The organism is Stutzerimonas stutzeri, assembly GCF_024448695.1.
GTDB lineage: Bacteria > Pseudomonadota > Gammaproteobacteria > Pseudomonadales > Pseudomonadaceae > Stutzerimonas > Stutzerimonas stutzeri_T.
The window spans coordinates 1-111,507 of the sequence record NZ_JAMOHY010000010.1 but is presented as its reverse complement, the minus strand read 5'-3'; the positions used below and the strand labels follow the sequence as shown (position 1 = coordinate 111,507).

Annotated in this window: 105 protein-coding genes, 1 other RNA gene and 1 riboswitch; of the genes, 60 read left to right on the top strand and 46 right to left on the bottom strand. The window is 59.9% G+C overall.

Translation table 11 applies throughout. The annotated features are described in order from the left end of the window. Positions 1-47: 47 nt before the first annotated feature. From cobA to nirB, 4 genes are read right to left on the bottom strand one after another with little or no spacing between them, the layout of a single operon-like run. Positions 48-785 (bottom strand): uroporphyrinogen-III C-methyltransferase, encoded by a 738-nt coding sequence (gene cobA / locus NAV32_RS10315; RefSeq protein WP_256052704.1) that lies wholly within the window; start codon positions 783-785, stop codon positions 48-50. A 24-nt stretch (positions 786-809) separates the two neighbouring features. After that, on the bottom strand, positions 810-3,515 hold the full coding sequence (locus tag NAV32_RS10310) for a nitrate reductase (RefSeq protein WP_256052703.1): 2,706 nt from the start codon (positions 3,513-3,515) through the stop codon (positions 810-812). 43 nt (positions 3,516-3,558) lie between these two features. Further along, complete coding sequence (gene nirD / locus NAV32_RS10305) at positions 3,559-3,888, bottom strand: nitrite reductase small subunit NirD (RefSeq protein WP_256052702.1); 330 nt, start codon at positions 3,886-3,888, stop codon at positions 3,559-3,561. 21 nt (positions 3,889-3,909) lie between these two features. Further along, positions 3,910-6,366: a nitrite reductase large subunit NirB gene (gene nirB / locus NAV32_RS10300; RefSeq protein ID WP_256052701.1), complete on the bottom strand. Its 2,457-nt coding sequence runs from the start codon at positions 6,364-6,366 to the stop codon at positions 3,910-3,912. Positions 6,367-6,852: 486 nt separating this feature from the next. Here nirB and NAV32_RS10295 point away from each other — a divergent pair, with 486 nt between their 5' ends. Next, positions 6,853-7,161 carry a class I SAM-dependent methyltransferase gene (locus NAV32_RS10295; RefSeq protein ID WP_256052700.1) on the top strand — a complete coding sequence of 103 codons (309 nt, stop codon included), beginning with the start codon at positions 6,853-6,855 and terminating at the stop codon, positions 7,159-7,161. 3 nt (positions 7,162-7,164) lie between these two features. Here NAV32_RS10295 and NAV32_RS10290 read toward each other — a convergent pair whose 3' ends face one another. From NAV32_RS10290 to NAV32_RS10240, 11 genes are all read right to left on the bottom strand, one after another. Further along, on the bottom strand, positions 7,165-8,838 hold the full coding sequence (locus NAV32_RS10290; protein WP_256052699.1) for a bifunctional protein-serine/threonine kinase/phosphatase: 1,674 nt from the start codon (positions 8,836-8,838) through the stop codon (positions 7,165-7,167). A gap of 25 nt (positions 8,839-8,863) precedes the next feature. Beyond that, positions 8,864-10,075, bottom strand: a complete 1,212-nt coding sequence (locus NAV32_RS10285) for a nitrate/nitrite transporter (RefSeq protein WP_256052698.1) — start codon at positions 10,073-10,075, stop codon at positions 8,864-8,866. Between the two features lie 49 nt (positions 10,076-10,124). After that, positions 10,125-10,250 carry a hypothetical protein gene (locus NAV32_RS10280; RefSeq protein ID WP_256052697.1) on the bottom strand — a complete coding sequence of 42 codons (126 nt, stop codon included), beginning with the start codon at positions 10,248-10,250 and terminating at the stop codon, positions 10,125-10,127. Positions 10,251-10,407: 157 nt separating this feature from the next. Continuing rightward, positions 10,408-10,986: an ANTAR domain-containing response regulator gene (locus NAV32_RS10275; RefSeq protein ID WP_256052696.1), complete on the bottom strand. Its 579-nt coding sequence runs from the start codon at positions 10,984-10,986 to the stop codon at positions 10,408-10,410. A 13-nt stretch (positions 10,987-10,999) separates the two neighbouring features. Further along, positions 11,000-12,220 (bottom strand): CmpA/NrtA family ABC transporter substrate-binding protein, encoded by a 1,221-nt coding sequence (locus NAV32_RS10270; protein WP_256052695.1) that lies wholly within the window; start codon positions 12,218-12,220, stop codon positions 11,000-11,002. Between the two features lie 162 nt (positions 12,221-12,382). Beyond that, positions 12,383-14,011: a BatD family protein gene (locus NAV32_RS10265; RefSeq protein WP_256052694.1), complete on the bottom strand. Its 1,629-nt coding sequence runs from the start codon at positions 14,009-14,011 to the stop codon at positions 12,383-12,385. Further along, positions 14,008-15,726 carry a VWA domain-containing protein gene (locus tag NAV32_RS10260; RefSeq protein WP_256052693.1) on the bottom strand — a complete coding sequence of 573 codons (1,719 nt, stop codon included), beginning with the start codon at positions 15,724-15,726 and terminating at the stop codon, positions 14,008-14,010. Before NAV32_RS10260 ends, NAV32_RS10265 begins: the two co-directional genes overlap by 4 nt. Continuing rightward, positions 15,723-16,742, bottom strand: a complete 1,020-nt coding sequence (locus tag NAV32_RS10255; protein WP_256052692.1) for a vWA domain-containing protein — start codon at positions 16,740-16,742, stop codon at positions 15,723-15,725. Before NAV32_RS10255 ends, NAV32_RS10260 begins: the two co-directional genes overlap by 4 nt. Then, complete coding sequence (locus NAV32_RS10250; protein ID WP_256052691.1) at positions 16,735-17,229, bottom strand: DUF4381 domain-containing protein; 495 nt, start codon at positions 17,227-17,229, stop codon at positions 16,735-16,737. Before NAV32_RS10250 ends, NAV32_RS10255 begins: the two co-directional genes overlap by 8 nt. Further along, positions 17,226-18,188, bottom strand: a complete 963-nt coding sequence (locus tag NAV32_RS10245) for a DUF58 domain-containing protein (protein WP_256052690.1) — start codon at positions 18,186-18,188, stop codon at positions 17,226-17,228. The genes NAV32_RS10250 and NAV32_RS10245 overlap by 4 nt, the downstream gene beginning before the upstream one ends. Next, entirely contained in the window at positions 18,188-19,147 is a 960-nt protein-coding gene (locus tag NAV32_RS10240) for an AAA family ATPase (RefSeq protein ID WP_256052689.1), read from the bottom strand. The genes NAV32_RS10245 and NAV32_RS10240 overlap by 1 nt, the downstream gene beginning before the upstream one ends. A 232-nt stretch (positions 19,148-19,379) precedes the next feature. Here NAV32_RS10240 and NAV32_RS10235 point away from each other — a divergent pair, with 232 nt between their 5' ends. After that, on the top strand, positions 19,380-24,239 hold the full coding sequence (locus tag NAV32_RS10235; RefSeq protein ID WP_256052688.1) for an NAD-glutamate dehydrogenase: 4,860 nt from the start codon (positions 19,380-19,382) through the stop codon (positions 24,237-24,239). Positions 24,240-24,364: 125 nt separating this feature from the next. Here NAV32_RS10235 and NAV32_RS10230 read toward each other — a convergent pair whose 3' ends face one another. Continuing rightward, positions 24,365-25,285 carry a DUF6685 family protein gene (locus NAV32_RS10230; protein ID WP_256052687.1) on the bottom strand — a complete coding sequence of 307 codons (921 nt, stop codon included), beginning with the start codon at positions 25,283-25,285 and terminating at the stop codon, positions 24,365-24,367. Positions 25,286-25,450: 165 nt separating this feature from the next. Between NAV32_RS10230 and NAV32_RS10225 the strand changes: the two genes are divergently transcribed. Then, positions 25,451-25,672 carry a DUF2835 domain-containing protein gene (locus tag NAV32_RS10225; protein WP_256052686.1) on the top strand — a complete coding sequence of 74 codons (222 nt, stop codon included), beginning with the start codon at positions 25,451-25,453 and terminating at the stop codon, positions 25,670-25,672. A gap of 88 nt (positions 25,673-25,760) precedes the next feature. Then, positions 25,761-26,801 carry a quinone-dependent dihydroorotate dehydrogenase gene (locus NAV32_RS10220; RefSeq protein ID WP_256052685.1) on the top strand — a complete coding sequence of 347 codons (1,041 nt, stop codon included), beginning with the start codon at positions 25,761-25,763 and terminating at the stop codon, positions 26,799-26,801. Positions 26,802-26,900: 99 nt separating this feature from the next. On the opposite strand, the gene rmf is transcribed toward NAV32_RS10220, so the two are convergent. Beyond that, positions 26,901-27,116, bottom strand: a complete 216-nt coding sequence (gene rmf, locus NAV32_RS10215) for a ribosome modulation factor (protein WP_037022861.1) — start codon at positions 27,114-27,116, stop codon at positions 26,901-26,903. A 348-nt stretch (positions 27,117-27,464) separates the two neighbouring features. Between rmf and rlmKL the strand changes: the two genes are divergently transcribed. Continuing rightward, positions 27,465-29,654, top strand: a complete 2,190-nt coding sequence (rlmKL, locus tag NAV32_RS10210) for a bifunctional 23S rRNA (guanine(2069)-N(7))-methyltransferase RlmK/23S rRNA (guanine(2445)-N(2))-methyltransferase RlmL (RefSeq protein WP_256052684.1) — start codon at positions 27,465-27,467, stop codon at positions 29,652-29,654. A 13-nt stretch (positions 29,655-29,667) separates the two neighbouring features. Here the strand turns inward: rlmKL and NAV32_RS10205 are convergent, their stop codons facing one another. After that, positions 29,668-29,952 carry a metal-sensing transcriptional repressor gene (locus NAV32_RS10205; protein WP_256052683.1) on the bottom strand — a complete coding sequence of 95 codons (285 nt, stop codon included), beginning with the start codon at positions 29,950-29,952 and terminating at the stop codon, positions 29,668-29,670. Between the two features lie 188 nt (positions 29,953-30,140). Between NAV32_RS10205 and NAV32_RS10200 the strand changes: the two genes are divergently transcribed. Next, the gene (locus NAV32_RS10200) at positions 30,141-31,073 is read left to right on the top strand and encodes a ZIP family metal transporter (protein ID WP_256052682.1); all 933 of its coding nucleotides are present in this window, start codon (positions 30,141-30,143) and stop codon (positions 31,071-31,073) included. A 27-nt stretch (positions 31,074-31,100) separates the two neighbouring features. On the opposite strand, the gene NAV32_RS10195 is transcribed toward NAV32_RS10200, so the two are convergent. The 3 genes from NAV32_RS10195 to NAV32_RS10185 all read right to left on the bottom strand — a co-directional run bounded on the left by NAV32_RS10195 (position 31,101) and on the right by NAV32_RS10185 (position 33,730). After that, on the bottom strand, positions 31,101-31,829 hold the full coding sequence (locus NAV32_RS10195; RefSeq protein ID WP_256052681.1) for an OmpA family protein: 729 nt from the start codon (positions 31,827-31,829) through the stop codon (positions 31,101-31,103). Position 31,830: 1 nt separating this feature from the next. Next, positions 31,831-32,640, bottom strand: coding sequence for a motility protein A (locus tag NAV32_RS10190; protein ID WP_256052680.1), 810 nt, complete (start codon positions 32,638-32,640; stop codon positions 31,831-31,833). A gap of 103 nt (positions 32,641-32,743) precedes the next feature. Next, complete coding sequence (locus tag NAV32_RS10185) at positions 32,744-33,730, bottom strand: NAD(P)/FAD-dependent oxidoreductase (RefSeq protein WP_256052679.1); 987 nt, start codon at positions 33,728-33,730, stop codon at positions 32,744-32,746. Positions 33,731-34,122: 392 nt separating this feature from the next. Here NAV32_RS10185 and ffs point away from each other — a divergent pair. The 6 genes from ffs (at position 34,123) to NAV32_RS10155 (ending at position 38,464) form a co-directional block, all read left to right on the top strand. Then, an RNA gene (ffs, locus tag NAV32_RS10180) (signal recognition particle sRNA small type) lies at positions 34,123-34,219 on the top strand. A gap of 200 nt (positions 34,220-34,419) precedes the next feature. Then, positions 34,420-35,574, top strand: coding sequence for an elongation factor P maturation arginine rhamnosyltransferase EarP (gene earP / locus NAV32_RS10175; RefSeq protein ID WP_256052678.1), 1,155 nt, complete (start codon positions 34,420-34,422; stop codon positions 35,572-35,574). 88 nt (positions 35,575-35,662) lie between these two features. After that, positions 35,663-36,229 (top strand): elongation factor P, encoded by a 567-nt coding sequence (gene efp, locus NAV32_RS10170; RefSeq protein WP_256052677.1) that lies wholly within the window; start codon positions 35,663-35,665, stop codon positions 36,227-36,229. A 187-nt stretch (positions 36,230-36,416) separates the two neighbouring features. Next, positions 36,417-37,088 carry a DNA-3-methyladenine glycosylase I gene (locus NAV32_RS10165; RefSeq protein ID WP_256052676.1) on the top strand — a complete coding sequence of 224 codons (672 nt, stop codon included), beginning with the start codon at positions 36,417-36,419 and terminating at the stop codon, positions 37,086-37,088. Positions 37,089-37,204: 116 nt separating this feature from the next. Further along, a complete protein-coding gene (locus NAV32_RS10160) occupies positions 37,205-37,861 on the top strand; it encodes a C40 family peptidase (RefSeq protein WP_256052675.1) in 657 nt (218 codons plus the stop codon). A gap of 75 nt (positions 37,862-37,936) precedes the next feature. Continuing rightward, complete coding sequence (locus NAV32_RS10155; RefSeq protein ID WP_256052674.1) at positions 37,937-38,464, top strand: C40 family peptidase; 528 nt, start codon at positions 37,937-37,939, stop codon at positions 38,462-38,464. 19 nt (positions 38,465-38,483) lie between these two features. Here NAV32_RS10155 and NAV32_RS10150 read toward each other — a convergent pair whose 3' ends face one another. After that, positions 38,484-39,287 carry a metallophosphoesterase family protein gene (locus tag NAV32_RS10150; RefSeq protein ID WP_256052673.1) on the bottom strand — a complete coding sequence of 268 codons (804 nt, stop codon included), beginning with the start codon at positions 39,285-39,287 and terminating at the stop codon, positions 38,484-38,486. 168 nt (positions 39,288-39,455) lie between these two features. Then, positions 39,456-39,673: riboswitch (cobalamin riboswitch) on the top strand. Between the two features lie 118 nt (positions 39,674-39,791). Here NAV32_RS10150 and btuB point away from each other — a divergent pair. From btuB to NAV32_RS10100, 10 genes are all read left to right on the top strand, one after another. Next, entirely contained in the window at positions 39,792-41,657 is a 1,866-nt protein-coding gene (gene btuB, locus NAV32_RS10145) for a TonB-dependent vitamin B12 receptor (protein WP_256052672.1), read from the top strand. Positions 41,658-41,680: 23 nt separating this feature from the next. Continuing rightward, positions 41,681-42,256: a hypothetical protein gene (locus NAV32_RS10140; protein ID WP_256052671.1), complete on the top strand. Its 576-nt coding sequence runs from the start codon at positions 41,681-41,683 to the stop codon at positions 42,254-42,256. Continuing rightward, positions 42,256-42,858: a cob(I)yrinic acid a,c-diamide adenosyltransferase gene (cobO, locus tag NAV32_RS10135; RefSeq protein ID WP_256052670.1), complete on the top strand. Its 603-nt coding sequence runs from the start codon at positions 42,256-42,258 to the stop codon at positions 42,856-42,858. Before NAV32_RS10140 ends, cobO begins: the two co-directional genes overlap by 1 nt. Positions 42,859-42,967: 109 nt before the next feature. After that, positions 42,968-44,260 carry a cobyrinate a,c-diamide synthase gene (locus NAV32_RS10130; protein WP_256052669.1) on the top strand — a complete coding sequence of 431 codons (1,293 nt, stop codon included), beginning with the start codon at positions 42,968-42,970 and terminating at the stop codon, positions 44,258-44,260. Continuing rightward, entirely contained in the window at positions 44,257-44,907 is a 651-nt protein-coding gene (gene bluB, locus NAV32_RS10125) for a 5,6-dimethylbenzimidazole synthase (protein ID WP_256052668.1), read from the top strand. Before NAV32_RS10130 ends, bluB begins: the two co-directional genes overlap by 4 nt. Further along, positions 44,904-45,815 (top strand): adenosylcobinamide-phosphate synthase CbiB, encoded by a 912-nt coding sequence (cbiB, locus tag NAV32_RS10120; protein WP_256052667.1) that lies wholly within the window; start codon positions 44,904-44,906, stop codon positions 45,813-45,815. Before bluB ends, cbiB begins: the two co-directional genes overlap by 4 nt. Then, entirely contained in the window at positions 45,808-46,803 is a 996-nt protein-coding gene (gene cobD / locus NAV32_RS10115; RefSeq protein WP_256052666.1) for a threonine-phosphate decarboxylase CobD, read from the top strand. The genes cbiB and cobD overlap by 8 nt, the downstream gene beginning before the upstream one ends. Continuing rightward, a complete protein-coding gene (locus NAV32_RS10110; protein WP_256052665.1) occupies positions 46,796-48,250 on the top strand; it encodes a cobyric acid synthase in 1,455 nt (484 codons plus the stop codon). Before cobD ends, NAV32_RS10110 begins: the two co-directional genes overlap by 8 nt. Before the next feature lie 90 nt (positions 48,251-48,340). After that, positions 48,341-48,859, top strand: a complete 519-nt coding sequence (gene cobU / locus NAV32_RS10105) for a bifunctional adenosylcobinamide kinase/adenosylcobinamide-phosphate guanylyltransferase (protein ID WP_256052664.1) — start codon at positions 48,341-48,343, stop codon at positions 48,857-48,859. Positions 48,860-48,947: 88 nt separating this feature from the next. Then, positions 48,948-49,496, top strand: a complete 549-nt coding sequence (locus NAV32_RS10100) for a glutathione peroxidase (protein WP_256052663.1) — start codon at positions 48,948-48,950, stop codon at positions 49,494-49,496. A gap of 41 nt (positions 49,497-49,537) precedes the next feature. Here NAV32_RS10100 and NAV32_RS10095 read toward each other — a convergent pair whose 3' ends face one another. The 5 genes from NAV32_RS10095 to gltA form a co-directional block, all read right to left on the bottom strand. Continuing rightward, positions 49,538-50,854 carry an OmpP1/FadL family transporter gene (locus NAV32_RS10095; RefSeq protein ID WP_256052662.1) on the bottom strand — a complete coding sequence of 439 codons (1,317 nt, stop codon included), beginning with the start codon at positions 50,852-50,854 and terminating at the stop codon, positions 49,538-49,540. 271 nt (positions 50,855-51,125) lie between these two features. Further along, a complete protein-coding gene (locus NAV32_RS10090) occupies positions 51,126-51,593 on the bottom strand; it encodes an RNA methyltransferase (RefSeq protein ID WP_256052661.1) in 468 nt (155 codons plus the stop codon). A 65-nt stretch (positions 51,594-51,658) separates the two neighbouring features. Further along, positions 51,659-52,720, bottom strand: coding sequence for an SDR family oxidoreductase (locus tag NAV32_RS10085; protein WP_256052660.1), 1,062 nt, complete (start codon positions 52,718-52,720; stop codon positions 51,659-51,661). 210 nt (positions 52,721-52,930) lie between these two features. Then, the gene (locus tag NAV32_RS10080) at positions 52,931-53,626 is read right to left on the bottom strand and encodes a GNAT family N-acetyltransferase (RefSeq protein ID WP_256052659.1); all 696 of its coding nucleotides are present in this window, start codon (positions 53,624-53,626) and stop codon (positions 52,931-52,933) included. Between the two features lie 286 nt (positions 53,627-53,912). Further along, positions 53,913-55,184: a citrate synthase gene (gene gltA, locus NAV32_RS10075; RefSeq protein ID WP_256052658.1), complete on the bottom strand. Its 1,272-nt coding sequence runs from the start codon at positions 55,182-55,184 to the stop codon at positions 53,913-53,915. 346 nt (positions 55,185-55,530) lie between these two features. Between gltA and sdhC the strand changes: the two genes are divergently transcribed. From sdhC to htpG, 15 genes are all read left to right on the top strand, one after another. Next, the gene (gene sdhC / locus NAV32_RS10070; protein WP_256052708.1) at positions 55,531-55,917 is read left to right on the top strand and encodes a succinate dehydrogenase, cytochrome b556 subunit; all 387 of its coding nucleotides are present in this window, start codon (positions 55,531-55,533) and stop codon (positions 55,915-55,917) included. Beyond that, on the top strand, positions 55,911-56,279 hold the full coding sequence (gene sdhD / locus NAV32_RS10065; RefSeq protein ID WP_256052657.1) for a succinate dehydrogenase, hydrophobic membrane anchor protein: 369 nt from the start codon (positions 55,911-55,913) through the stop codon (positions 56,277-56,279). Before sdhC ends, sdhD begins: the two co-directional genes overlap by 7 nt. 3 nt (positions 56,280-56,282) lie before the next feature. Beyond that, a complete protein-coding gene (gene sdhA, locus NAV32_RS10060) occupies positions 56,283-58,055 on the top strand; it encodes a succinate dehydrogenase flavoprotein subunit (protein WP_256052656.1) in 1,773 nt (590 codons plus the stop codon). Between the two features lie 10 nt (positions 58,056-58,065). After that, positions 58,066-58,770 (top strand): succinate dehydrogenase iron-sulfur subunit, encoded by a 705-nt coding sequence (locus NAV32_RS10055; protein WP_256052655.1) that lies wholly within the window; start codon positions 58,066-58,068, stop codon positions 58,768-58,770. A gap of 286 nt (positions 58,771-59,056) precedes the next feature. After that, entirely contained in the window at positions 59,057-61,888 is a 2,832-nt protein-coding gene (locus NAV32_RS10050; protein WP_256052654.1) for a 2-oxoglutarate dehydrogenase E1 component, read from the top strand. 69 nt (positions 61,889-61,957) lie between these two features. Next, the gene (odhB, locus tag NAV32_RS10045) at positions 61,958-63,166 is read left to right on the top strand and encodes a 2-oxoglutarate dehydrogenase complex dihydrolipoyllysine-residue succinyltransferase (protein WP_256052653.1); all 1,209 of its coding nucleotides are present in this window, start codon (positions 61,958-61,960) and stop codon (positions 63,164-63,166) included. Positions 63,167-63,256: 90 nt separating this feature from the next. Beyond that, complete coding sequence (gene lpdA, locus NAV32_RS10040; protein WP_256052652.1) at positions 63,257-64,693, top strand: dihydrolipoyl dehydrogenase; 1,437 nt, start codon at positions 63,257-63,259, stop codon at positions 64,691-64,693. A 155-nt stretch (positions 64,694-64,848) separates the two neighbouring features. Next, a complete protein-coding gene (sucC, locus tag NAV32_RS10035; protein ID WP_256052651.1) occupies positions 64,849-66,015 on the top strand; it encodes an ADP-forming succinate--CoA ligase subunit beta in 1,167 nt (388 codons plus the stop codon). Next, a complete protein-coding gene (sucD, locus tag NAV32_RS10030; protein ID WP_256052650.1) occupies positions 66,015-66,902 on the top strand; it encodes a succinate--CoA ligase subunit alpha in 888 nt (295 codons plus the stop codon). The genes sucC and sucD overlap by 1 nt, the downstream gene beginning before the upstream one ends. Positions 66,903-67,157: 255 nt before the next feature. After that, positions 67,158-68,465 carry a branched-chain amino acid transport system II carrier protein gene (brnQ, locus tag NAV32_RS10025; protein WP_256052649.1) on the top strand — a complete coding sequence of 436 codons (1,308 nt, stop codon included), beginning with the start codon at positions 67,158-67,160 and terminating at the stop codon, positions 68,463-68,465. A gap of 115 nt (positions 68,466-68,580) precedes the next feature. After that, complete coding sequence (locus tag NAV32_RS10020) at positions 68,581-69,306, top strand: DUF599 domain-containing protein (protein ID WP_256052648.1); 726 nt, start codon at positions 68,581-68,583, stop codon at positions 69,304-69,306. Between the two features lie 58 nt (positions 69,307-69,364). Next, the gene (locus tag NAV32_RS10015) at positions 69,365-69,835 is read left to right on the top strand and encodes a PaaI family thioesterase (protein ID WP_256052647.1); all 471 of its coding nucleotides are present in this window, start codon (positions 69,365-69,367) and stop codon (positions 69,833-69,835) included. After that, positions 69,832-70,278 carry a PaaI family thioesterase gene (locus NAV32_RS10010; protein ID WP_256052646.1) on the top strand — a complete coding sequence of 149 codons (447 nt, stop codon included), beginning with the start codon at positions 69,832-69,834 and terminating at the stop codon, positions 70,276-70,278. The genes NAV32_RS10015 and NAV32_RS10010 overlap by 4 nt, the downstream gene beginning before the upstream one ends. A 42-nt stretch (positions 70,279-70,320) precedes the next feature. Continuing rightward, positions 70,321-71,325 carry an MFS transporter gene (locus tag NAV32_RS10005; protein WP_256052645.1) on the top strand — a complete coding sequence of 335 codons (1,005 nt, stop codon included), beginning with the start codon at positions 70,321-70,323 and terminating at the stop codon, positions 71,323-71,325. Positions 71,326-71,416: 91 nt separating this feature from the next. Beyond that, entirely contained in the window at positions 71,417-73,324 is a 1,908-nt protein-coding gene (gene htpG, locus NAV32_RS10000; protein ID WP_256052644.1) for a molecular chaperone HtpG, read from the top strand. A gap of 48 nt (positions 73,325-73,372) precedes the next feature. Here the strand turns inward: htpG and NAV32_RS09995 are convergent, their stop codons facing one another. Next, positions 73,373-73,807, bottom strand: coding sequence for an OsmC family protein (locus NAV32_RS09995; RefSeq protein ID WP_256052643.1), 435 nt, complete (start codon positions 73,805-73,807; stop codon positions 73,373-73,375). Between the two features lie 175 nt (positions 73,808-73,982). Here NAV32_RS09995 and NAV32_RS09990 point away from each other — a divergent pair, with 175 nt between their 5' ends. The 3 genes from NAV32_RS09990 to sstT all read left to right on the top strand — a co-directional run bounded on the left by NAV32_RS09990 (position 73,983) and on the right by sstT (position 78,111). Further along, on the top strand, positions 73,983-74,981 hold the full coding sequence (locus NAV32_RS09990; protein ID WP_256052707.1) for an amidohydrolase family protein: 999 nt from the start codon (positions 73,983-73,985) through the stop codon (positions 74,979-74,981). 137 nt (positions 74,982-75,118) lie between these two features. After that, positions 75,119-76,729: a methyl-accepting chemotaxis protein gene (locus NAV32_RS09985; RefSeq protein WP_256052706.1), complete on the top strand. Its 1,611-nt coding sequence runs from the start codon at positions 75,119-75,121 to the stop codon at positions 76,727-76,729. 155 nt (positions 76,730-76,884) lie between these two features. After that, on the top strand, positions 76,885-78,111 hold the full coding sequence (gene sstT, locus NAV32_RS09980; RefSeq protein ID WP_256052642.1) for a serine/threonine transporter SstT: 1,227 nt from the start codon (positions 76,885-76,887) through the stop codon (positions 78,109-78,111). A gap of 104 nt (positions 78,112-78,215) precedes the next feature. On the opposite strand, the gene fabB is transcribed toward sstT, so the two are convergent. Beyond that, positions 78,216-79,433 carry a beta-ketoacyl-ACP synthase I gene (gene fabB / locus NAV32_RS09975; protein WP_256052641.1) on the bottom strand — a complete coding sequence of 406 codons (1,218 nt, stop codon included), beginning with the start codon at positions 79,431-79,433 and terminating at the stop codon, positions 78,216-78,218. Between the two features lie 11 nt (positions 79,434-79,444). Continuing rightward, complete coding sequence (fabA, locus tag NAV32_RS09970) at positions 79,445-79,960, bottom strand: 3-hydroxyacyl-[acyl-carrier-protein] dehydratase FabA (protein ID WP_037022674.1); 516 nt, start codon at positions 79,958-79,960, stop codon at positions 79,445-79,447. Between the two features lie 401 nt (positions 79,961-80,361). Here fabA and NAV32_RS09965 point away from each other — a divergent pair, with 401 nt between their 5' ends. The 8 genes from NAV32_RS09965 to NAV32_RS09930 all read left to right on the top strand — a co-directional run bounded on the left by NAV32_RS09965 (position 80,362) and on the right by NAV32_RS09930 (position 86,560). Beyond that, entirely contained in the window at positions 80,362-81,384 is a 1,023-nt protein-coding gene (locus NAV32_RS09965) for an NAD(P)H-dependent glycerol-3-phosphate dehydrogenase (protein ID WP_256052640.1), read from the top strand. 20 nt (positions 81,385-81,404) lie between these two features. Then, the gene (locus NAV32_RS09960; RefSeq protein ID WP_256052639.1) at positions 81,405-81,743 is read left to right on the top strand and encodes a DUF4389 domain-containing protein; all 339 of its coding nucleotides are present in this window, start codon (positions 81,405-81,407) and stop codon (positions 81,741-81,743) included. Further along, positions 81,740-82,204: a phosphohistidine phosphatase SixA gene (sixA, locus tag NAV32_RS09955; protein WP_256052638.1), complete on the top strand. Its 465-nt coding sequence runs from the start codon at positions 81,740-81,742 to the stop codon at positions 82,202-82,204. The genes NAV32_RS09960 and sixA overlap by 4 nt, the downstream gene beginning before the upstream one ends. Before the next feature lie 17 nt (positions 82,205-82,221). After that, positions 82,222-82,665, top strand: a complete 444-nt coding sequence (locus tag NAV32_RS09950) for a hotdog fold thioesterase (protein WP_256052705.1) — start codon at positions 82,222-82,224, stop codon at positions 82,663-82,665. 120 nt (positions 82,666-82,785) lie between these two features. Further along, positions 82,786-83,595, top strand: coding sequence for an alpha/beta fold hydrolase (locus tag NAV32_RS09945; protein WP_256052637.1), 810 nt, complete (start codon positions 82,786-82,788; stop codon positions 83,593-83,595). Next, positions 83,592-84,458 carry an alpha/beta fold hydrolase gene (locus NAV32_RS09940; protein ID WP_256052636.1) on the top strand — a complete coding sequence of 289 codons (867 nt, stop codon included), beginning with the start codon at positions 83,592-83,594 and terminating at the stop codon, positions 84,456-84,458. Before NAV32_RS09945 ends, NAV32_RS09940 begins: the two co-directional genes overlap by 4 nt. Positions 84,459-84,556: 98 nt before the next feature. Then, positions 84,557-85,405 carry a DUF4892 domain-containing protein gene (locus NAV32_RS09935; protein ID WP_256052635.1) on the top strand — a complete coding sequence of 283 codons (849 nt, stop codon included), beginning with the start codon at positions 84,557-84,559 and terminating at the stop codon, positions 85,403-85,405. A gap of 78 nt (positions 85,406-85,483) precedes the next feature. Next, the gene (locus NAV32_RS09930) at positions 85,484-86,560 is read left to right on the top strand and encodes an AI-2E family transporter (protein ID WP_256052634.1); all 1,077 of its coding nucleotides are present in this window, start codon (positions 85,484-85,486) and stop codon (positions 86,558-86,560) included. Positions 86,561-86,566: 6 nt separating this feature from the next. On the opposite strand, the gene NAV32_RS09925 is transcribed toward NAV32_RS09930, so the two are convergent. Then, on the bottom strand, positions 86,567-87,556 hold the full coding sequence (locus NAV32_RS09925; RefSeq protein ID WP_256052633.1) for a patatin-like phospholipase family protein: 990 nt from the start codon (positions 87,554-87,556) through the stop codon (positions 86,567-86,569). Between the two features lie 206 nt (positions 87,557-87,762). On the opposite strand from NAV32_RS09925, the gene selD reads away from it, so the two are divergent. The 3 genes from selD to NAV32_RS09910 are packed head-to-tail and all read left to right on the top strand — an operon-like array spanning position 87,763 to position 90,206. Continuing rightward, complete coding sequence (gene selD / locus NAV32_RS09920; RefSeq protein ID WP_256052632.1) at positions 87,763-88,797, top strand: selenide, water dikinase SelD; 1,035 nt, start codon at positions 87,763-87,765, stop codon at positions 88,795-88,797. After that, on the top strand, positions 88,797-89,918 hold the full coding sequence (gene mnmH, locus NAV32_RS09915) for a tRNA 2-selenouridine(34) synthase MnmH (RefSeq protein WP_256052631.1): 1,122 nt from the start codon (positions 88,797-88,799) through the stop codon (positions 89,916-89,918). The genes selD and mnmH overlap by 1 nt, the downstream gene beginning before the upstream one ends. Before the next feature lie 9 nt (positions 89,919-89,927). Then, the gene (locus NAV32_RS09910) at positions 89,928-90,206 is read left to right on the top strand and encodes a hypothetical protein (protein WP_256052630.1); all 279 of its coding nucleotides are present in this window, start codon (positions 89,928-89,930) and stop codon (positions 90,204-90,206) included. Positions 90,207-90,319: 113 nt separating this feature from the next. Here the strand turns inward: NAV32_RS09910 and NAV32_RS09905 are convergent, their stop codons facing one another. Both NAV32_RS09905 and NAV32_RS09900 read right to left on the bottom strand, forming a co-directional pair. Continuing rightward, entirely contained in the window at positions 90,320-91,123 is an 804-nt protein-coding gene (locus NAV32_RS09905; protein ID WP_256052629.1) for an OmpA family protein, read from the bottom strand. A 41-nt stretch (positions 91,124-91,164) separates the two neighbouring features. Further along, positions 91,165-91,551: a DUF4398 domain-containing protein gene (locus NAV32_RS09900; RefSeq protein WP_256052628.1), complete on the bottom strand. Its 387-nt coding sequence runs from the start codon at positions 91,549-91,551 to the stop codon at positions 91,165-91,167. Positions 91,552-91,818: 267 nt separating this feature from the next. Between NAV32_RS09900 and ppc the strand changes: the two genes are divergently transcribed. The 9 genes from ppc to NAV32_RS09855 all read left to right on the top strand — a co-directional run bounded on the left by ppc (position 91,819) and on the right by NAV32_RS09855 (position 100,166). Beyond that, positions 91,819-94,455, top strand: coding sequence for a phosphoenolpyruvate carboxylase (gene ppc / locus NAV32_RS09895; RefSeq protein WP_256052627.1), 2,637 nt, complete (start codon positions 91,819-91,821; stop codon positions 94,453-94,455). A 267-nt stretch (positions 94,456-94,722) separates the two neighbouring features. Then, entirely contained in the window at positions 94,723-95,370 is a 648-nt protein-coding gene (gene adk, locus NAV32_RS09890) for an adenylate kinase (protein WP_256052626.1), read from the top strand. 126 nt (positions 95,371-95,496) lie between these two features. Further along, positions 95,497-96,174: a tRNA (adenosine(37)-N6)-threonylcarbamoyltransferase complex dimerization subunit type 1 TsaB gene (tsaB, locus tag NAV32_RS09885; protein WP_256052625.1), complete on the top strand. Its 678-nt coding sequence runs from the start codon at positions 95,497-95,499 to the stop codon at positions 96,172-96,174. Positions 96,175-96,251: 77 nt separating this feature from the next. Continuing rightward, entirely contained in the window at positions 96,252-96,611 is a 360-nt protein-coding gene (locus tag NAV32_RS09880; protein WP_256052624.1) for a hypothetical protein, read from the top strand. Between the two features lie 57 nt (positions 96,612-96,668). Further along, a complete protein-coding gene (locus NAV32_RS09875; protein WP_256052623.1) occupies positions 96,669-97,361 on the top strand; it encodes an extensin family protein in 693 nt (230 codons plus the stop codon). A gap of 91 nt (positions 97,362-97,452) precedes the next feature. Continuing rightward, positions 97,453-98,235, top strand: coding sequence for a class I SAM-dependent methyltransferase (locus NAV32_RS09870; RefSeq protein ID WP_256052622.1), 783 nt, complete (start codon positions 97,453-97,455; stop codon positions 98,233-98,235). A 155-nt stretch (positions 98,236-98,390) separates the two neighbouring features. Continuing rightward, positions 98,391-98,807 (top strand): HPF/RaiA family ribosome-associated protein, encoded by a 417-nt coding sequence (locus NAV32_RS09865; protein WP_256052621.1) that lies wholly within the window; start codon positions 98,391-98,393, stop codon positions 98,805-98,807. Between the two features lie 187 nt (positions 98,808-98,994). Then, on the top strand, positions 98,995-99,255 hold the full coding sequence (locus tag NAV32_RS09860) for a DUF2789 domain-containing protein (protein WP_256052620.1): 261 nt from the start codon (positions 98,995-98,997) through the stop codon (positions 99,253-99,255). A 95-nt stretch (positions 99,256-99,350) separates the two neighbouring features. Then, complete coding sequence (locus NAV32_RS09855; RefSeq protein ID WP_256052619.1) at positions 99,351-100,166, top strand: inositol monophosphatase family protein; 816 nt, start codon at positions 99,351-99,353, stop codon at positions 100,164-100,166. A 24-nt stretch (positions 100,167-100,190) separates the two neighbouring features. Here NAV32_RS09855 and NAV32_RS09850 read toward each other — a convergent pair whose 3' ends face one another. The 13 genes from NAV32_RS09850 to NAV32_RS09790 all read right to left on the bottom strand — a co-directional run. Further along, entirely contained in the window at positions 100,191-100,655 is a 465-nt protein-coding gene (locus NAV32_RS09850) for a DUF3597 domain-containing protein (RefSeq protein WP_256052618.1), read from the bottom strand. A 236-nt stretch (positions 100,656-100,891) separates the two neighbouring features. Then, complete coding sequence (locus tag NAV32_RS09845; protein WP_256052617.1) at positions 100,892-101,263, bottom strand: STAS/SEC14 domain-containing protein; 372 nt, start codon at positions 101,261-101,263, stop codon at positions 100,892-100,894. A gap of 197 nt (positions 101,264-101,460) precedes the next feature. Next, positions 101,461-101,742, bottom strand: a complete 282-nt coding sequence (locus NAV32_RS09840; protein ID WP_256052616.1) for a peptidylprolyl isomerase — start codon at positions 101,740-101,742, stop codon at positions 101,461-101,463. Between the two features lie 69 nt (positions 101,743-101,811). After that, positions 101,812-103,332: a glycerol-3-phosphate dehydrogenase gene (gene glpD / locus NAV32_RS09835; RefSeq protein WP_256052615.1), complete on the bottom strand. Its 1,521-nt coding sequence runs from the start codon at positions 103,330-103,332 to the stop codon at positions 101,812-101,814. A gap of 126 nt (positions 103,333-103,458) precedes the next feature. Beyond that, positions 103,459-104,961: a glycerol kinase GlpK gene (glpK, locus tag NAV32_RS09830; protein ID WP_256052614.1), complete on the bottom strand. Its 1,503-nt coding sequence runs from the start codon at positions 104,959-104,961 to the stop codon at positions 103,459-103,461. 89 nt (positions 104,962-105,050) lie between these two features. Continuing rightward, entirely contained in the window at positions 105,051-105,467 is a 417-nt protein-coding gene (locus NAV32_RS09825; RefSeq protein WP_256052613.1) for a DUF1810 domain-containing protein, read from the bottom strand. 63 nt (positions 105,468-105,530) lie between these two features. Then, a complete protein-coding gene (locus tag NAV32_RS09820) occupies positions 105,531-106,094 on the bottom strand; it encodes a hypothetical protein (RefSeq protein ID WP_256052612.1) in 564 nt (187 codons plus the stop codon). Between the two features lie 214 nt (positions 106,095-106,308). Continuing rightward, positions 106,309-106,722 carry a hypothetical protein gene (locus NAV32_RS09815; protein ID WP_256052611.1) on the bottom strand — a complete coding sequence of 138 codons (414 nt, stop codon included), beginning with the start codon at positions 106,720-106,722 and terminating at the stop codon, positions 106,309-106,311. A 60-nt stretch (positions 106,723-106,782) separates the two neighbouring features. Next, positions 106,783-107,835: a DUF6414 family protein gene (locus NAV32_RS09810; RefSeq protein ID WP_256052610.1), complete on the bottom strand. Its 1,053-nt coding sequence runs from the start codon at positions 107,833-107,835 to the stop codon at positions 106,783-106,785. A gap of 105 nt (positions 107,836-107,940) precedes the next feature. After that, positions 107,941-108,606 (bottom strand): EcsC family protein, encoded by a 666-nt coding sequence (locus NAV32_RS09805; protein ID WP_256052609.1) that lies wholly within the window; start codon positions 108,604-108,606, stop codon positions 107,941-107,943. A gap of 115 nt (positions 108,607-108,721) precedes the next feature. Further along, positions 108,722-109,132 (bottom strand): hypothetical protein, encoded by a 411-nt coding sequence (locus NAV32_RS09800; protein ID WP_256052608.1) that lies wholly within the window; start codon positions 109,130-109,132, stop codon positions 108,722-108,724. A gap of 63 nt (positions 109,133-109,195) precedes the next feature. Further along, a complete protein-coding gene (locus NAV32_RS09795) occupies positions 109,196-110,767 on the bottom strand; it encodes a GmrSD restriction endonuclease domain-containing protein (protein ID WP_256052607.1) in 1,572 nt (523 codons plus the stop codon). Between the two features lie 322 nt (positions 110,768-111,089). Beyond that, the coding region (locus NAV32_RS09790; RefSeq protein ID WP_272890234.1) for an SUV3 C-terminal domain-containing protein at positions 111,090-111,507 on the bottom strand (418 nt) is incomplete at its 5' end.

Below are 111,507 nucleotides of genomic sequence, written 5' to 3'. Positions count from 1 at the left end.
TTAGGGCCGCGTTTTTTATGGCGGATCGCGACGGGTCAGCTTATGGATCAGGCGCTCTGGCTTATGGCTTCTATCGCCGTCTGCGCTGCCACTTCGCCGATCACCAGAATGGCCGGACTCTTCAGCTTGAAGGTCAAGGCATCTCGGCACATGTCGCCGAGGCTCGAACGGCATTCGCGTTGCTGCGGCAGTGAGGCGTTCTCGATCATCGCCACCGGCGTGCCGGCGGGAAGGCCGCCTTCCAAGAGCCCGGCTTGCACCTGTTCCAGCTTGCTCACACCCATGTACACCACCAGCGTGGTGCCGCTTTTCGCCAGCGCTTGCCATTCCGGGCTGCTGTCGTCGAGCGTGTGCGCCGTGACCAGAGTGACGCCGCGGGCGACGCCGCGCTGGGTCAGCGAGATGCCGCATTGCGTGGCACCGGCCAGGCCGGCGGTGATGCCGTTGACCAGTTCGACCTCGATGCCGCGCGCCGACAGCCATTCGGCTTCCTCGCCGCCACGACCGAAGATGCACGGGTCGCCGCCCTTGAGACGTACCACGCACTTGCCCTGGCGGGCGTAACGCAGCATCAGGCGGTGGATGAAGGCTTGCGGCGTGGAGCGGCAGCCGCCGCGCTTGCCCACCGGGATGATGCGTGCGTTGGGGCAGTGTTCGAGCACGGCGGGGTTAACGAGATCATCGATCATCACCACCTGCGCCTCGCCCAGCGCGCGCACGGCCTTGAGGGTCAGCAGTTCCGGGTCGCCAGGGCCGGCGCCTACCAGCCAGACTTTTGTGCTCATGGGTAATCCTCGTCTTGGTTGGTATCAGAGAAGTGCGCGTTCCGGCTGGCTGGCCAGCAGACGCTTGATTTCGGGCACGCAAGAGCCACAGCTGGTGCCACAACCCAGTTCCTGCTTGAGGCCGGTCAGATCGAGACCGCGCTCGATGCCTGCACGGACCTTGCTCTGGCTGACGTTCATGCAGTTGCACAGGGTGCGGTCGGTGTTGATCGTCGCGCCGCCAGGCGGCGCACTGAGCGGTGCCAGCAGCCAGCGACGCAGCTCGGCGTCGGCACTGCCGCTTTCCCAGAGGCCGCGCAGCCACTGCCGGGCGGCGGTTTCGCCGGCCAGGCGCAGGGCAACGATGCGGCCGTCCTCGATGCGTACGCGCTTGCCGACTGCACGACGCGGGTCGTCATAGGCCAGTACCGGGCCTTCGTCAAGGCCGAGCAGGCGGTCGATGGCGTCCAGCTCGGCAGTCGTTGGCGCGGCTTCCCGGGCGGCGCGGATCAGCAATGCCGAGCGTTCGCGCCCGCCGAGGCTGAAACTGGCGTAGTCGAAGGTTTCGAACAATGGCCGCAGCGCCTCGAAACGTCGCTGCACATCACCCTCGACCAGTGCGAAGAACTGCCAGGGCAATTCGGCTTGTTCCACTTCGATGCCGGCATGCTTGAGTTCCGGTTGCTTCGACAGCGGATCGACGCTGGCCAGGGTCAGGACGTTGCTGCCCAGCCCCTTGAGAAAGCGATCGCCCCAGTGCATCGGCAGGAAGGCCTGGCCGGCGCGCAGACTGTCATCCTTCTGCACCGGGAGGATCAGGCTGCCGCGACGGCTCTTCACCTTCACCAGCTGGCCGTCCAGCAGACGCCGGCGGCGCATGTCATCAGCGTTCATTCCGAGCAACGCTTCTTCGACATGGCCGAACAGCCGCGCCGCGGTGCCAGTGCGGCTCATGCCGTGCCACTGGTCGCGCAGCCGGCCGGTATTGAGCGTCAGCGGATAGCGCGCCTCGCGCTTTTCCTTCGGCGCCTGGTAGTGCTCGGCGATGAAACGGGCGCGGCCATTGGCAGTGGGAAACACACCGTCGCTATACAGCCGCGTGGTGCCCTGTTTACTGCCCGGTGGGAACGGCCATTGCTGCGGACCGAGGGTATCGATCAGTGCGTAGCTCAGGCCGCTGTAGTCCAGATCGCGGGCGGCGGTGAGCGGCTTGTACTCCTCGAACAGCGCTTCGGCATTCTCGAAAGTGAACAGGCTCGGCTGGCCGGGGCGCAGGTGACGTTCCAGGCGTCGGGCGAAATCGCAGGTGATCGCCCAGTCCGCACGGGCTTCGCCTGGGGCCGGCACGGCGCGGCGCACGTGGCTGATACGACGCTCGGAGTTGGTCACGGTGCCTTCCTTCTCGCCCCAGCTCGCGGCCGGCAGCAGAAGGTCGGCGTGGCGGCAGGTTTCGGTCGTGAAGAAGGCTTCCTGCACCACGACGAAGGGGCAGGCGGCCAGGGCCTCATGGACTTTCTGCTGGTCCGGCAGCGACTGAGCAGGGTTGGTGCAGGCGATCCACAGCGCCTTGATCTTGCCGGCGCGCACGGCCTCGAATAGCTCGATGGCGGACAGTACAGGCTGTTTGGGCAGCTGCTCGACACCCCAATAGTGCGCCACTTCTGCGCGGTGTTCGGCATTGGTTGCGTCGCGGTGGCCGGGTAGCAGGTTGGACAGGCTGCCGGTTTCGCGTCCGCCCATGGCGTTCGGTTGGCCGGTCAGCGAGAAGGGCCCGGCGCCCGGCTTGCCGATCTGTCCGGTGGCCAGGTGCAGATTGATCAGCGCGCTGTTCTTGGCGCTGCCGGCGGTGGATTGGTTAAGGCCCATGCACCACAGGCTTAGAAAACTAGGCGCGCTACCAATCAGTCGTGCGCAGCTCTGCAGGTCGTCGACGCTGATGCCGCAGAGGTCGGCGACCATCGCCGGGGTGTAATCGCGCACCAGGCTTTTCAGCGCATCGAAGCCTTCGGTATGGGCATCGATGAAGCGGCGGTCGATCCAGCCTTCCCACATGAGGATATGCAGCAGCCCGTGGAACAGCGCGACATCGGTGCCCGGCAGGATCGGCAGGTGCAGGTCGGCCAGCTCGCTGGTGTCGGTGCGCCGCGGGTCGACGACGATAATGGTCATCTCCGGTCGCTTCGCCTTGGCTTCCTCCAGTCGGCGGAACAGCACCGGATGCGCATAGGCCATGTTGCTGCCGGCGATCAGCAGGCAGTCGGCCTGCTCGATGTCCTCGTAGGAGCAGGGTGGGGCGTCGGCGCCCAGGCTGCGCTTGTAGCCGACCACTGCCGAGGACATGCACAGCCGCGAGTTGGAATCCAGGTTGTTGGTGCCGACCAGGGCGCGGGCCAGTTTGTTGAAGGCGTAGTAGTCCTCGGTCAGCAGCTGGCCGGAGACATAGAAGGCGACGCTGTCCGGCCCGTGTTCGCGGATGGTCTCGGCGAACACGTTAGCGGCATGCTCCAGGGCGCTGTCCCAGTCGGTACGGCCGCGGGCCAGGCCCTTACCCAGGCGCAGCTCGGGATAGAGGGCGCGGGCGTCGAGGTCGCCGGTCAGGTGCAGGGTCGAACCCTTGCTGCACAGCTTGCCGAAGTTGGCCGGATGGCTGGAGTCGCCAGCCACGTCGAGGATGCGCTCGCCGTCGTGCTCGATCAGCACGCCACAGCCGACACCGCAGTAGCAGCAGGTCGAGGCGGTTGTCATACGCATGGCGTCGTCTCCTGGGAAAAGGTGCTGGTCAACTGCGGTGTGTTCAGGCCGCGCATTCCTTGCGCTGGTTAAGCGAAAGCTGCACGCGACCATTCTCGACGCGCGCCTCGTGGCGGTGGGCGCAGCCGACGTCGGGCGCTAGTGCTTCGCCGCTTTGCAGATCGATCTGCCAGTTGTGTAGCGGGCAGGCGACCTGCTTGCCGTAGACGATCCCTTGCGACAGCGGGCCGCCCTTGTGCGGGCAGCGGTCGTCGAGGGCGAAGACCTGATCGTCGGAAGTACGGAATATCGCGATATCGCCCTTGGGGCCAGCGATGATGCGCGAGCCGAGCGGGTTGATCTCATCCAGGTCGCAGATATCGAGCCACTTCATGGTGTTCTCCAGTTTGTGTTGTCAGGCGTTTTCGGTTTCCAGCTGCTTGACGGCGATGCGGTCGAATTCCTTCTTCAGCTGCGGCTTGGAGAGCTGCTCCTGCCACGGGTCCTGCTCGAAGGAAAGCGAGAACAGCAGCCGCTGGTACAGGGCCTTGCGTCGCTCGGCGTCGTTCAATACGGCCTTCTTGATGTGATCCATGCCGACGCGCTGCAGGTAGTGCACGGTGCGTTCGAGGTAGAAGGCTTCCTCGCGGTAGAGCTGGAGGAACGCCAGGCTGTATTCCATGACCTCCTCGGCGCTCTTCACCTTGACGAAGAACTCGCCGGCCTCGGTCTTGATGCCGCCGTTGCCGCCGATGTACAGCTCCCAGCCGGAATCCACGCCGATGATGCCGACGTCCTTGATGCCGGATTCGGCGCAGTTGCGCGGGCAGCCGGAGACGGCCAGCTTGACCTTGTGCGGCGACCACATGTTGAACAGGGCGTGTTCCAGGTCGATGCCCATCTGCGTCGAGTTCTGCGTGCCGAAGCGGCAGAACTCGCTGCCGACGCAGGTCTTCACGGTGCGGATGGATTTGCCGTAGGCGTGGCCGGAGGGCATGTCCAGGTCTTTCCAGACGCCCGGCAGGTCTTCCTTCCTGATACCCAGCAGGTCGATGCGCTGGCCGCCGGTGACCTTGACCATCGGCACCTGATACTTGTCCGCCACATCGGCGATGCGCCGCAGTTCGGCGGCATTGGTAACGCCGCCCCACATCCGTGGAATGACCGAGTAGGTGCCGTCCTTCTGGATGTTGGCGTGGGCGCGCTCGTTGATGAAGCGCGATTGCGGGTCGTCTTTGGCTTCGCCCGGCCAGGTGGAGATCAGGTAGTAGTTCAGCGCCGGGCGGCAGGTGGCGCAGCCGTTCGGCGTGCGCCATTCCATGAAGGCCATGGCCGCCGGAATGCTGGTCAGGTGGTGCTCGCGAATGGCCTTGCGCACCTGGCCGTGGTTAAGGTCGCTGCAGCCGCAGATGGCCTTTTCGCTCTTCGGCTTGACGTCGGCGGCGCCACCCACGGTGTTGATCAGGATCTGCTCGACCAGGCCGGCACAGGAGCCGCAGGAACTGGCGGCCTTGGTGTGCTTTTTCACCTCGTCCACCGAGAACAGCCCGTGTTCCTGAATCGCCTTGACGATGGTGCCCTTGCACACACCGTTACAGCCGCAGACTTCCATGTCGTCCGGCATCGACATGGCCTTGCTCTGGCCCTGGTGGCCGGCGTCGCCGATCGCACCCTCGCCAAACATCAGGTGGTCGCGTATCTGGCCCACGTTCTGGCCCTCGCGTACCTGGCGGAAGTACCAGCCGCCATCGGCGGTGTCGCCGTACAGGCAGGCGCCGACCAGTACGTCGTCCTTGATCACCAGCTTCTTGTAGACGCCGCCGATGGGGTCGGAGAGGGTGATGGTCTCGGTGCCGTCGCCGCCGATGAAATCGCCGGCTGAGAACAGGTCGATGCCGGTGACCTTGAGCTTGGTCGAAGTTACCGAGCCGAGATAGCGGGAAAAGCCGAGCATGGCCAGATGATTGGCGCAGACCTTGGCCTGTTCGAACAGCGGAGCGACCAGGCCATAAGCGGTGCCACGATGGTTGGCGCATTCGCCGACGGCATAGATGCGTGGGTCATAGGTCTGCAGGGTGTCGTTGACCAGGATGCCGCGGTTGCACGGGATGCCGGCCTGTTCGGCCAGCTCGCTGTTGGGTCGGATGCCGGCGGCCATCACCACCAGGTCGGCGGGGATCACGTCGCCGTCCTTGAACTTGACCGCGCAGACCCGGCCTTCGCCGTTGTCGAGCAGTTCGGCGGTGTGCTTGGGCAGGAGAAACTTCAGGCCGCGGCTTTCCAGCGCGCTCTGCAGCAGGGTGCCGGCGGTCTTGTCCAGCTGGCGCTCCATCAGCCAGTCGCCGATGTGCACCACGGTGACGTCCATGCCGCGCAGCTTGAGGCCGTTGGCCGCCTCCAGGCCGAGCAGCCCGCCACCGATGACCACCGCATGTTTGTGAGTCTTGGCGGTTTCCATCATCACCTGGGTGTCGGCGATGTCGCGGTAGCCGATCACGCCCTGCAGGTCCTTTCCGGGAATCGGCAGGATGAACGGATTGGAGCCGGTGGCGATGAGCAGGCGGTCGTATTCCGCCTCGCTGCCATCATCGGCGATGACCCGGCGTTTGACCCGGTCGATCCTCACCACCTTGCGGTTGAGCATGAGGTGGATGCCATTCTCGGCGTACCAGTTGAGGTCGTTGAGCACGATCTCTTCGAACTGCTGTTCGCCGGCCAGCACGGGGGAGAGCAGGATGCGGTTGTAGTTGGGATGCGGCTCGGCGCCGAACACCGTGATGTCGTAGAGTTCGTTGGTCAGCTTGAGCAGTTCTTCCAGGGTACGCACGCCGGCCATGCCGTTGCCGATCATTACCAGTTTGAGTTTTTTCATGCTGTTCTCCGCGCCATTCGACATAGCCGTCTGGTCCGCTCGAATTTTTCAACAACAAAAAAGGCGTCCCACCGGTTACCCAGTGAGGACGCCTTTGTCCGAGTCCCGCTCTGTCGGGAAACCTGGCCACTCCACGTTGAGGGTCAGGTTTTATGATTCTTCGAAGTTTCAAATAGCAGAAGCTGTGCCAACTTTGAAATTCACCATTTATCAACGGCTTGAGGCACGCCTGCGTCTTCGCCGAGGTGCCCGTTGCACTGATATGCAGCGGCTTGCGCCGTGGTGGTGCGAACTGCCCCTGATTCGACCCTTGAAATCACCGTTGACAGCAGGTGGTCGGCTTTCTACAGTTTCGCCCATGCGCCGATTTAGTCAGCTACTTGCGGGGCGCCTGAAGCCAATGGCTTCGAAATACCGCTAAAGCGCTGGTTCCGGTGTCGCCTCCCACCGCTGCCCAGCGGAATCCTTGAGGCGGAAGTTGAATCAATGAACGCAAAACACGCACAGCTGCGCCTGGCCCCTATCACCAGCGGCCTTACTCCCGGCAATCCGAAAATCCTTCTGGGCGGTACTCACCAGCCGTCTCTGCTGCGCTACCTCGACGGTTGGCCGCGGCGTAATCGCAAATCCCGCGCCCTGCTTATCCAGTTCATCGCGGCGGAAGAGTCGCTGGCGCGCTTCGCGACTGACAGTTTCGATCTGGCGGTCATTCAGGCGCCAACTGCCGAACGACTGGAAGAGTGCGTACGTGAGCTGACCCGGGTGGCGCGCCAGGGGCTGATTACCCGGCGCTGAGCATTACGCACCTTTTATCAGCAGCACCACCAGCAGCAGGTTGAGCAGCAACGCCAGCAGCGCAATGCCGCGCCAGACCTTTAGCGGCTCACGTTCGAGCAGTGGACGTGGCCGGACATTGGCGCTGCGCTGTTCACCCTGTTCCAGTTCCAGCAGCCATTGCTCGGCGGTTTCGAAGCGCTGCTGTGGATCGACCGCTACCGCGCGGCTGAGACTTTCCTCCAGCCAGGTCGGCACGTCCGGGCGATAGCGGCTGGCAGGCGTGGGATTAGCGAAGCGTGGACGCTGGAAGGCTTCGATCTCGCCATAGGGGTAGTGCCCGGTCAGCAGGTAGTAAAGCGTCACGCCGGTGGCATAGAGATCCTGCGCCGCACCGGGCTCGGCCCCCGCGAAGGCCTCGGGTGCAATGAAACTCGGCGTGCCGGGCAGCTGATTGGGCAGGTCGTGAGACAGCCCAGGACAGAACGCCAGGCCGAAATCCAGGATGCGTAGCTCGCCCTCTTCGCCCAGCAGCAGGTTTTCCGGCTTGATATCGCGATGAAGGATGTTGCGCCGATGCAGCATGCCGACCGCGCGGATTAGCCGGGACGCGACCTGCAGCAGATCGGCCAGTGGCAGCGGTCCGTCCCGTTCAAAGCGTCGTGCCAGGGTTGTCCCGCTGTACTCGCGCTGCACGTAATAGAGGTGTTGGCGTTCTGGCAGCGGATGCAGTTCGGCGAAGTTGCGTCCGGCAACTCGGCGCATGAACCACTCTTCCTGCAGCAATGCCGGCCCGGCGTCCGCCTCGTCCTGGCGGCTGGGTGGCAGCGTCTTGAGCAGCCAGTCTTGGCCTTGAGCATCCTGCACTCGGTAAATCAGCGATTGTCTCGACTCATGCAGCAGCTCAATTACCTGCCAGCCTTCGAATGCCTGACCAGCGTGTAGCTTCGGCGGTAGCGGCCAGTGATCGAGTTGAGCCAGGGTGTCGGCAAGAACTGCTGTGGGCAACGCTTCGACTCGTAGCAGCAATGCACTGGCGTTGTCCTGGCTGCCGCTCTGGTGCGCCAGATTGACCAGCGCCCGTGCGGCGGCGCTGGGGTCAGGTTGATTGCGGAGAATATGCGCGATGACTCGCTCGGGGACGCAGGACCAGACGCCGTCGCTCAGCAGCAGGTAGCTTTCGCCTTCACGCAGTTCGCCGTCCAGATAATCCATCACCAGATGCTGATCCAGCCCCAGCGCACGCTTGAGCACATGCTGCATGCCAGGCTGCTCCCAGACGTGGTCTTCGCTGAGCCGCTCAAGCTGCGTACCGTTCCAACGGTAGGCGCGACAGTCGCCAACATGAGCCAGGGTGAAGCGTCGACCGCGCAGGACCAGTGCGGTCAAGGTGGTCAACAGCGGCTGACTGCCACCGTTGGCCTGCAGCCAGCGGTTATGTGCAACAAGCACGCGGTCCAGCGATTGCGCGACGGCCCAGGTCTCGGGCGTCGCGTAATAGTCGAAGGCCAGTGCCTGCAACGTCGCCCGCGCGGCCAATCCGCCATCGGCGCACTGGCTGACGCCATCGGCCAGGGCGAACAGATAGCCCTTGCCGGTGGCCAGCCCGGGCGCCGGGGTGACGATGCGTATCGCATCCTGGTTTTCCGGGCGCGGGCCGGCGGCACTGGCTTCGCCATAACTCAATTGCAGGGGCATGTTGGCATCCGGTGCTGCTGGTGAGTCAAACCCGCGCTGCGGTCACTGCAGCCGAGCCCCAGGTGGTGCGCCAGCGACGCTTGACGCCGTACAGGCCGAACCAGGCCAGCACGCCGAGGCTGGCGAACAACCAGAGGCCGAGCTGGTAATCACCGGTCGACTGCTTGACCGCGCCGAGCCCGGCGGTGAGCAGAAAACCACCGATGCCGCCGGCCATGCCCACCAGCCCGGTCATCACGCCGATCTCCTTGTTGAAACGCTGCGGCACCAGCTGGAACACCGCGCCGTTGCCGGCACCCAGGCTGAGCATGGCGACCACGAACAGTGCCAGGGCCGCCGTGGAGCTTGGCAGATTGAAACCCACCGCGGCGATGCAGAACGCGGCGACGGTGTACATCACCAGCAGCGCCCGGATGCCGCCAATGCGGTCAGCCAGCGCACCGCCGAGTGGGCGCAACAGGCTGCCGGCGAAGACGCAGGCGGCGGTGTAATAGCCGGCCTTGACCGGGTCGAAGGCGTACTGGTCGTGGAAATAGCCGGGCAGGGTGCTGGCCAGGCCAAGAAAGCCGCCGAAGGTCACGCTGTAGAAAAACATGAACCACCAGCTGTCGCGGTCGCCCAGTGCCTTCATGTAATCGGCCAGCGACTTCGGCGCCGGGCGGTTGGGGGCATTCTTCGCCACACTGGCGAAGATGATCAGGGTGAGTACCAGGGGGATTAGCGCCAGCCCGAACACGTTGTTCCAGCCGAAAATGGTCGCCAGGACCGGCGCGAACAACGCTGCCAGTACGGTGCCGGAGTTACCGGCACCGGCGATGCCCATGGCCTTGCCCTGGTGCTCGGCTGGATACCACTGCGACGCCAGCGGCAGCGCGACGGCAAAGGATGCGCCGGCCATGCCAAGGAACAGGCCCAGCAGCAAAGCCTGCTCGTAACTGTGAATGCCATGCAGCCAGGCAATGAACAACGCGATGATGACCACGACCTGTCCGAACAGGCCTGCGGTTTTCGGCGAGGTGCGATCGGCCAGGATGCCCAGCACCAGGCGTAACACGGCACCGGCGAGGATCGGCGTGGCGATCATGAAGGCGCGTTGCTGGGTGGTCAGGCCCAGGTCGGCGGCAATCTGCACGCCCATCGGGCCGAGCACGTACCACACCATGAAACTCAGGTCGAAGTAGAGGAAGGAGGCAAACAGGGTCGGCGTGTGGCCGGATTTCCAGAAACTCGTGCTCATTGGATCGGCTCCAGAAGGTTCGTAACGCGGCATTGGCCGCCAGGGCTGCTCAGGCCGCCTCGGCATCGAGGCGGAAACCAAAAAGGCGTCGCAGCACGCCTGCCGGAGCAGGAATGATGCGACGCCTTTGTCGTGATTGCAGACCGCCGTTGGCCTGCACCAACAGCTCTAGCATCTTGCGTGCCAGACGCTGGGAGCCTTGCTCTGCGCGGGTTCCGGGTAATTGGCAGTAACGTGCTGGCCGTGCGCTGCACAATGAGCGCGCAACCGCGGGCCAGATCGGGGCAACTCAGGCAAGCCATGACGATGGCGGGGGGAGACGTGAAAGACTGTTACTGCCCGAGCAATTCGTTCATGGCAATGATTTGTTCGGCGACCTGGATCAGCTTCTGCTGGCGGCTCATTGCCTGGCGGCGCATCAGCGTATAGGCCTCTTCTTCCTTGCAGTCGCGCATCTTCATCAGCATGCCCTTGGCCAGTTCGATGCGCTTGCGTTCGGCGAGTTGCTGCTCGCGGGCCTGCAATTGCGCGCGGATCGCCTGGTCGGTCTCGAAACGCGCCATCGCCACATCGAGGATCGGCTTAAGCCGCTTGGCCTGTATACCTTCGACGATATAAGCGCTGACACCGGCGCGAATCGCCTGGCGCATGGCGCCGGGGTCGCTGTCGTCGGTGAACATGACAATGGGCCGCGGCTGATCACGGCTGACCAGCACCACTTGCTCAAGCACATCACGGCCCGGTGAGTCGGTGTCGATCAGTACCACGTCCGGGCGGATTGCCTCGACCCGTTCGGGCAGGTCGATGGTCAGGCCGGATTCATCGATGACTTCAAAGCCGGCCTCGATCAGCGCACTTTTCAGGCGTCCGATCTTGCGTGGGGTGTCGTCGATCAGCAGGACACGCAACATACCGGCCCCCTCGTCAAAGTACGCTCGCCACGGCCTGGTCGGCCATGGCGTGCAGCGTGAAACTGCGGGCGTAAGCTGCTGGGTCACTGCCGTCCCAGGTTTTGCCATCCATCAGCGTGGCGTTGCGCATGGGCGATTCCGGCACGGCGATACCGAGTGTTTCGGCGGCCTGTCGATACAGCTCAGTCTGCTGCACCTGGCTCGCCAGCAACTGATAATCCGGGTCCTGGCGCAACAGGCCCCAGCGTCGCAGCTGGGTCATGAACCAGAGACCGTCGGACAGATAAGGCATGTTTGCCGCACCATCCGCAAAGAAGCGCAGTGGGTGTTCGTCGTGCCAGGTGTTGCCCAGACCATCCTGGTACGAGCCGAGAAAGCGTGACTCGATGGCCGCCAGCGGCGCATTGACATACTCGCTGCCGGCAATCAGCTGCGCAGTGCTGCGGCGGTTTTCCTGACTCTGATCGATGAAACGGCTTGCCTCGAGAATCGCCATCACCAGTGCGCGCGCAGTGTTGGGGTACTGCTCGACGAATGCCCGTGTACAGCCGAGTACCTTTTCCGGATGATCCGGCCAGATCGACTGGCTGGTCGCCAGGGTGAAACCAACGCCCTCGGCGATTGCCTGCGCCCCCCAGGGCTCGCCAGCGCAGAAGCCGTCGATGCGCCCGGCCTGCAGATGCGTCACCATCTGCGAGGGCGGCAGGACGAGCGTCCGCACATCCTGCAGAGGATGAATGCCATTGGCGGCCAGCCAGTAGTAGAGCCACAGCGCATGCGTGCCGGTGGGGAAGGTGTGCGCGAGGGTCATGCGCGCATCGCTTTGGCGCACGCGGTTGCGCAGTGCCTCGGGATTGGTCACGCCAGCCGCTTTCAACGGAGCGGAAAGCGTGATGCTCTGGCCGTTCTGCGCCAGGCCCATGAGTACTGCCATGTCCACCGCCGGGCTGCCGCCGATGCCCAGATGAGCTGCATAGATCAGCCCGTAGAGTCCATGGGCGGCGTCCAGCTCGCCCCCTGTCAGCTTGTCGCGCAGGGCCGACCAGGAATTCTGCCGATGCAGATTGAGCGTCAGCCCGAAGGGCTGGGCGAAACCCTGCGTGGCCGCGACGATCAGCGAGGCTGCGTCAGTCAGGGGCAGAAAGCCGAGGTTGAGCGTGCTCTTCTCCGGTGCATCGCTGCCGGCGACCCAGGCCAGTGCATCATGGCGGTGCGGGGTGGCGGGTTCAGTCATCAGGAAGTGCCTTTTCATTGCGAAGCGTGCGGCACAGGTTTCGGTCAAGTGTGCGACGGTTCAGGACATGTCTGGGCCAAGCCTGAAGCAAGCGATATGCCAGCGTGAGGTGCACGACGCGAGGAACGTGCACTGCATTGGCCTGTGAGCCGTCTGTTGACGTCAGCGCGGATACAGCGGCGGCAGGGCACCCAGGTCCGGTCCGGCACTCGGGCTGGAGGCCGGTGGTAGCGCCTGGATGGCCTGCCACAGGGCTTCACCCTGCCAACGCTGACCGGCTTCGCTGTAGAGCGCGCCATTGAGGCCGTCCAGCGCATCGGACAGCGGCACGAAACGGGCGGCCATGTCGGCCAGCGTCTCCGGTTGTTGCCGCGCCCAGGCGTCCAGTGCTTGTCGAGTGGCTTGGGAGTCGTTGGCCTGGCACGCGCGACGCAGGTCGTCGAGCAGGCTGCGCGGGGAAGGGCCGGGTTGGAGTGCGCGGTGCACCGCTGGCTGTCGGCGTGCATGCAGCCAGAGTCCGAAGCCGGCAAGGGTGGTCAGGGCGAAGAGCACGGTACTCAGTTGCCAGGGCCAGAGTATTTGTTGTTCGGCAGGCACCGACGTTGCGGCGGGTAGCTCGGCGGGTGGTGGTGCAAGATTCGGATTGTCGGCGACATTCAGGGTGCGCTCGTCCAGCGTGGTGCGTTCAAGGCGGTCTTCAACCGTATTCCACCAGACCACTTCCAGCGCGGGCAGCTGCAGCGTGCCACTGCGGGTCGGAATCAATGCTTCGCGCTGCTCGCGGCTACCGACGAGCCCCACACCACTGACTTCGTTGGCCAGGCTCGGCTGATCCGGGTAACGGCGCAACCCGGCACTTTGTGCAGAGCCGATGGTTGGTAATTGTGTGCTGGTCAGGCCCTCGGCCTTGAGCAGCAGGCTACGGGTGAGCGACTCGCCAGTCTGTGCCTGGTCCGGCTCCGGGCTCCAGGCCTCGACCAGCGTCAGACTGCGCGCCGGCAACCAGGGCGTGTTGGCCGGATAGTCTGCTGGCTTGGCCTTGACCGTCAGCGGGATGCTGGGTGATCGAACCTGGGTCGAGCGACCTGAACGCGAGCCGAACAGCGAGTTGCTGCCGTTGGCTACAGTGGTTGCGCTGAACAGCTGGGCAGGGATGGTCAGCTCGCCGGATTTCTGCGGAAACAACGCATAGCGCACTTCGATAACACCATGGCGGATACCGTTGATGGTCTTCTCGTAGGTGCGCGGTTCGCCGAGTCGCTCCACCAGTGCTTCGGGCATTTGCAGAGGCGACAGGGTGCTGTCGTCGTACAGCGAAACCGAATGGAAGATGCGCAGCGTAAGGATCACCTGGGCTTGCACGTAGACGCTTTCCTGATCGACGCTGGCATCGATGAAGATCGGCGCGAGCTGGTCGCTTTCGGTATTTTTCAGCGATTCCTGTACCAGCAACGTGATCGGCTCACTGCGCCAGTCGCCCAACTGCAGCGGCGGAATCACGACATAGCCGGTTTGTCGCGGGCGCAGGGTGATCGACCAGCGCGTGAGCGCGCGGGCTTCGCCATTGCTGCTGGAGAGCTGATTGACCTGTCGGGTATCGAAGACTTCAAACAGCTCATCCAGAGGCTGCAGGTCGGGTTTGCCGAATACCGCGCTGCCCTGGCTTTCCAGACTCAGTTCAAAGGTTTCATCAATGCTCAGCTGGGTTCGATCCACGCGGGCGAACAGGCCAACGGCAGCCACCTGGCTGGCCATCAGACCGAGCAGAAGAAAAGCCATCAGGCGCATCATCGATTGGTTTCCTGGTGCTTGCGTTGTTCGTAAAGGAATTTTCGTCGCAGCAGCTCGCCGGGGTCGTCCGGAATCTGGCGCAACCATTGCTCCATCGCCTGTTGCCGCTCCTGCTCGGGAAGCGCTTCATGTTGTGCTTGGACCGTGGGCGCCTCCACCTCTTCCGAGTCTTTCTCTGCTTCGGTTGTTGATGGCTGCGAGGCACCGCTGGCTTGGTTGGCCGGCTCGCCCTGGGCCTCTTCAGGCGAAGGCGAACTGGCCGAACCCGATTGTTGTGACTGCGCTTGTTCGGGCTGCGGCAGGGGCTCTTCGGTCTGCTCGTCCTGCTTATCCTGCTGTTGACCGGGCTGTTCCTGTTGGCGACGCAGCAGCTCTTCGATCAGCGTCTTGTTGCGTCGTGCTGCCTGCAGATCGGGCTGCAGGTCCAATGCCTGATCATAGGCCTCGATGGCGGCTTCGAACGCCTCGCCACGGGCCAGGGCGTTGCCGCGATTGTAGTGATCGGCGGCGGTATCGCCCTCGGCGAACAACGCCGCAGCGCCGGCATAGTCGCCGGCTTGATAGCGCGCTGTCGCCTGCCAGCGACGATCGATAAAGCGTTCGGCGGCCTTTGCCGGCTGCTCGGCCTCGAGCAGGCGCTGGCCCTGCTGGTCGCGACGCAGCCAGAGGTCATCGAATTCGACGGCATTGGCAGGTTGCGGCTGCAACAGGAGCAACGGCAGGCAGAATAGCCAGCCGCGCCGTCCCGCCAGGGCGGCCAGCAGGAGCAGGGGCAGTAACAGCCAGTGGCCCTGATCCAGCCAGGCTTCCAGGCGAGTGATCTCGTCGTCGTGCTGCAATGTGCCTGCTTGATCGAACAGGCCGAGGGCTACAAGGTCGTCGTCGCTCAATCGTGCCTGCTGATAGCGACCGCCCAGTTCACCAGCCAGACGTTGCAATCCGGCATTGTCCAGGCGCGGAATGAGAATTGCGCCCTGGGCATCCTTGAGGAAACTGCCGTTTTCCCCAGCGATCGGCGCGCCTTGCTCGGTGCCGACGCCGAGGATCAGCAGGCGCTCACCGCGCCCCTGCAGCAGTGTGCTGATGGCGTTGCGCTCGTGCTGATCAAGGCTGCTGCCGATCAATAGCAGACGTCCACGGCCCAGACCGGTCTGTTCGAGCAGAGCGAGGCCCCTGGCAACGGCGAGGTCGGCGCGCTGGCCAGGCTCGGGCATCAGCGCCGGGTGCAAGGCATCCAGCAGGTTGCGGGTTGTCGCCAGATCGTCGGACAGCGGCACCACGGTATGGGCGCTGCCGGCAAATACCACTACGGCGGTCTGTACGTCCTGGCGACGCTCCAGCAGATCCAGCAGTTTGCGCTTGGCCTGTTCCAGGCGAGTGGGGGGCGCATCACTGGCGAGCATCGCGGGTGTGAGCTCCAGCAGCACCACCAAAGGATCGCTGCGTTTGATACTGGGTTGCTCGAACCGCTGCCAGCTTGGGCCCAGCAATGCGATGACTGCTAATAACCAGGCCAGGCCCAATACCAGCCAGGGCAGGCGACTATGGCGCAGCCGGCCTCGGGTCAGCAGGGCGGCGTGGAAGGCTTCGGGCAGCAGGCGCTGCCAGCGACCGACCTGCAACTGGCGATGCCAGAGCCGCCATAGCAGCCAGATCAGGAGCGGCAGGATGATCAACCAGTAAGGCCGCAGCAGATGGGGCAGCAGATCGCTCATCGGCGCTGCTCCCGTCGCCACGCCAGGCGTTGCAGTTGGGCGCTCCACAGACTGGCAGCGACCATCAGCAGACTGATCAGCAAGGCTGTCGACAGCGGCCATAGATAAAGCGCTTCGGCCAGGCGAGCCTGGGCTGGTTGCTGGGCTGCCGGTTCGAGACGATCCAGCGTATCGCCGATGGCCTTGAGCTCAGCGCTGGAGGTGGCCCGGAAATATTCTCCACCGGTCTGTTCGGAAATGGCGCGAAGGGTGGGTTCATCGAGGTCCAGGCCCGGATTGAAGCCGAAGCGGCTGAGCACGCCACCTTCTTCCGGAACGGCGCCGATGCCGATGGTGTGGATTCGCACACCTTCTTCGGCGGCCAGCGATGCGGCCAATAGCGGATCGATCTCGCCGCCGTTGCTGGCGCCGTCTGTGATCAGCACCAGCACGCGACTGTTCGCCGGGCGCTCCCTGAGCCGTTTCACGGCCAGGCCGATGGCATCGCCGATGGCGGTATTGCTGCCGGCGATGCCAACCCGCGCTTCATCCAGCCAGACACGCACGGTGTGGCGGTCGAAGGTCAGCGGCGCCTGCAGATAAGCCTTGCTGCCGAAGAGGATCAGCCCTACGCGGTCGCCATGGCGTTGCTCGATGAAGTCGCCGAGCAACACTTTGACCAGCTCCAGCCGTGTCAGCTCCTCACCCTGCCACTGCATGTCCGGGTAATCCATCGACCCGGAGACATCCACCGCGAGCAGCAGGTCGCGGCCACTGGTGGGCAGCGGCAGCGGTTCGCCGAGCCATTGCGGCCTAGCCGCGGCGAACAGCAGCAACAGCCAGATGGTGAGATAAGGCAGTTGCTGGCGCCAGGCGGGCAGGGCTACCCGTGCGCGACGCCCGGAGAGCTGCTGCAACTCGTCGAGGAAGCTGACCTTCAAGGCGGCTTCACCGCTGTCGGCGGGCGGCAGCAGTGCGCGTAGCACCCAGGGCAGCGGCAGCAGCAGAAAGACCCAGGGCCAGGCCAGTTCAAACATGTTTGCGAATCCAGATGTCGACGGATTGTTCGAGACCGTCGATGGCCTTGTCGTCGAGGCGGCACTCGGCCCGGTAGGCGCCTTCGACCAGGATCATCCAGCGTGTCAGTCCGGCAGCCGGGCAGCGGCTATCGAGAAACGCCAGCCAGGCACGCCCGCTGAGCGTGTGCGGGTGGTCATTGGGATAGCGAATGCGACAGAGTCGCTTGAGCAGTGCGTTGAGCTGCTGCAGCCACTGGCTGGCCGGCTGGCCACCGTAGGGCTTGCCCAGACGAGACAGTTCGATCAGCGCTTCCTGACGCTGCGGGTCCAGCGGTGGTTCGGGTTGAACACGAGGTTTGCGCTTGCCCAGACGATGGCGCAGTCGCCAGAGAACTGCAAAAACGATGAGCAGCAGCAATCCGAGTAGCCACCAGCCCGGAGCCGGTGGCCACCAGCTGATCGGTTCGGGGCTGATCAGTGGCGCCAGTTGATCGAGCGGGTTCATGGCCGTGCGCTCGGGTGGCGGACGCTCAGATGCTCGCGCAACTGCTCGATCAGGTCGTGCTGGGTATCGAGCGGCATCAGCGGTACCCGCAGGCGATCGGCCAGCCGCCGCCAGCGCGCGCTGCGTGCTTCGCCCAGTTCGCGGTAGCGCATGCGCAGGTCTGCATCGTGGGTATCCAGTTCCAGCCGCGCACTACCTTCGCTGAAACGCAGCAGCCCGGCGGCGGGCAGGGCGCGATCAAGCGGGTCGGACAGCGGCAGCAACAGCAGATCGACATGCCGCGCGAGCAGGCTGAGCTGCTGTTCTGCCGCGTCTGTCAGGGTTCGCTCGTCGCAGAGGATTACCGACAGGCTGCCCGGGCGCAGCACTTCGCGAGCCCGGCGCAAGGCCATGCTGAAGGCTTCCGGGTCGAGTCGGCTGTCCGGTTGCAGGTGATTATTGGCTCGGGTGACGCGATCGAGCAGCTGCAACAGGCTCTGTTTGCTGCGCCGCGGCTTGATCTCCTGTTGCTCGCTACCGAACACCAAGCCGCCGACTCGATCATTGTGGCTCAGTGCTGCCCAGCCGATCAGGCTTGCCGCATGGGCCGCCAGCACTGACTTGAAAAGGCGGCCGCTACCGAAGAATAGCCGTGGACTCTGCTCGACGACGATATAGATCGGCCGCTCGCGCTCTTCGTGGAAGAGCTTGGTATGCGGCTCCTGGGTGCGCGCCGTGACGCGCCAATCGATTGTGCGGACATCATCGCCGGGCTGATAGATACGAACCTGATCGAAATCCACGCCGCGCCCGCGCAGCTTGGAATGGTGCAGACCTACCAGTGGGCTGCGCCGGTGCGGTGTGGAAAACAATGGCACTTCACGAACGCGATGGCGCATGTCGATGAGATCGGCAAGGCTCACCCGGATAGCGGAGTCCTGCTCGCTCGGCTGCCCGGTGGCGCAAGCCTGTGCGTGCATCAGGCCACCGCGACCACATCGAGAATGCGCTGGATGACACGGTCCTGATCGATTCCGGCGGCTTCCGCCTCGAACGAGAGAATCAGGCGGTGGCGCAGTACGTCGAACAGTATGGCCTGAATGTCCTCGGGGCTGACAAAGTCACGGCCCGCCAGCCAGGCATGGGCGCGTGCGCAGCGGTCCAGTGCAATCGAACCGCGCGGGCTGGCGCCATACGCGATCCAGCTCGCCAGCTCGGCATCGAACTTGGCAGGTGTGCGGGTCGCCATGACCAGCTGCACCAGGTACTCCTCCACCGCATCGGCCATGTACAGATCGAGGATTTCCTTGCGCGCGGCGAAGATTGCCTGCTGCGAAACGCGGTGTTCGGGCTTGGTTTCGCCGTTGATGGCTTCGCCGCGTGCCTGCTGGAGAATACGCCGCTCAACGGAGGCGTCGGGAAAGCCGAGCCTCACGTGCAGCAGAAACCGGTCGAGCTGCGCCTCGGGCAGCGGGTAGGTGCCTTCGTGCTCGATGGGATTCTGCGTGGCCATCACCAGAAACAGTGGCGACAGGTCATAGGTGCTGCGGCCAACGCTGACCTGGCGTTCGGCCATTGCTTCGAGCAACGCCGACTGAACCTTTGCCGGAGCACGGTTGATCTCGTCGGCCAGCACCAGGTTGTGAAAGATCGGCCCCTGCTGAAAGACGAAACTGCCGGTTTCCGGGCGATAGATTTCGGTTCCGGTGATGTCGGCAGGCAACAGGTCCGGGGTGAACTGGATGCGGTGAAATTCGGCTTCGAGACCGCCGGCGAGCTCCTTGATGGCGCGGGTCTTGGCCAGCCCGGGCGCGCCTTCGACCAGCAGATGGCCATCGGCCAGAAGGGCGATCAGCAGTCGATCGATCAGGCGTTCCTGGCCAAGAATCTGGGTAGAAAGAAACTGTCGCAAGGCGACCATTGCTTCACGGTGGTCCATCGTCGGGGCTCTTCTGAAGGGCGTCTCGGGCAGGGCGCGCGCCGGTCCAGACTTTAATTCATTGGCGGGTTTGAGGCTATGCGCGGCTCGGCAACTTGATTACATGACGCATGCTTTTTGTGACCGCGACGAAATGGGAGCAGACCCCGGCTGCGGGTTGAACTAAGGTGTTTCGTCACCAGTCATGTCCGCAAAAGGGCTTGTCGAATCCTGCCAGCAATGGAGCTAACCAATGGCGTTCTTTACCGCAGCCAGCAAAGCCGACTTCCAGCAACAACTGCAAGCGGCCCTGGCACAGCATGTCGATGAGCAGCTCCTGCCACAAGTAGGGCTGTTCGCCGAGCAGTTCTTTGGCATTGTCGCTCTGTCCGAGCTTGTCGAACGGCGCATGAGTGATCTGGTCGGCTCGACGCTGGCCAGTTGGCGCCTGCTGGAACGTTTCGATCCAGCGCATCCGCAGGTTCAGGTGTTCAACCCTGATTACGAGAAGCACGGCTGGCAGTCGACCCATAGCCTGGTCGAGGTGCTGCACCCGGACATGCCGTTTCTGGTCGATTCGGTACGCATGGAGCTGACGCGCCGCGGTTATGCCATCCATACCTTGCAAAACACTGTCCTGCAGGTTCGTCGCGATACCGATGGCAGCCTTCTGCAGCTGCTGCCCAAAGGCACCAGTGCCGATGACAGTCATGCAGAGTCGCTGATCTTCGTTGAAATAGATCGTTGCGCCAGCGTTGCGACCCTGCGTGAGTTGGAGCAGTCCCTGCACGCCGTGCTGGCCGATGTGCGCCTGACGGTAGGTGATTTTCCGGCGATGAAGGCCAAGGCCGAGGAGCATCACGGGCGCTTGAGCCGGCTGCAGGTGCAGGAGGGCAATGGACAGCTGGGCGAGATCATGGATTTCATTCGCTGGCTTGCAGATGACCATTTCACCTTCCTCGGCTACGAGGAATTCACGCTTGATGATCAGGGTGAAAGCGGGCGTCTTGTCTACGATGAATCATCGCTGCTGGGCCTGTCGCGGCATCTGCGTACCGGTGAGGATGAAGATTGCCTGTCCATGCCGGTAGCGCTGGCCTATCTGCGCGAGCCGCTGCTGCTGTCCTTCGCCAAGGCGGCGACCCCCAGCCGCGTGCATCGACCGGCCTATCCCGACTATGTGTCCATCCGCGAGATCGATGCGCAGGGCCGGGTCACCAGAGAGTGTCGCTTTCTCGGTCTGTTTACATCCTCGGTCTATACCCAGAGTGTGCGGCGCATTCCCTATATCCGCAGTAAGGTTGCACAAGTCGTTGAGCGCTCGCAGTTCGATGACTCGGCGCATCTGGTCAAGGAGCTCATCCAGGTACTCGAAGTATTGCCGCGCGATGAACTCTTCCAGATGACCCTCGACCAGCTCTTCGAGACCGCCATCGCCATTGTGCAGATTCAGGAGCGCAACAAGCTGAGGCTGTTCCTGCGTACCGACCCCTATGGTCGTTTCTGCTATTGCCTGGCCTATGTTCCGCGTGATGCCTATTCGACCGAAACGCGCCTGCGTATCCAGCAGGTGCTGATCGACCGGCTGGGGGCCAGTGGTTGTGAGTTTTCCACCTATTTCTCCGAATCGGTGCTGATCCGCGTGCAGTTCCTGTTGCGATTGGACCCGGAAAAGCCGCTGCAGATCGATCCGCTGCAACTGGAGAAGGAAGTGGTGCAGGCCTGCCGTACCTGGCAGGACGACTACTCCGGTCTGGTGGTGGAGCGCTTTGGCGAAGCCCGGGGAACCAGCATACTCAGTGGCTTTCCCAAGGGCTTTCCGGCGGGCTACCGCGAACGCTTCGACCCGCTTTCGGCGGTTGTTGACATGCAGTACGTGCTTGGCCTGAGCGATGAGCGCCCGCTGGCAATGAGTTTCTATCAGCCGATCACCACCGTCGAGAATCGCCTGCACTGCAAGCTCTATCACCTGGATACCCCGCTGCCTCTGTCGGACATGCTGCCGATTCTGGAAAACCTCGGTTTGCGTGTGCTGGGCGAGTTTCCCTTCCATCTGAAGGGCAAGGACGGTCGCCGATACTGGATTCACGATTTCGCCTTCACCTATGCCGAAGGCCTTGAAATCGACCTCATGGAGATCAACGAGTCGCTGCAGGACGCTTTCATTCATATTCACACTGGACAGGCGGAAAACGATGCCTTCAACCGTCTGGTGCTGACTGCCGGGCTGACCTGGCGTGAAGTGGCCCTGCTGCGTGCCTATGGTCGCTATCTGAAGCAGATCCGCATGGGCTTCGATCTGGGGTATATCGCCAGCGCACTGCTCAATCATGCCGATATCGCGCGCGAGCTGGTGCGGCTGTTCAAGACGCGTTTTTATCTGGCGCGCAAGCTGGGCGAAGAGGATCTGGCCGACAAGCAGGAGCGGTTGCAGCAGGCGATCCTCACCGCGCTGGATGGGGTTGCGGTACTCAACGAAGACCGCATTCTGCGCCGTTATCTGGCGCTGGTCCAAGCCACCCTGCGGACCAACTTCTATCAGGCCGATGCCAGCGGCAAGCCCAAGAGCTATTTCAGCTTCAAGTTCGACCCGCACCTGATCCCGGAGCTGCCGCGACCTGTGCCTAAATTCGAGATATTCGTCTACTCGCCGCGGGTCGAAGGCGTGCATCTGCGTGGCGGCAAGGTGGCGCGCGGCGGGCTGCGCTGGTCCGACCGTGAAGAGGACTATCGCACCGAAGTGCTGGGTCTGGTAAAGGCCCAGCAGGTGAAGAACGCGATCATCGTTCCCGGTGGCGCCAAGGGCGGTTTCGTGCCGCGCCGGTTACCCAGCGGTTCGCGCGACGAGGTGCTGGCCGAGGGAATCGCCTGCTATCGGATCTTTATCAGCGGTCTGCTGGATATCACTGACAATCTCAAGGACGGGCAGGTTGTGCCACCGGCCAACGTGCTGCGTTACGACGAGGATGATCCTTATCTGGTCGTCGCCGCTGACAAGGGCACCGCGACCTTCTCCGATACGGCCAACGGCATCGCCGCCGAGTACGACTTCTGGCTGGGCGATGCCTTTGCCTCAGGCGGCTCGGCCGGTTATGACCACAAGAAGATGGGCATCACCGCCAAGGGTGCCTGGGTTTCGGTTCAGCGGCACTTCCGCGAGCGCGGCATCGACGTTCAATCCGACAGTATCAGTGTGATTGGTATCGGTGACATGGCCGGGGACGTCTTCGGCAACGGCATGCTCAGGTCCGAAGCCCTGCAACTGGTGGCCGCATTCAACCATCTGCATATATTCATCGATCCTGAACCGGATGTTGCGCGCAGCTTTATCGAGCGTCAGCGTTTGTTCGATCTGCCGCGCTCTTCCTGGAGCGATTACGATGCCTCGCTGATTTCCGCCGGTGGTAGCGTCTTTTCACGTTCGGCCAAGCGTATCGACATCAGCCCGCAAATGAAGGCTCGCTTCGATATTGCCGCGGACCAGCTGACCCCCGCCGAGCTCATCCATGCCTTGCTCAAGGCGCCGGTGGACCTGCTCTGGAATGGTGGCATTGGCACCTATATCAAGAGTTCGGCGGAAAGCCATGCGGATGTCGGCGACAAGGCCAATGACGGCGTGCGGGTCAATGGCTGCGAGGTGCGCGCCAAAGTCATCGGCGAGGGTGGCAATCTGGGTGTCACCCAGCTCGGGCGTGTCGAGTACGGCCTGCATGGCGGCGCATCGAATACCGACTTCATCGACAATGCCGGCGGTGTGAACTGCTCCGACCATGAGGTCAATATCAAGATTCTGCTGAACGAAATCGTCAGCGCGGGAGACATGACCGGCAAGCAACGCAACCAGCTGCTGTTCCAGATGACCGATGCCGTCGCTGCGCTGGTACTGCACGACAACTACAAGCAGACCCAGGCCCTTTCCCAGGCCGAACGGCGTGCCCGCACGGGCGGCGGCGAGTATCGGCGTTTGATCGGTACGCTTGAGGCCGAAGGGTTGCTGGACCGCGCGCTGGAGTTCCTGCCAAGCGATGAAACGCTGGACGAGCGTGCGACCCAGGGCAAGGGGCTGACACGCGCGGAGCTGTCGGTACTGATTTCCTACAGCAAGATCGATCTGAAAGAAGCACTGCTGCAATCTCAGGTGCCGGATGATGCCTACCTGACGCGGGAGATGGAAAGCGCCTTTCCGCAAGTGCTGGCCGAAGAATATCGCGGCGCAATGCTGCAGCACCGGCTGAAGCGGGAAATCGTCAGCACCCAGATTGCCAACGACCTGATCAACAACATGGGCGTCACCTTCGTTCAGCGACTTCGCGAGGCTACCGGCCTGAGCGCGGCAAATATTGCCGGGGTCTACGTGATAGTGCGCGATATCTTCCATCTGCCGCACTGGTTCCGCCAGATCGAGGCGCTGGATTACAGGGTCCCGGCCGAGCTGCAGCTGCATCTCATGGAGGAGCTGATGCGGCTGGGTCGACGTGCTACGCGCTGGTTTCTGCGTAATCGTCGCAACGAACTTGATGCGGCGCGTGATGTAGGACATTTCGGCCCGCGAGTAGCAGCGCTCGGACTGAAACTCGATGCACTCCTTCAGGGCGGTACGCGCGAGCTGTGGCAGGCGCGCTATGAGCGTTATACCGAAGCGGGTGTTCCGGAACTGCTGGCGCGGATGGTCGCCGGTACACACCACCTGTACACGCTGTTGCCCATCCTTGAGGCTGCCGACGAAACTGGACGGCTGCCGACCGAGGTGGCCGCAGCCTATTTTGCAGTGGGCGGTGCGTTGGAGCTGCCCTGGTACCTGCAGCAATTGACTGCGCTGCCGGTTGAAAACAACTGGCAGGCGCTGGCGCGCGAGGGCTTCCGCGACGATCTGGACAACCAGCAGCGTGCGATCACCGTGTCGGTATTGCAGATGGATGGACCGGCAGATGATCCTGATTTGCTGGTGCAGGCGTGGCTGGAGCAGCGGCAGTATCAGGTCGAACGCTGGCGGCGCATGCTGGCCGAGTTGCGTGCCGGCAGCGTTGATTATGCGATGTACGCCGTAGCTGGACGCGAGCTGCAGGACCTTGCGCTGGAAAAGCCACAGCGCCAGCCTGAGGCGGACAGGTGAGCATGGTCTGCCAGGCAATCAAGCCACGAACCTAGTGGCTGAAGCCGCTCCCGCGAGCAGCGACTTGGCTTTCGTGGGAGCGGCTTGAGCTGTGAAGGATGTGAGCCCGTGTGTCGGCTACTGCTTCAAGCTTCCTGAGGCTGATGGCCGAGACGGAAACGGGTGATCTGCGGGAGGTTGCGCAAGTACCGCACCATGTCTGGTGCGCCGGCGTGTTTTAGCCCTTCGCCAAGCGCGTTGGCAGCACTGACGCGCTTGTCCAGCAGGAGTAGTTCGGAGTTGTTGGCATTGCGCAGCAGATGCAGGCGGGCATAAGGCACCTTGGCGTCAAGCAGCAATCCCATGAAGTCGCGATCACTCCAGGCTTGGGCGGGCATGGCAATGGCATGGTATTCGTCATCAAGCGCCTGCAAGCCGGCACTGTCGAGTCGGTAGTCGGTCAGTTCGCAAGGCAGCATCACTTCCAGACCTCTGAGCCGCGCATAGGCGATGGCACAGGCAAAGGCCTCGACGTGATATTCGCCTGCCCAGTAAATTCGTTCGCCAAGCCAGCTGGCCTGGCGCAGTTCTATCGGCGTCTGTTGTTCAAAACCGGGCAGGGCGGTGCCAAGGGTGCGCAGGAAATCCTTGTAGCTGATCACGCGCAGCTGGCGGCAGCCTGGCGTCGCCGCAAACGCCTCGAAGGTTGGGTAGCTATTGCCGTCTGGGCTCTGGCCACTGATACCGTCGATCTGGCACAGGTCCATAGACGGATAGGCAGTGACTTCCTTGCGCACCAGACGTGTCAGGGCGGCATGGGCCTTGGCTTTGTCTTCCTGGATCGGCCCGGAAAGTGCGCTACGGGGCAGATCGACGACCCTCTGCAGGCAAGGGCCGTCATGCCAGAAAATACTGGGGGCCGGTTCGCAAAGGGGTTCGAAGGGCAAACGGATCTGACTGGCGTGCTCAAGCGTCTGACGCGGTGGTTTTCCGGTCAGCCCAAGGCGCTGGGCGAATCTGGCAAGTCGGGAAATCACGGACGGCATCGACTCGGATTGGCTCATCATTCTGGATGGGCTCGCTGTACAGGGGGCAAAGTGTGCCAGAGCCTGCAAGAACCTGCACTGGCTTTGCGAAGACCCAGGTTGCAAGCGGGGCGCGCGACAGGTAGCAAGACACTGAGGACACAGCCTTGTGGCAATATCGTCGTACTGATCATTAAAGGAGCCTCCATGCCACGCCTCGTGCTGGATATCGCATTGCCTGCCGAGCGGTTGCTGGCAGTCTATCAGGGGCAGGCCAACCGCATTCTGGTAAGAAGCAGGGATGGGATACGTGTCAGTTTGCCAGCTCACCACTTGCGCCCGTTTACGACAACCGTCGGGGTATATGGTTCATTCGAAATGGAATTTTCAGAGGACGGCAAGCTGACTTGTCTGCGCAAACTCGATTGAATGGGGCGCTCATGGTGATTTGCACACCGCTGTAGCAGCGTCCTGCCTGCTATACTTTCGCGTCAACTTTCCCAGGATCTAGCTGCGTATGTACAACCTGGCTCGCCGGCTGCTATTCAAGTTAACCCCTGAAAATTCCCATGAGTTGTCGCTGGACCTTATCGGGGCGGGTGGCCGACTGGGGCTGAACGCCATGCTCAGCAAGGCACCGGCAAGCCTGCCCGTGCGGGTGATGGGGCTGGACTTTCCCAACCCCGTCGGTATGGCGGCAGGTCTGGACAAGAATGCCGAGGCGATCTGCGGCCTGTCACAGCTGGGCTTTGGCTTTGTCGAAGTAGGCACCGTGACGCCCAGACCGCAGCCTGGAAATCCCAAGCCGCGCATCTTTCGCCTGCCGGAAGCGGAGGCGATCATCAATCGCATGGGTTTCAACAACCATGGCGTCGATGCATTGCTGGAACGGGTTGATGCGGCGCGTTTCAAGGGCATTCTGGGTATCAACATCGGCAAGAATTTCGATACGCCGGTTGAGCGCGCCCAGGACGACTATCTGCTGTGCCTGGACAAGGTTTACCACCAGGCGAGCTATGTCACGGTGAATGTCAGTTCACCCAACACGCCGGGGCTGCGCAGCCTGCAATTCGGTGATTCGCTCAAGCAACTGCTCGATGCGCTTCGCCTGCGTCGAGAGGATCTGGAAGTGTTGCATGGCAAGCGCGTACCGCTTGCCATCAAGATAGCCCCTGACATGACCGACGAAGAAATCGTACTGGTGGCCGATACGGTTTTTCAGGCCGGGATGGACGCCATCATCGCCACCAATACCACCTTGGGTCGTGACGGCGTCGCCGGGCTGGCCCATGCCGATGAGGCCGGTGGGCTTTCCGGCGCGCCGGTTCGGGACAAGAGCACACATACCGTCAAGGTGCTGGCTGAAACCCTGGGGGGGCGCCTGCCGATCATCGCGGTTGGCGGTATCACCGAAGGGCGTCACGCGGCGGAAAAGATCGAGGCAGGGGCAAGCCTGGTGCAGCTTTACACAGGTTTTATCTACAAGGGCCCCGCATTGATACGCGAGTCGGTGGATGCCATCGCAGCCATTCGCTCGCGCAAGGATGGGAGTTTCTAGAAGGTATTCGATTACCCGGTGGGGCTCCCTTGGGGAGCCCCTGGGCTTCAGCCCGCCGCCCGGGTGGGGCGTGCCTGTTGAAGTCGGTGTGATCCTGTGTCAGCCGACCGCGTTGAGTTCGTTCAGTCGATGAAGACCGGCGGTGCCGGTCAGACCATCCCAGTTGTCGCCGCGACCCTCCCGCCAGCCGTTAATCCAGGCTTGGCGCACTTCGGGATGGTAGAAGGGGCACAGATCGCGAGATTTGCCGTGTATGCCATGCTGATAACCGCGTAGAAATGCTCGTTCCATCGGATCACGCTTGAGTCTTCTCATTGGGTATTGCCCTCAGTGGTTGACTGGTGTTCCTGTTGACCTCATGGCGAGGTCGGGCAGTTAGACTGCCATCGGATTCCGCTGCCGGCGTGGCGGAGTCCTTCCGGTAGCATTGCGCTGCCGGACTGAGTCGAGTTCTAACCCAATGCGTCCGAAGCTGGAATGATCGTTTTGTCATAAGGAAGTAACCGAACCCTGCTCTCTCCCATAAGGCGCGCCAACCGTGGATTACACGAGGCCGTCGGCGTGACACCTGCACCGATTTGAAAAGGGCAGGCCAATACACCGTTTGCCCCGGTCTGACAGGGCGAAGCGCACTGCCAAACCGAACACTTTTCTGGACATGCCATGACTGATCGCCACGAACTCATCCTCACTTGCCCCAAAGGCCTCGAAGGCCTGCTGCTCGACGAAGCCATCGGCCTTGGGCTCGAAGAGGCGCGCGAGCAGACTTCCGCCATTCGTGGCTTCGGCTCGATGGAAGTGGCGTATCGGCTGTGCCTCTGGTCGCGGCTGGCCAATCGTGTATTGCTGGTGATCGACCGCTTCGCCACTGAAAATGCTGAAACACTCTATGACGGTGTTTACCGGGTTGACTGGTCCGAGCATCTGGATGCAACCGGCACGCTGGCGGTTGAGTTCAGTGGTCATGGTTCGGGAATCGACAACACCCACTTTGGCGCACTCAAGGTCAAGGACGCCATCGTCGACCGGCTGCGTACGCCTGCCGGTGAGCGGCCAAGCGTCGACAAGCTGAACCCGGATCTGCGCGTGCATCTGCGCCTGGATCGCGGTCAGGCGGTGCTGTCGCTGGACCTGTCCGGGCATAGCCTGCACCAGCGCGGTTATCGCCTGCAGCAGGGCGCGGCGCCACTCAAGGAGAACCTGGCCGCCGCCGTGCTGATCCGTGCCGGCTGGCCACGCATTGCCGCAGCCGGTGGTGCGCTGACCGATCCCATGTGTGGCGTGGGTACCTTTCTGGTCGAAGGCGCCATGATGGCCGCCGATATTGCACCTAACCTGCGCCGCGAGCGCTGGGGCTTCAGCGCCTGGCTCGGGCATGTGCCGGCACTGTGGAACCGTCTGCATGACGAGGCGCAGGCACGGGCCGAGGCAGGCATGGCCCGGCAGCCGTTGTGGATACGCGGTTACGAAGCCGATCCACGGCTTATCCAGCCGGCCAAGAACAACATCGAGCGGGCCGGGCTGGCGAGCTGGATTCGCGTCTATCAGGGCGATGTGGCGACCTTTGAGCCACGCCCGGATCAGAACCAGAAAGGGCTGGTGATCTGTAATCCGCCCTATGGCGAGCGCCTCGGTGACGAAGCCAGCCTGGTCTATCTCTACCAAAACCTCGGTGAACGCCTGCGTCAGGCCTGTCTCGGTTGGGAGGCGGCAGTGCTGACGTCTGCTCCCGACCTGGGCAAGCGCATGGGCATTCGCAGCCACAAGCAATACGCCTTCTGGAACGGCGCCTTGCCCTGCAAGCTGTTGCTGATCAAGGTTGAGCTGGACCAGTTCGTCACCGGCCAGCGTTCGGCATCCTCTGTCGACAAGACTGACAATATCGTTCCGCAACCGGTGGCGGAACTGGCGCGTCTCAGTGAAGGCGGGCAGATGTTCGCCAATCGTCTGCAGAAGAACCTCCGCCAACTGGGCAAGTGGGCGCGCAAGGAAGGCATCCAGTGTTACCGCCTGTATGACGCCGACATGCCGGAATATGCTCTGGCCATCGACCTCTACGGGGACTGGGTGCATGTGCAGGAATACGCGCCGCCACGTTCGATTGACCCGCAGAAGGCCCAGGAGCGTCTGTTCGATGCGCTGGGAGCGATTCCCCAGGCGCTGGGCATTTCCCGCGAGCGGGTGGTGGTCAAGCGGCGCGAGCGTCAGAGCGGCACGCGCCAATACGAGCGCCAGGCCAGTCAGGGTGAATTTCTCGAGGTGAACGAGGGTGGCGTCAAGCTATTGGTGAATCTCACCGATTATCTGGATACGGGGCTGTTTCTCGATCACCGTCCGATGCGCCTGCGCATTCAACGTGAAGCCGCCGGTAAGCGCTTTCTCAATCTGTATTGCTACACGGCGACGGCAACCGTGCATGCGGCCAAGGGTGGTGCTCGCAGCACCACCAGTGTCGATCTGTCGAAAACCTATCTCGACTGGGCACGGCGCAACCTGGCGCTGAACGGTCTGTCGGATCGGCAGCGCCTGGAACAGGCGGATGTGATGGCATGGCTGGAGGAGGATCGTGGCGAATATGACCTGATCTTCATCGACCCGCCGACCTTCTCCAATTCCAAGCGGATGGAGGGCGTGTTCGATGTTCAGCGTGATCATGTGGCCTTGCTGGATCTGGCGATGGCGCGTCTGGCGCCAGGTGGAACGCTCTATTTTTCCAACAACTTCCGCAAGTTCGTGCTTGATCCGGGCATGGTCGAGCGTTACGCCGTAGAGGAAATCACCGGCGCCACGCTGGATGAGGATTTTCGTCGCAACAGCAAGATCCACCGTGCCTGGAAGCTCCAGGCGCGGTGATGTGGGGAAGTGCTCAGGTGTATTTGGTGAATATCTCGCGAACGCGCGTCAGGGCTTCGGTAGTGTCCTGCTCCTTGTCCTGCAGGGCTTCTTCGAGCAGACAGGTGAGCAGCAGTCGATAGGCCTTGTCCAGCGCGCTGCGTGAGGCGGAAAACTGCTGGGCAATCGACTCGCAATCTTCGCCACGCTTGATCATCGCCTGAATGCCGCGAATCTGGCCTTCGATGCGCGCCAGTCGCCGGAGCATTGCCTGTTGCTGATCCTGCATGTTGGCCGGGGCGGAAATATCGTCTTTCATTCGAGTCCTATGGATCGGCAGTTCTTCCCGGTGCATCCTACCGGTGAGTCTCTTCACTGGCTACAAGGTCGCAGGGCAGGTGCTGCGGGCCTGTTGAAAACCTTGCGAGGCGGTTAGGGTCCTAGCGTTGTCATGCGTTGCGATTACGGTTGCGGCGATGGCAACAGAACTCCGTGCAAGGGCGCAAAATGGCAACGACTACCCAAAATGCAACAGCATCGCTGCGTGCGGTATGGCTTGCCCATGCGCAGGCAAATCCCCTGGTTGCGCTGGGGCTTGGTGGCACGCTGCTGATCGTGCTGATGCTGCTTGCGGCCAGTGGTTACAGCGCCTTTGAAAACAGCGAACAGATCAATATCCGCTACGCGCTGCTCGGGGGCACCGCCGGCTTTGCGGCAACCTCGTTCGGTGCGTTGATGGCCATCGTGCTGCGCAATATTTCAGTGCGTATGCAGGACAGCATGCTCGGCTTCGCCGCCGGGATGATGCTCGCCGCCAGCTCCTTCTCACTGATTCTTCCGGGACTGGAGGCAGCGCGCGATCTGCTGGGCAGTGGACCCGCCGCGGCAGCGACCGTGGTAGCGGGCCTTGGGCTGGGCGTATTGCTGATGCTCGGGTTGGATTATTTCACGCCGCATGAGCATGAAAGCGCCGGGGCCTTCGGGCCGGAGCATCAGCGCATCAGTCGGGTCTGGCTGTTTGTCTTCGCGATCATCCTGCATAACATTCCCGAAGGCATGGCCATCGGCGTGGGCTTCGCCGAGGGTGACATGAATGTGGGCGTGCCGCTGGCCATGGCGATTGCGATCCAGGATATCCCTGAAGGGCTGGCCGTGGCGCTGGCGCTGCGAAGCATCGGGCTCCCCGCGTTGCGGGCGGTGCTGATTGCCGCTGCGTCGGGGCTAATGGAGCCGCTGGGTGCGCTGGTTGGTCTGGGGATATCCAGTGGCTTCGCCATCGCCTACCCGGTCAGCCTGGGGCTGGCTGCCGGCGCGATGATCTTCGTGGTGTCCCATGAGGTCATCCCGGAAACCCACCGCAATGGTCACCAGACCTCGGCAACCGTCGGCTTGATGGGCGGCTTTGCGGTCATGATGTTTCTGGATACCGCGCTGGGTTGATGCCGTATTCCCGCTTGCGGATCAGGGCTACTCCGCCTGGGTTTGCATGATCAGTTCGACGCGGCGATTGCTGGCGCGGCCCTGGTCAACGCTGTTGTCACCGAGCGGGCGAGTGTCTGCGTAGCCGGTGGCGCTCATGCGGGCGGCCTCGATGCCGGTCATTTGCAGATAGCGCACCACGCTGCTGGCACGGCTGGCCGAGAGTTCCCAGTTGGAAGGGAAGCGTTCGGTCTGGATGGGCAGGTTGTCGGTGTGGCCCTCGACTATGATCCGGTGCTTGCTCGCTGCCAGGGTCGGGATCAGCCGGTCGATCACGTCCAGACCGGCATTTTCCAGTTCGGCCTGGCCGGAGCCGAAGAGAATCTCACTGCTGATACGAAAGCTGATACTGCCCTCATTGATGATCACCTCGATGTCTTCACCCAGATCCATCGCCAGCTTCTCCTGCTCATCCGTGGCTGCCGGGGGTTCGGCCAGCGGATCGGCGATAATCGGAGCGATGGGCAGCGGCGAGTCTGAAATCTGCAGTGGATTACCGACCACGATCAGGGTGTCCGACGTGGAGTCGCTGTTCATAGCAGGCTGGCTGCTCTCGCCGTCGCCCTTGCCGGCCAGGGTGAGCATGATCACCATCATCACCAGCAGCAGGGTCAGCATGTCGAGATAGGTCAGCAGCCAGGCGTCCTGCTCCTCATCCTGACGTGGTTCGACATGCCATTTGGCGAAGCGACCGCCAGGTGCTGATTGCCCGTTCAACTCAGGCGTCCTGCGACTTGACGCGCGAGCTGCCATTACCGGCATCGCGAATGTCGTCGTCGTGATGAGCGATGAAGGATTTCAGCGTTTCGCGCATGTACGCCGGGCTGCGGCGGTTGCACATCATCGAGATACCCTGCATCACCAGGTTCATCAGGGCGACGCGTTGTTCCGTGCGGCGTTCGAGTTTAACTGCCACGGGCTTGAGCAACAGGTTGGCCAGGAGAATGCCGTAGAAGGTGGTCATCAGGGCCACGGCGAGGCTGCGACCGATCAGCTCCATGTCGCCGCTGCCGAGCATGAACATCAGGTTGATCAGCCCGACCAGGGTGCCGATCATGCCGAATGCCGGGGCATAGCTGGCCATGGCGCGGAACAGTTGCGCCTCGGCATTTTCCCGCGCGCGCAGGCGAGCGATACGCCACTGCAGCAGGTCGATGATGTCTTCTTCCGGGGTATTGTCGACCACCAGCTGCACGCCCGTGCGCAGGAAGGGGTTGCTGACCTTTTCCACCGCACGTTCGACCGCAGGCAGATCACCGCTTATCCACAGTCGGGATATCTGCACCAGTTCCTCAAGGTCCTGATGGGTATACAGACGCTCGTTGCGCATCACCGTCCAGATCAGCCCGAACACCCGCATGACTTCCCGCAACGGGTAGCTGATGAAGGTTGCAGCCAGGGTGCCGACCACCACGATGCCGATGCTGGGCAGGTCGATGAACAGTGACGGGTCTTCCGCAGCGAACAGCATCACCACGGCGAGCAGTCCGATGCTCGCGATAATGCCGATCAGGGTTGAGGGGTTCATCGTGACTCCGGACAGGCAGGGCAAGAAAGACGGCATGATAGCACCGCGCCACTTTACCCTGCAGCCTTGCTCCGGACCTTCTGGCGCAGTCCGCTTTGCGTCTTCAGAGGTTTTCCAGCAGCCTGCGTGCAGCTTCCTGGCCGCTGAGCCAGGCACCTTCCACACGTCCGGACAGGCACCAGTCGCCGCATGCATACAGCCCCAGATGAGCGTCCGCCAGTGCTCCCCATTCGTGGGACTGGCTCGGCCGGGCGTATAGCCAGCGGTGGGCGAGGGTGAACTCCGGCGCCGGTACGGCGCAGTCGATCAGCTCGGCAAAGGCGCCATGCAACTGCTCGATCACCTGCTCTTTGGGCAGGTCCAGGTGCTGCCTGCTCCAGGTGCTGGTCGCGTGCAGAACCCAGGTGTCGAGGCGGTCATCGCGACCGGGTTTGCTGTTGTGGCGGGCCAGCCAGTCGAGGGCGTCGTCCTGTACGAAGCAGGCATCAAGGCCGGTTTCCAGCGGTGTGGAAAACCCCAGTGCCACGGCCCAGGTTGGTTCCATCGCAACACTGGCAGCGACGGCGGCCAGCTTCGGTGCCGAGGCCAGCAGCGCACTGGCCTGAGGTGCTGGAAGGGCGATGATCACCTGGCTGAAGGGGCCATGGCTGACACCCGTGGCATCAACCAGCGTCCAGAATTCCTCGCCGCGAAAGACTTCGGTGATGCGGCAGGAGAGGGTGACTGGTATGTCGCCGAGCAGGCCGCGGGCAATCGAACTCATCTGCGGGACGCCGATCCAGCGTAACTGTTCATCGGCAGAGGGCGACAACTGTCCGCCTCGGGCCTGATAAAGGTTCGGTGACCACTCGGCAACCCAGCCTCGTGCCTGCCAGTCGCGCACGGCCTCGGTAAAGCGCCGGTCCCGGCTGGTGAAATATTGTGCCCCCAGATCCAGATGGCCCGCTTCGCTGCGCTTGCTGAGCATGCGTCCGCCAAGGCCGCGACTCTTGTCGAAAAGTTGCACCGACTGCCCGGCGGCATGCAGCGTTTGCGCTGCGCAAAGGCCTGCAAGGCCGGTCCCGACAATGGCGATTGGAGCTGTGCTCATGCTTACCTCTTTACAGTGGCGCGTCAGTCCTGATTGCACGACAGCAACGCCGTTTGGTTCGGATCTGCCGAGATTTCAGCAGCGAATTGTGCAGCATCACAACACTGATGAGTGATGCGTTTTGTCCAGCAACAGACTGTTGCTTTTACCCGGGGGTTCGTGGTGATCGGAACTCAAAAGGATTTTTTTCAATGGACTGATGGACGGGCCAGGCCTTCCGGGATTGCGGTGTCTTTGTTTCTACGATTCGTATCATGCGTTGCCCTTGCAGGTGGCTGCAATCAGCCTTTGCGCTTGTCGCGGCAATCACGCAATGAATCAGTTGTAAGTTGGGAGCAAGCCGGTACAATGGCGCCGCTCGCCGCCAGGCGGGCGTTTGTTATGGTGGGCCCTGCCGGTCCCCTCGCAACGATCAGCCGTGAACCCGGTCAGGCCCGGAAGGGAGCAGCCGCAGCGGTGACATTGTGTGCCGGGGTGTGGCTGGTAGGGTTCACCTCCATAACGAAGCGCTGTTCCTCGCAACACTTTCGGATTCGATCCGTTCCTCAGTCAGCTACGCTGCTGACCTGCTGTCACAAAAGCAAGCGTATCGCTTCAAGATCATCTGCCTGGATGAGCCTGTATCCTTCTTTTTTTCAGCCTGCAAGGCTGGTGCAAACTGTCCTGATATTTCTGCAGGAGCAATCGTTTTGTCGGTTAAAGCGAGCTGGGATATTTTCTGCGTTGTGGTGGATAACTACGGCGATATCGGCGTGACCTGGCGTCTGGCACGGCAGTTGGTGGTCGAACATGGACAGCAGGTGCGCCTGTGGATCGATGACCTGCAGACCTTTGCCCGGCTGCAGCCCAGCGCCAGCGCCACGGCCAGCCAGCAGTGGCATGAAGGCGTCGAAATCCGCCACTGGTCGCCCCAGTGGCCGGACGTCGAGCCTGCCGATGTGGTGATCGAAGCCTTTGCGTGCCGGTTGCCTGATGAATACATCGCCGCCATGGCCGCCAGTAAGCGGCGCATTCTCTGGCTCAATCTGGAATACCTGAGTGCCGAAGACTGGGTGGTGGGCTGCCACGCACTGCCTTCCATGCAATCCGATGGTTTGCAGAAGTATTTCTTTTTCCCTGGATTCGAAGAAGGCACCGGCGGGCTCATACGCGAGGGCGATTTGATTGCCCGGCGCGAGGCCTTCCAGAATGACCTCTCGCTGCGCGAAGCCTTTCTGCAGAGCTTCGATCTGAACGTACAGCCCGGTACGACGCTGCTGTCGTTGTTCGCCTACGAGAACCCTGCCATCGCCAGCTGGCTCGATGCCTTGGCGGCGCAGGCACAGCCGTCGCAGTTACTGGTGCCGGAAGGTCGTGTGCTGGAGGACGTGGCGCGCTGGTTGGAGCTTGAGCAGCTGCGCGCCGGTGATCGCTATCAGCGTGGTTCGCTGGATATCGCCGTGCTGCCATTCATGACCCAGCATCAGTACGACATGCTGTTGTGGTGCTGTGATTTCAATGCGGTACGTGGCGAGGAATCCTTTATCCGCGCGCAATGGGCCGGGCGACCACTGGTCTGGCATATCTATCCGCAGGAAGAGGATGCTCACTGGGACAAGCTCAATGCTTTTTTCGAACTCTATCTGCGTGGCCTTACACCCGAGGCGAGTGATGCGTTGCGGGGTTTCTGGCGTGCCTGGAACAGCGGCGAAGGCAGTGGCGAGGCCTGGTTGACGATGCTCGAACATGAAGCGCAACTGCTGGCGCATGCCGAACACTGGACTCGTAAACAGGTCGCCAATGGCGATCTGGCGGGAAAGCTGGTCTTTTTTTACGCGGATTGGTTAGGGGCTACTCCCGCTTAGTGCACAGCAGCGCGGCTTGCGACGAAGCGGGAACAGACCCTATGATACGCGGCCTGTTTTTTGTCTCTAATCCCATTCGGACATTCGTATGAAAACCGCACAAGAGTTTCGTGCCGGCCAAGTGGCCGTGATCAACGGCGCACCCTGGATTATCCAGAAAGCCGAATTCAACAAGTCCGGCCGCAACAGTGCCGTAGTCAAGATGAAGTTGAAGAACCTGCTCAATGGTTCTGCTACCGAAACCGTCTACAAAGCGGACGACAAGCTCGAGCCTGTCATCCTTGAGCGCAAGGAAGTGACCTATTCCTATTTCGCCGACCCGCTGTATGTCTTCATGGACGCCGAGTTCAACCAGTACGAAATCGAGAAGGACGACCTCGAAGACGTCATGAAGTTTATCGAAGACGGCATGAGCGATGTCTGCGAAGCCACCTTCTACAACGACAAGGTGATCTCGGTTGAGCTGCCGACCACCATCGTTCGCGAAATCGTCTACACCGAGCCGTCCGTACGTGGCGACACGTCAGGCAAGGTGATGAAGACCGCCCGCCTGAAGAACGGTGCAGAACTGCAGGTTTCCGCCTTTTGCGAAATCGGCGACTCGATTGAAATCGACACCCGCACTGGCGAATACAAGTCCCGCATCAAGGCCTGATCGCCTTTGCTGGCCTGAGTAAAGCCTGGCTCTCAGACGCGCGAAAACCTGACAGCCTAGGTGAGTTGAAACAATGCCTGTATCGACGGATACGGGCATTGTCGTTTATGGCAACCTCTGCAGCTTTCTTCAGTGTGGCTGCCGGGCGCCCGGCGCCGACCCAGAACCCTTTCGGACCGAGATGAGCATGCGTGACTACAAATGGCTGCATGAGTATTGCCTCAATCGTTTTGGCTCGGCGGCTGCGCTGGAAAGGTTGCTGCCGCAGCCCCGCAGTGCCGATGAGCTGCGCGCGATTTCCGATGACCGCTACCTGTCACTGATCGCCCTGCGGATCTTCCGTGCGGGCCTGAAACACAGCCTGGTGGATGCCAAGTGGCCGGCTTTCGAGCAGGCTTTCTTTGGCTTCGACCCGGAAAAGGTGGTGCTGATGGGCGGCGAGCATGTCGAGCGGATGATGCAGAACACGCAGCTGATTCGGCATCTGGGCAAGCTCAAGAGTGTGCCGCGCAATGCCCAGTTCGTGCTGGATGTGGCGAAGGAGAAGGGTGGTTTCGGCCATCTTCTTGCTGACTGGCCGGTAGAAGATGTCGTCAGCCTCTGGCGCTACATCGCCCGGCATGGCAGTCAGCTGGGCGGTCTTTCAGCTCCGCGCTTCTTGCGCATGGCCGGCAAGGACACCTTTATTCCCAGCAATGACGTGGTGGCTGCACTCAAGGCGCAGAAGGTCATCGACAAGGTGCCCGGCAGCCAGCGCGATCAGGCGGCGGTGCAGGCACTGTTCAACCGCTGGCGGGAAGAAAGCGGCCGCCCCATGTGTCAGCTCTCGGCCATGCTGGCGTTTACGGTCAATCACTGAAGGCCACGCCAGACGTTTCGTTGCGGCCAATCCGTCACATTTCCAGTGATTGAATTTGCTCATCGGCGCCATAAAAGGCATAGTGCGCCCACTTTTCTGACTTCCCGTGTTCATCCATGTACCAACGCCTCGCACCTTTGCTGCCTCTATCACTCGTCCTGCTGCTGTCGGCCTGTGCCGTGCAACCGGAGCGAGAGGAGCGCATCGCGGTGTCTGAGGGTTTCCAGCTGGATTTTGCGCAGCTGGTTACAGGCATGAACGATGAAGTGATGAAGGCGCAGGCCGAGCCAATCGAACCCAGCGAGCAGCAGCTGCGTGAGCTTGCCGACGAGCAGAGTTATGAGCTGCCGCCGCTCGCCGACAGCATCCTCGAGCGTGGTTTCACCCTGGTCGGTACGCCTTACCGCTATGGTGGCAAGTCCATCAGAACCGGCTTCGATTGCAGCGGTTTCGTTGGTTACCTGTTCAGCAAGGAAGCCGGTATCGAACTGCCGCGTTCAACGCGGGAAATGATCAGTCTCGAGGCACCGAAGATCAAACGCAGCGAGCTTGAACCGGGTGATCTGGTGTTCTTCAACAACCGTGGGCGTGGCCGTGTCAGCCATGCCGGCATCTATATCGGCGATGATCAGTTCATACATTCCTCCAGCAGTCGCAGTGGTGGCGTGCGGGTGGACAGCCTGGACGACGCCTATTGGCGTGCCAGTTTCATGCAGGCCAAGCGTGTGTTGGCGCTGGCTTCCGCTTCAAGCGACATCCCTTCCCGTAACTGACGAGGCGGGCGCCGGGGTTGCATCCCGCGGCGCATGCCGGCAGAGTGATGGCTCCTTTGCCCGGACTGCTCTGCCATGCCCTTTCTGGCCCGCCTCCCGATCCTTCTACTGACGGTCCTGCTGCTGACTGCCTGTGCCGGTCGGCAAGCCATCGAACCCACAATCATGGCGCCGGTAGCGCAGCCTGTACCCGGTGCCGCCGAGGATGTGCTGTTTACTGCCCTGGGCCTGGTTGGAACGCCTTATCGGTATGGCGGCAATACGCCCGACAGCGGTTTCGATTGCAGTGGCCTGATCGGCTATGTCTACCGAGGTGCGGCGGGTATCGCCCTGCCACGCACCACGCGAGAAATGAATGCCATGCGCAGTGCCAGCCCTGTCAGGCGTGATGCGCTGCAGGCAGGCGATCTGTTGTTCTTCGCCACCAGCGGTGGGCGGCGTGTCAGTCATGCGGCGATCTATGTCGGTGAGGGCCGTTTCGTGCATGCGCCGTCCAGCGGTGGCACGGTGCGGCTTGACAGTCTTTCCAACAGCTACTGGCAGAAGAACTACCTCAACGCCCGGCGCGTGCTCAATGAAGAGCATCTGGCGCTCAATCCCTGACGGCGCTAGCGGTTGTCCGCTACCAGTGCAGATTGAAGTGCGAAGCCGGCGCGAAGTGATCGTCCAGCAGGTCCCAGCGCTCCACACAGACTTTCTTGTCTATGCCCGAATGCAGCTTCAGGCGGTTGAATGAGTTGGGCGAAGTGCCGCGCAGGCGCGATGACAGCGCAGTTCCGGCCTGAACCATCCAGATTTCCCGCGACAGACCGCTGTACTGCCCGGAAAGCGGCAGCACGTAGGGCAGGTGGATATGTCCACCCATGACCAGATCCAGTCCTTCTTCGGCCCAGCAATGCAGGGCTGGTTCGGCTCCGTGCTGCAGGTTGCTCAGATCGCTCTGCACCATCGCGCCGAATGGCTGATGCGCGACGAGGATGCGCACCTTGCCTGGGTCGCAGTCTTTCAGACGGCGACTTACGGCCCGCACCTGTCTGGCCGTGACCACGCCATCCTTGTGCCGCCGGGGGTGCGTCGTGTTGAGGCCGATGACCAGCATGTCGTCGGTCTCGAAAGTCGGTTCAAGATTGTTTCCGAAATGGCGCTGGTAGTTGCGGTAGGGCGTAAAGGCACGAGCGAAGAGGTTGTACAACGGAATATCGTGATTACCTGGAATCACCAGTGTTTCAGGTATGCCCAGGTCCTGAAGCCGCTGAACGAATGCCTGCGCGGCGGCAAACTCTCCAGCCCTGGCCCGCTGCGTGATGTCTCCTGAGAGAATCAGCAGATCGGCACCATGCGCGCGAACATGTTCTTCCAGAGCGCGCATTACAGGCAGCTGTTCGGTACCGAAATGGGTGTCGGAGATCTGTACGATGGTCGTCATGGGCGAGCGTTTTTTCCTGCGATGGCCGGATGGCGAGTGAACAGTAGTGTGACATTCGAAGCAGGCAGGCATCAGCCGGTTCCGTCAGTCGCGAGCAAGATACCCATAATCATTGCCATGGTGCCAAGGCTGCATTGCTTTCAGTTGCGTCGCGCCAAGCCTTGGACTAACCTCCGCGTCGCCTCAGGTGCCCTTGGCGAAAAGCCATATGGGTGAAACAGGGAAGCCGGTCCATTCTCACGAAGATTCCGGCGCTGCCCCCGCAACGGTAGGCGAGTCAAGAAACCGCAATTGCCACTGTGTTCACGCACGGGAAGGCGCGGTTTCGGGATGCCATGACGCATCCGCTCGCAAGCCCGGAGACCGGCCTGTCGCATTTCACTGACAGTGCGGCGGGCGCTGAGCGGGTGCGTACCCTTGCGGTACTCCCTTCTTTCGAGTTCTTCCGTCTGTCTCCACTGACTTTTTGTCGTGCGGGTGGGCACGACGGAGAACTTCAATCCGATGCGCAATTCCCTTTCCCTGGCCGTGGTGCTACTGGGCCTTCCTTCCTGTGTACTGGCCAATCACGGCGATGCCTTGCTGCTGGGCCAGCAGGTGATCACCGCCAGCCGAACCAGCAATGCACCGGTATCTATTGCGTCTAGCAGCATCATCACCCGTGACGAAATCGAGCGTCAGCAGGCGGGCAGCGTGCCGGAGTTGCTGCAGCGCCTGGCCGGGGTGAGCGTCACCAGCAACGGAGGGCGCGGCAAGAGCACCTCGGTCTCCATCCGTGGCACAAGCGACAAGCACGTACTGGTGCTGATCGACGGCGTTCGCATCGGCTCGGCCACCTCCGGCAGCGCCGCGCTGCAGAGCATCCCGGTGGAGCAGATCGAACGCATCGAGGTCGTCCGAGGGCCGCGCTCCAGTCTCTACGGCTCGGAGGCCATGGGTGGGGTGATCCAGATTTTCACCCGCCGTGGTGCCGCCGATGGCGTCAAGCCTTACGCCTCGGTTGGCGCCGGCTCACGTTCGAGCTACAGCGGCTCGGCCGGCGTGGCCGGCAGTCAAGGCAATGGCTGGTTCAATATGGGCGTTGCCAGTGAGTCCACTGACGGCATCAGCGCCCGTGCCTTTCGCAGCGCTGCGCCCAATGCCTATGAGCCGGATGCCGACGGCTATCGTGAGCTGTCCGCGCAGTTGCGCGCCGGCTATCGATTCGACAGCGGCTTGGAGCTCGACGGTAGCTGGCTGCAGAGCGAAAACCACGGTGACTTCGATACTCGCTCGACCAGCGGTGCCACGGGCCGCGACGCCTACAGCGATGGATCCTTGCAAGCCATCAGCGGTCGTGCGCGCTTCTCGCCGCTTAGCTTCTGGGACGTCACCTTGCAGGCGGGCCACAGTGAGGACTTGAGCGACAACTTCCAGGATGGTGCCTTCTACTCGCGTTTCGACACTCGCCGCGACAGCCTGAGCTGGCAGAACGACCTGCGTTTCGGCGAGGCGCAGGTGCTGAGTCTCGGCATGGACTACCAGACCGATCGTATCGAGAGCAGCGATGACTACGCCGAGGACAGCCGCTACAACAAGGGCTACTTCGTCCAGTACCAGGCCGCTTTCGGTCGTCACGGCGTGCAGGCCGGCCTGCGTCGCGACGACGATGAGTTCTTTGGCGCGCACGACACCGGTAGCCTGGGGTACAGCTTCAACCTGAGCGATGCGCTGGTACTGACCGCCGCCTACGGCACCGCCTACCGCGCGCCGACGTTCAACGACCTGTACTACCCGGCCAGCAGCGCCACCGCAGGTAACCCGGACGTCAAGCCGGAAGAGGCGCAGAGCTACGAGATTGGCATTCGTGGCAGTCATGGTTGGGGCGAGTGGAGCTTCAATGCCTATGAGAACCAGATTGAAGATCTGATCGTCTGGGCGGGCAGCCGTCCCATGCGCCCGGAGAACGTAGACGTGGCGCGCATTCGCGGCATCGAGACCACGCTGGCCGCCGTACTGGCCGGCTGGGATGTGGCGGCCAACCTGACCTTCATGGACCCGCAGGACCGCAGCAAGGCCAATCACGGCCATCTGCTGCAACGCCGCGCCAAGCGCCATTTCAATCTGGATATGGACCGCCAGTTCGGCGCCATCGGCCTGGGCGCTTCGCTGTACGCGGTGAGCGAGCGCTTCGACAAGGCCAGCAACACTGATGAGTCGCGTATGCCCGGCTACGCCCTGGTGGATCTGCGCAGCGAATACCGCGTCGACGAGGCCTGGCGCCTGCAGGTCAAGCTGGCGAACCTGTTCAACCGTGACTACGAAACCACCCAGACCTACGAACAGCCTGGCCGCGCGGTGTACTTCACCGTCCGCTACCAGGCCCTTTGATTCGCAACCCGAAGGAGAACACCATGCATATCCTGTCCACGCGCGCCCAACTAGCAATAGGCGCCGCGCTGATCCTGTTGATGGCCATGACCCGAGGCCAACACTTCGCCAGCGTCGCTAACCTGCCCAGCGCCAGCTGGTCGATCTTCTTCCTGGCCGGTTTCTACCTGCGCCCGCGCGGGATGTTCGTGCTGCTGTTCGCCGTGGCGTCCGCGCTGGATTTCGGTTCCCTGGCCAGCGGCACCATCAGCGAATGGTGCCTGTCGCCGGCCTACTGGGCGCTGGTGCCGGCCTACGGCAGCCTGTGGCTGGCCGGACGGCTATTCGCCAAATGGCAGCGCGACGATCTGCGCAGCCTGGCCATGCTGGCACTGACGCTGGTGGGTGCGGCTTTCGTGGCGTACTTGTTCTCAGGCGGCGGCTTCTACTTCTTCTCGGGCCGTTACACCGAACCAACGCTGGCCGGCTTCCTCGCGCGCATCGCCGAGTACGTGCCGCGTCACCTGAGCAACCTGGCGTTCTACGTCGGCACGGGGCTGGTGCTGCATGTTGGTATCGTTTCGGCGCAACGCCTGCAGCGCGCGCGGGAGGTGCACTGATGGACGGACGTGACGAGCGACACAAGGCGCGCATGCAGCGCAAGAAGGCGGTGGTCGATGCGAAGATCGCCGAGGCTCAGGACGAGTACGGCCTGTTGCTGGTGCACAGCGGCAATGGCAAGGGCAAGAGCAGCTCGGCCTTCGGCATGGTCGCCCGTGCGCTGGGGCATGGCATCAAGGTCGGCGTGGTGCAGTTCATCAAGGGCGCGGCCAGCACCGGAGAGGAAAACTTCTTCCGGCGTTTCCCGGATGAAGTGAGTTATCACGTGATGGGCGAAGGTTTTACCTGGGAAACCCAGGACCGCCAGCGCGACATAGCCAAGGCGCAGGAGGCCTGGGCCGTGGCCCGTGAGTTGCTGGCCGATGAAAGCGTCGGCCTGGTGGTGCTGGACGAGCTGAATATCGCGCTGAAATACGGTTATCTGGAACTGGAGCCGGTGCTGGCCGATATCGAATCGCGGCCCATGTTGCAGCACGTGGTGGTCACCGGTCGCGGGGCGCCTCCCGGACTGATCGAGGCAGCGGATACCGTGACCGAAATGAGCCTGATCAAACATGCCTTTAAAGCGGGTGTGAAGGCGCAAAAGGGCGTGGAGTTCTGATGCTCGCGCTTGAGGGGTGTGTAGGGTGGATGACGCCTTTTTCATCCACCGTCCACGTTGTCGGTGGATGGGTGAAGCGTCATCCACCCTACGATGACGAGAGGTCGCGATGAATAGCCGAAGCTGCCCGGCATTGCTGATCGCCGCACCGGCATCCGGTCAAGGCAAGACCACCGTTACCGCCGCCCTGGCACGGCTGCATGCGCGCCAGGGCAGGCGCGTGAGGGTGTTCAAGTGTGGGCCGGACTTTCTCGACCCGATGATTCTCGCCCGTGCCAGCGGCCAGCCGGTGTACCAGCTCGACCTGTGGATGGTCGGTGAAGAAGAATCGCGCCGATTGCTGTGGGAGGCGGCGGGCGAATGCGACCTGATCCTGATCGAAGGGGTGATGGGGCTGTTTGATGGCAACCCCAGTGCTGCCGACCTGGCGCGGCGCTTCAGCGTGCCGGTGCTGGCGGTGATCGACGGCGCGGCCATGGCCCAGACCTTCGGCGCCCTGGCCCATGGGCTGGCCAGTTTCCAACCGGATCTGCCGTTCTCCGGCGTGCTGGCCAACCGGGTCGGTAGCGTGCGCCATGGCGAGATCCTGCGCGATAGCCTGCCGGAGGCGATTCGCTGGTACGGCGCGTTGCCGCGCAGCGCTGATATCGAACTGCCGAGCCGCCATCTGGGGCTGGTGCAGGCCAGCGAACTGACCGACCTGGATGCACGCCTGGATGCCGCTGCCGATGCCTTGGCGGCCAGTGCCGATGTGGCATTGCCGCCAGCAGTGGATTTCGCTGCGCCGCAAGCACACTCGCTTGAACCGCTGCTGCAGGACGTGCGTATCGGTGTGGCGAGGGATGCTGCTTTCGCCTTTCTCTATCAGGCCAATCTCGACCTGTTGCGCCAGCTGGGCGCCGAGCTGGTGTTCTTCTCGCCGCTGGTCGATACGACCCTGCCGCCGGTAGACAGTCTCTACCTGCCCGGCGGCTATCCCGAGCTGCACCTGCGCGCATTGGCGGACAATCAGGGCATGGCCGAGGCGATCCGTGTACACCGCGCTGCAGGCAAGCCGATACTCGCCGAGTGCGGTGGCATGCTTTACCTGTTCAACCGCCTTACCGACAAGGCTGGAACATGTGGCACCATGCTCGGCCTGCTGCCCGGCGAGGCTCGACTGCAGCCGCGTCTGACGGCGCTGGCGTTGCAGGAAGTGGTGCTGCCGGAAGGGCGGCTGCGTGGGCATACCTTTCACCATTCCGTACTGGAAACCCCGCTTGAACCCTGGGTTCGAGGTGAATGCCCGAATTACAAACGTACCGCCGAGGCGGTTTATCGCCAGAGCCGACTGACGGCGTCCTACATTCATTTCTATCTGCCGTCCGATCCCGTGGCGGCCGCAGCCTTGTTGAGTCCATGAGCGAACACGCCTTTACCGACGAACAACGCGCCGGCATCTACCGAGCCATTGCCGAACGCCGCGACATGCGCCATTTCAGCGGCGGTGAAGTGGCCCCCGAACTGCTCGCACGCTTGTTGGAAGCCGCACACCAGGCACCCAGCGTTGGCCTGATGCAGCCGTGGCGCTTTATCCGCATTACTCGCAGAGAGCTGCGCACGGCCATTGCCAGGCTGGTCGAGCAGGAGCGCCTGCTGACTGCCGAAGCCTTGGGCGAGCGCGGCAGCGAGTTCATGCAGTTGAAGGTCGAAGGCATCCAGGACTGCGCCGAACTGCTGGTGGTGGCGCTGATGGAGGGCCGCGAAGCGCACATATTCGGTCGGCGCACATTACCGGAGATGGATCTCGCCTCGGCGGCCTGTGCGATCCAGAACCTCTGGCTGGCCGCGCGCGGCGAAGGGCTGGGAATGGGCTGGGTGTCGCTGTTCGATCCCCCGGCCTTGGCTGAGCTGTTGCAGATGCCAGCGGGTGCCACGCCAGTTGCAGTGATCTGTCTCGGTCCGGTCGTCGAGTTCTATCCGTCGCCGATGCTGGTGCTGGAAGGCTGGACCCAGCCGCGCCCGTTGGACGAGTTGCTATTCAACAACCGCTGGGGGCAGCGCGAGTGAGCGTGGCGCTGGCTTGCCTGGCCGGCGTTGGTCTGGATGCATGGCTGGGCGAACTACGACGCGGCCATCCGCTGGTGGCTTTCGGGCGGCTGGCGGATCGGTTTGAGCGACATTTCAACGGCCCGGATGGGCGTGGCTGGCGCAGTCACGGCGTGACGGCCTGGTGCCTGACCGTGCTGCCGCTGACATTGACGGCCTGGCTGCTCAGTCTGTTGCCTGGCGTTGGCTGGCTGGTGGAGATCGTCTTGCTGTATTTCGCACTGGGCCTGCGCAGCCTTGGTGAGCATCTGCTGCCGGTGGTGAGCGCCTTGCGTAGCGGAAATTTGCCCGAGGCGCGCCGGCGTGTCGGGTTTATCGTCAGTCGCGATACTTCCGGAATGGACGAAGCGGGCGTCGCCCGCGCCGCCACTGAGTCGGCGCTGGAAAACGGCAGCGATGCGGTGTTCGCCGCGCTGTTCTGGTTCGCGATTGCCGGCGCGCCGGGTGTGGTGCTCTATCGCCTGAGCAATACGCTGGATGCCATGTGGGGCTATCGTAACGAGCGCTTCGAGCGTTTCGGTTGGGCCGCTGCGCGTATTGATGACGTGCTCAATTTCATCCCCGCCCGACTGGTGGCGTTGACGTACGCCGTGCTCGGCCAGACGCGCAAGGCCTGGCGTTGCTGGCGCCTGCAGGCGCCACTCTGGGATAGCCCCAACGCGGGGCCGGTGATGGCGGCCGGTGCCGGGGCACTGAGCGTGACACTCGGTGGCTCGGCGATCTACCACGGCGAGCGGCACGAGCGGCCATCGCTGGGCGAGGGCGAAGCGCCACAAGCACGTGATATCGAGCGGGCGCTGGATCTGGTCTGGGCTGGAGTGGGTCTCTGGTTGCTGCTGATGCTGCTGGGGAGCGGGTTGCATGCTTGAACATGGCGGACGGTTGCGCGCGGCGGCGCATGAATTCGGTATTCCGTTGACGGATTGGCTTGACCTGTCCACCGGTATCGCACCTTATGGATTCGACCTGCCGGCCATACCGGAGAGTGCCTGGAGCCGCCTGCCGGAAGTTGAGGATGAGCTGGAGGCCGTCGCCCGCGAGTATTACGCTGTCTCTTCACTGCTACCGGTTGCCGGTTCTCAAGCGGCGATCCTGATGCTGCCGAGGCTACGTCAGCAAAGTCGGGTTGGCATCGTCTCGCCCTGTTACGCCGAGCATGCCGAGGCCTGGCGACGAGAGGGACATCACCTGAGTGAGCTCATCGAAGGTAGCGTGCCGCGCGCGCTTGACCATCTCGACGTGCTGGTGGTGGTCAATCCGAACAACCCCACCGGGCGCCTGTTGCCGCCCGCGCAATTGCTCGACTGGCATGCGCGGCTGGCGGAACGGGGTGGCTGGCTGGTGGTTGATGAAGCTTTTATCGACCCCACGCCTGAATACAGCCTTGCGCTATATAGCCATTTACCGGGGCTGATTGTATTGCGTTCGTTCGGCAAGTTTTTCGCCATGGCCGGCGCTCGGCTGGGTTTCGTACTGACTGAAGAGAAGCTGTTGCGTGCGCTGGGTGATGCCTTGGGGCCTTGGCCTGTCACTGGGCCGTCACGGTTCATCGGCACGGCTTTGCTCGCTGACCGCGAAGGGCAGCGCCGGCAGCGCGAGCAGCTTCTGGCCGATGGCAAGCGCCTGGCGTATCTGCTGACAGCACATGGCTTGCAGTCTGCCGGTGGCTGCGCGCTGTTCCAGTGGGTCTTGAGCGAAGAGGCCGACCCGTTGTACGAATTTTTCGCCGGCCTGGGCATTCTCGTTCGCCGTTTTCACGCTCCGCCGAGCCTGCGTTTTGGCCTGCCGGCAGACGAGCGGGGCTGGAGCCGACTGGCAGACGCGCTGGGGTTTTACAGGGAAATGGTTCATGAGTAACACCTTGATGGTTCAGGGCACCACCTCCGATGCGGGCAAGAGCACGCTGGTGACCGCACTGTGCCGCTGGCTGGCACGCCAGAACGTTACTGTGGCGCCCTTCAAGCCACAGAACATGGCGCTCAACAGCGCGGTCACCCCCGACGGCCGCGAGATCGGACGGGCGCAGGCGGTGCAGGCCCAGGCAGCAGGGCTGGCGCCCCACACCGATATGAACCCCGTGCTGCTCAAGCCCAACAGCGATATCGGTGCGCAGGTGATCATCCACGGGCGGGCGGTCACCCAGATGGACGCCGCCGCCTATCACGACTACAAGCGCGTGGCCATGCAGGCGGTACTGGAGTCCCATCGGCGCCTGAGCACGGCGTATTCCGTGGTGATGGTCGAGGGTGCCGGCTCGCCCGCCGAAATCAACCTGCGCGCCAATGACATCGCCAACATGGGCTTCGCCGAGGCGGTGGATTGCCCGGTGATCCTGATCGCCGATATCGACAAGGGCGGCGTCTTCGCCCATCTGGTCGGCACGCTCGATCTGCTCAGTACGTCGGAACAGGCGCGGGTGCGGGGTTTTGTGATCAACCGTTTTCGTGGCGATATTGCGCTGTTGCAGCCGGGACTGGATTGGCTGGAGCAGCGCACCGGCAAGCCGGTGCTGGGCGTGTTGCCGTATCTGATGGACTTTCATCTGGAAGCCGAGGATGCCATCGATGTGCGTCAGTCAGCCAAGGGCGAACGCACGCTGAAAGTGGTGGTGCCGGTGTTGCCGCGTATCAGCAACCACACCGATTTCGATCCGCTGCGCCTGCACCCTCAGGTCGATCTGCGTTTCGTCGGCCCCGGACAACCTGTTCCTGCCGCCGACCTGATCATTCTTCCTGGCTCGAAAAGCGTTCGTGCCGATCTTGCCTGGCTGCGCGAGCAAGGCTGGGAGGCGGTGATCCAGCGTCATCTGCGTTATGGCGGCAAGCTGCTGGGTATCTGTGGCGGACTGCAGATGCTCGGTGAACACATCTGCGACCCGCATGGACTGGAAGGTGTCGCTGGCGAAAGCGCTGGGTTTGACCTGCTGGCGTTGTCCACACGACTGGAAAGCGAGAAACAGCTGCGCAACGTCCGTGGCCGCTTGACGATTGATGATGCCTTCGTCAGCGGCTATGAGATTCATGCCGGGATCAGTCACGGGCCGGCGCTCGGGCGAGCCGCCGTATGTCTCGACGATGGTCGCCATGATGGCGCCGTCAGCGAGGATGGACAGGTGCTGGGGACATATCTGCACGGTCTGTTCGAATCATCCGACGCCTGTAAGGCGCTGTTGCGCTGGGCCGGACTCGATGACGTCGAGGTGGTCGACTACCACGCCCTGCGCGAGCGCGATATCGAACGCCTCGCCGATCTGGTCGAGACGCATCTGGACACCCGCCTGTTGCGAGAATTGTGTGGTGTCTAGCCTGGCCCTCACCAAGCCATTCCCGCGATGACGGCGGGTTCGCGAGCATGGCTCGCTCCTACGAAATTCGCCGAGACTTGAGAAAATGACATGCTCGAACTGATTCTTGGCGGCGCGCGCTCAGGCAAGAGCCGCCTGGCCGAACGCCTCGCACTGGAAAGCGGATTGCCCGTGACCTATATCGCCACCAGCCAGCCGCTGGATGGGGAAATGACCGAACGCATCGCCCACCACCGTGCTCGGCGGCCCGTCGATTGGGCGCTGGTGGAAGAGCCTCTGGCGCTGGCGCGGGTGCTGCGCGAAAACGCCCGTCAGGGTCGCTGCACCCTGGTCGATTGTCTGACGCTGTGGTTGACCAATCTGCTGATGCTGGATGATCCGGCGCGGCTGATCGAAGAGCGGGATGCCTTGCTCGACTGCCTGGCGACACTGCCGGGGCGTGTGCTGTTGGTAAGTAATGAAACCGGATTGGGTATCGTGCCACTGGGGGACTTGAGTCGACGCTATGTGGATGAGGCTGGCTGGTTGCACCAGGCGCTGGCCGAGCGTTGTCAACGTGTGTCCTTCGTCGTGGCGGGCTTGCCGATGGTGCTTAAAGAGCCTGTCTGAACGAATGCAGTCCCGGTTTTGCTGGAAGATGTTGTGAGTCAGCCATCCCGGGAGTAGCGTTAACACGATCTTGCTCGGAGTGGTTGCCATGAAGAATCACCTGCTCGCTACCTCACTGGCCTTGGTGCTGCTGTCCGGCCCGGCGCTGGCGGACTCATGCCCGGCACTGCTGCAGCATGAGTTGCCGAAACTTCGCTCCAAGGAAACCATCGATCTTTGCCAGGCGTATCAGGGGCAGGCACTGGTTGTGGTCAATACCGCGAGTTTCTGTGGTTTCGCACCGCAGTTCGAGGGACTGGAAGCGCTCTACCAGCGCTACAAGGATGAGGGACTGGTGGTGATTGGCGTGCCGTCCGACGACTTCTTTCAGGAGTCCGATGACGCTGCCGAAACGGCTGAGGTCTGCTACGTGAATTACGGCGTGACCTTCCCCATGGCGCAGACGCAGCCGGTCCGGGGAAGCGATGCGATAGCGCTGTTCAAGGAGCTGGCCAAGCAGGCCGGAGGAGCGCCGCGCTGGAATTTCTACAAGTACGTAGTTGATCGCAACGGGCAGGTGGTCGATTACTTTTCCAGCAAGATCAAGCCGGATGATCCGAAGCTGATCGCGGCAGTGGAAAAGGCATTGGCCAGGTAGGGATAGAAGGACGCCCCGGTGCAAGACCGGGGCGTTTTTGCTTAGAAGCGGTAGCTCAGGGCAGCGCCGAAGCCGTGGGCGCTGTTTTCGTAGGTGGCACTGTAGTCTTGCTCCAGTAGACCGCCTGCAAATGACTTGTCCCGATTGACCGTAACGCTTTCTTCCCACAAGTAGCTGTAGGCCAGGTCAAGGGTTACGTCGTCGGTCGGGTTCCAGGCCAGACCCAAGCTAACTGCCGTGCGGTCCCCGCTGGGGATGCGCGGCGAGCGATGGGTGTTGTTGGTCGGGCTTTGGTCAAAGGCCAGACCGCCACGAAGCGTCCACTGCTTGTTGACCTTGTAGGCCGTACCGATTGCATAAGACCAGGTGTCATGCCAGTCCTGATCTTCGATGATGGGCGCCAGGTTGCCTTGCAGGCCCAGTGGTATCCCTTCGTTCTCGATAATGATCGCCTCGAACCGACTCCAGCGCGTCCACATCGCGCCGGCGTATAGGGTCCACTGGTTGTTCAGTTCGTGGGTGACCGATACGTCGATGGACTCGGGAGTGTCAAGATCAAGCGAGGCGTCGTATTTGCCGGAGGCCGCGTATTGATCGAACCCTGCACCCGATAGCTTGGTATCGCCTTCAAGCTTGTACTTCACCTTCGAGTGGTAGGTGATGCCGGCTCGGGTATGCGGAGTAAATTCATAGAGCAAGCCGGCGTTGAAGCCCAGCGCCGTATCATCCCCGGTGACTTTGACGCGCCCATCTCCCACGGAGCCGCCAGCTCCTCCCGGCGATGCGCTTTGCAGCTCCCCTTCGATATGGTTGATGGTCGGGCCGAAACCGATGGAAAGCTTGTCATTGAAGCGATAGCTGACGGTGGGCTGCACAGTGACAACGACTACTTCACTGTAATCACCGAAATAACGGCCCTGGTAACCACTTTCGTAGTCGGTCGCCAAGCCGAACGGCACATAGAAGCCCACGCCGACTGCCCATTTGTCGTCGATTGGTTTGACGTAGTAACCCATTGGGACGGCGGTAAAAGGCACGATGTCGCCATCGTTGCTGCCTGTTGTCGTGCCGGTGATTGCGCCACCTCCGGCACTGAATGAGCCCGATGCATTCTTGATGTCGGTCTTCGCATGAATTGCTGCCGCACCAAAACTGACTTCCTCACGCTTGAGGCGAGCCATGCCGGCGGGGTTGCCGAACAGGGTGGTAGCGTCTTCGGCAGAAGAAGAGCGACCAGCGAAAGAGGTACCCATACCGCTGATGCTTTGTTCGTTGAGGGCGAAACCTGCAGCCAGGGCCTGAGTGGATAGGGCGCCTGCTGCAACTGCGATAACGGTCTTCAACCACGGTGTTTTCATTGTTGTCTCCTGGGTAAAAAGCGGTTCGGACCCTATCAAGCTTTTCTAATACCCAGCAAACGAAAGAGTGCAGTTTTTCGTAAATATCAGGACTATTAGTGGGGATATGTCGGCGATCATCCATAAGCTGTCAGGACGTTTCTTTACTATCCGACCACTTTTATCGTGATATCTCGGGCAGGACGTTCACGCCAAATGCCATGCCCACTGGCCGCACCACCTCGCCGAAGAGTGGTGAGGAATTAGTTGCAGGGGTATGGACGGCATACATTCAGAACAGTGGGCCGGAGCGGGTGTTGTTGCCCTTGGCCAGACGGTCGTAAAGCACCACATTCACTGTTGCAGCAAGGTTCATGCAGCCATTGGTGGGGATGTAGACGACATCTTCGCACCAGTCGCGGATTTCCTTGCTGAGCGAGCCGTCCTCTGCGCCGAAAATGTACAGCGCACGATCTGGATGGGTGTACTCAGGCAAGGCGCGCGCACCGTCGACCAACTCCACCGCCACCGGCACGCAGCCGAGCGGCAGGATCTTGCGCAGATCGTCGATATTGATCAGCGGAATGCCCTGGTGGACCTTCTTGGTATCGGTGATGAAGTCCTTGGCGCGGTCATAGCGGGTGCCGGTGTAGAACACCGACGCGGCGCCATAGCAGCCTGCCGCACGCATGATCGCACCTACGTTGGCGGGAGATTTCGGGTTGCTCAGGCCGATGCAGGCGTATCGTTTGTTGCTCACAAGTGAAGACTCACGCGGAAAACGCGCGAGTATACGGGACAGCCTCTGTCGTCGGTGGGCTCTGATCAGGGGATGAGCTTGCTGGCACGCAGCGTCGAGAACACGTTGAAGAACGCCTCATCACTGGCCTGGTAGTCCAGGAATCCGAGCTTTCGGCTTTTCGACATGTCCGTCACGACCTCGATGGGCCGGCCCAGGTCCGCATCGGTATGCCACGGCGAGATGAGCTTGCCGATGGACGCTTCAGCCAGGTCGAACTGCTTGGCCATCTCTGCCCAGACCTCGGCATCACCTGCCATATGCTGTTCAAGCGGGGCGGGCTGGCCATCGAACGGTGCGGCTTCGATGCCGAACCATTCGGCAATGCGCGCCCACATCCATTTCCAGCGGAACACATCTCCGTTGACGATATTGAAGGCCTGGTTGGCCGCCGCCGGCGTGATCGAGGCCCAGCGTAAATGCCTGGCCAGCTGATTCGCATCGGTCATGTCGGTCAGGCTGTTCCACTGCACGTCTGAGCCCGGGAAGCGGAATGGCCGGCCGGTAAACCGGCAGACGGAAGCGTAGACGGCCAGCGTGGTCGCCATATTCATCGCGTTTCCTACGGCGACGCCTGTGACGGTATGGGGGCGGTGGACACTCCAACTGAAGCCGTCGCGGTCTGCTGCTGCGAACACCTCGTCTTCCTGGGCGTAGTAGAAGTTCTCCACATCCAGCCGCCCCTGTTCCTCACGAAACGGCGTCTGCGGCAGCGAACCCTTGCCGTAGGCTTCGAATGGGCCGAGGTAATGCTTGAGGCCGGTGACCAGCGCTACGTGGCGAACCGAGCCTGCCGGGCGGACAGCTTCGAGTACATTGCGCACCATCTGCGCGTTGACGCGAATATTCTCCGCCTCCGTGGCCTGACGGGCCCAGGTGCTGAGGAAGATGTGCGTGGGCGACACGTTGCTCAACGCTGCGGCCAGGGCCTGTGGGTCCAGCAGGTCCGCGCTGATCGGCGTGATGCCTGCTTCGGCATTTGGCCGGCGTGCCAGCCCGGCGACGGCCCAGCCCTCTTTGGTCAGCAGGCGCGATATTGCGCTACCGACGATGCCACTCGCGCCGACCACCAGTGCTTGATTTGTCATATTCAGACCCCACAAAACGAAACAGGCTACACCTTACCCACTCGAAAAGCCGATCCAAGTCGACAACGGCGGGGGTAACGACGAACTGAAAAACACCACGGGACGTCTGGGAACGCGTTATTTGTTTGCGTGAAGGTATGATCCGCGGGGCTTGGCGACTCAAACAAACTCAGCTGTGGATGCTTTGGCAGTCGCAAGCGCTCAGAGCAATTAATGCAAGCGCTTGGCTGCAGTGTAAGTCTCAGCCAGGTGAAGTGCCTGTTGAGCCAGTTGGTCAAGCAAGCGGTCGCGCTCTTTCTCCGCATCGCTCATGGCTTTTTCACCCTGCTGTTTCACGAGATAGCTGTGAATCTGGCGGACTTCTTCAGAATGGAAGATAGGCTCCAGATCCTGCACCGCTAACAGGCCGTTTGAAGCCTGGCTCCGGGTATTCATCACCACCTGCGGGCCGCGGGCGGCCAGAGGCAGAAAACCTAAGGCTTCGAAATACGGCACCTTGCCGGCCACGCACGCAACCTCCGCATGGGGGTGGCGGGACACCATCTTCTCGACCATGGCCCGACCAATGCCCTGCCGGCGATGGCTGGCCTGTACCGCCAGATAAACCAGCGAGCAGGCTTCAGCGTCATCGATATAGGGCAGGTACAGCGCAAAACCGAGCAGGCAGGCCGGGTCGTCGCCATCCAGAGCCATGAGTAGTTCGGGCTTGCCCGCCTGCGCGCCGTCCATGCTGTCCAGATAGCGATGCACCTCGAAACCCACCACGTACTGATAAAGCGGATAAAGCGGATTGCAGGGCGTGAGCGAAACCGGGCTGATATCGCTGAGATAGTCCACCACCATCTGCAGCACCTGGCTTTTCATCGATTCCGGTGGTGGTGTGTCCAGGTGGATGAGGGTGAACATGGGCTGGCTCCGGGAGATGCGGCAAAGGCGGCATTGTAGAGGGTGATATGCATCGCGCGAGGGAGGTGAGAGAGTCGTTTCGCGCTGATCCGGATAGTGCTCACGCTCCGGTATGGAAACAGTAAAGGCGTAACTTGCCCGAAAGGCCGTGAGCCGCTTGGCGAAAAGCACATGGCCGAAAGGCAGACGCAGCTGCAAGGGGCAAGAATGCAAAAGCCCTGACATGGTCAGGGCTTTTGTGACGCTCAGGAAGACTTCAGGAAGACTTCAGCGTTTGGCTAGCGGATCAAAATGGCAGGTCACGCTTGGTGTGGCCAGTGTAGAGCTGACGCGGGCGACCGATTTTCTGGCCGCTGGCGATCATTTCCTTCCAGTGGGAAATCCAGCCGACAGTCCGCGCCAGGGCGAAGATTACGGTGAACATGCTGGTCGGAATGCCGATGGCCTTGAGGATGATGCCCGAGTAGAAATCCACGTTCGGGTAGAGATTGCGCTCGGCGAAGTAGGGATCTTGCAGGGCAATCTCTTCCAGCTTCATGGCCAACTCAAGCTGTGGATCATTGATGCCCAGTTCGCCCAGAACCTCATCGCAGGTCTGCTTCATGACCTTGGCGCGCGGATCGAAGTTCTTGTAGACGCGGTGTCCGAAGCCCATCAGCTTGAACGGATCGTTCTTGTCCTTGGCCTTGGCCAGGAACTTCTCGATGTTCGAGACATCACCAATTTCATCAAGCATGGTGAGAACGGCTTCGTTCGCGCCGCCGTGCGCAGGGCCCCAGAGTGCTGCGATACCGGCAGCGATACAGGCGAAGGGGTTGGCGCCGGTGGAGCCGGCCAGTCGCACCGTGGAAGTGGAGGCGTTTTGCTCGTGGTCGGCATGGAGGATGAAGATGCGGTCCATGGCCTTGGCCAACACCGGGCTGATCGGTTTGATCTCGCACGGGGTGTTGAACATCATGTGCAGGAAGTTTTCCGAGTAGCTCAGGTCATTGCGCGGATACATCAGCGGCTGACCCATCGAGTACTTGTAAACCATGGCGGCGATGGTCGGCATTTTTGCGACCAGTCGAACTGCCGATATCTCACGGTGCTTCGGATCGTTGATATCCAGCGAGTCGTGATAGAAGGCTGATAGTGCGCCGACAACGCCACACATGATGGCCATCGGGTGAGCATCGCGACGGAAACCGTTGAGGAACGACTTCAGTTGCTCGTGAACCATGGTGTGGTTCTGTACGGTGCTCAGAAACTTGGTTTTTTCCTCGGGAGTGGGGAGCTCTCCATGCAGTAGTAGGTAGCAGGTCTCGAGGTAGTCGGTTTTGGCGGCCAGCTGTTCGATAGGGTAGCCACGATGCAGCAGAATACCTTTGTCACCATCAATGTAGGTGATCTTGGATTCACAAGAGGCTGTCGACATGAAGCCAGGATCGAAAGTAAAACGACCCGTGGAGGTCAGGCCTCGTACGTCGATTACGTCAGGTCCCATGGTACCGGTTAGAACGGGCAGTTCGATGGCGTCTGAGCCCTCGATGATCAACTGCGCTTTGTTGTCAGCCATGTATGGCCTCCTGTTTTATGCTTGGAATCATCATGGCCCCCCACGCAGGGCCCGCATCACTATAGTGAGATAAATCACAAAGTCAATTTGCAGGGGAACCCTATCGCAGAGGGGGTTTCGGGGTGAATTCTCAATACAGGAAGCCTGTTTACGGCATTTATATAAGGGTCGCTATCCACCTTTAGTGGCACTTCACCACATTGTGATTAGCGACCTAACTGTTTATACTCGGAAACCGACCGGCAGGGCCTAACAGGCAGTTTTTCTGCGGGTCGTCACTCGTGGGTGGCGGGTGCCGCTGAGTACTCTTCCCAACAACTTTGCCCTGCGCCTTGGGGCCTCAAGTGTGAAAAAAGCCGTGAAAAGCCAACGACCTGTAAACCTAGATCTTAGGACAATAAAACTCCCAATCACTGCCTACACGTCGATCCTTCACCGTATCTCCGGCGTCATTCTGTTCGTCGGTGTGGCCATTCTGCTGTTTGCGCTGGACGCTTCGCTTTCTTCTGCCGAAAGCTTTGAAGAGGTTAAGGCGTGCTTCGGTAGTCCGTTGGCCAAGCTGGTGGTCTGGGGGTTGCTGTCTGCGCTGCTGTATCACCTGGTGGCCGGTGTGCGTCACCTGGTCATGGATACGGGGCACGGCGAGACGCTGGAAGGCGGCAAGCTGGGCTCGAAAATCGTTCTGGCCGTTTCGGCGGTGCTGATCGTTCTGGCGGGAGTGTGGATATGGTAACCAACGTCACGAACTTTTCGCGTTCGGGTCTCTATGACTGGATGGCTCAGCGCGTTTCCGCAGTTGTTCTGGCGGTTTATTTCCTCTTTCTGATCGGGTACCTGGTTGTCAATCCGGGGCTTGAGTACGCGCAGTGGCATGCGCTGTTCTCGACGAGCTGGATGCGCATTTTCAGTCTGCTGGCGCTGGTATCTCTGAGTGTTCATGCGTGGGTTGGTATGTGGACCATTTCCACTGACTACCTGACCAACATGGCCATCGGCAAGTGGGCTACCAGTGTACGTTTCCTGTTCCAGGCCGTGTGTGGCATCGCCATGTTCACGTTCTTCGTCTGGGGTGTGCAGATTCTTTGGGGTATCTGATTCATGGCTAGCATTCGCACTCTTTCTTATGACGCCATCATTATCGGTGGCGGTGGCGCAGGCATGCGCGCTGCACTGCAACTGGCTCAGGGTGGTCACAAGACCGCTGTAGTCACCAAGGTATTCCCGACGCGTTCGCATACCGTTTCCGCTCAGGGTGGCATTACCTGCGCCATTGCTTCGGCCGACCCGAACGATGATTGGCGCTGGCATATGTACGATACCGTCAAGGGATCCGACTATATCGGTGACCAGGACGCTATCGAGTACATGTGTTCCGTAGGTCCCGAGGCCGTATTCGAGCTCGAGCACATGGGCCTGCCGTTCTCCCGTACCGAACAGGGCCGTATTTATCAGCGTCCGTTCGGTGGCCAGTCCAAGGACTACGGCAAGGGCGGGCAGGCTGCTCGTACCTGCGCTGCTGCCGACCGTACCGGTCACGCACTGCTGCATACCCTTTATCAGGCCAACCTGAAGGCAGGTACGTCCTTCCTGAATGAATGGTATGGCGTGGATCTGGTGAAGAATCAGGATGGCGCCATTGTCGGCATCATCGCGATCTGCATCGAAAACGGCGAAACGGTCTATATCCGTTCCAAGGCTGTGGTGCTGGCTACCGGCGGTGCCGGGCGTATCTACGCATCCACGACCAACGCCCTGATCAACACCGGCGACGGTATCGGCATGGCGCTGCGCGCTGGCGTGCCGGTTCAGGATATCGAGATGTGGCAGTTCCACCCGACCGGCATCGCCGGGGCGGGTGTGCTTGTGACCGAAGGTTGCCGCGGCGAAGGCGGTTATCTGATCAACAAGCACGGCGAGCGCTTCATGGAGCGTTACGCACCCAATGCCAAGGATCTGGCTGGTCGTGACGTGGTTGCACGTTCGATGGTCAAGGAAATCCTGGCTGGCAACGGCTGCGGTCCGGACGGCGATCACGTGATGCTCAAACTCGACCACCTGGGCGAGGACGTGCTGCACAGCCGTCTGCCAGGTATCTGCGAGTTGTCAAAGACCTTCGCACATGTCGACCCGGTTACTGCTCCGGTGCCGGTCGTTCCGACCTGCCACTACATGATGGGTGGTGTTGCCACCAATATTCATGGTCAGGCGATCACTCAAGACGCCAACGGCAACGACAAGATTATCGATGGTCTGTTCGCTGTGGGCGAGGTGGCTTGCGTGTCGGTTCATGGCGCCAACCGCCTGGGCGGCAACTCGCTGCTTGATCTGGTTGTATTCGGTCGCGCCGCCGGTCTGCACCTTGAGAAAGCCCTGAAGGAAGGTGTTGAGCACCGCGGTGCCAGCGAAACCGATCTGGATGTGGCCCTCAATCGTCTTGCCAGCCTGAACGAACGCACCACCGGTGAAGACGTTGCACCGCTGCGCAAGGAACTGCAGAACTGCATGCAAAACTACTTCGGCGTGTTCCGTACCGGCGAGTACATGCAGAAGGGTATCGCTCAGCTGTCCGATCTGCGTCAGCGCATTGCTAACGTGAAGATTTCCGACAAGAGCCAGGCTTTCAATACCGCGCGTATCGAAGCACTGGAACTGCAGAACCTGCTGGAAGTTGCCGAGGCTACCGCTATTGCTGCCGAGACTCGCAAAGAGTCGCGTGGTGCGCATGCGCGTGAAGATTTCGAAGAGCGTGACGATGAAAACTGGCTGTGCCACACCCTGTATTTCCCGGGTGAAAAGCGCGTAGCCAAGCGTGCCGTCAACTTCTCTCCGAAAACAGTTCCGACTTTCGAACCCATGGTTCGGACTTACTGAGGTCGCCGATATGTTGCAAGTGAGTGTCTATCGCTACAACCCGGATAAAGATGAAAAGCCGTACATGCAGGATTTCCAGATCAATACCGATGGTAAGGATCTGATGGTTCTGGACGTACTGGCGCTCATCAAGGAACAGGACGAAGGTTTCTCCTATCGTCGTTCCTGCCGCGAAGGAGTCTGTGGCTCCGATGGCATGAACATGAACGGCAAGAATGGCCTGGCCTGTATCACTCCGCTGTCAGCTGTCGTCTCAGGCGGTAAGCTGGTGGTTCGTCCTCTGCCTGGTCTGCCAGTCATCCGTGACCTGGCCGTCGATATGAGCATCTTCTATAAGCAGTACGAGAAGGTTCGCCCTTATCTGATGAACGATACACCGGCACCGGCTATCGAACGTTTGCAGAGCCCGGAAGATCGCGAGAAGCTCGATGGCCTGTACGAGTGCATTCTGTGCGCTTGCTGCTCGACCAGTTGCCCGTCCTTCTGGTGGAATCCGGACAAATTCCTCGGTCCAGCGGCACTGCTGCAGGCCTATCGCTTTCTGGCCGATAGTCGCGATACCGAAACTGAAGAACGTCTGGCTGCTCTGGATGATCCGTTCAGCGTATTCCGCTGCCGTGGCATCATGAACTGCGTAAGCGTTTGTCCGAAGGGATTGAACCCCACCAAGGCAATCGGGCACGTGCGTAATATGCTGTTGCAGAGCGCGACTTGATGAGTCATGGCTTGCGACTATTAGCTTAGTCGCTTGCCTGTAATGTTTTACCGCGACACCTACGGCGCTGAGTTCAACCTCGGCGCCGTAGTTTTAGTAGGAATCCCAGCTCACAAAGCCGGGGTTCCACTCTGAAAATTTGATGACCAGCAGGAGCATCCGGGGTGGTTCTCGGAAACTATCTGCGCGGTCCGTAGTGGCTTTACCTGGGTCGCTGCTTCAGAACTGGGAAAGTCATGCTGCGGTCTCCACGCTGGTGGTGTCTCCTTATCGAAGGTGACCAGACATGCAAGAAAGCGTAATGCAGCGCATGTGGGACAGTGCCCACCTATCCGGTGGTAACGCTGCCTATGTGGAAGAACTCTACGAGCTCTACCTGCACGATCCCAACGCTGTGCCCGAAGAGTGGCGCACCTACTTCCAGAAGCTGCCCGTCAGCGGTGGCAATACGGCCGATGTTTCGCACGCTACGATTCGCGATCATTTTGTGCTGCTGGCCAGGAATCAGCGTCGTACACAGCCTGTTTCCGCAGGCAGTGTGAGCAGCGAGCACGAAAAGAAGCAGGTCGAAGTACTGCGTCTGATTCAGGCCTTCCGGATGCGTGGTCATCAGGCTGCACAGCTTGATCCGCTTGGGCTGCAGCCGCGCAAGGCTCCAGCCGACCTGTCGATCAATCATTACAATCTGACTGATGCCGATCTGGATACGGTTTTCCGTACCGGCGATCTCGCCGTGGGACGCGATGAGGCAACCTTGCGTGAAATTCACCAGGCGTTGCAAGAGACCTACTGCCGCACCATCGGTGCGGAGTTCACCCATATCGTCGATTCCGAACAGCGCAACTGGTTTATCCAGCGCCTGGAAAGCGTACGCGGGCGTCCAGAGTTCTCGTCGGAAATCAAAAGCCATCTGCTTGAGCGCCTGACCGCTGCCGAGGGCCTGGAAAAGTATCTGGGCACCAAGTATCCGGGCACCAAGCGTTTCGGCCTGGAGGGCGGCGAGAGTCTTATCCCGCTGCTGGACGAGATCATCCAGCGTTCCGGCTCCTACGGTACCAAGGAAATCGTCATCGGCATGGCTCACCGCGGCCGTCTGAACGTGCTGGTCAATACCTTCGGCAAGAACCCGCGCGATCTGTTCGACGAGTTCGAGGGCAAGAAGGTCGAAGGCCTGAGTTCGGGTGACGTGAAATACCACCAGGGCTTTTCCTCCAACGTGATGACCCCAGGTGGCGAGATTCACCTGGCCATGGCATTCAACCCATCCCACCTGGAAATCGTTTCCCCGGTGGTAGAGGGTTCGGTGCGTGCACGTCAGGATCGTCGTTGTGACCCGATCGGCGACAAGGTGCTGCCAGTGACCATCCACGGTGACGCAGCTGTCGCTGGCCAGGGTGTGGTCATGGAAACCTTCCAGATGTCGCAGACCCGTGCCTACCGGACCGGCGGCACCATTCGCATCGTGGTCAACAACCAGGTTGGTTTCACCACCAACAAGCAGGAAGACGCGCGCTCCACGGAATACGCCACCGACGTTGCGAAGATGATCCAGGCGCCGATCTTCCATGTGAATGCCGATGATCCGGAAGCCGTGCTGTTCGTTACCCAGCTGGCTGTCGATTACCGCATGCAGTTCAAGCGCGATATCGTCATTGACCTGATCTGCTACCGTCGTCGTGGCCACAACGAGGCTGACGAACCAAGCGGCACCCAGCCGCTGATGTACCAGAAGATCGCCAAGCAGCGCACCACGCGTGAGCTGTATGCCGATTCGCTGATGCACTCGAGCGTGCTCGATGAGACGGGCGTCCAGGCGAAGGTCGATGAATACCGCACTGCACTGGATAACGGCCTGCATGTGGTCAAGAGCCTGGTCAAAGAGCCCAACAAGGAGCTGTTCGTTGACTGGCGTCCTTATCTGGGCCATGCCTGGACCGCGCGTCACGACACCCGTTTCGATCTGAAGACTTTGCAGGAGCTGTCGAGCAAGATGCTCGCTGTGCCCGAAGGCTTCGTGGTTCAAAGACAGGTATCGAAGATCCTCGAAGATCGTCAGAAAATGGGTGCCGGTGCCTTGGCCATCAACTGGGGTTATGCCGAGACACTGGCATACGCCACATTGCTGTTCGAAGGCCATCCGATTCGCATCAGTGGCCAGGACGTAGGCCGCGGTACCTTCTCGCATCGCCACGCTGCGTTGCACAATCAGAAGGACGGCAGCACTCATATCCCGCTGCAGCACCTGTACGAAGGTCAGCCCCGTTTCGACCTGTATGACTCCTTCCTGTCGGAAGAGGCGGTACTGGCATTCGAATACGGCTACGCCACCACCATGCCGAACGCACTGGTGGTTTGGGAGGCCCAGTTCGGCGACTTCGCCAACGGTGCCCAGGTTGTCATCGATCAGTTCATCACCAGTGGCGAGCACAAGTGGGGTCGTCTGTGCGGCCTGACCATGCTGCTGCCGCATGGCTATGAAGGGCAGGGACCGGAGCACTCTTCCGCGCGTCTGGAGCGTTATCTGCAACTGTGTGCCGAGCAGAATATCCAGGTATGCGTGCCGACTACGCCGGCACAGGTCTACCATATGCTGCGTCGTCAGGCGATCCGCCCGCTGCGCAAGCCGCTGGTTGCCCTTACGCCGAAGTCGCTGCTGCGTCACAAGCTGGCGATCTCGACCCTGGAGGATCTGACCGAAGGCTCGTTCCAGACCGTGATCGGAGAAATCGATCAAATCGATCCGGCCAAGGTCGAACGACTGATCATGTGCAGCGGCAAGGTCTATTACGATCTGTTGGACAAGCGTCGCAACGAAGGCCGCGAAGATATCGCTGTCGTGCGTATCGAGCAGCTGTATCCGTTCCCGGAAGAGGATCTGGCGGAGGTGCTTGCGCCTTACCAGAACCTCAAGAGTATCGTCTGGTGTCAGGAAGAGCCGATGAACCAGGGCGCGTGGTACTGCAGCCAGCACCATATGCGTCGTGTGGCCGTAGCGCACAAGAAAGAGTTGCTCCTGCAGTACGCGGGGCGTGAAGCCTCCGCCGCCCCTGCCGTCGGTTATGCCTCCATGCATGCCGAACAGCAGGAAAAGCTGCTTCAGGACGCTTTCACCGTTTAATCATTCGAGCAAGAGGCCGCGAAACATCGCGGCCTCGCCGTAGAAACCGAATCAATAGGACCCCAGCTAATGGCTATCGAGATCAAAGCCCCCCAATTTCCCGAATCGGTCGCTGACGGCACCGTTGCCACCTGGCACAAGCAGCCGGGTGATGCGGTCAAGCGCGATGAGCTGATCGTCGACATCGAAACCGACAAGGTCGTGATGGAAGTCCTCGCCGAAGCCGATGGCGTGCTCACCGAAATCGTCAAGAACGAAGGTGACACCGTGCTCAGCGGCGAACTGCTCGGCAAGCTCGAGGCCGGCGCGACTGCAGCTGCTGCTCCTGCGCCTGCTGCAACCGCAGCTGCCGCAGCCGCTCCCGCCACTGATGCCAGTGCCGAAGACGCGATTCTCGCGCCGGCTGCGCGCAAGCTGGCTGAAGAAAACGGCATCGATCCCAACAGCGTGAAGGGGACTGGCAAGGATGGTCGCGTAACCAAGGAAGATCTGGTTGCCGCCATCGAAGCCAAGAAGTCCGCGCCGGCTGCCAAGCCTGCCGCGGCTGCTGCCGCACCTGTGGTTGCCGTTGGCGACCGCGTCGAGAAGCGCGTACCCATGACCCGTCTGCGCGCCAAGGTTGCCGAGCGTCTGGTCGAAGCACAGTCTTCCATGGCCATGTTGACTACCTTCAACGAAGTCAACATGAAGCCGATCATGGAGCTTCGTGCCAAGTACAAGGACCTGTTCGAGAAAACTCACAATGGCGTGCGCCTGGGCTTCATGTCCTTCTTCGTCAAGGCTGCGGTCGAAGCCTTGAAGCGCCAGCCAGGTGTGAACGCTTCCATCGATGGTAACGACATTGTCTACCACGGCTATCAGGATATCGGTGTAGCCGTATCCAGCGACCGTGGTCTGGTGGTGCCGGTCCTGCGCAATGCCGAGCACATGAGCCTGGCCGAGATCGAAGGTGGTATCAACAACTACGGCAAGAAGGCCAAGGCTGGCAAGCTGACCATCGAAGAAATGACGGGTGGTACTTTCACCATCTCCAACGGTGGTGTGTTCGGTTCGCTGCTGTCCACTCCGATTGTCAACCCGCCGCAGACCGCTATCCTCGGCATGCACAAGATCCAGGAACGTCCGATGGCCGTTAATGGCCAGGTCGTCATCCTGCCGATGATGTACCTTGCGCTGTCTTATGATCACCGTCTGATTGATGGCAAGGAAGCCGTGACCTTCCTGGTCACCATGAAGGACCTGCTGGAAGATCCGGCACGCCTGCTGCTGGACATCTAAGAAGCAGCGGCAAGCTGCAAGCAGGTGCTGCGTTGAAGCAGCTTTGCTTGGGGCTTGCCGCTTTTCGCTTGAAGCTAGAGAGGATTTGCAATGAGTCAGAAATTCGACGTCGTCGTCATTGGTGCCGGTCCCGGCGGCTACGTGGCTGCCATTCGTGCAGCGCAACTGGGTCTGAAAACCGCTTGTATCGAAAAATACCAGGGTAAGGAAGGCAAGACTGCGCTGGGCGGTACCTGCCTGAACGTGGGCTGCATTCCATCCAAGGCGCTGCTGGACAGTTCCTACAAGTTCCATGAAGCCCACGAGAGCTTCAACGTCCACGGCATCAGCACGGGCGACGTCAAGATGGACGTGCCGACCATGGTGGCGCGCAAGGATCAGATCGTCAAAAACCTCACCGGCGGTGTTGCCGCTCTGCTGAAGGCCAATGGCGTGACCGTGTTTGAAGGCCACGGCAAGCTGCTGTCCGGCAAGCAGGTCGAAGTCACCAAGCTCGATGGCAGCACCGAGATGCTGGCTGCCGAGAACGTCATCCTGGCTTCCGGTTCCAAGCCGGTGGACATCCCGCCAGCTCCGGTCAATCAGAACACCATCGTTGATTCCACTGGTGCGCTGGACTTCCAGAGCGTTCCGGCGCGGCTGGGCGTTATCGGTGCAGGTGTGATCGGTCTGGAGCTGGGTTCGGTCTGGGCACGTTTGGGCGCCGAAGTGACCGTTATCGAGGCGATGGACAAGTTCCTGCCGGCTGCCGATGAGCAAATTTCCAAGGAAGCCTTCAAGGTGCTGTCCAAGCAGGGTCTGAAGATTCTGCTGGGTGCGCGTCTGACCGCGTCCGAGGTCAAGGGCGATGAAGTGACTGTCAGCTTCACGACTGCCGAAGGTGAGCAGCAGCAGACCTTTGACAAGCTGATCGTTGCGGTTGGCCGTCGTCCGGTGACTACCGATCTGCTGGCTGCCGATGCAGGCGTGGACATGGACGAGCGTGGCTTCATCTTCGTTAATGACCAGTGTGCGACCAGCGTTCCGGGCGTTTATGCCATTGGTGACGTGGTTCGTGGCGCAATGCTCGCCCACAAGGCTTCCGAAGAAGGTGTGATGGTTGCCGAGCGTATCGCTGGCCACAAATCCCAAATGAACTACGATCTGATTCCGTCGGTCATCTATACCCACCCGGAAATCGCGTGGGTGGGCAAGACTGAGCAGGCGCTCAAGGCCGAGGGTGTGGAAGTCAACGTGGGAACCTTCCCCTTCGCCGCTAGCGGTCGCGCCATGGCAGCCAATGACACTGCCGGTCTGGTCAAGGTTATCGCCGATGCCAAGACCGACCGTGTACTGGGTGTCCACGTGATGGGGCCGGCTGCGGCCGAGCTGGTTCAGCAGGGCGCCATCGGCATGGAGTTCGGCACCAGTGCTGAAGACCTGGGCATGATGGTGTTCTCGCATCCGACCATGTCGGAAGCGCTGCACGAAGCAGCGTTGGCCGTAAATGGCCATGCAATCCACATCGCCAACCGCAAAAAGCGTTAACGGCTGTGTGAGATGAAGAAGCCCGCCTTGTTCTTGCGAACACTGCGGGCTTTTTAACAGGTCTTTGAAAGGTATCCACGATAGTTTTCAGTGACTTGGAGGTGGCGGGGCAGAGATGCCGCGTCTGATGTGTATCAACCAAATGGTAGCCAAGCATGAATCTCCACGAGTATCAGGGTAAGCAACTTTTTGCCGAGTACGGGCTGCCGGTTTCGGCGGGTTACGCGGTAGACAATCCTCGGGAAGCAGCCGAGGCGTGCGACAAGATTGGGGGTACCGAATGGGTGGTCAAGGCCCAGGTGCATGCGGGCGGTCGGGGCAAGGCCGGTGGCGTCAAACTGGTTCGCAGCAAGGACGAGGCCCGCGCGTTCGCGCAGCAGTGGCTGGGCGAGCGGTTGGTAACCTACCAGACAGATGCCAATGGCCAGCCGGTCAGCAAGGTGCTGGTTGAAGCCTGCACCGAGATCGAGAAGGAGCTTTATCTGGGGGCGGTGGTTGATCGCTCCACGCGCCGGATCGTGTTCATGGCCTCCACAGAAGGTGGCGTGGATATCGAGAAGGTTGCTCACGATACCCCGGAGAAAATTCTCAAGGCTACTGTCGATCCGCTGGTTGGCGCGCAGCCATTCCAAGGCCGCGAACTGGCCTTCCAGTTAGGTCTCAAGGGCGATCAGGTCAAGCAGTTCGTGCACATTTTCGTCGGCCTGGCCAAATTGTTCGTTGATTACGACCTGGCACTGCTGGAAGTCAATCCGCTGGTGATCAAGAAGGACGGCAACCTGCATTGCCTGGACGCCAAGATCAATATCGACAGCAACGCCAGCTACCGGCAGCCCAAACTGCGTGATATGGCCGACCCGTCCCAGGATGACCCCCGTGAAGCCCATGCGGCACGCTGGGAGCTCAACTATGTGGCGCTTGATGGCAACATCGGCTGCATGGTCAACGGCGCCGGCCTGGCCATGGGCACCATGGACATCGTCAACCTGCATGGCGGTAAGCCTGCCAACTTCCTTGACGTCGGTGGCGGCGCAACAGAAGAGCGGGTTGCCGAAGCGTTCAAGATCATCCTCTCCGACCCCAATGTTGCAGCCGTGCTGGTGAATATTTTCGGTGGCATTGTGCGCTGCGACATGATTGCCGAAGGCATCATCGGTGCCGTCAAGGAGGTGGGCGTGAAGGTGCCGGTGGTGGTACGCCTTGAAGGTAACAACGCCGACCTTGGCGCCCGGATGCTGAGCGAAAGCGGGCTGAACATCATCGGTGCGAACAGCCTCACCGATGCGGCCGTTCAGGTCGTCAAAGCTGCGGAGGGCAAGTAATGAGTATCCTGATCAACAAGGAAACCAAGGTCATCTGCCAGGGTTTCACCGGTTCGCAAGGCACTTTTCATTCAGAGCAGGCCATCGAATACGGCACCCGGATGGTCGGCGGCGTGACGCCTGGCAAAGGCGGTAGTACGCATCTGGGCCTGCCGGTCTTCAATACTGTGCGCGAAGCGGTCGAGGCCACTGGAGCGGATGCATCGGTGATCTATGTGCCGGCACCCTTCTGCAAGGACTCGATCCTCGAAGCGGCGATGGGTGGCATCAAACTGATCGTCTGTATCACCGAGGGGATTCCAACCCTCGACATGCTTGAAGTGAAAATCAAGTGTGACGAACTGGGTGTACGCCTGATCGGACCGAACTGCCCCGGCGTGATTACTCCAGGCGAGTGCAAGATCGGCATTCAGCCGGGGCATATCCACCAGCCGGGCAGGGTGGGGATCGTTTCGCGTTCCGGGACCTTGACCTATGAGGCGGTCAAACAGACCACTGATGCAGGCTTTGGCCAGTCCACGTGCGTCGGTATTGGTGGCGACCCGATTCCGGGCTCAAGCTTCATCGATATCCTGAAGATGTTCCAGGAAGATCCCCAGACCGAGGCGATCGTGATGATCGGCGAGATCGGTGGTTCTGCCGAGGAGGAGGCCGCGGCCTATATCAAGGGCAATGTCACCAAGCCGGTGGTGTCTTATATTGCTGGCGTGACTGCGCCGCCCGGCAAACGGATGGGCCATGCCGGTGCGATCATTTCCGGCGGCAAGGGTACAGCCGATGAGAAATTTGCAGCGTTACAGGATGCCGGCGTGACGACTGTGCGTTCTCTCGCTGATATCGGCAAGGCGCTGGCCGAGGTTACGGGCTGGGCAAGCAAACAGGCCTGAAGCCAGGTCTGCCTTGAAAATGCCAGTCAGTCTTGACTGGCATTTTTATTATTGGCGCACCAACCCTGTTCGCCGGGCAAGGTAACCACATCCGTTCGGCAAAACCTGACCGTTCGGTCACTGATTTCGCCGCAATAAACTCGTCTGATGGCGGCAATTCCAGTAAGGTGCGACGTCTTTTTTGCGCGCGCCTTCACGCCGCAATCAACCGAATAGCCTCGGACGCGTTCGCGTCTCCTTGCGGTAGGTATTTCCATGATTCGACTGAAAAGCCAGGATCTTCTGGCGCTTGGTTTCATGACCTTCGCCCTGTTTCTGGGCGCGGGCAACATTATCTTTCCACCCAGCGCCGGTATGGCTGCCGGTGAGCGGATTGTGCCGGCTGCGATCGGCTTTCTGCTGACCGGTGTCGGCTTGCCATTGTTGACAGTGGTGGCACTGGCTCGTGTGGGGGGCGGCATGGACCGTCTGACCGCACCGTTGGGTCGCTGGGCTGGTATGGCACTGGCAGTTGCAGTCTATCTGGCAATCGGCCCGCTGTTCGCGACACCGCGTACGGCTACGGTGTCATTCGAGATGGGTATTGCGCCCTTTACCGGTAGTTCGGCAGGCCCATTGTTTGCCTATACCTCGATGTTCTTCCTGGCTGTTTTGCTGCTGGTGCTGAACCCTGGACGACTGATCGACCGGGTCGGCAAGTTCATCACACCGGTGCTGCTGGCAGCCCTGCTGGTACTGGGTGGCGCTGCGCTTTTCGCACCGGCGGGCACTATTGGCGAGACAGCGGAAAGCTATCGTGCCAGCCCGTTGCTCAAGGGCTTCCTTGACGGGTATCTGACCATGGATACCCTCGGTGCGCTGGTATTCGGCATTGTGATCGCCACTGCCATTCGTGACCGCGGCGTAACGGAACCAGGGCTGGTTACTCGCTATTCGATGATTGCCGGCATGATCGCCGCGACCGGGCTGTCGTTGGTGTACCTGGCGCTGTTCTACCTCGGTGCTACCAGCCAGGGCATCGCTGGTGATGCATCCAATGGCGTGCAGGTTCTGACAACCTACGTGCAGCACACCTTCGGCAATACCGGCAGTCTGCTGCTGGCTGTGGTGATTTCGTTGGCGTGCCTGACGACTGCAGTAGGCCTGACGACAGCCTGCGGTGAGTTTTTCAGTAGCGTGCTGCCCGTCAGCTACCGCACCGTGGTGATCGTGTTTACGGGGTTCAGTCTGCTGGTTTCCAACCAGGGGCTGACCCAGCTGATCAGCATTTCCGTCCCGGTGCTGGTGGGGCTGTATCCGCTGGCCATCGTGCTGGTTGCTCTCAGTCTGCTGGATCGTCTGTGGGTATCGCAGCAACGGATATTCATCCCGACAATGGCGGTCACGCTGATCTTCGGTGTGGTGGACGGCTTGGCTGCAGCAGGCTTCGATCAGCTGGTCCCGGAGTTCTTCAAGCAGTTGCCCCTGGCCGCGCACAGCATGGGCTGGGTGCTGCCGGTGCTGGTTACCTTGCTTGTCGCGATCATCTTGGATCGGATGATGGGCGTGCGTCCGGCAAAGTGAGTTCTGCGTAAGGGCCTTTGCCTGCCGAACCTTTCAATCAGGTTCGGTTTGGCAAGCCTCGACAGCCCTGCATTTGTGCTGGCTATAATGCGGCGCAGTGCCAGTGGGAGGTCCGATGTTTATTCCTGAACATTTGTTGCCGCATCTGATCGCCGTCGTCTGGTTTGTTTTCTGCTGGGTCGGTTACACCCGATATGCCATCTGGCGCGGTCGTGATACGGCCTGTCTGGCCAGCGTGCTGCATCTGTATCGCAAGGACTGGATGCGGCGCCTGATGCTGCGCGACAACCGTATCGCCGATGCCAACGTGATCGGCAATCTGGAGCGCAACGCTTCCTTCTTCGCTTCCAGTACGCTGATCATTCTGGCTGGCATCCTGACGGCGCTGGGCGCATCCGATCGTGCCGTAACGCTGCTGGCTGATCTGCCGTTCGCCCAGCCAGTGAGCCGGGAGCTTTCGGAGGTCAAGCTGCTGGCCTTGGCGGTGGTCTTCGTTTATGCCTTTTTCACCTTCAGCTGGTGCATGCGTCAGTACAACTTTGCTGCCGTGCTGGTTGCTTCCGCGCCCATGGTGGGGGAACGCAACGTCAGTGACCAGGAGCGCAAGTCGTTCGCCGAACGCGCGGCCAGGGTGATGTCGATGGCCGCCAACCAGTTCAATTTCGGCTTGCGCGCCTACTATTTTGGAATGGCGACACTGTCCTGGTTCATCAATCCCTGGTTTTTCATGGCGGTGACGACGGGTGTTGTGCTGATCCTGTATCGCCGCGAATTCCATTCCGATGTGCTCAAGGTGATGGTGTTCACGCCAACCTTGCCGAGCGAAGTGCCCAAGGAATAGGTAGTCCCGCAGCTGGGCGTTACCATGCGCAGCTTGTTTGATTGCAGAGACTTCGCCCATGAGCGACCCCGTGATTCTGGAGCGTACCCAGCGCTTCCTGTCCTTCCTGAGGCATTGCCAGGTCCTGGGCATGCGTGTCGAACGGGCCGACCGAACAGGTCTGACACTGAGCCTGCCCTACAGCGAAAACATCGTCAGCGATCCTGAAACAGGGATTATCCACGGCGGCGCCATCACTACATTGATGGATACCACCTGCGGCATCTCCACGGCCTGCGCACTGCCGGAGCTGGAGATCTGCCCGACCCTGGACCTGCGCATCGACTACATGCATCCCGCCGAGCCGAATCATGATGTGTTTGGTTTCGCCGAATGCTACCGGGTCACACCGACCGTGATCTTCACCCGGGGCGTGGCTTATCAGCGCGACATCAACGAACCCATAGCGCATGTGGTCGGTGCGTTCATGCGGATGGGGAGGGGCAAACAGGGTGGGGCAGCTGCCGAAGAACGAGGAGCCGGTGCATGAGCGAGCGGAATCTGAATGACTGGGTGCGCCAGGCTCACGAAAGCAACAATTATGATCCCTTGTTGCAAATGGTCCCCTACGCGCGACTGATCGGTATCGAGTGTCTGCGTCTGGGCGACGAGATGGTGTTCAGGCTGCCCAGCAACAAGGACAACATCGGCAACCCCACGTTGCCGGCGCTGCATGGCGGAGTTATCGCCGGCTTTATGGAGCACGCGGCGATGTTGCATCTGCTGATGTTCATGGGCAGCCCGCATTTGCCCAAAATCATCGACTTCTCGATAGATTATCTGCGTGCCGGTCATTATCGTGACACCTTTGCCGCCTGCCAGGTCTGGCGCCAGGGGCGTCGTGTGGCCAATGTCGCCGTTACGGCCTGGCAGACGAATCAGGCCGAGCCCATTGCCACCGCGCGTTGTCATTTCAAGGTCGACGAGCCCTGAGGTTTCAGGTGGCTAACACTGCAGATGCCTCAAGGGTGCTGAATGGATGCGTTGTTGATACTCGGTGGATTGCTGCTGATTATTGTCTCTGTTGTCTGGCTGGTGGTGCTGGCCTTTGGCACCAGTCTGATGTGGGGTGTGGGGGCGTTGATCCCGCCGATCACGCTCATTTATGCCGTGGTTCACTGGAAGACTGCACGTAAGGCAGTCGGGCTTTTCGGGTTGGGGACCATCCCGATTGTGGTGGGTTTCACGTTGCTGGCCAGTCAGGCGCCGGAGCGATTTGAAACCATTGTCGGCCTCACATGGCTGGAGTCGCGCGAGCAGGCACAGGGCAGCAGGTTGGCCATCGGCGTGCATGGGCAGCTGTACGGGCGAGCCTTCAATCCCAGCGTCGGCACGCTTGCCCACGGGGTGCTGACGTTGCGTGAGGGCAGTGACCCCTTTGCTCGCCAGCAACTGATTATCCGTCTTGGCAGCTTCCAGCCCGGCGCCTTGCGCCTCGATGTACTGCCGGAAGACGCTAATCCTTCAGCCGAAATCGAGATCAGCTGGGCACGACCGGAACAGGAACTGCCTGAGACGCGGATAATCCGGAGTGGCTATACACTGCATCTGAATCTGCAGCCGGTGCAGCCCAACAAACTGGCCGGTGACTTTCATCTGGTTCTACCCCTGCATTTACGCACCAGTATCAGCGGCAATATCGAGCTGCTCATGGATGAACTGCAGGCTCATAAAGAACAAGTGAACCCGTCCCGAAAAGCCCAGACAAGCGACGAACAGGCAGTTTCTGCGGAAGACTCGCCGGCCCCAACCGACCGCCGTCATGGTTTTACCCTGCAACATCTGCTGCATGATCCGGCGCGCTATTCGCAGCTGTTGGTACGCGCCCATACGGAACGGGGCAGTATGGCGGAGGGGCGCTTCATCGGTATCGACGAGGAGGGCAATCTGGCCATCAGGCACTTGCTCCAGGGCTCTGGCGTAGCCATCTACAATCTCGCGCCGGACGATATTGTGCTGCTCGAATTGCTTGAGCCTTAGATGCACGCTTGAAATTCTGCTCACAGCCCCCATCTGTCTGCCATCGCCGCAAATGCGGTCCGTGCCATTGACGATGTGGAGTTTGTAGACGATGAGTGTGGAAACTCAAAACAAAGAAACCCTGGGCTTCCAGACCGAGGTGAAGCAGCTGCTTCACCTGATGATCCATTCGCTGTATTCAAACAAGGAGATTTTTCTTCGCGAACTGATCTCCAACGCTTCCGACGCGGCAGACAAGCTGCGTTTCGAAGCGCTCGCCAAGCCTGAACTGCTCGAAGGTGGCAGTGATCTGCGGATCCGCGTCAGCTTCGACAAGGACGCCAAGACCGTCACCCTGGATGACAACGGCATCGGCATGAACCGTGACGACGTAGTGACCCATCTGGGTACGATCGCCAAGTCCGGCACAGCTGATTTCATGAAGCACCTGACCGGCGACCAGAAAAAGGATTCGCACCTGATCGGCCAGTTCGGCGTGGGTTTCTATTCGGCATTCATCGTGGCCGACCAGGTGGATGTGTACAGCCGTCGTGCCGGTACTCCGGCGGAAGAGGGCGTTTACTGGTCCTCGAAGGGTGAGGGCGAGTTTGAAGTCGCCACTATCGAGAAGGCCGAGCGCGGCACCCGCATCGTCCTGCATCTGAAGGCCGGCGAAGAAGAGTTCGCTGACGGCTGGCGTCTGCGCAATGTCATCAAGAAATACTCCGACCACATCGCACTGCCGATCGAGCTGCCGAAGGAATTCCACGGCGAAGAGAAGGACAAGCCGGCCGAACCCGAGTGGGAAACCGTCAACCGCGCCAGTGCCCTGTGGACCCGACCGCGCACCGAGGTGAAGGACGAGGAGTACCAGGAATTCTACAAGCACGTCGCTCATGACTTCGAAAACCCACTGGCCTGGAGCCACAACAAGGTCGAAGGCAAGCTGGAATACACCTCGCTGCTCTATGTGCCGGGTCGCGCGCCGTTCGACCTGTACCAGCGCGAAGCGCCCAAGGGCCTCAAGCTCTATGTGCAACGCGTATTCATCATGGATCAGGCTGATGAGTTCCTGCCGCTGTACTTGCGTTTCATCAAGGGTGTGGTCGATTCGAATGACCTGTCGCTGAACGTCTCTCGCGAGATCCTGCAGAAGGATCCGGTGATCGACTCCATGAAGTCGGCGCTGACCAAGCGCGTGCTGGACATGCTGGAAAAGCTGGCGAAGAACGAGCCGGATCAATATGCCTCCTTCTGGAAGCAGTTCGGCCAGGTACTCAAGGAAGGCCCTGCCGAAGACTTCGCCAACAAGGAGAAGATCGCCGGCCTGCTGCGCTTCGCCTCTACCCATGACGCCTCCGGCGAGCAGACGGTTTCGCTGGCTGATTACCTGGGCCGTGTGAAAGAAGGACAAGACAAGGTCTACTTCCTGACCGGTGAATCCTACGCGCAGGTCAAGAACAGCCCGCACCTGGAAGTCTTCCGCAAGAAAGGCATCGAAGTGCTGCTGCTGACCGATCGAATCGACGAGTGGCTGATGAGCTACCTGACCGAGTTCGACGGCAAGCAGTTCGTCGATGTTGCGCGTGGCGACCTGGATCTTGGCAAGCTGGATTCCGAAGAAGACAAGAAGGCCCAGGAAGAGATTGCCAAGGCGAAGGAAGGCCTTGTCGAGCGTCTGAAAGGTGCGCTGGGTGACGAGGTGGCTGAAGTGCGCGTATCGCATCGTCTCACCGACTCGCCGGCAATCCTGGCCATCGGTGAGCAGGACCTGGGTCTGCAGATGCGCCAGATTCTGGAAGCCAGCGGCCAGAAGGTGCCGGACTCCAAGCCGATCTTCGAGATCAACCCGCAGCACCCGCTGATCGAGAAGCTGGATACCGAGCCCGACGAAGACCGCTTCGCCGACCTCTCGCACATCCTCTTTGATCAGGCGGCACTGGCCGCGGGCGATAGCCTGAAAGACCCTGCGGCCTATGTGCAGCGTCTGAACAAACTGCTGGTGGAGCTTTCTGCATAAGCTGGCGTTGAATAAGCAAAAGGCCCGTCATTGACGGGCCTTTTGCGTTCAGGCCAGCACGCTGATCAGCCGTGTGCCGTGAGTCAGGTTGTCTGCGACCGGGCAGCGTTTTTCGATCTGTTCGAGCAGGGCCTGTTTTTCCTCGCGACTGAGTTCCGCGTCAATCTCGACTTTTATGCGCAGCTCCTGAAACCCGGGGCGTACGTCGGCATCGCGACCGAGCAGACCAGCCGGATCGTAGTCAGCTTCTATTTCGAAGCGCATGCCGCGCAATTCCACTTTCTGCTGGTGGGCGATAAAGCGTCCTATGGTGCCGAAGCAGCCTGCCACTGCGGCGAGTATCGCTTCCAGCGGTGTCGGGCCCAGATCCTGCCCGGCAGCGTTTTTCGGCTGATCCATGACCAGTCGGTGGTTGCCGCACTGTACCGTGATACTCATGCCGGCATTCATTTCGCCTTGGGCGCTGATGGTCTTGATGGCCATATTCGGTTCTGCTCCTGCTAGGTAGGTGATCGTGGCTTAGCCTAAAGGCGTACCGAGCGCTTGGCGTTGATTATCGTCAATATACCCTGTGGGGTATATATGGGTTTAAATCCTGAACCCACTTGCCGGCTGGTGGTCTATCCGCTTGGCTGTCAGGAGGGCATCAGTGTTCAGTATTCAAAAGTGTTTTACTGCGATCTGTCTGATCGTATTCATTGCGCCCGTTCAGGCGCGTGATTACCGCTACAGCGATGCGCACCTGCATCTTGTGGATTTCTTTCAGGAAAGCGCCGGCGTCTCGAAACTTATCGAGGAGATGGATGCCGGCGGCATCGATCATGTGATGGTCAGCGGCATTCCGGTGGCCAAGAAATGGCACGAAAACGAGCCGAAACGACCCCGTTACTATGCTGGCGACGATGCGCCGGTGTACTGGTACAGCGCAACCGATGTGATCATCGCTGCCGCCATGGAGGAGCTGGATGAACAGCAGCGCAAGCGTTTTCATCCCTTCCTGTCCGGGTTCAATCCCAACGACAAGAATGCCGCTGCACACATCCGTAGAATGCTCGAACTCAATCCCGGCCTCTGGCAGGGCATAGGTGAAGTCTTTACTCGCCACGACGACATCACTGCGCTTACTGAAGGCGACACTCCACGTGCCAACAACGAGGCGCTGGCGAAGGTCTATCATTTGGCTGCCGAGTTCGATCTGCCCGTGATGCTGCACTCCAATATCACTTCCAAGCGCGAGCGTAACCCGCTGTACCTGGCGGAGCTGGAAGAGCCATTGCGTAATCATCCGCACACTCGCTTCATCTGGGCACATGCAGGCACCAGCATGGAGCTGCATCGTCATCAGGAACAGCTCGATTTCCTCCTGCCTACGGTCACGCGATTGCTCGATGACTATCCAAATCTCTATATAGACCTGTCGTGGACCATGCTTCAGCCCTATCTGCTGGATGCGCATGGCAAGCCACGAAACGAGTGGATCGAACTGGTCGAGCGTCATCCTACGCGGTTCATGCTCGGCAGCGATGTGGTGGGTCGTTTCGACAGCCTTGTCGAGGGTATGCAGGCATTTACGCCCTTTCTCGATGCCCTTCCTGAACGGGTTGCCCACCTGGTGGCGCGCGACAACTTCCTGGCAATTCTGCCGAGCAGGCGTTAGCCCTTACTGCCTCCCAACAGGCATGGCCTGATAATACGGCCATGTCTTTTGTCGAATCCTGTCAAGTTGCAGCGTTTCGTGCCGATACCGATTTCATCGATTCAGTATTACGAGAGGCGGTGAACATGTTCAGGCAGATGACTATTGCATTAAGGGCCGGGTTGGGCTTCGGTGTAGTGGCCTTGCTGGTTTTTTTGCTGGGTGGCTTTGCCCTCCTGCAAATATCCTCAATGCAGAAAGAAGCGCGTGAAATGAATACTCACTGGCTGCCCAGCATCGTGTCGTTGGGGGAGGTCAATCAGGAGTTCCTGCGCCTTCGTGCGGCAACGCTTCGGTTGCTATTGGCCGAGCAAGGTGAAGAGTTTCGTCGTGCCACTGCCGCCACCGAAGAATTGAAAAGCTCGCTTGCATCGGCGCGCAACCAGCTCGATGGGCTGATCAACAGCCCAGAAGGCAGGGCAGTTCTTGCGCGTTTTGAACAGTCGTTCGCCAGTTACGACCGCTTTCAGGGCCAGATCGTCGATCTGGCCGGGCAGGGCCGCCTGCAGGAAGCCATTGCGCTTACCAACGGTGAGTTAATTCAGCACGCCAGTAATACCTCGGCGGCATTGAGAGAGCTTCTTGAACTCAATGAGAAAAACTCCGATAACGCCGCACTGCGGTCGGAAGAGGCGGCATCCAGTGCATTCAACGGCGTGATACTGGCCATGCTGCTCGCCGCGTTCACAACGGTCATCCTTGCCATGCTGCTCACCCGCAGCATCGTCGGCCCTCTGAATGAAGCGGTTGCAATCGCTGAAGTCGTAGCCTCCGGGGACCTGACCCGGCGTGTCGAGGTGGTCGGGCGTGACGAGCCTGCGAGGCTGCTGACAGCCTTGAAAACCATGCAGGAAAATCTGCGTAGCACCATCCAGGGTATTTCCGATTCCTCGAATCAGCTGGCATCGGCGGCCGAAGAGCTGAATGCGGTGACTGAAGATTCGACCCGCGGTCTGCATCAGCAGAACCACGAGATCGAGCAGGCGGCAACAGCGGTAAACGAGATGACGGCAGCGGTCGATGAAGTGGCGCGTAATGCCGTGGCGACTTCCGAAGCCTCGCGCGAGTCGGATGCTACCGCGCAGCAGGGTCGCCAGCAGGTGATCAGGACGGTCGATTCCATCAATTTGCTGGCCGGCGACGTGACCACTACGGCTACGCAGGTCGAGCAGTTGGCAGGTCAGGTACGTGATATCAGCAAAGTGCTGGAAGTGATTCGCTCGGTTGCCGAGCAGACCAATCTGTTGGCATTGAACGCAGCAATTGAAGCTGCGCGCGCCGGTGATGCTGGTCGTGGCTTTGCCGTAGTGGCCGATGAGGTTCGGGCGCTGGCACACCGCACGCAACAGTCCACCCAGGAAATCGAGCAGATGATCGCGGATGTCCATCAGGGCACCGACAAAGCGGTACATGCCATGCAGACCAGCAACGAACGTGCGCGTACCACATTGGAAGTTGCACGGGCTGCCGGCGAGGCGCTGGACGGCATTACCGCTGCCATCAGCCAGATCAGCGAGCGCAACCTGGTGATCGCCAGTGCGTCGGAGGAGCAGGCTCAGGTGGCACGCGAAGTGGATCGAAATCTGGTCAACATCCGTGACCTGTCGTTGCAGTCTTCTGCCGGCGCCAACCAGACCAGCGCGGCCAGTCAGGAGCTGTCCCGGCTCGCCATCGATCTCAACAACCTGGTCGCGCGTTTCCGCATCTGAACCGGTGCGTGACGCCCGGCACAACCGGGCGTCACGCATACCTCTCAAGTGCTGGGCAGATGGGCAGTAGATGCGTACCATCCGGCGTTTTTATCGGGTCGTGTGGGTGCCTGTCAGGCACCCACATCTGCACCCTTATGCCGAGACTTTTCGTCATGTCAGACCTGTCCACTCGTGTTTTCAGAGCCTATAGCCGTATCAGTCTGGTAGCGCAGATCGTTATCGGACTGGTTGCCGGCATTCTCTTGGCCTGGCTGTTTCCCGAGGCTGCGCGTTCGGTCAGTCTGCTGGGTGATCTCTTTGTAGCGGCCCTGAAGGCCGTAGCACCGGTGCTGGTCTTTGTACTGGTCACCGCTTCGCTGGCCAACCATAAGCAGGGGCAGCCCACACATATTCGTCCGATCATGCTTCTGTATGCCTTTGGCACTCTGAGCGCCGCGGTGGTAGCGGTAATTGCCAGCAGCCTGTTCCCGACGGGGCTGACGCTTGTCAGCCCGGCAAGTGGTGTGGTTCCACCGGCGGGAGTTTCTGCAGTACTGAAAACACTGCTCTTCAATATCGTGGACAACCCTGTACATGCGCTTATTGAAGGCAACTACATCGGTATTCTGGCGTGGGCGATTGGGCTGGGTTTTGCCTTTCGCCATGCAGGCGAAGCCACGCGCGAACTGGTCGGTGATATGTCCAATGGGGTGATGCTCATCGTCCGGATAGTGATCCGCTTCGCTCCCCTGGGCGTATTCGGGCTTGTCGCCGGAACGCTGGCACAGTCCGGGTTTGCGGTGCTCGTCGGCTATATGCAGTTGTTGCTGGTGCTGGTCGGTAGCATGCTGTTCGTGGCATTGGTCACCAACCCGCTGATCGTGTACTGGAAGCTGCGCAGGAATCCCTATCCACTCGTCTTCACCTGCCTGCGAGAAAGCGGGATAACTGCATTCTTCACCCGCAGTTCGGCGGCGAATATCCCGGTCAACATGCAACTGTGCGAGCGGCTGGGCTTGCACAAGGACACCTATTCGGTGTCGATCCCGCTCGGGGCAACCATCAATATGGCCGGTGCGGCCATCACTATCACGGTGTTGACCCTGGCTGCGGTTAATACGCTGGGTATCGTCGTGGACGTGCCGACCGCTATTCTGCTTAGCTTGCTGGCGTCGATCTCTGCCTGTGGCGCCTCGGGTGTAGCAGGCGGGTCGCTGCTGCTGATTCCGTTGGCATGCAGCCTGTTCGGCATTCCCAATGATCTGGCGATGCAGGTGGTGGCGGTCGGATTCATTATCGGCATCGTGCAGGACTCGGCCGAGACAGCACTTAACTCGTCCACCGACGTGCTGTTCACGGCGGCTTCCTGCATTGCTCATGGTGAGACTGTCGAAGGCTGAGCGAATCGCCTGGTCGAACCTGTTCTGTTCCATTCGTATGTGTCAGCCCAAAACGACAACGCCCCGAACTGAGTCGGGGCGTTGTCGTTAGTACAGCTGTTCGATCAGCCTTTCCAGCGCTTGAGCACCAGGGTGGCGTTGGTGCCACCGAAGCCGAAGCTGTTGCTCATCACGGTATCGATCTGCGCGTTCTCGCGAGTCTCGCGAACAATTGGCATGTCGGCGACTTCCGCGTCCAGCTCGTCGATATTCGCCGAGCCGGCGATGAAGTTGCCCTGCATCATCAGCATGCAGTAGATCGCTTCGTGAACACCTGCGGCGCCCAGGGAGTGACCGGACAGGCTCTTGGTCGAGCTGATGGCCGGGATCTTGTCGCCGAACATATTGCGTACGGCTTTGGCCTCGGCCACGTCGCCTACCGGAGTAGAGGTGCCGTGGGTGTTGAGATAGTCGATCGGGCCTTCAACAGTGGCCATCGCCTGCTGCATGCAGCGCAGTGCGCCTTCGCCGCTCGGTGCAACCATGTCGTAGCCGTCGGATGTGGCTCCATAGCCGACGATTTCCGCATAGATCTTGGCGCCGCGCTTGAGCGCATGCTCCAGCTCTTCGACCACCACCATGCCGCCACCGCCGGCGATGACGAAACCGTCACGCTTGGCATCGTAAGCGCGCGAGGCTTTTTCCGGGGTGTCGTTGTACTGGCTGGACAGGGCGCCCATGGCGTCGAACAGGCAGCTTTGGCTGTAATGTTCTTCTTCACCGCCACCGGCGAAGACCACATCCTGTTTGCCCATCTGGATCTGTTCCATGGCGTGGCCGATGCAATGTGCGCTGGTAGCGCAGGCCGAAGCGATGGAGTAGTTGATGCCCTTGATGCGAAACGGCGTGGCCAGACAGGCTGACACGGTGCTGCTCATGGTGCGCGGCACACGGTATGGGCCGATGCGCTTGACGCCCTTGTCGCGCAGGATGTCGATGGCTTCCATCTGGTTGATGGTCGAAGCGCCACCGGAACCGGCGATCAGGCCGATACGCGGATTGGAGATGTCATCGGCGCTGAGCCCCGAGTCTTCCAGGGCCTGTTGCATGGCCAGATAGGCGTAGGCCGCCGCATCGCCCATGAAACGCAGAATCTTGCGGTCGATCAGTTCTTCCAGGTTCAGATTGACTGAACCGGAAACCTGACTGCGCAAACCCATGTCCGCGTAAGCCTGGTTGAAGCGAATACCAGGGCGGCTGGCGCGCAGGTTGGCGGAGACGGTGTCTTTGTCATTGCCGAGGCAGGAAACGATACCCAGGCCGGTGATCACGACGCGACGCATGCGGAAGTCCTTCAGAAGCTATCGGTAGAGGTAAACAGGCCGACACGCAAACCTTCGGCGCTGTAGATCTCGCGGCCATCGACGCTGACCGTGCCGTCGGCAATGCCGAGGATCAGCGAGCGACTGATGGTGCGCTTGATATGAATGTTATAGGTGACTTTCTTGGCGGTCGGCAGGACCTGGCCAAAGAACTTCACTTCGCCAGAACCCAGGGCGCGTCCGCGACCGGGGTTGCCCTGCCAGCCGAGGTAGAAGCCGACGAGCTGCCACATGGCATCCAGGCCCAGGCAGCCGGGCATGACCGGATCGCCTTCGAAATGGCAGCCAAAGAACCAGAGGTCCGGATTGATATCCAGCTCGGCGACCAATTCGCCCTTGCCGTACTTGCCACCCACCTCGCTGATATGAACGATGCGATCGACCATCAGCATGTTCGGTGCGGGCAGTTGCGCATTACCGGGGCCAAACAGCTCGCCGCGGCTGCAACGGAGCAGATCTTCCCGAGTAAAGGCCTGTTGTTTGGTCATGCGTATTCCTCAATGGTCCCTTTTATGGAGGGCTTGCTGCTTTTCATTCGACTCGAAAATCAAGAGTCCGATCATAAAAGACTAGTCATAGACTCCCATCCTGCGTCTAAAGTCACAGCGCAGGAACAGGGATGTCGACCGTTTCCATCCGCTCGCCAAAAGTTTCATGACGGAAACGGGGCGCTACTTTACCACTCCTGCGTTGTGACAACGACCTTGTGACAACCTGTCCCTTATAGACCATGGGGGAATAGCTGGCGCAAGGCGGGCGCAAAGGGTTTTGCCTATAGGCTGAATCTGTAACCTGATGATTCGGTACCCCGAAGCCTTTGTTCTGGCTGTGTGCCGATGGCTACGTATAATGCCGGCATCGCCAGCCGATGGCCCGAAACGGATACCTCATGACTGAACAGCAACCCATCGCCGTGCTTGGCGGCGGCAGCTTCGGCACCGCTATTGCGAATCTCCTGGCCGAGAACGGTCACAGCGTGCGCCTGTGGATGCGCGATGCCGAGCAGGCCGAGATCATGCGAACCCAGCGCCAGAATCCGCGTTATCTCAAGGGCGTGACGTTGCTGGCACAGATTGAACCGGTCACCGATCTCGGGCAGACGCTCAATGACTGCGAATTGATCTTTGTGGCGTTGCCATCGGGCGCCTTGCGGCAGGCGCTGTCACCGTTCGCAGACCTGCTGGTGGGCAAGATGCTGGTCAGCACCACCAAGGGAATCGAGGCGCAGGGTTTTCTGCTGATGAGCCAGATTCTCGAAGAGATCGCCCCACAGGCTCGTATCGGGGTTATTTCAGGCCCCAACCTGGCGCGTGAAGTTGCTGAGCACGCGCTGACTGCGACTGTGGTTGCAAGCCATGATGAAACTCTTTGCCGACGGGTTCAGGAGGTCCTGCACGGACGTACTTTCCGGGTCTATGCAAGCGCCGACCGCTTTGGAGTCGAGCTGGGCGGTGCGCTGAAGAACGTTTACGCCATCATGGCCGGCATGGCTGCTGCCTTGGGCATGGGCGAGAATACACGCAGTATGTTGATTACCCGCGCTCTGGCCGAAATGACCCGCTTCGCCGTCAAGCTGGGCGCCAATCCGATGACCTTTCTCGGCCTTGCCGGTGTGGGTGATCTGATCGTCACCTGTACCTCGGCAAAGAGCCGCAACTTTCAGGTGGGTCATGCACTTGGCCAGGGATTGAGCCTCGATGAGGCCGTCTCGCGTCTTGGGGAGGTGGCTGAGGGTGTCAACACTATTCGGGTGCTGAAGACCAAGGCAGAAGAATTGCAGGTTTATATGCCACTGGTCGCTGGTCTGCATGCCATCCTGTTCGAGGGTCGTACGCTGGAGCAGGTGATTGGACTGCTGATGCACAGCGAACCCAAGACCGACGTGGACTTCATTTCGACCGACGGCTTTTGAGCCAAGATACGGAGCTACAGATGAACTCATCGCACAACAACGCCGAGCGCCAGTCGCTGATCCTGCGCGCGCTCTGGATGCTGCTTTTCTTTTTCGTCTGGCAGATCGCCGAAGTGGTGCTGCTGGTCGTGGTGGTTGCGCAACTGGTCATGCGTGCGCTCAATGGCAAGCCCAATGAGGGGCTGCGTGGCTTTGGCGACAGCCTCAGTCAGTACGTGGCGCAGATTGGTCGCTTTGCCACATTTAATACAGACCGCAAACCATGGCCCATGTCCGACTGGCCGGTGCCGCGCCCTGCCGAGATTGAAACACCCCCTCCGGTCGTGCCCGAGGCACCCAAGCCGGAGTCGCAGCCATGAAGTTGTGGCTGTTGCGCCACGGGGAAGCGGAACCCAGGGCGCGTACCGATGTAGAGCGCAACCTGACCGACGCCGGCAGACTTGAGGTGCGCAACAGCGCGGCTCATCTATCTGGACGCCGCGTACAGGCCATTCTTGCCAGTCCTTACAACCGTGCCCAGCAGACGGCCGAGATCGTGCGGCAGGCGCTTGGTTTCAGCGCTGCGGTGGAAACCGTATCGTGGTTGACTCCCGAATCCGATCCGGGCGATGCATTGCTTTATCTCGGTCGCCGGAGCGAAGAGGACATTCTGCTGGTGACGCATCAGCCGCTGGTCGGAGCGCTGGGCGACCTGCTGGTCAACGGTCGTCGCGATACGCCGCTGCCCATGGCAACGGCCAGCCTGGCTGAGTTGGAAGGCGAGCATCTGGCAGCCGGGCTGATGCAGCTTGTTGGGTTGCGCCACCCGAGCAGGCAGTGACAATGAGAAAAGCCCCTTTGAGTATCTGGCAGCGCCAACCTGATCTCGAGCAGCTCAACGCCAGCGGCAAAAACTCCATTGTCGAGCTGCTCGATATCCGCTTCGAAGCACTCGACGAGCAGTCCATCACTGCGAGCATGCCGGTGGACTCGCGCACGCATCAGCCCTACGGCCTGCTGCATGGCGGTGCCTCGGTGGTGCTGGCCGAGACTCTGGGCTCGATGGCCAGTCACTACTGTATCGATCCCGAGCGCTTCTATTGTGTCGGGCTGGAAGTCAACGCCAACCATTTGCGCGGCCTGCGCAGCGGGCGTGTTACGGCGGTGTGCCGGCCGATACACCTGGGGCGTTCGACCCATGTCTGGGATATTCGTCTGAGCGGCGAGGATGGCAAAGCCAGTTGTATCTCAAGATTGACGGTCGCGGTGGTACCGCTTGGGGCCGATCGACCAGGCCAATAGCCAACCGGCGTCGCTGGCACCTTGTTTGGCATGACTGCCTTTCATTCTGCCGCCTGGGCCGATTGCCGCATGGGGAGGGCTGCCAGACAATGACCGCCTTTCCCCTGGTATCTGGAACCCATGACGCAGCGCATTTTCTTCGCCCACGCCAACGGCTTCCCATCAGGCACTTACCGCAAGCTGTTCGACTCATTGGCGCCGGACTACAGCGTCACTTGTCTCGACTTGCACGGTCACGATCCACGCTTCCCGGTGGATGACAACTGGCAGAGCCTGGTTCAGGAGTTGCTGGAGCAACTTGTGGCACTTGATGAGCCGGTCTGGGGTGTCGGACATTCGCTGGGTGGCATGCTGCATTATCACGCGGCGCTGCAGCGGCCCGAACTCTACCGCGGTGTGGTCATGCTTGATTCGCCCATGCCGACCTGGTTCGATCAGACGGTTATCTGGGTCGCCAAGCGTTGTGGTTTCATCGACCGCCTGACGCCGGCTGGGCGTACTCTGGGACGGCGAGAAGAATTCGCCAATGCCGAGGAAGCACGGCAGTATTTTGCCAGCCGTTCACTGTTTCGCACTTTCGACCCCGAATGTCTGGACGCCTATGTCGAGCACGGTCTTGAGCCGACGGCTCAGGGGCTGCGTCTGCGCTTCGATCCCGATACTGAAATCCGCATCTACCGCAGCGTGCCGCATGTTACGCCTGGCTGGCCGCATGCCCTGAAAATCCCGCTGGCTGTCGTGCGTGGTCGGCAGAGCCAGGTCGTGATGCCGCATCATCTGTATCTGTTGCGTCTGGTTGCACAGGGTGAGGGGCATACATTGCCTGGTGGGCATATGTTCCCGCTGGAACATCCTCGGGACACGGCAACGCTGCTCCGGCAGCTGTTCATGCGCTGGAGCGAGTTGAAGCCGAAAAGAGGTGTTGCATGACCGTCGCGTTCGAAGAGGTCCGTTTGAGCTTGCCGCATATCGAAGTTGCGGCCCACCTTTATGGCCCGGAAAACGGTCAGCCGGTCATCGCCCTGCATGGCTGGCTCGACAATGCGGCCACCTTCAGCCGACTTGCGCCGCTGCTCGATGGTCTGCGCATCGTTGCACTGGATCTGCCGGGTCATGGTCACTCTGACCATCGCCCCTTCGGTTCAGCCTACAACATCTGGGATTACGCCCACGATGTGCTGCAGACGGCGGAGCAGTTCGGCTGGCGACGATTCTCGCTGCTGGGGCATTCCATGGGGGCTATCGTTGCGGTCTTGCTGGCCGGTGCCATGCCTGAGCGGGTCGAGCGCCTGGCGCTTATCGATGGGGTAATTCCCTTTACCGGCGAAGCCGCTGGCGCACCGCAAAAGCTTGGTGAGTCATTACGGGCGCTGCTGACCGTAGAAGACAAGCGAAAGCCGGTCTACGCCACCTTTGAGCAAGCGGTTGCGGCACGCATGAAGGGGGTTGGCGCGGTCAGTTGGGAAGCGGCCGAATTGCTGGCCCAGCGCGGACTGATGCCGGTTCCGGGAGGCTACACCTGGCGCACCGACGCCCGCTTGATGCTGCCTTCACCGATGCGGCTGAGTCGCGCCCATGCGCAGGCTTTCATTCAGGCTGTGGCCTGTCCTGCGAGCCTGGTACTGGCCGAACAAGGCCTGATGGTCGAGCCGGATCTGCTCGAGCTGGCGCAATCCCTGCCGTTCAATCTGTGCCACTTGCCTGGCGGGCACCATTTGCATCTGGATGATCAGGCGGGTGCGATGGCGGTTGCGGCTGTTTTCAATCCTTTCTTCGCTGCTGCAACTGCTTGATCGAAGGCCTGCGCAAGAATCTGTCGCAAAGCCTTGCTTGACACGCTTTTGCCAACTGGTGAGGCTGGGGCATTCGTCTCAGCAGGAAACACAGAGAAATGATCGATTTTCCCAGGGCCGCCACGTACAAGGAGTGCAGGCTCTCCAGAGCCATAGGGATACTGGGCCTGGCCCTGTTTGCCGGTGCGGCAAGTGCTGCGGATGTATCCGGCAGCAGGGATATCGAAGCCTTGTCACGTTATCCCCAAGCGCAAATCGTTTCGTTCAGGGAGCAGGCAACGCTGGAGCGAACCTATCCGCTGGATGCGATCCGCCGCATCAGTGGCCGCTTGAGGATGAGTGCCCAGATCAGTGCGGTCGGACAGTTGACGGCCGTCACCTATGAACTGCCGGATGGGCACAGGGGTATCGAGGCGTTTGAACAGACACGCAATCAGTTGATCGAAACCGGGGGCGAGCTGTTGTTCTGGTGCGAAGGTCGTGAGTGTGGTTCCAGCAGCCTCTGGGCCAATGATATTTTCCAGCGTTCCATGCTCTACGGCCCCGAGGCACAACAGGCCTATCTGCTGGCGCGCCTGGCAGATGATTCTGACAGCCTGGTGGCGCTCTACGGCATCACCCGCGGTAATGGCCGGCCTTACCTGCACGTGGAGCAATTCAGTCCGGAGCAGCCCCTGGGTGACATTCTGCCGAATCCGGCAACCTTGCTGCGTCAGTTGAAAAGCGCCGAGGTGTTGTGGCTGCCCCGCTTGCCTGAGGAGCCTGTCAAGGAATGGGCCGCGCTACTGGCCAATGTGCTTCGGCTCGACAGCACGATACGGGTTTCCCTGCAAGGCAAGGGTGCCGCGGCCTGGCATGAAGCGCTGGTAGCCGAGCGCATCGCAGCCCGCCGCCTCGATGGAGAAGCTTCCGCTGAAGAAGGGTTGCGCATCAGGCTATTGCGCTGACGTGCGTTTCAGACTGCAATAGCCCATTGCCGGTGTGCCACTACACAAGGCGCACCACCGTTTCCGGATAGGTAGCTGATGCTTAACAACGATCGTTTGCTGGTGCAGATCCTGCTCCTGGCGTTATTGGGTGCATGTTTGTGGGTACTGGCGCCTTTTGTTTCCGCGCTGTTCTGGGCTGCGGTACTGGCGTTTGCCAGTTGGCCGGTCATGCGTGTGTTGACGCGCTGGTTGAAGGGCAATTCGACCCTTGCCGCGACGCTGTTGACCTTTGGCTGGATGGTGCTGGTGGCCGTGCCCCTGGTCTGGCTGGGGCTGAACATTGCCGATCAGATTCGTGAGGTCAACGTGTTGGTCCACAGCCTTCAGGTCGAGGGGCTACCGGCACCGCCTGAGTGGCTGGGAGAGTTTCCGCTGGTGGGTGACAGCCTGTTGAATCTCTGGCGCACCGTGGATGAACAGGGAACGGCATTTTTCGCCACCATCCGGCCCTATATCGGACAGGTTGGCAACTGGCTACTGGTGCGCAGTGCGCGTATCGGTGGCGGGATGCTGGAGCTGGCTCTGAGTCTGGTGCTGGTGTTTTTCTTCTATCGCGATGGCCCCAAGCTTGCGGCCTTCGTCCATAGCCTGCTGCATCGCCTGATCGGGGATCGCGCCGACCACTATCTGGAACTCGTGGCCGGTACGGTACAGCGTGTCGTCAACGGCGTGATCGGTACGGCGGCGGCGCAGGCGATCCTGGCTTATATCGGTTTCACCATCGCCGGTGTGCCGGGGGCAATGGTCCTCGGCCTGATGACTTTTGCATTCAGCTTCCTGATGGTCCCGCCCCTGATCTGGGGGCCTGCGGTCGCCTGGCTGATCTGGCAGGGGCAGTACGGCATGGCCATCTTCCTCGGGGTGTGGGGCATGTTCATCATCAGTGGTGTGGATAATGTGCTCAAACCCTACCTCATCAGCCGCGGCGGCAACCTGCCGTTGGTGGTGGTGCTGTTGGGGGTGTTCGGTGGCGTTCTGGCCTTCGGCTTTATGGGGCTGTTTCTGGGGCCGACCCTGCTGGCAGTTGCCTATAGCCTGCTGGGTGGATGGGTGGCGAGGGAAGTTCCGCAAGCGGGCGAATCGCCCAAACCATCGAACGATCGTCCCGGCTGAGGCGTTCTAGCACTGCTCCGCCTCATACTTGTCCAGCGCATCGCTGGCGACGATCTGGCCCAACTTGATCAGCTCCGGCGCCTTGTAGAACTCATAGAAGCGGCAGGCGCGCTTGGGGATATTGATAAGTACGTTGGGCGGATAACCGGCGATCTTGTATTGCGTCAAGGACGACTGCATCACCTCGAAGCTCTGGTTGATCAGTTCCAGCAACGACGCCGGGCCGCTCACATCCACCACCTTTGAACCCTCGGCAGACTTGGGTGGGCAGCGACCGGTCGGTGCCGCAGGTGGCTGGCCTGCTCGAGCTGCTTCTCCCGCTTGAAGCTCGGCAATATGCTCATCCACTCCATTGTTCTTGCGCCAGAACGGGATATGCGAGCTGATCGAGCTCATCATTCCATCGAAGCGACCTGGGCGGAATATTTCCGGCAAGGGGTATTGACGATGATTGTTGGCGTTGAGGTTGACCGCGATGATGATGTCGCTGTGACTGGACACCACAGGCACTATCGGCAACGGGTTGAGTATGCCGCCGTCGACCAGAACGCGATTACCCTGCATCACCGGGGTGAACAGGCTCGGAATGGCTGCCGAAGCGCGCATTGCCAGTTCCAGATTGCCTTCCTGAAACCAGATTTCCTGCTGGTTGGTCAGGTCAGCGGCAACGGCTGTGAAGGGAATCGGCAAGTCTTCGATATTGATCGAGCCAAGCATGTCGCGAATGCGTCCAAAAATCTTTTCTCCCCGAATGGCGCCGAGGCTGAAGCTCGGGTCCACCAGGCGCAGCATGTCGAAATAGTCGAGGCTTTCAATCCAGGCGCGGTATTCGTCCAGCTTGCCCGCTGCGTAAATGCCCCCGACCACTGCGCCCATGGAGCAGCCAGCGATGCATTCGATCTCGTAACCTCGCCTTGTGAGCTCCTCGATGACGCCAATGTGCGCATAACCACGCGCACCTCCAGACCCCAGTACCAATGCGACCTTGTTGCCCATGCAATTCTCCCCGTGGCAGGACCGCTAGCATCAAGCCTGTGCTGCTGTGCTTCAAGCGCGAGATAACAATAATTAGTCTGACGAGTTCTGCAGGAATCCTGCTGCTGAGCGACCTCGAGGGTTCTGGGCTTGATGCTGCAGCGCCAGCCTTTTCGCCTTCTTGCTACAATCGGCGCCCATTTTGCGACCGTCATGAGGCTTTCCAGATGAGCGAACCCATTCGCCTTACCCAATACAGCCACGGTGCCGGTTGCGGCTGCAAAATCTCCCCAAAGGTGCTGGATGTGATCCTTGCGGGCAGCGGTGCGCAGAACCTCGATCCGCGCCTGTGGGTTGGCAACGCCTCGCGCGATGATGCCGCGGTGTATGGCATCGATGACGAGCGCGGCGTTGTTTCAACCACCGACTTTTTCATGCCCATTGTCGACGATCCCTTCGATTTCGGTCGCATTGCTGCCACCAATGCCATCAGCGACATCTACGCCATGGGTGGTGATCCGCTGATGGCCATCGCCATTCTGGGATGGCCGGTTAACGTGCTGCCGCCGGAAGTAGCGCGGGAGGTGATAGCGGGTGGTCGTTCGGTCTGTGATGCGGCAGGTATTCCGTTGGCAGGCGGGCATTCCATTGATGCGCCTGAGCCAATTTTCGGCCTGGCCGTCACCGGGTTGGTGAACAAGAGCCAGATGAAGCGCAACGATACGGCCTCGGTGGGCTGCAGGCTTTATCTGACCAAACCGCTGGGTATCGGCATCCTCACCACGGCGGAAAAACAGGCCAAGCTGCGTGTCGAAGATGTGGGGCGTGCACGGGACTGGATGTGCAAGCTCAATACACCCGGCAGTCGCTTCGGCAAGCTCGCCGGAGTGCACGCCATGACCGATGTCACTGGCTTCGGCCTGCTTGGACACTTGGTCGAGATGGCCGATGGCAGTGGTCTTACCGCGCGTATCGATTATGCACGGGTACCGCGGCTCGAAGGTGTCGACTATTACCTTGAGCAGGGCTGTGTGCCGGGCGGCACCGGGCGTAATTTTGACAGCTACGGCGAACGTATCGCCACGCTGGACGAAACGCACAAGCAACTGCTCTGTGATCCGCAGACCAGCGGTGGCTTGCTGGTTGCGGTAGCGCCCGAAGGCGAGGCAGAGTTTCTTGCCGTAGCCACCGAGCTTGGCCTTGCGCTTGAGCCAATTGGCGAACTGGTCGAAGCCGGCGCATTCGCAGTCGAGGTTCGTTGATGCGCGGCGATACCGATAACTACAGTGCACTGTTCCTCGACGATGTGCCGATGATGGATGCACGGGCGCCAGTAGAGTTCGCCAAGGGTGCCTTTCCAGGCGTGGTCAACCTGCCGCTGATGAACGATGTCGAGCGGCAGAAGGTCGGCACCTGCTACAAGCAGCACGGTCAGCAGGCGGCCATCGAACTCGGCAACCGGCTGGTCAGCGGCCAGATAAAGGCCGAGCGAATTGAAGCCTGGGCCGAGTTTGCCCGAAACAACCCGCAGGGCTACATCTACTGTTTTCGGGGCGGGCTGCGCTCGCAGCTGGTGCAGCAATGGCTGAAGAGCGAGGCGGGCATCGATTACCCGCGCGTGACTGGCGGCTACAAGGCTATGCGGCATTTTCTGCTGGATACGCTCGAGCAGGCGGTGTCCCATCTGGATTTCGTGCTGGTTGGCGGCATGACCGGAACCGGCAAGACCGAAGTGCTGGCCCGCCTGGGCAACAGCGTGGATCTGGAAGGCCTGGCCAATCATCGTGGCTCGAGTTTCGGCAAGCGTGCCACGCCGCAGCCGGCGCAGATCGATTTCGAGAATGCCCTGGCGATTCGTTTGCTGAAAATGCAGGCCCAAGGCATCAAACAGTTCGTGCTTGAGGACGAAGCGCGGCTGGTAGGGCGCTGCTCGATTCCCCTGTCGCTGTTTCAGGGGATGCAGCAATACCCCCTGGTCTGGCTTGAGGACAGCCTTGAAGGGCGTGTCGAGCGCATTCTGAAAGACTATGTGGTTGATCTTTGCGCCGAATTCACTGCCGAGCACGGTGAGGCAGGATTTTCTGCTTTCGCTGAGCGTTTGCAGGAAAGTCTGGTCAATATCAGCAGGCGACTGGGCGGCGAGCATTACAGGGAGCTCGCACTGATCATGGATCAAGCACTGGCCGAGCAGGCCCGCAGCGGTGCGGTGGATCTGCACCGCAACTGGATCGAAACCTTGCTCACGCGCTATTACGATCCGATGTATGTTTATCAGCGCGAAAGCAAGGCATCACGTATCGAATTTGCCGGCGAACAGGACGCGGTAGTCGAGTTTCTACGGGTCCGTGCAAAGCGCAAGCACGCTGTAGAGGTACCCCACTGAGGAATGACCATGAAAAACCTGATCTGCTTGTCCCTGCTGGCGTTGACCCTGACCGGTTGTGCCGGCAAAACCGCATATCGCGAGAGCTGCGCATCCCAGCTTGAGGCCGCGTGGGCCGAGCAAAGCCTTGCCGAGGCGGAAGGCTTCGCGGGCACCGTAAGCTACTCCAAGGCAATGGGTCTGTTGACCGGCGCCAAAACCCAGCAGCAGTTTGAGGCGTTTCGAGGCTGTACCAACAAGGCCAAGAAGGCACGCTTCTATCTGCGCGAGTCGCGCGCGGGCCGCTAATTGCCGTTACCGTCTCGCCGGTCGCTCGCACGGCTAAGTCGTACAAGGGTCGGGCTTGTTCGGCCTTTTTTGCTGGATCAAGACCCTCCTTCCCTGGAGGGCTTCAGTAGCAATCAGCGCATGGATGAACGCGGTGCGACTCGCTGATCGTCGTTGGAAATCGTGACTTCCACACGACGGTTCATGGCGCGACCGGAGGTTGTATCGTTGCTCGCAACCGGGTATTGCTTGCCGTAGCCGACCACCTGAATACGCTGCATATCGACACCGGCACGGGTCAGGGCGCGACGCACGGATTCGGCACGGCGCTCGGACAACCGTTGGTTGTAGGCATCTGTTCCGGTGCTGTCGGTATACCCTTCAACGACCACCTTGCGCTCCGGATTCTCATTGAGAAAGTCGGCCAGCTTCTGAATGTCACGCATGCCGGCGGGTTTCAGATCGGATTTGTCCAGGTCGAATAGAACGTCACCGAAGGTCACCAGTGTTCCACGTTCAGTCTGTTTGGCCTGGAGGTCCTGTTGCAGGCGACGGATCTCATCCTGCTGACGCTGAAGCTGTGCTTCACGTGATTCCAGGCGAGCTTCAGCGCGCTGGGCCGAAGCCTTTCCGATCTCGTGTTCAGCGGTGCGCAGGGCAATGGTTTGTTCGGCGAGTTCGATACGACGCTGGGTCAGATAAGCCAGCTGGTCGACCTTTTCCTTGCTCGCATCATCCAGATAGGCCTTGTTGGCTTTCTCCAGCATCCGGGCGGCATCTTCGGTTTCCAGCGCTGCAAGCTGGCTGGCGCGAGCATCGCCCTGCAGCTGAGCGAACTGGCCGCGAGCCTGTTCGAGGTTCTGGTTGGGTTGTGATGAGCATGCTGCCAGGCCGATGGTCATGGCCAGCACAGTGGGCAGTGTCAGTAATTTATTCATGAAAAATCATCCTTTGTTGCAGGCTTGATGGGCGAAGGGGGTTACTGAACAACGCTGCGCATGCTTTCTTCGCGCAGTTCCTCAATGCCCTGTTTGGCATCTTCAACGGCCTTCTGCGCCTTGGCTGCCTGAGCCTTGCGCTCGGCCACCCGGGCGTCCCACTCGGCCTGCTCAGCCAGTATGCGAGCTTCTTCGTAGTTCTCCTGCTGCATGGCCATCTCGGCCTGCTTCCATTTTTCCTGTGCCGTACGCATTTCCACCGCCGCATACTGGGTGCCGCCAGCACTGACCGCGCTGCGCACAGCGGACTCGGTCACGGCAAACTGCTCGGTGGGTGGATTGCCGGCGCAGCCGGCCAGCAACAGCCCTCCCAATGCAACGGCTGCCAGTTTGGGCAGCTGGAATCGTTCGAAAGTGCTTGTTTTCATGGCCATTCTCCAGTGAACGTTTTCCTGAGGGTTAACGAAGTTTTGCAGTCCCTGTCCCGCTCTCTGTATGGGGCAAGATGGGTAGGGTCATGTTTTTGTGAGGCCTCAGAGGCGTAATCGTTCCGGTAAATGGCCAAAGGAGTGGTGGAACCTTGTCATTGGCCGGTGTGGTGGGCACTCTGTTTGAACAATTTTTCAGTGCGCCGCTCAGCGTCCTTTGCAGGGCGGTAGCCGGTGATCAATGTTGCGGCTGGTAGGGAAGGGTCCATGGCGAAAATCGATGCGCGCCTGCGCGAGAATGTTCATCTGCTCGGCGAGTTGCTGGGCGACACCATTCGCGCGCAGCACGGCAATGCTTTCTTCGAGAAGATCGAGCGAATCCGCAAAGGGGCCAAAGCTGCACGACGCGGTTCGGCTGAGGGTGCGAAGCAGCTGGAGGAAACCCTTGACGGGCTCACCGACGACGAGCTGTTGCCGATGACTCGCGCATTCAATCACTTCCTCAATCTGGCCAATATTGCCGAGCAGCATCATCGCGTGCGCCGTCGTCGCCCTGAGGAGTCTCCGCCTTTCGAGACAGGCGTGCTGGCAGGGCTGCTCGAACGACTCAAGTCAGAAGGCTTCGATCAGGCGTTTCTTGCCCGCGAAGTTGCCCAGCTGCAGATCGAACTGGTACTGACCGCGCACCCGACCGAGGTTTCGCGCCGCACCCTGATTCAGAAGTACGATGCCATCGCCGCTCAGCTCGCCGCACGCGACCATAGCGATCTCGGCGCCGATGAACTGGCCGGGATCGAGCTGCGCCTGCAGCGTCTGATTGCCGAGGCCTGGCACACCGAGGAAATTCGCCGGATCCGACCCACTCCGGTGGAAGAGGCCAAGTGGGGCTTCGCCGTTATCGAGAATTCACTCTGGCAGGCGCTGCCGAATGTACTGCGGCATACCGACACTGTGCTCGCCCGCAGCAGCGGCCTGCATCTACCGCTCGATGCTGCACCGATTCGCTTTGCCTCATGGATGGGCGGTGACCGCGACGGAAATCCCAATGTAACAGCGGCAGTGACGCGCGAGGTACTGCTGCTGGCGCGGGGGATGGCAGCGGATCTGTTCTTGCGCGACGTCGAGGGCCTTATTACAGCGCTGTCCATGCAGACCGCGAGTGCCGAGTTGTTGCAGCACAGCGGGGAATCGGCAGAACCCTACCGCGTGCTGCTCAAGGATTTGCGCGAGCGCCTGCAGGCTACGCGGGAATGGGCGAGTAGCGCACGCGAACAGGGCATTCCTGAACCTGCAACGGTGCTGCGGAATAACCGGGAACTGCGTCAGCCGCTGGAACTCTGCTACCGCTCGCTGCACGCCTGCGGCATGGGTGTGATCGCCGATGGCGCTTTGCTCGATACACTGCGCCGTGCGGCAGCCTTCGGGCTGTTTCTGGTGCGCCTCGACATCCGTCAGGATTCAGCCAGGCACAGCGTAGCCCTGACGGAAATCACCGACTACCTGGGCCTTGGCCAGTATGCACAGTGGGATGAAGGACAGCGTCTGGATTTCCTCCAGCGTGAACTGGACAGCCGTCGTCCCTTGCTGCCGCCGCATTTCCAGCCCTCAGCCGAGACTGCCGAAGTGCTGGCCACCTGTCGTGTAGCCGCCCAGGCTGCAGAGGAGTCGCTTGGCTCCTATGTCATTTCCATGGCCCGGCAGGCATCCGATGTACTGGCGGTGCAATTGCTGCTCAAGGAGTCAGGCCTGCAGCGTTCGATGCGCGTGGTGCCACTGTTCGAGACGCTCGATGATCTGAACAACGCTGGTCCGAGCATCGAACGGCTGTTGGGCTTACCCGGCTATCGAGAGCGCCTTAACGGTCCGCAGGAAGTGATGATCGGCTATTCCGATTCGGCCAAGGATGCCGGCACCACCGCGGCGGCCTGGGCGCAGTATCGTGCCCAGGAAAGCCTGGTTGAAATCTGCCGCGCCCATGAGGTTGAACTGCTGCTGTTTCACGGTCGCGGTGGCACCGTCGGGCGTGGTGGCGGCCCGGCCCATGCGGCGATTCTTTCGCAACCGCCCGGATCGGTAGCAGGGCGTTTCCGCACCACCGAGCAGGGTGAAATGATCCGCTTCAAGTTCGGTCTGCCGGACATCGCCGAGCAGAATCTCAACCTTTATCTGGCCGCGGTACTGGAAGCCACCCTGTTGCCACCGCCGATGCCCGAACCCGACTGGCGTGAACTGATGGAGCAACTGGCCGGGGAGGGCGTCGAGGCCTACCGTGGTGTGGTGCGCGATCACCCAGGGTTTGTCGAGTATTTCCGCCAGGCCACACCCGAGCAGGAGCTTGGTCGCCTGCCGCTGGGCAGTCGACCCTCAAAGCGTCGGGAAGGGGGTGTCGAGAGTCTGCGAGCGATTCCCTGGATCTTCGCCTGGACCCAGACCCGTCTGATGCTGCCTGCCTGGCTCGGCTGGGAGCGCGCACTGCAGGTCGCGCTGGAGCGTGGCGAAGGCGACCGTCTGAGAACCATGCGCCAGCGCTGGCCGTTCTTCAGTACGCGCATCGATATGCTGGAAATGGTGCTGGCCAAGACCGATGCGGAGATCGCCAGGCGCTATGACGAACGCCTGGTCGCTGAGCCGCTGCAATCCCTGGGTGACGACTTGCGTGACCGATTGTCGCAGGCGGTAGATGCCGTGCTTGGGCTGACCGAGCAGTCCGAATTACTTGCGCACAGCCCCGAGACGCTTGAGGCGTTCAGTTTGCGCAACACCTATCTCGACCCCCTGCACCTGATGCAGATCGAGTTGCTGGCCCGCTCGCGACAGCAGGAAACCCCTGCAGACAGCCCGCTGGAACAGGCTCTGCTGGTCAGTGTCGCAGGGATCGCCGCCGGCTTGCGCAATACCGGCTAGGCAATTCTGCCGTGGACGGCAGCAGGTGGATTCGCTTGCTGCACGCGCCGCGGCATACCTTCGGTGGCGTCGCCCAATGGTCCTGTCGATTGGCCGACATGCCATTGCGTGAAGCGGCGCACGCTGCTTGTCTGGTTTTCATGCGCTGTGTATCGTGTTCCACCTTTTGTCGCATGGCGGCAAACCAGATTCTTTGATCGTCAGAATTGGGATTGCAGGCAATCAATCCTGGCGGTATTCCCTTTGCAAAAAATTGAGGACTCATCCATGCGCGTGATTCTGCTGGGAGCACCGGGTGCCGGAAAAGGCACACAGGCAGCCTTCATTACCGAGAAGTTCGGCATCCCGCAAATTTCCACCGGTGACATGTTGCGTGCGGCAGTCAGGGCTGGCAGCCCGTTGGGCCTGAAGGTCAAGGACGTGATGGCCAACGGTGGCCTGGTCTCCGATGAAATCATCATTGACCTGATCAAGGAACGCATCACCCAGTCCGATTGCGCCAATGGGTTCCTCTTCGACGGCTTCCCACGCACCATTCCCCAGGCAGAAGCACTGAAAGTCGCCGGCGTGACCATTGATCACGTGGTAGAAATCGCAGTGGAAGACGAAGAAATCGTCAAGCGCATAGCGGGTCGCCGTTTCCACCAGGCTTCCGGTCGCACCTACCACGTCGAGTACAATCCGCCGAAAGTGGCCGGCAAGGACAACGAGACCGGTGACGAACTGGTTCAGCGTGAAGACGACAAGGAAGAAACCGTGCGTCATCGCCTGTCTATTTATCACTCGCAGACCAAGCCTCTGGTGGATTTCTACCAGAAGCTGTCCGCTGCCGAAGGTACCCCGAAATACAGCCTGGTTGCAGGTGTCGGCTCGGTGGACGAAATCACTGCCAAGGTGTTCGCCGCCCTGAGTTGATCGGCTTCCGGCTGCAAACTACGGCCCGCTTGCGGGTCGTAGTCGTTTATATAACTCGGTAATTCCCGAACCCGGGCATTGTGGACGGGCTTATAATGCTCGCCCGTTTTTTCACCGGACAATGCAATGACCACCTTGCTGGCCCTCGATACAGCCACTGAAGCCTGTTCTGTTGCGCTGATGCATGAAGGCCGTGTGCTGAGCCATTACGAGGTGATTCCACGGCTGCACGCACAACGGCTGTTGCCAATGATCCAGACGCTGCTGGCCGAGGCCGGTATCGCCCTGACAGCCGTGGATGCGCTGGCCTTCGGTCGTGGTCCGGGCGCCTTTACCGGTGTGCGGATTGCAGTTGGTGTGGTGCAGGGGCTGGCCTTTGCGCTCGAACGTCCCGTTCTGCCGGTTTCGACCCTGGCGACCATCGCGCAGCGTGCGCATCGCGAACATGGAGCCGAGCAAGTGGCCGTGGCCATCGATGCACGGATGGACGAAGTCTACTGGGGCTGCTATCGCCTGCAGCAGGGTGAAATGCGCCTGGCTGGCTTTGAGGCGGTGCTGCCACCGGAGCAGGCAAGCTTGCCGCGTGACGGCACCGGGCGATGGTTTGGCGCCGGCACCGGCTGGAACTATGGTGAACGTCTTGCCGTCAAACCGGCAGCCCTTGATGCCACACTGCTGCCCCATGCCGAAGACCTGTTGTTGCTTGCCAGCCATGCCTGGCAGCGAGGAGAGGCGGTGGTGGCCGATCAGGCCCAGCCGGTCTATCTGCGTGACAATGTCGCCACGCCCAAGGCCGCCCCTTGATCGACGGCATTGCCAAGCAAGAGACAGCCCGCTAGAGTCTGCGCACTTGAACAGGTGCGCACTTGATAAGGTAAATAATGCGCCTCAACGGTCTCGCCCCCTCTGTTTATCCTCTTGACCGCGCCGCCCAGTTTGGCGGCGCGCCAGTACCTCATCGCGAAAGCGAAAGGACGGCGGAGCAGGCGTTCGAGTTCGCGGTTGTTCAGGCCGATGCGGCCAGCTCTACCTATGAGCACCTGGCTCGCCCCCAGCCTGGACAGGTAGTCGAGCAGACCTCGATAGTACCCGGCGACTTCATGCCTGCTCGTTTCGAGGCAATGATGGAGCGGCCACTGAGCAGCCGCGCCGCGCAAGCATTGCAAAGCTACGGGACCACTGCCAGCTTTACCATCGATCTGGATGCCCATGAGGTGCTGGGGCTGGATCTCTACGCCTGATCGACTGAAAGTCTCGATTCAGTGCAACCTTGGCGTGCCCATGCTGCCTTAACCTGCATGACTTTCAGCCGCTTTCTTCTCCTGCTGCTGGCTGCGCTGGCGGTATTCGTCTATGCGGTCTGGCGCGGTCATCTCGACATTCCGGCAAAGTGGAATCCCTGGGCGCCTCTGGATATTCGTGAGGCACCGACCCTGCTTACGTCCTTCAAGCTGAAGCGCCTGCAACAGGATCGTCTGCTTTGCGAGCAGGCATTGAAGACCTCTGATCTCGACTATGTGTCCGTGCCCGACAGTACGCCGCAAGCGGGTTGTCCGGTGGAGAATGCTGTAAGGGTCTCTCGCTCTGCGGTCAGCTTTAACGGTGCCTTTCTCGCAACCTGCCCACTTGCGGCGGCCTATGCGCTGTTTGAGCGCCATGGGCTGCAGCCGGCGGCGCAGCAGACGTTTGGTCAGCCTGTGGTGCGTATCGATCATTTTGGCAGTTTTGCCTGCCGTAATATTGCCCGCAGCAACAGGCGCAGCCAGCATGCCTCGGCCAATGCGCTGGACCTGGCCGGCTTTCACCTGCAGGACGGCACCCGTATCACCGTCGCGCGCGACTGGGCAGGCGATGACGACAAGGCGCGCTTTCTGCGCAAGGTCAAAGCAGCGGCCTGCGATGCCTTCCGGGTGACCCTGAGCCCCGAATACAACGCCGCGCATCATGATCACTTTCATGTGGACATGGGTGGTTTCGGTATGTGTCGTTAAGCAGCTGTTGAAAAACGTAGTCGCGGCAGTTTTTTAACAGCCTGTTGAGCCGGCTCTGGCAAAATGCCCAGTTTTCGGTCGCGGGTTCCCTATGTCTGCTTCATTTCCATTGATACGCGTTGAGGCGTTGACGCCGGCATTCGATGAACAGGCCCGAAACTGGGCGCTGCGCCTTGATCTGCCCTTGCAGGCGGATGAAGCCTACTTCGCGCTGCAGTTGGGGGCGAACGGCCTGCAACTGCAGCAGCTCGGTGACCAGGCACCTGGACCGGTCCGGGTGGATTTTGTTGAAGGTGGTGCGGCCCACAGACGCCAGTTTGGTGGCGGCAGCGGACAGATGATCGCCAAGGCGGTGGGCATTCAGCCAGGCATTCGCCCCCGCGTGCTGGATGCTACGGCGGGGCTGGGACGCGATGCCTTCGTGCTGGCAACCCTGGGCTGCGAAATGAGCCTTTGCGAGCGACAGCCGCTGATTGCTGCGCTGTTGGAGGACGGTCTGGCGCGTGGCCGGCAGGACCCGGAGGTCGCGTTCATCGTAGCCCGCATGCAGTTGCAGCAGGGCGATGCCATTGAGCTGATGCGCCAGTGGCAGGGCGAGCCACCACAGGTCATTTATCTGGACCCGATGTTTCCGCACCGGGAAAAGAGCGCGCTGGTGAAAAAGGAAATGCGCCTGTTCCGGCCTTTTGTAGGTGACGATCCGGATGCGGCTTCCTTGCTGACCGAGGCGCTGGCGCTGGCCAGTCACCGAGTGGTGGTGAAGCGACCGCGCAAGGCGCCGGCCATCGAGGGCGTCAAACCGGGCTATAGCCTGGAAGGCAAATCCAGCCGCTACGACATTTACCCCAAAAAGAAGCTGCAGCCGGACGGCTGACAAGGAGCCGTTCTCTTGACTGCGAGCAAGTTGCGCTGTGCTGACGATCTTTGTTTCTGTATTGCCCTTGCTTAATACGGTCAACAGTGGCATTTCTAGGTCAGGCCGTTCGAGGCTGAGCGGTGGTTACCTAGAGCGTTTAGAAGGAAGAGCGTATGCAGATCCAAGTTCACAGCGATAACCACATCGAGGGAAGCGCCCGCCTTGCCGAGTGGGTCAGTGCCAATGTTGCCGACAAGCTGGATCGGTTCGACGACGAAGTCACTCGGGTAGTGGTCCATCTGAACGACGAAAACGGGGTCAAGGCTGGCGCGCAGGACAAGCGTTGCCAGATTGAGGCGCGACCCAAGGGGCTGCAACCCATCTCGGTTACACACAAGGCCGAATCCCTGGAGATGGCGGTTGATGGCGCCATCGGCAAACTGAACAATGCGCTGCAACATCAATTCGGCAAGCTGCGCAGCAAGCGTTCGGCACCGGTGCCGCTTGAAGGCGAGACCCTTGAGGTCGAAGGTCGGGATGCACTACTGGAGGAAGATTTTCTTGCCGATGAGCAATTGCGCTCATCCTGACAGCTGTTGTTGAAACCTGACGCCAGCCGGCGCGCTGGCTGAAATCCCCTCGCAACAGACAGGCATCGCCTGGCGATGCCTGTTCCTCGCAATAGCCTGTCATCGTCTCGATTCGCTTACGGTTGAACTGTACGCGGCGTGCTCCCTCTACAGAATGAATCGTCCCGATAGTTCTGGAGCTTGCACCATGGAATTACCCCACAAAGACCTTGGCACCTTGTTTGAGCAACTCGGTCTGCCCGCCGACCCAGCCAGTATTGATGAATTTATAGCCACTCACCGACCGCTACCCAATCACATGAAGGTTTCCGAAGCGCCGTTCTGGAGTGAAGCTCAGGGCTCTTTTCTCAAGGAGCAACTGCTGGATGACGCTGAATGGGCGCCTGTGGTGGATGAGCTGAACGTGCGCCTGCATGAAGAGATCAGTGACGACACCTCACGGGGCTGAGTCCGTTCAGGCTGGCGCTCCGGAGCCCTGCTGTCGTCTGACTGTTAGAATCCGCACTTCTGCGCCCTGCAGCGCGACGCTTCACAAGGGAAATCATGAACTCCGTACCACCGATCCTCGATATCGAGGCGCGTTACAGCTGTGCCAGGCATCTCGCGCTGGAAGCGGCGCGCCTGGGAATGAGCTATTACCGCCAGCGCAATGATTTGCTGGTCGAGCACAAGGGTGATGATCTGCAGGATGTCGTCAGCATCGCCGACAGACAGATAGAAGACTTCATTCGTGCACGGCTAACCGAACATTTTCCGGAAGATGGCTTTCTCGGGGAGGAGAGCGGCAGCTCCGCTCTTTCCGCCCGTTGTGTGTGGGTTATCGACCCCATTGATGGTACGGCCTGCTTCGTCAATGGCCTGCATAACTGGTGTGTGTCCATCGGGCTGTTGATTGACGGCAAGCCCCATCTGGGGGCCATTGCCGATCCCAATCATGACGAGCTCTTCCATGGTTGTCTGGGACAGGGGGCATTCGTCAACGACATGCCATTGCGGGTCAGCGCAGCTACGCATGTGGCGCAGGGTCTGACGGGTACCGGCACCTTTCATCCTCGCGGCAAGGAACATTTCATTCCTTTTCTGGAAAAGCTGCTGGCCGAAGGTGGAATGTTTTTCCGCAATGGCTCTGGTGCTCTGATGACGGCTTACGTCGCGGCAGGGCGCCTGCTCGGTTACTACGAAACCGAGCTCAAAAGCTGGGATTGTCTGGCTGGCCTGGTTCTGATCAAGGAGGCAGGCGGACAGGTGAATGACTTTTTCCGCAACGACGGGTTGTTGCGAGGCAATCCGTACTTGGTGGCCTGTCCGGGTGTTTACGAACAGCTGGCCGGCATGATCGGTCCGTCGCTGGACGATTGACCGGCGCAGCGGTTCGCCAAGGCGTCAGCCACGAAGCTCCGGCGGTACGTTGCCACCGTGCTCGGCCAGCTTGTGCATCACGGCGCGATGCAGCCAGATATTCATCTGCGCAGAGTCTGCCATCTGCTCGGCTGGGCATCCCAGTTCGGTAACCAGCTCCTTGCGTGCCGGCAGGCTGCTGTCCAGGCCGAGCAGCTTGAGCAGATCGACGATGGAGGTGCGCCAGTTCAGCTGTTCAGAATGACCTGCGGCCATGCCGTCGAGCTTCGCCGGCACATCCACTGCAGTGACAGGCGCGGCTGAAGAAGCGGCGGATGGGGTCGCAGTGGATGGCGCGCTGGTGGCGTTGTTGACTGTATTTGGTCGTTCGGAGTCGACGATCGAATCGGTGGGGTGCTGATCAATGCCCGAATTCGGAGCGGAAGACTTGTGCGCCTCGTTGCTCACACCCAGGCCCAGTTTGTCCTTTATCTTGCTGAACAGGCTCATCGAAGGTTCCTCGCATGATTCAGTGTGCTCAAACGGGGAAAGCAAAGCGTTGCGGCCCCGTTCGAGGATGCCCGTGTCAGAAAATCAGCATGAACAGGCCGATGACCACCAACAGGCCGATTAGAAAAATGATGCCGATAGTGCTGCCCAGAAACTTCAGCATGAGGAGGACTCCTGTTGCAGTGGGTTCACTATTTCCGACTGAGATCGCCTCTGTTCGTTCCAAAAGCTGCGAGTTACTCCGCCCCTTCCAGCCAGTTATGCGCTTCGGTGAGCTGATGTGTATCGAATGCCTTGACCGCCAGGCCCGGTATCAAAGCACCTTCGAGCATGCTGGCCTTGCGTACCCATTCACGTGCGCAGACCACCGCGCAGCGGTCGAAACGGCGGATAAAGCGAAACACCTCGGGAATGCGTGACAGTTCGACGGCTACCGCGCCCAGCGTCGGCAGATCGAAATCGCCAATTCGGTAGAGCATCTGCCCATGTTCGATACCTTCGGATTTCTTCATCAGCTCGTCGAGGGCGAAGCGCATTTCGCTGCTGTCGAGCTTGCCGGAAAAGTCCACGTCGATGCGTGTGCTGCCGATACGGGTTACATGGAACATGAGGGTTTCCTCCGATGCTGCCGTGGTTCGTCCTGTTGAGGATAGCCTGTGCAATGCGTTCAGGTTGGTTGGCTGGCAGAGAGGTCGGAGGGGAGGGGAAGCATTGGGGAAAACGTTTCGTGGCTCAAGCCACTCCCACAGTAAGGCCGAGGCATGCTCAACCCGTGGGAGTGACTTCAGTCGCGAAAGACCGGTGATCAGTCCTGGCGGCTAGTGACTTCCAGCAGGTGGTAGCCGAACTGGGTCTTGACCGGGCCCTGCACGACGTTGATCGGCGCGCTGAATACCACGGTGTCGAATTCCCTGACCATCTGGCCGGGACCGAACGAGCCCAGGTCGCCGCCCTGACGGCCAGACGGGCAGGTGGAGTTGTCTTTGGCAACCTGAGCGAAATCGGCGCCGCCTTCGATAGCAGCTTTCAGTTCGTTGCACTTGGCTTCGGTGGGAACCAGGATGTGGCGGGCAGTGGCTCTGGCCATGGGGGTGATACTCCGTCTTGAGAAGACGCTGAGCCTACCGTAATCAGATGCGATCCGAAACGCGATTGGTCAGGCAGCGTGCTCCTTTACCTTCGTCGTCGAGAGGTAATGTTGCACTCGGGCGGCTTGCTCGGGCGTGAAGGCCAGGCCGAGCTTGGTGCGGCGCCAGAGGATGTCGTCCAGGCGGGTTGCCCACTCCTGCTGGCGAAGGTAATCCACTTCCTGCGCGTAGAGGTCCTGGCCAAACTGCTCGCCCAGCTCGGACACGCAGCAAGCCTCACCCAGCATGTGCCACGCGCGGCTGCCGTAGAGGCTGGCCCAGCGTTGCGCCAGGTTCAGGTCGATGCCCTTTACCTTCGCGACCAGCGCTTCGGCCAGTGCGCTGGTGGTGCTCATGTTCTCAGCCCCCGGAAGCGGGGCAGCTTTCGTCCAGGCCCCCGCCATGTTCGGGAAGTAGGGTGCGAGCTGCGCCATCGCCGATTCCGCCAGCTTGCGGTAGGTGGTGAGCTTGCCACCGAATACCGACAGCAGCGGCGCCTGTTTCGCTTCAGCGGTCAGTGACAGCGTGTAGTCGCGGGTAATGACTGAGGGATTATCGGATTCGTCATCACACAGCGGTCGCACGCCGGCAAACGTATGCAGGATGTCCTGCGGGGCCAGCTGTCTGCGAAAGTGTGAGTTGCTCACGCCCAGCAGGTAGACGATCTCCTCGTCGCTGATGTGTACCTGCGCCGGATCGCCGTGGTACTCGCGATCAGTGGTGCCGATCATCGTGTAGCGCCCCAGATACGGAATGGCGAAGACAATGCGCCGATCCTCGTTCTGCATGATATAGGCCTGCTCGCCCTCGTACAGACGCGGCACGATGATGTGACTGCCCTGGATCAAGCGGATGCTGTACGGCGAGTGTTGTTTCAGGCTGTCGCCAATGAACTGCGCTACCCAGGGCCCGGCAGCATTGACCAGTGCCCTGGCGCGTAACGAGAAACAACGCCCGTCTTCTCGCTGCAGCTCGACATGCCAGATTTCGCCGACTCGCCTGGCGCTCAGGCATTGCGTGCGGGTATGGATATGGGCGCCTTTTTCGCGTGCAGCCATGGCGTTGAGCACCACCAGCCGCGCATCGTCCACCCAGCAGTCGGAATATTCGAAACCGCGCGTGATGCCCGGTTTCAGAGGGCTCTCGTCGCCGAAGCGCAGGCCGCGCGAGGCGCTCAGTTTCTTGCGCTCGCCGAGGTTGTCGTAGAGAAACAGGCCGGCGCGGATCATCCACGCCGGTCGCAAGTGTGGCTGGTGGGGGAGTATGAAATGCATCGGCTTGACCAGGTGCGGCGCCTTGGCCAGCAGGACTTCACGCTCGGCCAGCGCTTCGCGGACCAGACGGAACTCGAAGTGCTCGAGATAGCGCAGCCCGCCGTGAATCAGCTTGCTGCTGGCTGATGAGGTGTGACTGGCGAGGTCGTCGCGCTCGCAGAGAAATACCCTCAGGCCACGCCCCGCTGCATCGGCGGCGATGCCCACGCCGTTGATACCGCCGCCGATGACGGCGATGTCGTAGAGTTCGGAAACGTGGCGGGCGTCGTCGGGCAAGATGCTCTCCTCAAGCACGGATATTCATTTCGGATGTGAGCATCCTAACGCAGGACGATGCTGTTCCTGTGACGCAATGGGTTCGATTGGCCCGGCAGAGAACGCACGCTGCAGCGGTCGGTATGCTCAGTCTTCAGCCCAGTCACGGGTCCGCTCGACGGCTTTCTTCCAACCCTTGTAGAGCGCTTTGCGCCGTGGCTCGTCGCAAGCAGGCTCGAAGATGCGCTCTACGGTAGCCTGGCTGCGCAGCTCGTCCAGGCTGCTCCAGAAGCCGGTCGCCAGTCCCGCCAGATAAGCGGCGCCGAGGGCCGTGGTTTCTTTCATCGCGGGGCGCTCGACCGGCGTACCGAGCAGGTCGGCCTGGAACTGCATGAGGAAGTTGTTGGCCACCGCACCGCCATCCACCCGCAGTGAGCGCAAGGGCTCGCCGGCATCCTTTTGCATGGCGTCGAGCACATCACGGGTCTGGTAGGCGATGGACTCCAGCGCAGCGCGAATGATGTGGTCTATCTTCACGCCGCGCGTCAGGCCGAATAACGCGCCACGGGCACGCGGGTCCCAATAGGGCGCGCCGAGCCCTGTGAAGGCTGGCACCAGGTAGACGCCGTTGCTGTCCTTGACCTTGGTGGCGAAGTATTCGGAATCCAGCGAATCATTGATCACCTTCAGCTCGTCGCGTAGCCATTGCACGGTGGAGCCGCCATTGAAAATTGCACCTTCCAGCGCATAGTTGACCTCGCCGTGCGGGCCGCAGGCGAGGGTGGTGAGCAGGCCATGTTTGGATTGCACCGCCCTGGTGCCGGTGTTCATCAGCAGAAAACAGCCGGTGCCATAGGTGTTCTTGGCCTGCCCCGGCTCGACGCACATCTGGCCGAACAGCGCGGCCTGCTGGTCGCCAGCGATCCCGGCGATAGGGATGCCGGTGCTCTGGCCGGACCCCAGATAGGCATGGCCGTATATCTCGGACGAAGAGCGCACCTCGGGCAACATCTGCCGCGGGATATCCAGCGCCTCCAGCATCACCGGGTCCCAGTCCAGCTTGTGAATGTCGTAGAGCAGGGTTCGCGAGGCGTTGGTGTAATCGGTGACGTGGGCCTTGCCTTGGGTCATCTTCCAGACCAGCCAGCAATCAACGGTGCCGAACAGCAGTTCGCCCCGGCGCGCGCGTTCACGGCTGCCTTCGACGTGATCGAGAATCCATTTGAGCTTGGTGCCCGAGAAATAGGGATCGATGACCAGGCCCGTTGTCTTGCGGATATGGCCGAGCATGCCGTCGCGTTCGAGTTGCTCGCAGATCGCTGTGCTCTGGCGGCTCTGCCAGACGATGGCGTTGTAGATCGGTCGACCGCTGGCCTTGTCCCAGACGATGGTGGTTTCGCGCTGATTGGTAATACCGATGGCGGCCACCTGATCGTTGCTGATACCGGCCTGTGCCAGCGCCTCGACGAACACGGCGCTCTGAGTGGCCCAGATTTCCATGGGATCGTGCTCGACCCAGCCTGGCTGCGGATAGATCTGAGTGAATTCACGCTGGGCGGTGCTGACCACATTGGCGTTGCGATCCAGCACGATGGCACGGGAGCTGGTGGTGCCCTGGTCGAGGGCGACGATAAAAGGCTTGTTGGTCATGCTGACAATTCCTTCGTGCTATTCCGACAATAGACACTCGGTAGTCGATACCGTAACCGGCTTTGCCGCTGGAAAGCATGAAAACAATGTCAGCCCGGCAGCCTTTTCAGGGTTTCCGGATCTGCCTCGCCGTTGTAGAAGGTATCCAATATCTGCTGGAACAGCGCATTCTCAGGGGCAGCGGCGGCAAACAGCGTCATGCTCGAACGCAGCTTGAGATCGTCAGGCGAGCCGAGTATCTGCCGCGCCGTGCGGCCACTGTGCTGCAGCAGCGCCTGGGCACATTCACCCAGCCGCTGACCCAAAAGTGGATGCTGTAGATAGGCGACAGCCTCATCAAGGTCGGCGATGGCGTAGCGCTCCGCCATTGCACTGCGGCCAAGCCCTGCGATCTGCGGAAAGATAAACCACATCCAGTGACTCTGCTTGTATCCGGCGCGTAGCTCCGCCAGCGCGATTTCATAGGGGGAATACTGGGCATCGACGAAGCGCTGCAGATCATCCACATACCGACTCAGCGCCCAGGTCGCTTTATCGATGCTGAACTGCTTTAAAGTAAACCACTCAGCTTATAGGGTTTCAGCAACCTCATCTAAGAGCTCTACTATTTCACTGGCTTGTGCTGGCTGGTGCTGCTCAAGTTTATATGGCGTATAGCCTTCCTCACTATAGTACATATTGGAATAACGTGCTCCAGAGACCTCCGGCAGCAAGTCCCTAAATTTACCCCAATTCAAAACATGGATGTAATGGAAGTCATCTCTTAACTGCACATTTAGTCCCGAAGAGTTGCCTGCAGGCCAATGGGAGTAAATCAATAGGCGTTCGACATGTGCTATTTGTTGTGACCATTGAGTGTCGGCAGGGGTGTCGCCATAACCATGAAGCCTGCCGACGTATACGGTGAGCTTGTCTTGGTTTGTATAATGCCAGTGATGCTGTGAAAGGCGAGCGCCAAATGTCTGAATATCAGCTTTCCCAATATAAATAAGAACATCGGAGCCGTAGACTGGATGAGAGCCGTATATTTGATAAATGCCGTAATCATGCGCGCCATCGCGTAACTTACATGCATCATCGTAAGAGAATGGTCCCTCCCATTGAACGTGAATGTGCTCTGTAGTTTTTCCCATATAGAAGACCTAGAGTATGGTTAAGGTTCAGGCTTTAGTCGGCCCCGAGTGAGCGAAGCGAGCGATTTGAACCGCTTGGGCTAGGAGCTTAAGGCGGCAATGAGTTTAGATAGAACAAACGGGCTTTCTGGCTTTTCGATAAATGTTAGTGATTTCTTGGAATATTAGTTATGTTGTGACTTTGTGTGGGTGCCTATGGCTTCTAATTTTGATATTATTCAACTACCATAATAGGTTGTGTTTCTGTAGAGGTTAAGTCTAATGTGTCTGTCGTTAGTTCAAAGCTGCTTTCGCTGCCAATCCGTGAAACTCCAACATTTCCTTTTATCCTGACGCCTTCTTTCCATATTATTGAGGCTTTTTCTTTTTCTTTTTCTTCGTCGAGCGATTTTTTAATTTCTGCCAAGACTTCGCTTGTTGCACCAGAATATATAGTCTTGTCTTTCATGGTGACCATTATTTTTGAGAAGGCCCTTTGCTCGGCTATTTCACCTATCTTCTTAAACCCCCTCCCATCAAAATTGACTGTTGCATAGGTCATCTCTTTTTGTTTAAAGGCGCCAAGCCCATACAAGGCTGTGCCGGAAGTAATTAAAGCGATAACTGCGTTTGATATTTTTTGCTTCATGCTTGAATTCCTCGCTTTTAATGTGTAATGCGGTGCTTAAGTTTCGCCCTAACGCCGCATTCAGCGGCTTGTCCGCTGTAATGCTTTGTTAGGCGCAGCTTGGCGATAAACCAAGACTGGGTGAACTAATACTCTTGGGTAGCGACAAGTTCTTACCATAGCCTCTATACCATCAAAACCTCGAAACATGCCACGAAATGCACTTTCGACACTCTCATGATCCGCCAGCTCATCCTTATCAAACTCAGCCAAAGGGACAAAGGAATCATCTTCCTCTGTCGGCACTGATGTTATTATCCCAAGCATAGTGAATTCTTCTGTTGGAAATGAGCCATAGGTAAAGTGAAATGCTGTAGGATCTGAAATAGTGAAATTCTTCGCATCTAAGTGACCAAAAATATGCTCATCAATCTCTCCCCTTGAAGGGTAGACTCGAATGTTTGTTATTTTTGGCAAAAAAGCATCGATCCACGTTTTCATTCCATCAAGTATCCACTGCGGAACCATCTCAACAGCTATGGAGCTTGCAACAAGACCATCTAGACCAGCTCTTAACTCTTTTGCTTTTTGCTTTGCGGCAGCTTTTTTATTCCGGTCACCAGATGCACTTTCCAGCTCTTTTATCTGATTTTCAATTAGTAGATATTCAGGGTTGTTTTTTAGCGAGTCCACATGACTGCGATTAATCAGCTTTACAATATCAGGGAAATCATGCCCGATCTTCTTCATCCGTTCGTAATCTTCAATTACAATTCGACCTGTGCATTTTATGCATAATGCACTTTTTAATGATGCTCTCAGGTTTGGATCTTTTAGGCTATTTAGCTCCGTCGAGTCGTCGAGATTGAACAGATAGCCAGAGGCAAGAAGTTCAGCCTCTAACTCTTGTAAAAGCGCGTGATGCGGCTTTATTGTCACCTTGCTCTGCTCGATGTCATGCGAAGTTCCGCCTGCATCATGCTTAAAAACTTTGAAGTCATAATTTCTTTTGTTATCAGTTGTAGCGCCTTTCTCTGATTGACTCTCTTTCAGTTCAACAACTCCTCCAGTAAGTTGGCTATATAATGAAATGGCTTTATCTAAATCGACGTAAATGTAGTCATACAAATTCATTTTATAAATCCTTGCCTGGGCTGAGACTCATCTGCCTAACGCCGCCATAAACGGCGCGAACTTGCGAGCGTCCGGCGACCGCAAGGAGCGAATTTAATGGCTTTGTTAGGCACTTTCTGAGAAGAAATCTTGAGCCTTTGAGCCGACATACCAAGTCAAACCTTTGTTTGCCGAAAACCCAACAACTACACCCACACCAAACGGAATTGCCTTTTCAAGTGCTTTACGCGTAAATGTAATGCCGAGCTTTTTAAATATTTCTTTAACAGCTTGTAAAGTAGGGCCCTTCAAGTACTGCTGGGCTAATTTAATGAAAGCTTTTGAGCCAACAGCCTTACCACCTTCCTTTCCAGCTTGGCTCATTGCACCAAGACCAGCAATGAGATAGCACAACCGCTTTTCTTCCTCAATTAGGATGTCATGGCCGTACACGGTCGCAAGCGCCATAGTCATTTCAATCTGAAACTTCATGCAGGCAACTGCATCTGTACTTGCCCCGCCAGTAATAGCAACAGCAGTTCCAATTCCTGGAATAACTCCTGTTAGAGCTGTTGTTCCGCCTGCAAATGCGGCGAAGTAGCTGTAGTTTGAAATTATTTTTTTTGACGCTAGCTTACGAATCTCATTTTCTTGCTTAGTGGGATTTGCTGTTCTAATTTTTTCAACCACTTGCAAAGATTCACGCTTAATATCATCTGGTTTGGCAAGTATAAGCTCTACTGCTTGTAAAAGTTTTGGTTTGTCATCTGGGGCTACTTCAGTCGTGCTCATTTTGTGCTCCGTTTATATGGATTGCCTAACGATTAGCTAAGGGGCGGGCTTTAGCCCGTCCCAGCGAACGAAGTGAGCGACTTGAGCGCATTGTTAGAGCTTTGTTCGGGCTTGGCTAAACCTTGGCATGCTCACGGCCTAAACCTTGTATGGCTTCAAATACGGAGCATTGGTGAGAGTTGTATGAGCCCTCAAGGTGCCTCCGTAAACCATCAGGAAATGCGAAGCCTTTACCCCCATATATAGTTTGCGCACTACCTCCGCAAAGAGGGCAGTAGGCGCGATCTGTAGAACTGGCGTACTCATCCATTTCTTTGGCGGGCTTAGATTGCGCTAAGAGAAGAATGTTTTCAATTGCACCCCTTTTCCATTGCCATACATCATCATGAGACTTGCAGGAGATGTAACCTTTCACGGCCTCTTGCACTGCTTCAGGCATTAACTGGAGGATCGTAGTTCGGGCCATATAAAGGTCACTCCGCAATTTGCGGCATTCATCTTCTAAAGAGACTGAGCGAGATTTCATGATTTCTCCATAAAGCTCTAACGTCGCGTTCACCGGCTTGTCCGGTGAAACGCCTTGTTCAATCTACAAATGACCGGCCTCAATAAGCTTCTGCCCGACATCTAGCAGCCGTCTTGCTCTAAGAGCAGTAAATTGTTCGAACGGCAGATCACCGCCTCCGGCATTCTCCGGAATTAAAGCAGCCTCAAAAATTTCTTCTTTATGAGCATTAGGTATGTCCTTGAAGTAGTCGGATGGATCTCTATCACTAATCGCATTGTTTTCTGATGCGGATAAAAAACAAATATTCGATATAACGTTTGCTTGGTGGAAGGAAATACCTATATTAGCAAGATGTGCTTTAGGGTAAATATGATGAAATTGTCTTGCGTTGTATGCCGATAACACTGTACCTAAATCAACCTCATTTCCAGTGAGAAATGATCGGGGTCGTAGCTGCGCCATTAGACACAGCGCCGCTTTGGCAGCTGTTGAATTTATTCTCCATGTACTATCAAATAGGTCATTTTTCACTGATGGGTAAGCGCCATCGAAAGGGCTCTCTCCTTCTGATACCCTTTTAATTTTATTTATATCTTCAAGAACAAGCCTGTTTGTTCCTGCTTTGTACCGTAAGGTTAAAGCGCACTGCCAAAACCACTTTCTAAGCTGTCTTAGTTGGTCTGCGCTAGGGCGCTTAATTAGCGCATAGAAATTTACTATTGGTATCAGCATTATTGGGAAAGGCAAAAAGATAATATTCTTTACTTTTAGCTGTCCCTCCAAAAAGTCTACTGCGGCCATCACCGCTACTTTTAGGCGTTGAACGCCATCCACTAGCGTAACTGGATCAACATCGACAAGTTCATTTGAGTCTATTGAGTTGCAAGTCAGAGAGGCCAGCATTCGCATCAATAGCGGCTGATCTATTTGCTCATAGCCTTTATCTGCTAACAATTCAAGTAAGCCAGAAATCTCACTGCGCAAGTCAAATTGGTCCGACCAAGTCCATGCAGTCAAGAGCTCAAGGTTGCTCAGCGGGGTTCCGGACGAATTTATTCTTTGAAAAATACTACATACTTCTTTGTTGCTTCTTTCCTTAATCGTTACGATAGGGAATTCGTAATCTTTAAATGACTCCGTTAATTTGGCTATTCTAGCTTTTTGTTCGTCATTAAACTTGGGGAGTTCTGCTAGAAGTCTTGTGGTGTCAAGAATGCTATGTAGGTGGATTTTTTCCTTTCCTCCCGACGCAAGATGGTGCGTAAAGCAGTCTTCGTCAGGAAGGTAGCAGATATTAAATCGATCAGCCAATTCAGCGTCTGCAGTATTTTTATCTGAATGGAAAACTCCGTAAAGCGTTGTCAATCTCTGCTGTCCATCAAGAATATAGTTTACCGGGTAGTCTTCCGGTGTTTCGGGTAAAGAAAAGCCCCCTACGTTTCGTTCGTGTTTCAACTCCTCTTTAGTAGACCACAACAATAATGATCCAACGGGATAGCCTCTGTATATTGAATCAAGCAAGCTTATAATTTGTTCATCGGCCCAAATATACTGCCGTTGGAAAACAGGGATTTTTATGTTTCCACGCTCCACATCTGAAAGCAATGAAGCTAGTCTTGGGCTAGACGGAGTTATCTTACTTGACGATGCCATAAATTTATTGTCCCTTTATTGATTGAGCTGTGAGCCTCAAGAGATTGAACAGTGATCAGACTGAGCTCTTCAGTAATGCGGTTAAACCGACTTCTATATAAGCACGGCATTTAACAGTCGCCACCTGCAAACCCGTCTTTTAAAATCAATGACCTACAAGGGTTGATGCTGGTTAGACCGAACGCTATCTAACCCCAGCAGGGCATACCCAGTAATGGCAGGACGCTACTATTTATCGCTCAGCATTGTCTATCCACAAAAAGGCCCGGCTTGATTTGCTCAGGCCGGGCCTTTTGTCGCAGGTGGCGCGATACGCCAATCCCTACTGGCGCTGGTTCCGAAAACAGCTCTGACAAAGCCGAAATTGCCGGCTAAGCACCGGCATCGCCTTGCCGCATTTCTGACAGTTGCTGGCTGCTCCCGATACGCGTCGGCGGTCAGAACTACGGGGTTTGCGTCGTCGCGACAGCTCGCGGGTGATGGCTTCGTTAAGCAGGCTGCGATGGCCTTCGGCCTGTTCGAGGGCAGGGAAGTGGGCGGGCAGGGTGCGGGCCAGGTGCAGGTAGGTTTCGATGATGTGCAGGGTGCTTTCCAGCGTGGCCAAGTCGGCTTCGATAATCAGGCGCGGCAGTTCGACTTGTTTGTTTTGGGCAACCTTTTTCAGCCACTGCTGGGCGTGGGTGGCGGCGGGGCTGTCGAGGCCGCCTCGAATCGGGGTGCAGGCGAAGATCCAGCGCAAT

What these genes read in the sequence shown, in the direction of transcription:
- lpdA (WP_256052652.1), top strand. Translation starts at nt 63,257, where the DNA reads ATGAGTCAGAAATTCGACGTCGTCGTCATTGGTGCCGGTCCCGGCGGC.
- NAV32_RS10005 (WP_256052645.1), top strand. Translation starts at nt 70,321, where the DNA reads ATGGATGCGTTGTTGATACTCGGTGGATTGCTGCTGATTATTGTCTCT.
- NAV32_RS10250 (WP_256052691.1), bottom strand. Translation starts at nt 17,229, where the DNA reads ATGAACCCGCTCGATCAACTGGCGCCACTGATCAGCCCCGAACCGATC.
- NAV32_RS09800 (WP_256052608.1), bottom strand. Translation starts at nt 109,132, where the DNA reads ATGAAATCTCGCTCAGTCTCTTTAGAAGATGAATGCCGCAAATTGCGG.
- NAV32_RS10205 (WP_256052683.1), bottom strand. Translation starts at nt 29,952, where the DNA reads ATGAAAGACGATATTTCCGCCCCGGCCAACATGCAGGATCAGCAACAG.
- sixA (WP_256052638.1), top strand. Translation starts at nt 81,740, where the DNA reads ATGAAGTTGTGGCTGTTGCGCCACGGGGAAGCGGAACCCAGGGCGCGT.
- NAV32_RS09805 (WP_256052609.1), bottom strand. Translation starts at nt 108,606, where the DNA reads ATGAGCACGACTGAAGTAGCCCCAGATGACAAACCAAAACTTTTACAA.
- NAV32_RS10015 (WP_256052647.1), top strand. Translation starts at nt 69,365, where the DNA reads ATGAGCGACCCCGTGATTCTGGAGCGTACCCAGCGCTTCCTGTCCTTC.
- NAV32_RS10095 (WP_256052662.1), bottom strand. Translation starts at nt 50,854, where the DNA reads ATGAAAACACCGTGGTTGAAGACCGTTATCGCAGTTGCAGCAGGCGCC.
- cobU (WP_256052664.1), top strand. Translation starts at nt 48,341, where the DNA reads ATGCTCGAACTGATTCTTGGCGGCGCGCGCTCAGGCAAGAGCCGCCTG.
- nirD (WP_256052702.1), bottom strand. Translation starts at nt 3,888, where the DNA reads ATGAAGTGGCTCGATATCTGCGACCTGGATGAGATCAACCCGCTCGGC.
- NAV32_RS10055 (WP_256052655.1), top strand. Translation starts at nt 58,066, where the DNA reads ATGTTGCAAGTGAGTGTCTATCGCTACAACCCGGATAAAGATGAAAAG.
- selD (WP_256052632.1), top strand. Translation starts at nt 87,763, where the DNA reads ATGAGCGAACCCATTCGCCTTACCCAATACAGCCACGGTGCCGGTTGC.
- NAV32_RS10185 (WP_256052679.1), bottom strand. Translation starts at nt 33,730, where the DNA reads ATGAGCACAGCTCCAATCGCCATTGTCGGGACCGGCCTTGCAGGCCTT.
- NAV32_RS10255 (WP_256052692.1), bottom strand. Translation starts at nt 16,742, where the DNA reads ATGTTTGAACTGGCCTGGCCCTGGGTCTTTCTGCTGCTGCCGCTGCCC.
- NAV32_RS10270 (WP_256052695.1), bottom strand. Translation starts at nt 12,220, where the DNA reads ATGACTGAACCCGCCACCCCGCACCGCCATGATGCACTGGCCTGGGTC.
- NAV32_RS10200 (WP_256052682.1), top strand. Translation starts at nt 30,141, where the DNA reads ATGGCAACGACTACCCAAAATGCAACAGCATCGCTGCGTGCGGTATGG.
- NAV32_RS10245 (WP_256052690.1), bottom strand. Translation starts at nt 18,188, where the DNA reads ATGCACGCACAGGCTTGCGCCACCGGGCAGCCGAGCGAGCAGGACTCC.
- rlmKL (WP_256052684.1), top strand. Translation starts at nt 27,465, where the DNA reads ATGACTGATCGCCACGAACTCATCCTCACTTGCCCCAAAGGCCTCGAA.
- NAV32_RS09820 (WP_256052612.1), bottom strand. Translation starts at nt 106,094, where the DNA reads ATGGGAAAAACTACAGAGCACATTCACGTTCAATGGGAGGGACCATTC.
- NAV32_RS10110 (WP_256052665.1), top strand. Translation starts at nt 46,796, where the DNA reads ATGAGTAACACCTTGATGGTTCAGGGCACCACCTCCGATGCGGGCAAG.
- NAV32_RS09855 (WP_256052619.1), top strand. Translation starts at nt 99,351, where the DNA reads ATGAACTCCGTACCACCGATCCTCGATATCGAGGCGCGTTACAGCTGT.
- sucD (WP_256052650.1), top strand. Translation starts at nt 66,015, where the DNA reads ATGAGTATCCTGATCAACAAGGAAACCAAGGTCATCTGCCAGGGTTTC.
- NAV32_RS10160 (WP_256052675.1), top strand. Translation starts at nt 37,205, where the DNA reads ATGTACCAACGCCTCGCACCTTTGCTGCCTCTATCACTCGTCCTGCTG.
- NAV32_RS10280 (WP_256052697.1), bottom strand. Translation starts at nt 10,250, where the DNA reads ATGCTAGAGCTGTTGGTGCAGGCCAACGGCGGTCTGCAATCACGACAA.
- NAV32_RS10260 (WP_256052693.1), bottom strand. Translation starts at nt 15,726, where the DNA reads ATGAGCGATCTGCTGCCCCATCTGCTGCGGCCTTACTGGTTGATCATC.
- NAV32_RS09925 (WP_256052633.1), bottom strand. Translation starts at nt 87,556, where the DNA reads ATGGGCAACAAGGTCGCATTGGTACTGGGGTCTGGAGGTGCGCGTGGT.
- NAV32_RS10020 (WP_256052648.1), top strand. Translation starts at nt 68,581, where the DNA reads ATGTTTATTCCTGAACATTTGTTGCCGCATCTGATCGCCGTCGTCTGG.
- btuB (WP_256052672.1), top strand. Translation starts at nt 39,792, where the DNA reads ATGCGCAATTCCCTTTCCCTGGCCGTGGTGCTACTGGGCCTTCCTTCC.
- NAV32_RS09945 (WP_256052637.1), top strand. Translation starts at nt 82,786, where the DNA reads ATGACGCAGCGCATTTTCTTCGCCCACGCCAACGGCTTCCCATCAGGC.
- NAV32_RS10130 (WP_256052669.1), top strand. Translation starts at nt 42,968, where the DNA reads ATGAATAGCCGAAGCTGCCCGGCATTGCTGATCGCCGCACCGGCATCC.
- NAV32_RS09995 (WP_256052643.1), bottom strand. Translation starts at nt 73,807, where the DNA reads ATGGCCATCAAGACCATCAGCGCCCAAGGCGAAATGAATGCCGGCATG.
- mnmH (WP_256052631.1), top strand. Translation starts at nt 88,797, where the DNA reads ATGCGCGGCGATACCGATAACTACAGTGCACTGTTCCTCGACGATGTG.
- NAV32_RS10050 (WP_256052654.1), top strand. Translation starts at nt 59,057, where the DNA reads ATGCAAGAAAGCGTAATGCAGCGCATGTGGGACAGTGCCCACCTATCC.
- cobO (WP_256052670.1), top strand. Translation starts at nt 42,256, where the DNA reads ATGGACGGACGTGACGAGCGACACAAGGCGCGCATGCAGCGCAAGAAG.
- tsaB (WP_256052625.1), top strand. Translation starts at nt 95,497, where the DNA reads ATGACCACCTTGCTGGCCCTCGATACAGCCACTGAAGCCTGTTCTGTT.
- odhB (WP_256052653.1), top strand. Translation starts at nt 61,958, where the DNA reads ATGGCTATCGAGATCAAAGCCCCCCAATTTCCCGAATCGGTCGCTGAC.
- sucC (WP_256052651.1), top strand. Translation starts at nt 64,849, where the DNA reads ATGAATCTCCACGAGTATCAGGGTAAGCAACTTTTTGCCGAGTACGGG.
- adk (WP_256052626.1), top strand. Translation starts at nt 94,723, where the DNA reads ATGCGCGTGATTCTGCTGGGAGCACCGGGTGCCGGAAAAGGCACACAG.
- sdhA (WP_256052656.1), top strand. Translation starts at nt 56,283, where the DNA reads ATGGCTAGCATTCGCACTCTTTCTTATGACGCCATCATTATCGGTGGC.
- NAV32_RS09935 (WP_256052635.1), top strand. Translation starts at nt 84,557, where the DNA reads ATGATCGATTTTCCCAGGGCCGCCACGTACAAGGAGTGCAGGCTCTCC.
- NAV32_RS10010 (WP_256052646.1), top strand. Translation starts at nt 69,832, where the DNA reads ATGAGCGAGCGGAATCTGAATGACTGGGTGCGCCAGGCTCACGAAAGC.
- NAV32_RS09860 (WP_256052620.1), top strand. Translation starts at nt 98,995, where the DNA reads ATGGAATTACCCCACAAAGACCTTGGCACCTTGTTTGAGCAACTCGGT.
- NAV32_RS09795 (WP_256052607.1), bottom strand. Translation starts at nt 110,767, where the DNA reads ATGGCATCGTCAAGTAAGATAACTCCGTCTAGCCCAAGACTAGCTTCA.
- NAV32_RS10265 (WP_256052694.1), bottom strand. Translation starts at nt 14,011, where the DNA reads ATGATGCGCCTGATGGCTTTTCTTCTGCTCGGTCTGATGGCCAGCCAG.
- NAV32_RS09880 (WP_256052624.1), top strand. Translation starts at nt 96,252, where the DNA reads ATGCGCCTCAACGGTCTCGCCCCCTCTGTTTATCCTCTTGACCGCGCC.
- NAV32_RS09910 (WP_256052630.1), top strand. Translation starts at nt 89,928, where the DNA reads ATGAAAAACCTGATCTGCTTGTCCCTGCTGGCGTTGACCCTGACCGGT.
- nirB (WP_256052701.1), bottom strand. Translation starts at nt 6,366, where the DNA reads ATGAAAAAACTCAAACTGGTAATGATCGGCAACGGCATGGCCGGCGTG.
- NAV32_RS09985 (WP_256052706.1), top strand. Translation starts at nt 75,119, where the DNA reads ATGACTATTGCATTAAGGGCCGGGTTGGGCTTCGGTGTAGTGGCCTTG.
- cobD (WP_256052666.1), top strand. Translation starts at nt 45,808, where the DNA reads ATGCTTGAACATGGCGGACGGTTGCGCGCGGCGGCGCATGAATTCGGT.
- htpG (WP_256052644.1), top strand. Translation starts at nt 71,417, where the DNA reads ATGAGTGTGGAAACTCAAAACAAAGAAACCCTGGGCTTCCAGACCGAG.
- NAV32_RS09865 (WP_256052621.1), top strand. Translation starts at nt 98,391, where the DNA reads ATGCAGATCCAAGTTCACAGCGATAACCACATCGAGGGAAGCGCCCGC.
- NAV32_RS10085 (WP_256052660.1), bottom strand. Translation starts at nt 52,720, where the DNA reads ATGACAAATCAAGCACTGGTGGTCGGCGCGAGTGGCATCGTCGGTAGC.
- efp (WP_256052677.1), top strand. Translation starts at nt 35,663, where the DNA reads ATGAAAACCGCACAAGAGTTTCGTGCCGGCCAAGTGGCCGTGATCAAC.
- NAV32_RS09930 (WP_256052634.1), top strand. Translation starts at nt 85,484, where the DNA reads ATGCTTAACAACGATCGTTTGCTGGTGCAGATCCTGCTCCTGGCGTTA.
- NAV32_RS10235 (WP_256052688.1), top strand. Translation starts at nt 19,380, where the DNA reads ATGGCGTTCTTTACCGCAGCCAGCAAAGCCGACTTCCAGCAACAACTG.
- NAV32_RS10080 (WP_256052659.1), bottom strand. Translation starts at nt 53,626, where the DNA reads ATGTTCACCCTCATCCACCTGGACACACCACCACCGGAATCGATGAAA.
- bluB (WP_256052668.1), top strand. Translation starts at nt 44,257, where the DNA reads ATGAGCGAACACGCCTTTACCGACGAACAACGCGCCGGCATCTACCGA.
- NAV32_RS10165 (WP_256052676.1), top strand. Translation starts at nt 36,417, where the DNA reads ATGCGTGACTACAAATGGCTGCATGAGTATTGCCTCAATCGTTTTGGC.
- NAV32_RS09850 (WP_256052618.1), bottom strand. Translation starts at nt 100,655, where the DNA reads ATGAGCCTGTTCAGCAAGATAAAGGACAAACTGGGCCTGGGTGTGAGC.
- fabB (WP_256052641.1), bottom strand. Translation starts at nt 79,433, where the DNA reads ATGCGTCGCGTCGTGATCACCGGCCTGGGTATCGTTTCCTGCCTCGGC.
- NAV32_RS10100 (WP_256052663.1), top strand. Translation starts at nt 48,948, where the DNA reads ATGAAGAATCACCTGCTCGCTACCTCACTGGCCTTGGTGCTGCTGTCC.
- NAV32_RS09840 (WP_256052616.1), bottom strand. Translation starts at nt 101,742, where the DNA reads ATGGCCAGAGCCACTGCCCGCCACATCCTGGTTCCCACCGAAGCCAAG.
- NAV32_RS09940 (WP_256052636.1), top strand. Translation starts at nt 83,592, where the DNA reads ATGACCGTCGCGTTCGAAGAGGTCCGTTTGAGCTTGCCGCATATCGAA.
- NAV32_RS10150 (WP_256052673.1), bottom strand. Translation starts at nt 39,287, where the DNA reads ATGACGACCATCGTACAGATCTCCGACACCCATTTCGGTACCGAACAG.
- glpK (WP_256052614.1), bottom strand. Translation starts at nt 104,961, where the DNA reads ATGACCAACAAGCCTTTTATCGTCGCCCTCGACCAGGGCACCACCAGC.
- NAV32_RS09905 (WP_256052629.1), bottom strand. Translation starts at nt 91,123, where the DNA reads ATGAATAAATTACTGACACTGCCCACTGTGCTGGCCATGACCATCGGC.
- NAV32_RS10240 (WP_256052689.1), bottom strand. Translation starts at nt 19,147, where the DNA reads ATGGACCACCGTGAAGCAATGGTCGCCTTGCGACAGTTTCTTTCTACC.
- fabA (WP_037022674.1), bottom strand. Translation starts at nt 79,960, where the DNA reads ATGACCAAACAACAGGCCTTTACTCGGGAAGATCTGCTCCGTTGCAGC.
- NAV32_RS09845 (WP_256052617.1), bottom strand. Translation starts at nt 101,263, where the DNA reads ATGTTCCATGTAACCCGTATCGGCAGCACACGCATCGACGTGGACTTT.
- NAV32_RS10230 (WP_256052687.1), bottom strand. Translation starts at nt 25,285, where the DNA reads ATGATGAGCCAATCCGAGTCGATGCCGTCCGTGATTTCCCGACTTGCC.
- NAV32_RS09965 (WP_256052640.1), top strand. Translation starts at nt 80,362, where the DNA reads ATGACTGAACAGCAACCCATCGCCGTGCTTGGCGGCGGCAGCTTCGGC.
- NAV32_RS10285 (WP_256052698.1), bottom strand. Translation starts at nt 10,075, where the DNA reads ATGAGCACGAGTTTCTGGAAATCCGGCCACACGCCGACCCTGTTTGCC.
- NAV32_RS10310 (WP_256052703.1), bottom strand. Translation starts at nt 3,515, where the DNA reads ATGCGTATGACAACCGCCTCGACCTGCTGCTACTGCGGTGTCGGCTGT.
- NAV32_RS09815 (WP_256052611.1), bottom strand. Translation starts at nt 106,722, where the DNA reads ATGAAGCAAAAAATATCAAACGCAGTTATCGCTTTAATTACTTCCGGC.
- NAV32_RS10275 (WP_256052696.1), bottom strand. Translation starts at nt 10,986, where the DNA reads ATGTTGCGTGTCCTGCTGATCGACGACACCCCACGCAAGATCGGACGC.
- NAV32_RS10295 (WP_256052700.1), top strand. Translation starts at nt 6,853, where the DNA reads ATGAACGCAAAACACGCACAGCTGCGCCTGGCCCCTATCACCAGCGGC.
- cobA (WP_256052704.1), bottom strand. Translation starts at nt 785, where the DNA reads ATGAGCACAAAAGTCTGGCTGGTAGGCGCCGGCCCTGGCGACCCGGAA.
- NAV32_RS10225 (WP_256052686.1), top strand. Translation starts at nt 25,451, where the DNA reads ATGCCACGCCTCGTGCTGGATATCGCATTGCCTGCCGAGCGGTTGCTG.
- sdhD (WP_256052657.1), top strand. Translation starts at nt 55,911, where the DNA reads ATGGTAACCAACGTCACGAACTTTTCGCGTTCGGGTCTCTATGACTGG.
- NAV32_RS10290 (WP_256052699.1), bottom strand. Translation starts at nt 8,838, where the DNA reads ATGCCCCTGCAATTGAGTTATGGCGAAGCCAGTGCCGCCGGCCCGCGC.
- sstT (WP_256052642.1), top strand. Translation starts at nt 76,885, where the DNA reads ATGTCAGACCTGTCCACTCGTGTTTTCAGAGCCTATAGCCGTATCAGT.
- NAV32_RS10220 (WP_256052685.1), top strand. Translation starts at nt 25,761, where the DNA reads ATGTACAACCTGGCTCGCCGGCTGCTATTCAAGTTAACCCCTGAAAAT.
- NAV32_RS10190 (WP_256052680.1), bottom strand. Translation starts at nt 32,640, where the DNA reads ATGAACCCCTCAACCCTGATCGGCATTATCGCGAGCATCGGACTGCTC.
- NAV32_RS10155 (WP_256052674.1), top strand. Translation starts at nt 37,937, where the DNA reads ATGCCCTTTCTGGCCCGCCTCCCGATCCTTCTACTGACGGTCCTGCTG.
- NAV32_RS09960 (WP_256052639.1), top strand. Translation starts at nt 81,405, where the DNA reads ATGAACTCATCGCACAACAACGCCGAGCGCCAGTCGCTGATCCTGCGC.
- NAV32_RS09870 (WP_256052622.1), top strand. Translation starts at nt 97,453, where the DNA reads ATGTCTGCTTCATTTCCATTGATACGCGTTGAGGCGTTGACGCCGGCA.
- NAV32_RS09810 (WP_256052610.1), bottom strand. Translation starts at nt 107,835, where the DNA reads ATGAATTTGTATGACTACATTTACGTCGATTTAGATAAAGCCATTTCA.
- gltA (WP_256052658.1), bottom strand. Translation starts at nt 55,184, where the DNA reads ATGGCTGACAACAAAGCGCAGTTGATCATCGAGGGCTCAGACGCCATC.
- NAV32_RS09900 (WP_256052628.1), bottom strand. Translation starts at nt 91,551, where the DNA reads ATGAAAACAAGCACTTTCGAACGATTCCAGCTGCCCAAACTGGCAGCC.
- ppc (WP_256052627.1), top strand. Translation starts at nt 91,819, where the DNA reads ATGGCGAAAATCGATGCGCGCCTGCGCGAGAATGTTCATCTGCTCGGC.
- brnQ (WP_256052649.1), top strand. Translation starts at nt 67,158, where the DNA reads ATGATTCGACTGAAAAGCCAGGATCTTCTGGCGCTTGGTTTCATGACC.
- NAV32_RS10140 (WP_256052671.1), top strand. Translation starts at nt 41,681, where the DNA reads ATGCATATCCTGTCCACGCGCGCCCAACTAGCAATAGGCGCCGCGCTG.
- NAV32_RS09875 (WP_256052623.1), top strand. Translation starts at nt 96,669, where the DNA reads ATGACTTTCAGCCGCTTTCTTCTCCTGCTGCTGGCTGCGCTGGCGGTA.
- rmf (WP_037022861.1), bottom strand. Translation starts at nt 27,116, where the DNA reads ATGAGAAGACTCAAGCGTGATCCGATGGAACGAGCATTTCTACGCGGT.